The sequence below is a fragment of the Cryptosporangium aurantiacum genome (assembly GCF_900143005.1).
GTDB classification, from domain to species: Bacteria; Actinomycetota; Actinomycetes; order Mycobacteriales; family Cryptosporangiaceae; genus Cryptosporangium; species Cryptosporangium aurantiacum.
On the sequence record NZ_FRCS01000025.1, the window covers coordinates 1 to 88,533 of the forward strand.

76 protein-coding genes are annotated in these 88,533 nt (G+C 70.8%); 41 read left to right on the forward strand and 35 right to left on the reverse strand.

What is annotated here, in order from left to right; translation table 11 throughout:
• Positions 1-680 precede the first annotated feature (680 nt).
• From BUB75_RS40410 to BUB75_RS40430, 5 genes are all read left to right on the forward strand, one after another.
• Entirely contained in the window at positions 681-2,003 is a 1,323-nt protein-coding gene (locus BUB75_RS40410) for a GAF domain-containing sensor histidine kinase (RefSeq protein ID WP_073265503.1), read from the forward strand.
• A 413-nt stretch (positions 2,004-2,416) separates the two neighbouring features.
• Complete coding sequence (locus tag BUB75_RS40415) at positions 2,417-3,319, forward strand: universal stress protein (RefSeq protein WP_073265505.1); 903 nt, start codon at positions 2,417-2,419, stop codon at positions 3,317-3,319.
• Between the two features lie 94 nt (positions 3,320-3,413).
• Positions 3,414-3,599 (forward strand): hypothetical protein, encoded by a 186-nt coding sequence (locus tag BUB75_RS40420; protein WP_143175728.1) that lies wholly within the window; start codon positions 3,414-3,416, stop codon positions 3,597-3,599.
• A gap of 161 nt (positions 3,600-3,760) precedes the next feature.
• Positions 3,761-5,923 (forward strand): HelD family protein, encoded by a 2,163-nt coding sequence (locus tag BUB75_RS40425; protein WP_073265509.1) that lies wholly within the window; start codon positions 3,761-3,763, stop codon positions 5,921-5,923.
• Positions 5,924-5,941: 18 nt separating this feature from the next.
• Positions 5,942-6,946, forward strand: coding sequence for a DUF389 domain-containing protein (locus tag BUB75_RS40430; RefSeq protein WP_073265511.1), 1,005 nt, complete (start codon positions 5,942-5,944; stop codon positions 6,944-6,946).
• 93 nt (positions 6,947-7,039) lie between these two features.
• Here BUB75_RS40430 and BUB75_RS46815 read toward each other — a convergent pair whose 3' ends face one another.
• On the reverse strand, positions 7,040-7,789 hold the full coding sequence (locus BUB75_RS46815) for a hypothetical protein (protein ID WP_178380104.1): 750 nt from the start codon (positions 7,787-7,789) through the stop codon (positions 7,040-7,042).
• A gap of 923 nt (positions 7,790-8,712) precedes the next feature.
• Here BUB75_RS46815 and BUB75_RS40450 point away from each other — a divergent pair.
• Complete coding sequence (locus BUB75_RS40450; protein ID WP_073265519.1) at positions 8,713-9,051, forward strand: histone-like nucleoid-structuring protein Lsr2; 339 nt, start codon at positions 8,713-8,715, stop codon at positions 9,049-9,051.
• A gap of 128 nt (positions 9,052-9,179) precedes the next feature.
• Here BUB75_RS40450 and BUB75_RS46820 read toward each other — a convergent pair whose 3' ends face one another.
• Positions 9,180-9,554 carry a response regulator gene (locus tag BUB75_RS46820; RefSeq protein WP_073265521.1) on the reverse strand — a complete coding sequence of 125 codons (375 nt, stop codon included), beginning with the start codon at positions 9,552-9,554 and terminating at the stop codon, positions 9,180-9,182.
• Positions 9,555-9,895: 341 nt separating this feature from the next.
• Between BUB75_RS46820 and BUB75_RS40460 the strand changes: the two genes are divergently transcribed.
• Both BUB75_RS40460 and BUB75_RS40465 read left to right on the forward strand, forming a co-directional pair.
• Complete coding sequence (locus tag BUB75_RS40460; RefSeq protein WP_073265523.1) at positions 9,896-10,201, forward strand: hypothetical protein; 306 nt, start codon at positions 9,896-9,898, stop codon at positions 10,199-10,201.
• A 138-nt stretch (positions 10,202-10,339) separates the two neighbouring features.
• Entirely contained in the window at positions 10,340-10,624 is a 285-nt protein-coding gene (locus BUB75_RS40465; protein ID WP_073265525.1) for a YggT family protein, read from the forward strand.
• Between the two features lie 55 nt (positions 10,625-10,679).
• On the opposite strand, the gene BUB75_RS40470 is transcribed toward BUB75_RS40465, so the two are convergent.
• Positions 10,680-11,756: an FG-GAP repeat domain-containing protein gene (locus BUB75_RS40470; protein ID WP_143175730.1), complete on the reverse strand. Its 1,077-nt coding sequence runs from the start codon at positions 11,754-11,756 to the stop codon at positions 10,680-10,682.
• A 193-nt stretch (positions 11,757-11,949) separates the two neighbouring features.
• Between BUB75_RS40470 and BUB75_RS40475 the strand changes: the two genes are divergently transcribed.
• Entirely contained in the window at positions 11,950-12,792 is an 843-nt protein-coding gene (locus BUB75_RS40475; RefSeq protein WP_073265529.1) for a hypothetical protein, read from the forward strand.
• An 11-nt stretch (positions 12,793-12,803) separates the two neighbouring features.
• On the opposite strand, the gene BUB75_RS40480 is transcribed toward BUB75_RS40475, so the two are convergent.
• The 4 genes from BUB75_RS40480 to BUB75_RS40495 all read right to left on the reverse strand — a co-directional run bounded on the left by BUB75_RS40480 (position 12,804) and on the right by BUB75_RS40495 (position 16,849).
• The gene (locus BUB75_RS40480; RefSeq protein WP_073265531.1) at positions 12,804-13,610 is read right to left on the reverse strand and encodes an ABC transporter permease; all 807 of its coding nucleotides are present in this window, start codon (positions 13,608-13,610) and stop codon (positions 12,804-12,806) included.
• Positions 13,610-14,488: an ABC transporter permease gene (locus BUB75_RS40485; protein ID WP_073265534.1), complete on the reverse strand. Its 879-nt coding sequence runs from the start codon at positions 14,486-14,488 to the stop codon at positions 13,610-13,612. The genes BUB75_RS40480 and BUB75_RS40485 overlap by 1 nt, the downstream gene beginning before the upstream one ends.
• A gap of 68 nt (positions 14,489-14,556) precedes the next feature.
• The gene (locus BUB75_RS40490; protein WP_073265536.1) at positions 14,557-15,771 is read right to left on the reverse strand and encodes an ABC transporter substrate-binding protein; all 1,215 of its coding nucleotides are present in this window, start codon (positions 15,769-15,771) and stop codon (positions 14,557-14,559) included.
• A gap of 16 nt (positions 15,772-15,787) precedes the next feature.
• Complete coding sequence (locus BUB75_RS40495; RefSeq protein ID WP_073265538.1) at positions 15,788-16,849, reverse strand: ABC transporter ATP-binding protein; 1,062 nt, start codon at positions 16,847-16,849, stop codon at positions 15,788-15,790.
• A gap of 198 nt (positions 16,850-17,047) precedes the next feature.
• Between BUB75_RS40495 and BUB75_RS40500 the strand changes: the two genes are divergently transcribed.
• Both BUB75_RS40500 and BUB75_RS40505 read left to right on the forward strand, forming a co-directional pair.
• Entirely contained in the window at positions 17,048-17,809 is a 762-nt protein-coding gene (locus BUB75_RS40500; RefSeq protein WP_073265540.1) for a FadR/GntR family transcriptional regulator, read from the forward strand.
• 55 nt (positions 17,810-17,864) lie between these two features.
• Complete coding sequence (locus BUB75_RS40505) at positions 17,865-18,635, forward strand: PDC sensor domain-containing protein (protein ID WP_218618074.1); 771 nt, start codon at positions 17,865-17,867, stop codon at positions 18,633-18,635.
• Between the two features lie 11 nt (positions 18,636-18,646).
• Here the strand turns inward: BUB75_RS40505 and BUB75_RS40510 are convergent, their stop codons facing one another.
• From BUB75_RS40510 to BUB75_RS40520, 3 genes are read right to left on the reverse strand one after another with little or no spacing between them, the layout of a single operon-like run.
• Positions 18,647-19,228, reverse strand: a complete 582-nt coding sequence (locus tag BUB75_RS40510) for a hypothetical protein (protein ID WP_143175731.1) — start codon at positions 19,226-19,228, stop codon at positions 18,647-18,649.
• Positions 19,229-19,232: 4 nt separating this feature from the next.
• Positions 19,233-20,459, reverse strand: a complete 1,227-nt coding sequence (locus BUB75_RS40515; RefSeq protein ID WP_073265546.1) for a hypothetical protein — start codon at positions 20,457-20,459, stop codon at positions 19,233-19,235.
• Between the two features lie 38 nt (positions 20,460-20,497).
• Entirely contained in the window at positions 20,498-22,027 is a 1,530-nt protein-coding gene (locus tag BUB75_RS40520) for an APC family permease (RefSeq protein ID WP_143175732.1), read from the reverse strand.
• Between the two features lie 205 nt (positions 22,028-22,232).
• On the opposite strand from BUB75_RS40520, the gene BUB75_RS40525 reads away from it, so the two are divergent.
• From BUB75_RS40525 to BUB75_RS40545, 5 genes are all read left to right on the forward strand, one after another.
• Positions 22,233-22,805 carry an NYN domain-containing protein gene (locus BUB75_RS40525; protein WP_073265550.1) on the forward strand — a complete coding sequence of 191 codons (573 nt, stop codon included), beginning with the start codon at positions 22,233-22,235 and terminating at the stop codon, positions 22,803-22,805.
• Between the two features lie 104 nt (positions 22,806-22,909).
• On the forward strand, positions 22,910-23,527 hold the full coding sequence (locus BUB75_RS40530) for an OB-fold-containig protein (protein WP_073265552.1): 618 nt from the start codon (positions 22,910-22,912) through the stop codon (positions 23,525-23,527).
• A gap of 8 nt (positions 23,528-23,535) precedes the next feature.
• Entirely contained in the window at positions 23,536-25,659 is a 2,124-nt protein-coding gene (locus BUB75_RS40535; protein ID WP_073265554.1) for a flotillin family protein, read from the forward strand.
• Positions 25,656-30,500, forward strand: a complete 4,845-nt coding sequence (locus BUB75_RS40540) for a DNA repair ATPase (protein ID WP_073265557.1) — start codon at positions 25,656-25,658, stop codon at positions 30,498-30,500. The genes BUB75_RS40535 and BUB75_RS40540 overlap by 4 nt, the downstream gene beginning before the upstream one ends.
• Before the next feature lie 12 nt (positions 30,501-30,512).
• On the forward strand, positions 30,513-31,658 hold the full coding sequence (locus tag BUB75_RS40545) for a glycosyl hydrolase family 18 protein (RefSeq protein ID WP_143175733.1): 1,146 nt from the start codon (positions 30,513-30,515) through the stop codon (positions 31,656-31,658).
• On the opposite strand, the gene BUB75_RS40550 is transcribed toward BUB75_RS40545, so the two are convergent.
• A complete protein-coding gene (locus tag BUB75_RS40550; protein ID WP_073265561.1) occupies positions 31,648-32,289 on the reverse strand; it encodes a DedA family protein in 642 nt (213 codons plus the stop codon). The two genes, BUB75_RS40545 and BUB75_RS40550, sit on opposite strands and share 11 nt — an antisense overlap.
• 124 nt (positions 32,290-32,413) lie before the next feature.
• Here BUB75_RS40550 and BUB75_RS40555 point away from each other — a divergent pair, with 124 nt between their 5' ends.
• Positions 32,414-33,442 (forward strand): alpha/beta hydrolase, encoded by a 1,029-nt coding sequence (locus tag BUB75_RS40555; RefSeq protein WP_073265563.1) that lies wholly within the window; start codon positions 32,414-32,416, stop codon positions 33,440-33,442.
• 6 nt (positions 33,443-33,448) lie between these two features.
• Here the strand turns inward: BUB75_RS40555 and BUB75_RS46825 are convergent, their stop codons facing one another.
• From BUB75_RS46825 to BUB75_RS40585, 6 genes are all read right to left on the reverse strand, one after another.
• Positions 33,449-35,596: a hypothetical protein gene (locus tag BUB75_RS46825; protein WP_073265566.1), complete on the reverse strand. Its 2,148-nt coding sequence runs from the start codon at positions 35,594-35,596 to the stop codon at positions 33,449-33,451.
• Positions 35,597-35,611: 15 nt separating this feature from the next.
• Positions 35,612-36,811, reverse strand: a complete 1,200-nt coding sequence (locus BUB75_RS40565; RefSeq protein ID WP_073265568.1) for a lipopolysaccharide biosynthesis protein — start codon at positions 36,809-36,811, stop codon at positions 35,612-35,614.
• Positions 36,812-36,891: 80 nt separating this feature from the next.
• A complete protein-coding gene (locus tag BUB75_RS40570) occupies positions 36,892-38,295 on the reverse strand; it encodes a glycosyltransferase family 2 protein (RefSeq protein WP_073265570.1) in 1,404 nt (467 codons plus the stop codon).
• 9 nt (positions 38,296-38,304) lie between these two features.
• Positions 38,305-39,057, reverse strand: a complete 753-nt coding sequence (locus tag BUB75_RS40575; RefSeq protein WP_178380105.1) for a polysaccharide deacetylase family protein — start codon at positions 39,055-39,057, stop codon at positions 38,305-38,307.
• Positions 39,058-39,113: 56 nt separating this feature from the next.
• On the reverse strand, positions 39,114-40,046 hold the full coding sequence (locus BUB75_RS40580) for a glycosyltransferase family 2 protein (protein ID WP_073265575.1): 933 nt from the start codon (positions 40,044-40,046) through the stop codon (positions 39,114-39,116).
• A gap of 1 nt (position 40,047) precedes the next feature.
• Positions 40,048-40,884, reverse strand: coding sequence for a glycosyltransferase family 2 protein (locus BUB75_RS40585; protein WP_073265577.1), 837 nt, complete (start codon positions 40,882-40,884; stop codon positions 40,048-40,050).
• 117 nt (positions 40,885-41,001) lie between these two features.
• Here BUB75_RS40585 and BUB75_RS40590 point away from each other — a divergent pair, with 117 nt between their 5' ends.
• The 6 genes from BUB75_RS40590 to BUB75_RS40615 all read left to right on the forward strand — a co-directional run bounded on the left by BUB75_RS40590 (position 41,002) and on the right by BUB75_RS40615 (position 45,250).
• Positions 41,002-41,430 (forward strand): YccF domain-containing protein, encoded by a 429-nt coding sequence (locus BUB75_RS40590; RefSeq protein WP_073265579.1) that lies wholly within the window; start codon positions 41,002-41,004, stop codon positions 41,428-41,430.
• A 16-nt stretch (positions 41,431-41,446) separates the two neighbouring features.
• Positions 41,447-42,373, forward strand: coding sequence for a LysR family transcriptional regulator (locus BUB75_RS40595; protein ID WP_073265581.1), 927 nt, complete (start codon positions 41,447-41,449; stop codon positions 42,371-42,373).
• Between the two features lie 92 nt (positions 42,374-42,465).
• Positions 42,466-42,945: a hypothetical protein gene (locus BUB75_RS40600; RefSeq protein ID WP_073265583.1), complete on the forward strand. Its 480-nt coding sequence runs from the start codon at positions 42,466-42,468 to the stop codon at positions 42,943-42,945.
• Between the two features lie 127 nt (positions 42,946-43,072).
• Positions 43,073-43,771, forward strand: coding sequence for a hypothetical protein (locus BUB75_RS40605; protein ID WP_073265585.1), 699 nt, complete (start codon positions 43,073-43,075; stop codon positions 43,769-43,771).
• Between the two features lie 101 nt (positions 43,772-43,872).
• Positions 43,873-44,832, forward strand: a complete 960-nt coding sequence (locus tag BUB75_RS40610; RefSeq protein ID WP_073265587.1) for an ATP-binding protein — start codon at positions 43,873-43,875, stop codon at positions 44,830-44,832.
• A gap of 25 nt (positions 44,833-44,857) precedes the next feature.
• Positions 44,858-45,250, forward strand: coding sequence for an SCO5389 family protein (locus tag BUB75_RS40615; RefSeq protein WP_073265589.1), 393 nt, complete (start codon positions 44,858-44,860; stop codon positions 45,248-45,250).
• Positions 45,251-45,314: 64 nt separating this feature from the next.
• On the opposite strand, the gene BUB75_RS40620 is transcribed toward BUB75_RS40615, so the two are convergent.
• Positions 45,315-46,496 (reverse strand): glycosyltransferase, encoded by a 1,182-nt coding sequence (locus BUB75_RS40620; protein WP_073265653.1) that lies wholly within the window; start codon positions 46,494-46,496, stop codon positions 45,315-45,317.
• Positions 46,497-46,677: 181 nt separating this feature from the next.
• On the opposite strand from BUB75_RS40620, the gene BUB75_RS40625 reads away from it, so the two are divergent.
• A complete protein-coding gene (locus tag BUB75_RS40625) occupies positions 46,678-47,658 on the forward strand; it encodes a Gfo/Idh/MocA family protein (RefSeq protein WP_073265591.1) in 981 nt (326 codons plus the stop codon).
• Complete coding sequence (locus tag BUB75_RS40630; protein WP_073265656.1) at positions 47,651-48,736, forward strand: zinc-dependent alcohol dehydrogenase; 1,086 nt, start codon at positions 47,651-47,653, stop codon at positions 48,734-48,736. The genes BUB75_RS40625 and BUB75_RS40630 overlap by 8 nt, the downstream gene beginning before the upstream one ends.
• Before the next feature lie 13 nt (positions 48,737-48,749).
• Here the strand turns inward: BUB75_RS40630 and BUB75_RS40635 are convergent, their stop codons facing one another.
• The 3 genes from BUB75_RS40635 to BUB75_RS40645 form a co-directional block, all read right to left on the reverse strand.
• Complete coding sequence (locus BUB75_RS40635; RefSeq protein ID WP_073265595.1) at positions 48,750-49,757, reverse strand: SemiSWEET family transporter; 1,008 nt, start codon at positions 49,755-49,757, stop codon at positions 48,750-48,752.
• Positions 49,758-49,897: 140 nt separating this feature from the next.
• The gene (locus BUB75_RS40640; RefSeq protein WP_143175734.1) at positions 49,898-51,016 is read right to left on the reverse strand and encodes a chitinase; all 1,119 of its coding nucleotides are present in this window, start codon (positions 51,014-51,016) and stop codon (positions 49,898-49,900) included.
• 272 nt (positions 51,017-51,288) lie between these two features.
• Entirely contained in the window at positions 51,289-52,128 is an 840-nt protein-coding gene (locus BUB75_RS40645; RefSeq protein WP_143175735.1) for a hypothetical protein, read from the reverse strand.
• Between the two features lie 185 nt (positions 52,129-52,313).
• Between BUB75_RS40645 and BUB75_RS40650 the strand changes: the two genes are divergently transcribed.
• The 5 genes from BUB75_RS40650 (at position 52,314) to BUB75_RS40670 (ending at position 57,591) form a co-directional block, all read left to right on the forward strand.
• Positions 52,314-54,056 (forward strand): AfsR/SARP family transcriptional regulator, encoded by a 1,743-nt coding sequence (locus tag BUB75_RS40650; protein ID WP_073265601.1) that lies wholly within the window; start codon positions 52,314-52,316, stop codon positions 54,054-54,056.
• 30 nt (positions 54,057-54,086) lie between these two features.
• Entirely contained in the window at positions 54,087-54,485 is a 399-nt protein-coding gene (locus BUB75_RS40655; RefSeq protein ID WP_073265603.1) for a DUF5709 domain-containing protein, read from the forward strand.
• Between the two features lie 266 nt (positions 54,486-54,751).
• On the forward strand, positions 54,752-56,164 hold the full coding sequence (locus tag BUB75_RS40660; protein WP_218618075.1) for a pectate lyase: 1,413 nt from the start codon (positions 54,752-54,754) through the stop codon (positions 56,162-56,164).
• Positions 56,165-56,191: 27 nt separating this feature from the next.
• Positions 56,192-56,755 carry a SigE family RNA polymerase sigma factor gene (locus BUB75_RS40665; RefSeq protein ID WP_084742370.1) on the forward strand — a complete coding sequence of 188 codons (564 nt, stop codon included), beginning with the start codon at positions 56,192-56,194 and terminating at the stop codon, positions 56,753-56,755.
• Positions 56,752-57,591, forward strand: a complete 840-nt coding sequence (locus tag BUB75_RS40670; RefSeq protein ID WP_073265607.1) for a hypothetical protein — start codon at positions 56,752-56,754, stop codon at positions 57,589-57,591. The genes BUB75_RS40665 and BUB75_RS40670 overlap by 4 nt, the downstream gene beginning before the upstream one ends.
• 18 nt (positions 57,592-57,609) lie before the next feature.
• Here BUB75_RS40670 and BUB75_RS40675 read toward each other — a convergent pair whose 3' ends face one another.
• The gene (locus BUB75_RS40675; protein ID WP_073265609.1) at positions 57,610-59,667 is read right to left on the reverse strand and encodes an APC family permease; all 2,058 of its coding nucleotides are present in this window, start codon (positions 59,665-59,667) and stop codon (positions 57,610-57,612) included.
• 154 nt (positions 59,668-59,821) lie between these two features.
• On the opposite strand from BUB75_RS40675, the gene BUB75_RS40680 reads away from it, so the two are divergent.
• A complete protein-coding gene (locus BUB75_RS40680) occupies positions 59,822-60,580 on the forward strand; it encodes a TetR/AcrR family transcriptional regulator (protein ID WP_073265611.1) in 759 nt (252 codons plus the stop codon).
• A gap of 5 nt (positions 60,581-60,585) precedes the next feature.
• Here BUB75_RS40680 and BUB75_RS40685 read toward each other — a convergent pair whose 3' ends face one another.
• Both BUB75_RS40685 and BUB75_RS40690 read right to left on the reverse strand, forming a co-directional pair.
• Positions 60,586-62,334 (reverse strand): PAS domain-containing protein, encoded by a 1,749-nt coding sequence (locus tag BUB75_RS40685; protein ID WP_073265613.1) that lies wholly within the window; start codon positions 62,332-62,334, stop codon positions 60,586-60,588.
• Positions 62,335-62,407: 73 nt separating this feature from the next.
• Positions 62,408-64,855, reverse strand: coding sequence for a hypothetical protein (locus tag BUB75_RS40690; protein ID WP_073265615.1), 2,448 nt, complete (start codon positions 64,853-64,855; stop codon positions 62,408-62,410).
• A 191-nt stretch (positions 64,856-65,046) separates the two neighbouring features.
• Here BUB75_RS40690 and BUB75_RS40695 point away from each other — a divergent pair, with 191 nt between their 5' ends.
• Genes BUB75_RS40695 through BUB75_RS40705 form a run of 3 tightly spaced genes read left to right on the forward strand, consistent with a single transcriptional unit; the run spans position 65,047 to position 66,672 of the window.
• On the forward strand, positions 65,047-65,475 hold the full coding sequence (locus tag BUB75_RS40695) for a hypothetical protein (RefSeq protein ID WP_073265617.1): 429 nt from the start codon (positions 65,047-65,049) through the stop codon (positions 65,473-65,475).
• A complete protein-coding gene (locus tag BUB75_RS40700) occupies positions 65,469-65,696 on the forward strand; it encodes a helix-turn-helix transcriptional regulator (protein ID WP_073265619.1) in 228 nt (75 codons plus the stop codon). Before BUB75_RS40695 ends, BUB75_RS40700 begins: the two co-directional genes overlap by 7 nt.
• Position 65,697: 1 nt before the next feature.
• Positions 65,698-66,672 (forward strand): NAD(P)-dependent alcohol dehydrogenase, encoded by a 975-nt coding sequence (locus BUB75_RS40705; protein WP_073265621.1) that lies wholly within the window; start codon positions 65,698-65,700, stop codon positions 66,670-66,672.
• On the opposite strand, the gene BUB75_RS40710 is transcribed toward BUB75_RS40705, so the two are convergent.
• Positions 66,662-68,677, reverse strand: coding sequence for a protein kinase domain-containing protein (locus tag BUB75_RS40710; protein WP_084742376.1), 2,016 nt, complete (start codon positions 68,675-68,677; stop codon positions 66,662-66,664). The two genes, BUB75_RS40705 and BUB75_RS40710, sit on opposite strands and share 11 nt — an antisense overlap.
• Positions 68,678-68,836: 159 nt before the next feature.
• Here BUB75_RS40710 and BUB75_RS40715 point away from each other — a divergent pair, with 159 nt between their 5' ends.
• Together BUB75_RS40715 and BUB75_RS40720 are read left to right on the forward strand one after the other, a co-directional pair.
• Positions 68,837-70,318 carry an FAD-binding oxidoreductase gene (locus BUB75_RS40715; protein ID WP_073265625.1) on the forward strand — a complete coding sequence of 494 codons (1,482 nt, stop codon included), beginning with the start codon at positions 68,837-68,839 and terminating at the stop codon, positions 70,316-70,318.
• Between the two features lie 246 nt (positions 70,319-70,564).
• Entirely contained in the window at positions 70,565-71,947 is a 1,383-nt protein-coding gene (locus tag BUB75_RS40720) for an APC family permease (protein WP_073265627.1), read from the forward strand.
• A gap of 32 nt (positions 71,948-71,979) precedes the next feature.
• On the opposite strand, the gene BUB75_RS40725 is transcribed toward BUB75_RS40720, so the two are convergent.
• Both BUB75_RS40725 and BUB75_RS40730 read right to left on the reverse strand, forming a co-directional pair.
• Positions 71,980-72,639: a response regulator gene (locus tag BUB75_RS40725; protein WP_218618076.1), complete on the reverse strand. Its 660-nt coding sequence runs from the start codon at positions 72,637-72,639 to the stop codon at positions 71,980-71,982.
• Complete coding sequence (locus BUB75_RS40730; RefSeq protein ID WP_178380106.1) at positions 72,636-73,808, reverse strand: sensor histidine kinase; 1,173 nt, start codon at positions 73,806-73,808, stop codon at positions 72,636-72,638. The genes BUB75_RS40725 and BUB75_RS40730 overlap by 4 nt, the downstream gene beginning before the upstream one ends.
• Before the next feature lie 131 nt (positions 73,809-73,939).
• Between BUB75_RS40730 and BUB75_RS40735 the strand changes: the two genes are divergently transcribed.
• Together BUB75_RS40735 and BUB75_RS40740 are read left to right on the forward strand one after the other, a co-directional pair.
• Positions 73,940-74,638, forward strand: a complete 699-nt coding sequence (locus BUB75_RS40735; protein ID WP_073265629.1) for an ABC transporter ATP-binding protein — start codon at positions 73,940-73,942, stop codon at positions 74,636-74,638.
• Positions 74,631-75,395 carry an ABC transporter permease gene (locus BUB75_RS40740; RefSeq protein WP_073265631.1) on the forward strand — a complete coding sequence of 255 codons (765 nt, stop codon included), beginning with the start codon at positions 74,631-74,633 and terminating at the stop codon, positions 75,393-75,395. Before BUB75_RS40735 ends, BUB75_RS40740 begins: the two co-directional genes overlap by 8 nt.
• Before the next feature lie 58 nt (positions 75,396-75,453).
• On the opposite strand, the gene BUB75_RS40745 is transcribed toward BUB75_RS40740, so the two are convergent.
• Genes BUB75_RS40745 through BUB75_RS40765 form a run of 5 tightly spaced genes read right to left on the reverse strand, consistent with a single transcriptional unit; the run spans position 75,454 to position 81,407 of the window.
• A complete protein-coding gene (locus BUB75_RS40745; RefSeq protein ID WP_073265633.1) occupies positions 75,454-76,014 on the reverse strand; it encodes a hypothetical protein in 561 nt (186 codons plus the stop codon).
• A gap of 6 nt (positions 76,015-76,020) precedes the next feature.
• Positions 76,021-77,211 (reverse strand): ABC transporter substrate-binding protein, encoded by a 1,191-nt coding sequence (locus BUB75_RS40750; protein ID WP_073265635.1) that lies wholly within the window; start codon positions 77,209-77,211, stop codon positions 76,021-76,023.
• A complete protein-coding gene (locus BUB75_RS40755; protein ID WP_073265637.1) occupies positions 77,208-77,801 on the reverse strand; it encodes a GTP-binding protein in 594 nt (197 codons plus the stop codon). The genes BUB75_RS40750 and BUB75_RS40755 overlap by 4 nt, the downstream gene beginning before the upstream one ends.
• A gap of 25 nt (positions 77,802-77,826) precedes the next feature.
• Positions 77,827-78,249 (reverse strand): roadblock/LC7 domain-containing protein, encoded by a 423-nt coding sequence (locus BUB75_RS40760; RefSeq protein WP_073265639.1) that lies wholly within the window; start codon positions 78,247-78,249, stop codon positions 77,827-77,829.
• Positions 78,246-81,407 carry a sensor histidine kinase gene (locus tag BUB75_RS40765; protein WP_073265641.1) on the reverse strand — a complete coding sequence of 1,054 codons (3,162 nt, stop codon included), beginning with the start codon at positions 81,405-81,407 and terminating at the stop codon, positions 78,246-78,248. Before BUB75_RS40765 ends, BUB75_RS40760 begins: the two co-directional genes overlap by 4 nt.
• 321 nt (positions 81,408-81,728) lie before the next feature.
• Here BUB75_RS40765 and BUB75_RS40770 point away from each other — a divergent pair, with 321 nt between their 5' ends.
• Positions 81,729-82,415, forward strand: coding sequence for a response regulator transcription factor (locus tag BUB75_RS40770; protein ID WP_073265643.1), 687 nt, complete (start codon positions 81,729-81,731; stop codon positions 82,413-82,415).
• Between the two features lie 66 nt (positions 82,416-82,481).
• Entirely contained in the window at positions 82,482-82,961 is a 480-nt protein-coding gene (locus tag BUB75_RS46830) for a hypothetical protein (protein ID WP_073265645.1), read from the forward strand.
• On the opposite strand, the gene BUB75_RS40780 is transcribed toward BUB75_RS46830, so the two are convergent.
• From BUB75_RS40780 to BUB75_RS40790, 3 genes are all read right to left on the reverse strand, one after another.
• Positions 82,958-84,169: an ABC transporter substrate-binding protein gene (locus tag BUB75_RS40780; protein ID WP_073265666.1), complete on the reverse strand. Its 1,212-nt coding sequence runs from the start codon at positions 84,167-84,169 to the stop codon at positions 82,958-82,960. The two genes, BUB75_RS46830 and BUB75_RS40780, sit on opposite strands and share 4 nt — an antisense overlap.
• A 156-nt stretch (positions 84,170-84,325) precedes the next feature.
• Positions 84,326-84,745 carry a nitroreductase family deazaflavin-dependent oxidoreductase gene (locus tag BUB75_RS40785; protein ID WP_073265647.1) on the reverse strand — a complete coding sequence of 140 codons (420 nt, stop codon included), beginning with the start codon at positions 84,743-84,745 and terminating at the stop codon, positions 84,326-84,328.
• A gap of 61 nt (positions 84,746-84,806) precedes the next feature.
• Positions 84,807-85,499 carry an alpha/beta fold hydrolase gene (locus tag BUB75_RS40790; protein ID WP_073265649.1) on the reverse strand — a complete coding sequence of 231 codons (693 nt, stop codon included), beginning with the start codon at positions 85,497-85,499 and terminating at the stop codon, positions 84,807-84,809.
• A 185-nt stretch (positions 85,500-85,684) separates the two neighbouring features.
• On the opposite strand from BUB75_RS40790, the gene BUB75_RS40795 reads away from it, so the two are divergent.
• The gene (locus BUB75_RS40795; protein WP_073265651.1) at positions 85,685-87,433 is read left to right on the forward strand and encodes a thiamine pyrophosphate-dependent enzyme; all 1,749 of its coding nucleotides are present in this window, start codon (positions 85,685-85,687) and stop codon (positions 87,431-87,433) included.
• Positions 87,434-88,533 lie beyond the last annotated feature (1,100 nt).

An 88,533-nucleotide genomic window follows, 5' to 3' on the forward strand; every position in this document is an offset into this window, starting at 1 on the left:
CGACACCGACGGCGACGGCTACACCGACACCGCCGTGGCCGACACCAACGGCGACGGCGTCGCCGACACCGCAGCCACCACCCGCGTCTGACCCAGGGGCGACCGAGGTCGCCACTGAGCACCCTCGGCCACCACCCGCGTCTGACCCAGGGGCGACCGAGGTCGCCACTGAGCACCCTCGGCCACCACCCGCGTCTGACCCAGGGGCGACCGAGGTCGCCACTGAGCACCCTCGGCCACCACCCGCGTCTGACCCAGGGGCGACCGAGGTCGCCACTGAGCACCCTCGGCCACCACCCGCGTCTGACCCAGGGGCGACCGAGGTCGCCACTGAGCACCCTCGGCCACCACCCGCGTCTGACCCAGGGGCGACCGAGGTCGCCACTGAGCACCCTCGGCCACCACCCGCGTCTGACCCCACAACCCACACACCCCCGCGAGCCGCCCTTCCCTCGGAGGGCGGCTCGCGGCGTTTAGGCAGATTGCATTGAGAAGGGCCAGAGGCCTTCCAAATGCAATCCGCTTCGGCGCCCGGCGCCCGCACCGGAAGCGCAACCACGTTTTCGCTGACGAGAGGCGGCCGGCCGCACGATGTGAGGGGCGTAACCGGGGGCACGGATGCCGACCGGGCAACGCCAGAGACGGCCGCTAGTGCCGCCTCTCACCACACGGGGACTGACATGGATGTCGAGCTTCCGGCCCGCTGGGCCGACGAGCCCACACGGCTCGCCGCAGTGCGGACGACGCGTGAGCTGAGCACCTCGGTCGAGCCGGTGTTGGCCAACATCGTCCGGATCGCCGCCGAGGCGGTGCGCGCGCCGATGGCGATGCTCACGCTCGTCGAAGCCGAGCGGGTACGCACGATCGTCCGGCACAACATCGGCGTCCTCCAGCTCCCCCGCGCGGCGTCGCCGTGTGCTCGGGTGGTCGGCGACCGGGCACCCCTGCAGATCCCCGACCTCCTCGCCGACCCCCGATACGCGGTCGGCCCACTCACCGCTGCGGACTCCGGCGCCCGGTCCTACACCGGCGTCCCCCTGCACGACACCGCGGGCAACGTCGTCGGGGCCCTCTCCGTCCTCGACCACAAGCCCGGCGTCCTCGGACCCGAGCGCGCCCAGTTGCTCGGCCTGCTGGCCGACCAGGCCACGGCGATCCTCGCGCTCGGCGCGAACGCCCGGCGTTCGGCCGCCGAGGCGGCCGCGTTCGGCCGGTTCGGCAGCGACTTCATCTCGCTGATCACACACGAGGTCCGGACGCCGGTCGCGGTGATCACCGGCAACCTCGAGCTGCTCGACGAGTCGGACGACGACGTTCCTCCGCAGCACCGCGAGCGGATGGTCACGGCGATCCGCCGCAACGCCGACCGGCTGGTCCGGCTGATCGACCACCTGCTGGTCACCGCGCGGGCCGGCGACACCCTCGCCGCGACCGTCCACCGGTCGCCGGTCGACCTGGCGAGCGTCGTCGGGGACGCCGTCCGGGCCTGCGACGCACGCGCCCGGCAGACCGGGGTCGCGCTCGACGTCCAGGTCGAACCACCGCACGGGGTGGCGGGCGACGGCACGATGCTGCGGACCGCGATCGACAACCTGCTCTCGAACGCGCTGCTGTTCACACCGCCGGGCGGGCGGATCACGGTCCGCGTCGGCCCTGGCACGACCGCTGACGGGCAGGCCGCGGTCGTGACGGTCACCGACACCGGCGTCGGGATCCCGGAAGACGAACTGCCGCGGGTGTTCGAGCGGTTCTTCCGCGGTGCGCACGCGCAACAGGTGGAGGCCCCCGGCGCCGGGCTGGGTCTGGCGGTCACCGAGGCGATCGCGGTCGCGCACGACGGGGTGGTCCAGCTGGACAGCACGCCCGGCCTGGGCACCACGGTCCGGCTGGTGCTGCCGCTGGAACCCGAGGAGCCGCGGCGAGCCGAGGAGATGCCCCGGCCCGTCCAGGTCGCCGAGTCGACCGGCCGGTTCCTCGCGTGGAGCCTTCCCGGGTCGTCGTGACGAGCTCCCCGGCTCCGGTCGTCCCGCACACCGGAGCCGGGTGAATAAACCCGGCGCGCGCGGCCCCCGCCCCCTCTGGGGAGGGACGGGAGGCCGCGCGCGCCCGGCCGTGTTCACGCAACGAGAACACTGCGTTTCCCAAGCAGTGGTACTCAAGCGCTCACCTACAACCCGTAACGTGACCCAACGCCCTGTCATCACCGCTGGTAAACACCACACAACGCCCGATGGCACACCGCTGGGATCCGTCCCGATTACAGAGATCCGGTGGTGAGTCGCCGTCGAATTAGGCACGCTGAGTGCGGGGTTCGCGAGCCCCATCGCTAACCACCAGCACGAACGACGGGGCGCCTGCCGTCGCAGGAGGGGGAGCCGTGACGGTTTTCGACACAAGTAGATCGTCAGCCTCCCCCATGACCAACCCGGTTCCGTTGCGCCCCAGGGAACAGGTTCAGCGTCGGGTCACCGGCACCCCCCGCTGGGCACCGGCAGCGGCAGGCATCGTGGTCGGCGTCTCCCGCGGCGACGATCCGACCGGCGTCCTCACCTGGGCCGCCCGGGAGGCTCGCGCACTCCACGCTCCGCTGGTCGTCTGCCACGCGGGCAACGACGAGCGCGCCGACGCCGTCCTGGCCGAGGCCGGCGCACTCGCCCGCCGCGCGGTTCCCGCCGGGCACGTCCGGACGGTCCGTGGTGACGGTCGCCCGCTGGCGGTACTGGCCGCCGCCGCCGACCAGGCGGGCATCGTCGTCGTCGGCACCGCGGCCGGTGCCGGTTCCGGCACCCAGCTCGTCGGCACGATCGCGGTCCGGCTCGCCACCGAGGGCCGCTCGGCCGCGGTCGTCGCCCGGCCGCCGGCCAGCCTCCAGCCCGCCCAGCCGCAGCAGGGGCCGTTCCCCGGCCACGTAGTGGTCGGCGTCGACGGTTCACCCGCCTCCCGGGCCGCGCTCGAGTACGCGTTCGCGCACGCCGCCGGTCACCGCCGCCCGCTGGTCGCGGTTTACGTGACGACCGGCTCGGCGGCCGACTACTGGCACGACGACAGCCTGCTCGACACCGTCGTCACCGATGACCCCGGAGCGTCGGCGCTGGTCGACGACGAGGTGGGCCCGTTCGCCGACCGCTACCGTGTGCGCGCGGCCTCGGCGGTCCACCGCGGCCGGCCGCTCGCGGTGCTCAGCCGTCTCTCCCGCGGCGCCGACCTGCTCGTCGTCGGGGTCAACGGACGCCCGGCAGGCGCTCGCGCCCGGCTCGGCTCCACCGCACGGGGCGTGCTGCTCGACCCCCCGACCACGGTCGCCGCCGTCCGGGCGTGACGACAAAGCGTTGCTGTGACGAGACTCGCAGTTGATCTGAAACGATCAACCTTCTGGCCACGCTGCCGAAACACAGGGCATGCACGCTCAGATCATGGACAAGCACTCGCTCATCGACCACGAGCTGCTCGAGCAGCACTACATCAGCCAGGTCAACCACGCGATCGCGACCGGCCGGGACGACCTCGTCGCGGACCTCACCTACCAGCGTGACGCGGAGGTCTCTCGATCGACGCCGCTGCGGGCCCTGCTCAAGCGGGCAGCCCGCCACCAGCGCTAATCATCCTATCGGCCGGTGTGGGCGACTACATCGGCTCACGGCACGACTCGACACCGCTCGACCCTGTCTAGGCTTCCAGGACGGCACGACCGACCCCGAGCTCAGCGACGAGCCCCGGGGAGAGGGTCCGCCGTTCCACTCCCGGAGCCCGGAGCACCACGTTGATCGACCGCCCATCCGTCCTCACCACCGAGATCGCCGCCGAGCAGCGTCACGTCGACGCGGTCTACGCGCGGCTGGAGGAACTCCGATCCGGCGCAGGCGAGGTCGAAGCAGAGGGACACCGGCGGGCGCAGTTGGGGAACGAGGGCGCGCTCTACGAGCGTGACGTCCTCGTCCACCAGGCCGCCCGGCGACTGAAGGCACTGGACAGCGGTTATGACGGCCTGGTCTTCGGCCGGCTCGACCTGCACAGCGGCGAGGCCCGCCACATCGGCAGGCTCGGCGTGCTCGACGCCACGTACGAGCCGTTGGTCGTCGACTGGCGAGCGCCGGCCGCCGCCCCGTTCTACCGCGCCACCGCCGAGGACCCGCTCGGCGTCATCCGCCGACGGGTGATCCACTCGTCCGGCACCCGGGTGGTCGGGCTCTCCGACGACCTGCTCGATCCGTCCGCCGCCCCCGAGGGCATGGCCGTCGTCGGTGAGGGCGCGCTGATGGCGACGCTGGCCCGCGCGCGCGGCCGCGCGATGCGCGACATCGTCTCGACGATCCAGCGCGAGCAGGACGTCGCGATCCGCGCGCCCGCGAGCGGCACCACGATCATCGAGGGCGGCCCTGGCACCGGGAAGACCGCGGTCGCGCTGCACCGGGTCGCCTACCTGCTCTACTCCGACCGCAACCGGTACGCCGGTGGCGGTGTCCTGGTGGTGGGGCCGTCTCCCACGTTCGTCCGCTACATCGACCAGGTGCTGCCCTCGCTCGGCGAGGAAGGCGTCGTGCTGCGGTCGCTGGCCACGATGCTCACCGGCATCGAAGCGACCCGCCGCGACAACGCCGCGCTCTCCGCGATCAAGGGCGCGCTGCGGATGCGTCGTGTCCTCTCCCGCCTGGTCTGGCTGCCGGTGCCGACGGCACCGACCCGGTTCCGCACGGTCTACGGCGGTGAGGTCCTCACGTTGGACGCCGCCGCGCTCGCCGCCGCGCGAAAGGCGGCCAGGCGGCGGGGCAGCACGCCGAACAGCTCGCGCGGCCAGGCCACCACCGCTGTGCTGGACGCGCTCTGGAACGTCTCCCGGTCCTGGGCCGAGCCGCCGGAGCACTGGGAGCGTGCGGAGTTCGACGCCGAGCTCCGCGATCGCTCCGAGTTCCGGGAGTTCCTCGCGGCGTGGTGGCCGATCGTCGACGCCGAGCGGGTCCTGCGCTGGGCCGCCGACCGGTCCCGCCTGGCCCGCAGCGCCGGCTCCGATCTCCGCCGCGACGAGGTCCCGCTGGTCGCCGCGTCGTTCGCCCGGGCCGGCTGGTCGGTGGCCGACGTCGCCCTGCTGGACGAGCTGCGGGCGCTGCTCGGCAAACCACCGAAGCCGCAGGGCCGGCGACGCCGGCCCGAGGAATGGGAGATGCAGGAGATCCGGCTCTCCTCCGACCGGGCTTCTGCGCGAACGCAAGTTCCGGACGACGAGGACGACGAGTTCTCGCTGATCGTCGTCGACGAGGCCCAGGATCTCTCGCCGATGCAGTGGCGGATGCTCGGCAGACGCGGCAAATATGCGTCGTGGACGCTGGTCGGCGATCCGGCGCAGAGCGCGTGGGAGGACCCGGACGAGGCTGCGACGGCGATGGATGCGGCCGTGGGCACCCGGGTTCGGCGACGGTTCATGCTCACCACCAACTACCGGAACTCGGCGGAGATCTTCGAGCTGGCGGCCTCGGTCCTGCGCCGGTGGGAGCCGGGTCTGGATCTGCCGACCGCAGTGCGTCGCACGGGCGCCGAACCCGAGCAGCGGGTGGTCTCCGACGACCGGCTCCAGGACGAGCTCCGCGCGGCCGTGGTGGAGCTGCTCGCGGACGTCGAGGGCACGGTCGGTGTGGTGACCACCGCCGACGAGCGTGACGACGTCGCCGGGCGGCTCAGCGGGCTGGGCGCAGGGCGACTGCAGGTCGTGGACAGCATCGAGGCCAAGGGGCTGGAGTACGACGGGGTCGTCGTGGTGCAGCCCGCCGGCATCATCGCGGAGTCCAGCGCGGGCCACCGCGTGCTGTACGTGTCGCTCAGCCGCGCGACGCACCGCCTGGTCGTCGTCACGACGTCAGCCGACTGGGCCGAGCCGCCTGCCGACCGTCCCGACCCCGACCGCCTCGCGGAGCCGCTGTCGCTGTTCTGAGCGCCCTATCGTGAGGCCGTGCTTCACCTGCGATTGATCGTGCCGGCGGACCGAATGCCTGCCGTGCTCGACCTTCTCGAGGGCGACGTGTCGGTCACCCACCTGGTCGTGCTCTCCGGCGCGGCCAGGGATCCGGTCGGCGACGTCGTGCTCTGCGACGTCGCCAGGGAAGGCGCGAGCGCGGTTCTCGGCGCGCTGCGCGGGCTGGGCATCGCCGACGACGGCTCGATCGCGGCCGAGAACATCGACATCCTGATGTCCGAGGCGGGCAAGAAGGCCGAACGCGCCGCCCCCGGGCTGGGCACCGACGCAGTGGTCTGGGAGGAGATCGAGCAGCGGGTCAGCGACGAGACCCACTTGTCGGCCACCTACCTGGTGTTCCTCACCGTCGCCACGATCATCGCGGCAATCGGCGTCCTGCTCGACCAACCGATCCTCATCGTCGGCGCGATGGTCGTCGGGCCGGACTTCGGGCCGCTGGCCGCGCTCTGCGTCGGGGTTGTCCAGCGGCAGTGGACGATGGCGAAACGGGCGACCGTCGCGTTGCTGGTCGGCTTCCCGGTGGCGATGCTGCTGACGCTGGGGGCGGTCTGGCTGCTCGCTGCGGCAGACCTCGCCGACCGGTCGATGTTGCTCGACGAGCGTCCGCTGACGGATTTCATCTGGCGTCCGGACGCGCTCTCCTGGATCGTCGGTTTCTTGGCCGGAATCGCCGGGATCGTCTCGCTGACGTCGGCCAAATCCGGTGCGCTGGTCGGCGTCCTCATTTCGGTCACGACGGTGCCGGCGGCCGCGAACGTCTCGGTCGCCGTCGCGTTCGGAGTGTTCGACGAGGCGTGGGGGTCCGCCGTCCAGCTGGTCGTGAACCTGGCGTCGATCGTCCTCGGCGGTGTGCTGACGCTCCTCGTCCAGCGCCTGTTCTGGCGGCGCCGGTCGCTGCAGCCGCAGCGGACTGCGTCTGCCCAGCGCGTCGCGGCGCGAGCCCGCAGGGCGGCCCGAGAGGGCCGCCGGACACGCGGCTGACCACAGTCGGACGCCCGCCCTCGGGGAGCGAGGGCGGGCGTCCGGTGCCTGAACGAGGAAACAGAAATCGTGCCCTAGGGCCGGATCAGTGGATCAGTCACGCCAGCCGCGGTCACGGCCGCCGCACCAGTGACGACGCTCGAACCGGTCACAGTCCCAGCGGTGGTGGTGCCGGTGTCCACGGCAGTCGTCCCAGCGGTCCCACCGGTCCCCGTGGTGGAAGCGCGGACCGCGGCCGATGAAGTCGACGTCGAAGTCGTCGTCATCCTCGATGACGACGACCGGCCGGACGATCGGGCGCACGATCGGGCGCACGATGACGTTGTTGGCGCCGACGGCGTTCGGGCCGCCGATCGGGCCCGCTACCGGGCGACCGGCCGGACCGGGGTTGGCGGCGGGCGCCGCCGGAGCCGGGTTGGCGGCCGGAGCAGCGGGAGCGGGGTTGGCCGCCGGAGCTGCCGGAGCCGGAGCCGCCGGAGCGGCGGGCGCCGGAGCGGCTTCGTCCGGCTGCTGAGCCTGACCGGCGGGCTGCTCCGCGGCGTTACCGTACGGAAGCGCGCCGGTGGGCGTCCCCGGGTTGGTGTCCGGCTCCTGCGCGTTGTTCGCGACGCCGCCGGACGGAGTCGCACCGGCCGGAATACCCGGGTCGGTGTCGTTCTCGTCCGCGTTCTTGGTGCCGCCCGAGACGACGCTACTCACGGCGCCGGTCTGGTTGACGATTCCCGCTTTCCCGGTCACCGGTCCGCTCTGGTGTTCCTGCGCCTGCGCGGCCGCCGCACCGGCCAGGACGATGCCCGCGGACACCGTTCCGACCTGCAGCGAACGACGAATCCAGATGTTCATCGAAATAGAGACCTCTCCTGAGGTGCGTGTGAACTGAGTAAGAGCCCCGCCCCCGGCGTCGGCCGAGATCAGGGACGAGCGAACGTGTCGCCGAAGGAGGAAGCGGCGGCTTCGACCGACACCGCCGATAACGACGCCGGGTTCGCACACGAGCGACGCGTCAGGGTGCACGGAGAACCGTCCGGAGAACGGCCCGAGAACCCGGCGCGAGAACGGCGCGACCCGGTAACCGACGAACCCAGTCGGTAAGCGACAAGCCCGTCGACAACCGACATCGGTCGGCTATCGACTCGTTCGAACTTCCATCCCCACAATGGACTGTGACCGGTCGGCCGCGGCAATCGTCGTCAGAGCGGGCGATCCGGTACTACCCCGCGGCGCGCGCAACGCGCCGGTCCGGCAGCACACGAAGCATCCACCACCCTCGAACGGGTCCACCCGCAGGCCTCAACGGCCACGACACCGCCGAGCAGTCGCGACAGCACCGCTCGACGGAGGGAACTTTGGTGCCAGAACGGACTATTTGCAACCCCTACGCCAGGCGCGCCGGTCCAGTCACGCAATTCACTGCCGTGCTCGGTGTTAGGCGAGAAGCGTTACCCGACCACTCTTGAATGATCGTCTGATCACGGCCAGTATTGGGGTGGTGGTGAGTATCACCCTGTTCGACTAGCAGCCCCACTATTAACCCCACCTGGTAGCGGCAGAGCGATATCCTGCAATCCGCAACCGACCACCCAGGCAGACCGGCCACAGTCCCCACATTTGCTCCGAGGCGGAACTCTCTAGACCATCGATTCGTTATGGATCGGTTATCGGTTCCGACCGTTGGGAATCGCCCGGAACACACCAGGGTGGATGCGGGATTCGTTCCGTGTGACTAGTAGGGTGTGGCCACCGATAGCACGACGAGGAGAACTTCTGTGGCGCGGAAAGTACAGGTCATGTTGGTGGACGACCTCGACGGCGGTACCGCCGAAGAGACCGTCTCCTTCGCGATCGACGGAACGTCTTACGAGATCGACCTGTCGGGCGACAATGCTGCCGCACTGCGGGAAACGATCGGCAAGTATGTGCAGGCGGCACGGAAGGCCGGTCGCGGCGGAACCCGTACGAATCGTCGCCCGGCGGCGACCACACAACGGTCCGGTCGCGAACAGAACCAGGCCATCCGGGAATGGGCCAAGAGTAAGGGCCTGCAGGTGAGTGACCGCGGCCGCATCCCGCAGGAAGTCATCGATCAGTACAACTCCGAGCACTGACAGTCACCACCGTTAACCCGACCGACGGGCGGCCGGACCGATACGGTCCGATTCCCTCGGTCGAGCCCGCCGCTCGTCGGCGTGTCGCCGCCCGGCCCCCAGACTCGGACCGGGTCCGGCGATGCCGATCAGCTCGCCAGTAGTGCGTACTCCAGCGCCGCCCGGTGGTGCGGCAGCGTGAGCACGGCGTCGACGTCGACACCCGCGAAGTCGCTGGGCTCGTAGATCGTCGAGATGATCAGCCGGCACGGCCGGCCCGCCAGTTCGGCCCGCAACCGATCGATCAGCGGCTGCCCGTCCGCCGCCGGGATGAGCGTGTCGATGATGATCGCGTCGGGCGGCTCGGTGGCCGCGATCTGGATCGCTTCGGCCTCCGTACCGACCTGATCGACGCGCCACCCCAACGCCTGCAGTTGCAGGGTGAACAGCGCTGCGAGATCCGGCTGGTCCTCCACGATGAGCACCCGCCGGGATCGACCTGTCGCGCCCCCGCCGTCGGTCATACCCTCAGGATTCTGCCGACGGGTGCGATCTCGGGTGCGCCGAAGTTGCGCCCGGGGAGCAGTCGTGTCGCCCGGGTTTCCGATACGTAAGCTACCGGTGAGTAGCGTTCCCTCCCCCGTTTCGGGCTGGCACGATGCCGCCCGGAAGGTAACTCCGCGCGCCATCTGGAGACGGGGAGGTGCGGATGCCGCTGGATCGGCCGACACCACCGCCGGGCTGCACTGATCCCGACCGGTGGACGGATGCCTATCTGATCGCCGAAGCCCACCGGGCTGAGCGCGGGGTCTGCGCGTGCGGTCGTCCGTTACCGTGCATCGCCGCCCAACGGGCCGGCGAAATAATGGCCGACACGATGCGGACCGCCCGCGCGGCCCAGGAGGCTACCCGCGCCGTGATGGCGGCTGCCGAGGCCCGGCGTGCGATCAGTCGCGCGATCACCCAGGAGCTGCCGGTGATCCGGCTCCCCGCTGACGAGGACGTCGCGCCGGTCGGCGCACGGTTCTACCGGCCGCGGCGACGCGACACCGAGGACGCCCGCCCGGCCGCCGCACCGACCGGCTTTGTCGTCCCGGAGCCGGTGGCCTCACCCGCGCCGACCGGAGCCCGCTTCTACCGGGAACGCAAGTCGTCGCGGCGCCGCGGCTGACCTACCCGAGTGCTCAGCGTCTCCCCATACTTCTCTCAGTTTCCCCTCAGCTCGCCGACGCACTGTTGAAACGGTAGAAGCCCCCCGAGGAGGAACAGTGCACAGTTCTGGTGTCCCGCGCACCCGCCGGGCCCTGCGATGAGCGCCGTCGGCGCCCTACTGGGGCTCATCCTCTGGCTGTTCTGGATCGTCCTGATTGCCCGCGTGATCCTGGACTGGTCGGTGGTCCTGGCCGGGCCGCCTGCCTGGGGCGGGTTCCGGGCAAAGGCCATCAACGTCGTCACCCGGATCACCGAGCCGGTCCTCGCGCCGGTCCGTAAGATCGTTCCGCCGCTGCGCGTCGGCGGTATCTCGATCGACCTCGCGTTCATCCTGGTGTTCTTCGCCGTCGTGATCCTGCGCGGCCTGGTCTCGGCCCTGTAGGCACCGTCGGAGAGGGGGCGCGTGGGCCACGGCCCGCGCGCCCCCTCTGCTGTGGTCACCAGAGAATGCCGGGCTGCGGTATCTCGGTCGCGGCCGCGAAGTACTCGTGCCAGCGTTCCGGGGTCTCCCGGAACGAACCGCCGGTGGACAGCGCGACGTGGACGTCCGCCCGGCCACCGCGGGTGAACGCCGCGACGTCGTCCCGGCCATCGCCGTTGAAGTCGCCGAGCCCCGGCACGGCCTCACGGGTCGCCCACGAGGCCAGCCACGGCGTCGGCCGGCGCTGGAAGGACCGGCCGGTGGAGAGGGCGACGGTGACCTCCGCACTCCGCCCCCTGGCGAACGCGACGGCGTCCGCCCTGCCGTCGCCGTTCACGTCACCGAGCCCCGGCAACGCCTGATCCTCCGCGAACCACCCGCTCCACCACGCCGCCCGGCCGAACGAGCGCCCGGTGGACAGCGCCACTGCCACGTCCGCCGCCCCGTACCGGGTGAACGCCACGACGTCGTCCCGGCCGTCGCCGTTCACGTCCCCCACCACGGGTATCGACGCCCCGGTGGCGAAGTGCCCGTGCCACGGCGTCGCCGCGCCGAACGAGCGCCCGGTGGAGAGTGCCACCGACACCACCGCGTCGTGGCCCCGGCGGAACGCGAGGACGTCGTCCCGGCCGTCGCCGTTCACGTCACCGACCGCGGGGATCTCGACGTTCGGCGCGAACGACGTCGCCCAGACCTGAGGCGGGCCGAAGGACCGCCCGGTGGAGAGCGCGACCGTCACCGTCGGCTTGTTCCCGCGGGCGAACGCTGCGACGTCGCTGCGGCCGTCACCGTCGAAGTCACCGGTGAGCGGCGCCTGGCTCCAGAACGCGAACGTGTCCGACCACAGATCGCCGATGCCGTCGAACCGGGTACCGGTGGAGCGCGCCACATAAACGTCGCCGCCCTCACCGCGGGTGAACGCCACCACGTCGTCCCGGCGGTTGCCGTCGAAGTCGCCTGCCCGCCCGGCGAAGCCGTCGGCCGCGCCCGACAGCGGCTGGTCCGCCGGTACGCCCGGCCGGGACGCGACGTCCGGCGCCGGCCCGACGACGTGCGTCATCACCATCGACGCCCCGAGGACCGCTACGGCCACGCTGCGTGCCTCCACTGAACTGCCCCCTCCGGTTCCCCGCACCCCTTTCGCCCTGAATAGCACCGGTCGGGTCCTCAGCCTCGGCACCTCGCCGACCGCCGTGCTACCTGGGCGGCCTGACCCGTTCGGCCGACGGCGCCGGGGCTACCCGGAGCCTTTCGGCATGGCCTCCAGGTGGGCAACATGTGGAGACATGGTGAGTACGCACGGTCTCGCCGATGCCGGGAGAGATGTCGTCCGACCGTGGGTGCTGGCTGCCTGGGACGGGTTCCTCCTGGTGGCGGACGGTGCCGACCTGCAACGCCCGAGCGGCGCTCCGGGCCAACGCGGTCACGACCTGTGCGTCCAACTCGGACTGTGGACGGAACATCGGGCGGTGCACGATCTCGTCACGTCCGCACGCAGTGGCGGCCAGGGCCCGCCGCCGGACGTCGGGGACGTACGCGACGCGGTGGTGGCGGCGCACCTTCACGCGTCGCGGGACGAGGTCCTCTCGGCGCTACGCCGCCGCCGGGACGCCGTCGCGATCTACTTCACGAACTACGACGAGTCGCTCGACCTGGCGCCGACCGTCTCCTCGTTCGGACGGATTCCGCTGCTCTCGGTGCTGGTCGGCGAGGCCTACCTGCTCGCGGTCACCGCGCTCGACCTGGTGCCGTGCGGTGCGCCCGCACCGTCAGCCGCGCTGCTCAGCGGTGGACTGGCGGCGCTGGCCGAGGTCACCGGCGCGCTCGCCGTCGACTCCGGCCTGACCGGCAGCGCCGCCTTCCGGACGCCGGAGGGCGGGTGGGCGTTCGCCGCCCACGAGGACGGCTGGACGGTGTCCGACCTCGGGTCCCGGCGCCCCGGCGGAACGGTCGTCGAAGGAGCCGCCGCCGACCTGCTGGGCGTGGCGGCAGGTCGCCTCGACGGACGTGCGCTGCTGGCCACTCGGCGGCTCCGGGGCCAGCAGCTGTCCGGCCTGCTGCGGTTCGCGCCGCTGGCCGACCAGCCCTCGACCCCGGGCACGCCGCTGCTACTCCTCGCGGGGTTCTGAAACGGCGCGGGTCAGAACCGGCCGCCGCCCGCGCTGTCGCCGGACAGGCGCTGCGCGAGGTAGATCGGCACCACCGACAGGATGATCAGCACCGCGGCGACGACATTGACCACCGGTGCCTGGTTCGGTCGGAACAGGTTGTTCAGGATCCAGATCGGCAGCGTCTGCGTACCGGCGCCCGCGGTGAACGTCGTCACGATGATCTCGTCGAACGACAGCGCAAAGGCGAGCAGACCGCCCGCAAGCAGCGCCGACCGCAGCATCGGGAACGTGACCAGGCGGAACGTGGTGAACATGTCGGCGCCGAGGTCCATCGACGCCTCCTCCAGGTTCCCGCCGAGCCGGCGCAGCCGGGCGATCACGTTGTTGAAGACGATCACCACGCAGAACGTCGCGTGGGCGACGACGAGCGTCAGGAACCCCAGGTTGACGCCGAGGATGGTGCGGAACGCGTTGTTCAGCGCGATGCCGGTGACGATGCCCGGCAGCGCGATCGGCAGCACGATCAGCAGCGAGATCGAGTCCCGGCCGAAGAACCGGTGCCGCTGGAGTCCGAACGAGGCCAGCGTGCCCAGCACCAGCGCGATCAGGGTGGCGAGGAGTCCGACCTGGACGCTCGTCCAGAGCGCGTCGAGCGCGCCGGTGTTCTGCGCGGTTCGCTCCCACCACTCGAGCGTGAAGCCGGAGGGCGGCCAGCCGAACGTCCGGTCGGCGTTGAACGAGTTCACCAGGACGACGAGCAGCGGGACGTAGACCGCGGTGAGCGCGAGGACCGTGAACGTGCGCAGCGCGACTCGGGCGGTCTTGGACAGCGTCATCAGAGGTTCTCCAGTGCGCCGGTGCGGCGGACGGCGGCCAGGTAGACGAGCATGATGACCACCGGGACGGTCGCGACCGCGGCGGCGAACGGCAGGTTGTTGGCCGCGCCGATGTTGTCGTAGACGACGTTGCCCAGCAGCTGTTTGGTGCCGCCGACGATCCGCACCGTGATGTAGTCGCCCAGCGAGAGCGAGAACGTGAAAATCGATCCGGCGACGACGGCCGGGAAGATCGTCGGGAGCACGACCGTACGGAAGCTGCGGAACGGCCGGGCCCCGAGGTCACCCGCCGCGTCGAGCAGCGAGTCGGGCAGCCGCTCGAGGCCGGCGTAGATCGGCAGGATCATGTACGGGAGCCAGAGGTAGGCCAGCGTGACCGTGGTCGCGGTGAGGCCGTAACCGGGGCTGCCGCCGAACCAGGACAGGATGCCGTCGCCGCTGAACATCAGCCGCCACGCGTAGACCTTGACCAGGTAGCTCGCCCAGAGCGGGGTGAGGATCGCGACGACGAGCCACCGCTGGGCGCGGGGGGATGCGATCTTGGCCATGTAGAACGCCACCGGCAGCGCGATCACCGCGTCGATCACCGTGACGCCGACCGCGACGCCGATCGTCCGCAGCGTGATCGTGCGGTAGACCTCGCCGGTGAACAGCGTCGTGAAGTTCTCGAACGTCCACGCCCGGACGATCTGGCCGGTGAAGTCGTTGACCGACCAGAGCGCCGCGACGAACAACGCCGCCAGCGCGCCCAGGTAGGCCAGCCCGAGCCACAGCAACGGCACCGAGAGCAGCAACCCGAGCCGAGCCTTGGGCCTCCGGTACAGCGCCGTCGACACCCGCCGCACCAACGGTGGGCGCCGCTCCAACGTCGCCGTCATGGTTCTCCTAATAGCGCGCGCAGCGCGCATTCGCCTTTGTACTTGCTACGGATCTGGACCCCGCCGACTCAGCCCTTGATTTCGGTCCAGGCTTGGGTCCAGGCGCTGTAGTCCTTGCACTTGACGTCGGTGCGGCCGTCGAGGCACTGGGTGATCGGCGTCGACCAGTACCAGACCTGCTTCGCGTACGCCTCGTCACCGGCGTGGAACGTGTCGCAGTGCGCCTTGTCCGCGGTGAGCGCGCACGCCTTCGGGTTGGACGGTGCCTCGCCGAAGTACTCCGCGACCTGAGCGTTGGCCTCCGGGCTGACGATGTGATCGAGCCACTTGTACGCACACGTCTTGTGCTTCGACTTCGCCCCGACCATCCAGGTGTCCGACCAGCCGGTCGCACCCTCGGACGGCAACACGGCCTCCACCGGCACCTTCTCCGACTTCGCGACGTTCACGATGACCTGCCAACTCGTGCCGATCACCGAGTCACCCGACTTGAACGCCGACACCTCCTTGAGGTAGTCCGACCAGTACTCCCCCACGTTCACCTTCTGCTTCTTCAACAGATCCACCGCAGCCTGGAACTGCTTGTCATCCAGCGCATACGGGTTCTTGATCCCCAGGTCGGGCTGGTGCTTCATCAAGTACAGCGCCGCGTCCGCGATGTAGATCGGCGAGTCGTACGCGGTCACCTTGCCCTTCGTCGCCGCGTTCTCCTCGAACACCGCAGACCACGACGTCGGCGCCGGCTTCACCACGTCCGTGCGATACATCAGCAGATTCGCGCCCCACCCGTGCGGAACCCCGTACGAGACACCCTCAACGCTGTTCCACTTCTGGTCCTTCAGGAACGGGTACAGGTCGGCGTAGTTCGGAATCAAGTCAGTATTGACCGGCTCGACGTCACCCGCCGCGATCAACCGCAGCGACGCGTCACCCGAGGCCGACACCACGTCGTACTCCCCGGTCTTCATCAGGCTCACGGCCTCGTCCGAGGTGTTGAACACCTTCACGTTCACCTGACACCCGGTCGCCTTCTCAAACGGGGAGACCCAATCCACCTTCGGATCGTTCGTCCCGTCCTCGGCATACCCGGCCCACGACAGGATGCTCAGCGCACCCTCCGGAGTGCCGAGCTTGTCCAGCGCCTCCAGCTTCGGCGGCGTGAACCCGGCACTCGACTCGGACGACGACTCGCTGTCGTCGCTGGTACCGCACGCTGCTGCTGCCGCAACCAGCACGACAGCCGCAGCACCGGCAAGAACACGGCTTAACGGACGGGTTCTCATGGCTTTCTCCGGTCGTTCAGGGGGTTGTGAGAGCGGGCTGTTCGCCGTTGACCGGCAGCGCGTGGGAGTGATGCCAGCTCACCCGGACCCGGTCACCGCGGTCGAACCGGTGTCCGTCGGCAGAGTCGCCGGTATCGCCTTCGTTCTGTCGCTGCACGACCAGCTGGCCGCCGGCGTCGAGATCCACGACGTACCGGGTGGACGCGCCGAGGTAGATCTCCTCGCGCACGGTGCCCTCGGCAGCGGAACCGTCCGCCGAGGACGCATCGGAGAGCGCAGCGATCCGGATCTTCTCGGGCCGGATGCTGACCGTGGCCTCGTCGCCGAGGATCGCGGCCGCGGTCGCTCCGGAGAGGAGGTTCGTGACGCCGACAAAACCCGCGACGAAGTCGGTGCGAGGGCGTTCGTAGAGGCCGGCCGGGGTGTCGATCTGCTCGATCCGTCCACCGCGGACGACCGCCACCCGGTCGCTCATCGTCAGCGCCTCGTCCTGGTCGTGGGTGACCAGGACGAACGTGATGCCGACGTCCCGCTGCAGCTGCTTCAGCTCGACCTGCATCTCCAGACGCAGTGCCCGGTCGAGCGCGCCCAGCGGCTCGTCGAGCAGCAGGACCTTCGGACGGTTGACGAGCGCGCGGGCCAGCGCGACCCGCTGCCGCTGGCCGCCGGAGAGCTGCCCGGGCCGACGGTCACCGAAGCCGGTGAGGCGGACCGAGGTCAGCGCCTGCTCCGCGCGCTCCCGCCGCTCCCGCTTGCCGACGCCCTTGACCCGCAGGCCGTACTCCACGTTGCCGAGCACGCTCAGGTGCGGGAACAACGCGTAGTCCTGGAACACGGTGTTGACGTCCCGGTCGTACGGCGGCCGGCGCGTGACGTCGACGCCCTGCAGGAGGACCTGGCCGTCGGTCGGTAACTCGAACCCGGCGATCATCCGGAGCAGCGTCGTCTTGCCTGATCCGGACGGCCCGAGCAGCGAGAAGAACTCACCGTCGGGGATCTCCAGGTCGATGCCGGCGACGGCCTCGACGTCACCGAACGTCTTGCGCAAGCCGCGCAGTTCGATGGCCGGCGCACTCATCGGTACCTGCTGTTGGGACGCAACGGAACTCCGCGGGGGACGACGACGTTGGGCCGCAGGGCGACCCTGTGCTGACTACGCGCCGAAACCTATGACGTCATAGTTCACAGCACAATATGGGAGCCCGGGAATTTATCTTGGAGAAACGCGAGGCTCAGGAAGGCCGCAGCGTCGCGCAAGAGCAGGGGAAGGGTCGGCATGGGGACGCGACGGTTCTACCGTGGGCCGCGGTCCGCGGTCTTCGCGCCGCTCGAGAGCCTGAGCCGGACGGAGCTGGTCACTCACCGGCTCGCCGACGCGATCATGCTCGGCCTGCTCACCGACGCCGAGCAGTTGCCGAGCGAGACCGACCTCGCTACTGAGTTCGGGGTCTCCACCGTGACCGTGCGGGAAGCACTCACCGCGCTGCGCCAGCGCGGTCTGATCGAGACCCGCCGCGGCCGGGGCGGCGGCAGCTTCGTCCGGTCGCCCGCGGAAGACACCGGCGACGCGCTCCGCGACCGGCTGCGGGCGTTCAGTCCGGGCACGCTCCGTGACATCGGCGACCACTACGCGGCGATCAGCGGGGCCGCCGCCCACCTCGCCGCCGAGCGTGCCGACACCGACGACGTCGAGCGGCTGACCGCTGCGGTGGCCACATTGGAGGCGGCGGTGACCCCCGGCGACCGGAGACGGGCGGACGGACACTTCTCGATCGAGGTCGCCGCTGCGGCCCAATCCGCGCGTCTGACCAGGGCGGAGATCGCGCTGCAGACCGAAGTGGGGCCGCTGCTCTGGCTGGTGCTGGAGGACGACGCCGCGCACCGGCGCGCTGCGGAGCGGTGCCGCGCGCTGACCGCGGCGGTCGTGAAAGGCGACAGCGCGAACGCGCGCGCCGCTGCCGAGAACCGCATCCACGACGCGGTCGACGACCTTACTGAGCGTCATCTCGAACTCGTCCGCGAGACGACGAACCCATAGCGGGATCCCCCGGACACCCGACCCTCTCCGGCGCTGGTTGCGGGATGATCCGGGGATGGATCGCACGCGCCATCCGCACATGACCGCGACGCCGCTCGGCGCCGCGCTGTCCGGGGTGGTCACCGCGGTCCGCACCACGGTCGAGGGGGTCTTCGCGGGGGTCGCCGCGTTACGCCGGGACGCCGAGGCCGTGTTCGGGCGCGCCCGTGAGATCGGCACCCCGGTCGAGCGCGACGATCTCGCGGAGCTCTACCCCGCGCTCACTGCCCCGCTCCGGACGCCGGGCGGCTTGGCGAAGGGTGCCGGGTTCGTCGCGGCGCCGCGCACGCTCGCCGACGCACCATGGTGGCTGGAGTGGTGGATCCGGGAACCGGCGGGCGAACCGAGCCGGCTGATCGTCGACGTCGACCCGGACGGCGAGCACTTCTACGACTACACCACGCTGCCCTGGTACCGAGACCCGCAGCGCACCGGCCTGCGGAACGTCGCCGGGCCCTACGTCGACTACCTCTGCACCGACGAGTACACGCTGACGTTCACCGAGTCGGTCAGGGACGGCGCCGCGTTTGTCGGGGTCGTCGGCAGCGACGTCGACGTGGGCCGGTTCGAGGCGATCGTGCTGCCGTCGCTGCGTGCGGTGCCGTGCGTGGCGACGCTGATCAACGCGCACGGCCGGGTGATCGCGTCGAACTCACCGCGCCGCAGCGGCGGGTCGCTGGTGCGGGACGTCGACGTGGCCGCGCTGTGGGCTGCCGGGGGCCCGTCCGACGGTACGCGGCTGGTGCGGTGCGGAGACTTCCCGATCGGGATCCTGCTGGAGCCCTAGAAGCTGGAGCCCTAGAAGCAGGGTGCGTCCGCGGGCCACCGCTCGGCGAGGACCAGGTGTAAATGGCCCACGTCGCCGAACTCCTCCAGGCCGACGTAGTCGTGCGCGACCCGCACAAAACCCGCGGGCACCTCGATCTCCAACGCCTCCCGGAGCTGGCGGCGTGCCTCCTCGGTGGTGCGGACCTCGTCCGTGCCGTCCAGCGCCGCGAACAGGTCGGCCTGCAGACCGGACGGAGACGGGTCGACGCGCACCCGGTTGCCCGCGCACTCGACGCGCATACCGGCCGGGACTCGCGCTCGGTAGTACTCGAAACAGGCGGTGAGCCGTTCGTTCTGCGCGGGTGTGGGAGCGTCGGCGCCGTACAGCGGAGGTAACAGCTCGAATCGGAGGCCCGCCCAACCGACACCGTGCCCCTCCAGCGGGACCTGCACGGTCTCGATGCCCAGCGCCGGTTCAGCGCCCAGCCGGTCGCGGACCGCAGCCCTGGCCGCGACCAGGTCGGCCGACGGCCCCAGCCGCTCGCCGGTGGACAGCACGGGTTCCCAGCCGTCATCGGTGCGGCGGTAGGTCACCGCGATCCGCTCGTCCACCACCTCATCCTGCCCGACTGTCCTTGTGCAGCGGAGCGGTGAGCGCGGACACGATCAGGATGCTCAGCCGGCGCGCCCGGTCGGCGGTGAGACCTGCCTCCTCGGCCGCCTCGTCGACGATGTGACCGACGGTGGCTGCGCCGAGGCTGCTCAGGTGGGGCAGCGTCGTGGCCGGCCCGTGGATCGGGCGTCGGCTCGCCGCCTTCCGGTTCCGACGCCAACGGACGACGCCGTTGTGGTGACGCGTTCCGACGTGCCCGAGGACGCCGGTCGCAGCGCACGTGAGCATCGCCAGCGTGAGCGGAGTGACGAGTTCGGCGTTGTCGCCGCCGAGTTGCAGGGCGAGCGGATCGTCACGCTTGGCGCCGGACAGCGACCACCGGATGACCCGGCGCCGGAGCATCTCGTCGGTGAAAAAGCGCCGGGCGACGATCGGGAAGCGAGCCAGCTCGGCGGGCGCGAGTTCCTCGACGATACGGTTGGCGGCACCGGCCACCGTATGCGGCCCCAGGCCCGTCACCGGCTCCGGCTCCGGCTCCGGCTCATCCCGCTCGTCCCGCTCGTCCGGCCCGCCCAGATCCCCCGAGCCGGGCGAACTCGCCGCGGGCTCGCCCGCTTCCGCGCGGTCGTATCCCGGGCCGTGCTGTCCGGAGACAGGGTGTCCGGAGACAGGGTGTCCAGCGGCATGGTGTCCGGAGGCGCGGTGTCCGGAGACGCGGTCTCCCGAGGCGCGGACTCCCGCGCCGACGCCTTCCGAGGCGTCGTCCCCCGGAACGTCGCCTTCCGGAACGTCGCCTTCCGGGACGTCGTCTCCCGGAACGTCGTCTCCCGGGCCGTCGTCGAACCGGGGTTCGTCCGACACGTCGGACGCGGCCTCGCCGACGGGCCGCTCCGGCTCGGGCTCCGACACGGACCGAGACCCAGACGCGGGCTCAGCAGCGGCGGGCCAGACGACCTCACCCTCGATCACGGCGGGCGCCCGCTCGGCGAACCCACCGAACGGATCGTGTGCTTCGCGTCCGATCGACGGTTCCCGGTACGGGTTGAGCACGAACCGCGCCGTCGGAGCGTCGTCCTCGTCGTACTCGAGGAGCCCCCGGTACGGGTTCAGCACGAACCGCGCCGTCGGCGTCTCGTCCTCGGTGTCGGGATCGAGCAGGAACGGGGCGGTCGGCGCGTCGTCATCGAACGCGGTGCTCCGGTGGCGTCCCTCCCCGAACGGGCCGCTCATCGGGCGCCACCTCCCTCGTTACGCGCGCGATGACGCCTTTATCGGCCGTTTCTGGGCCCGGATGAGGCCGATACCCCATCAAATTCGAAGGGCTGGCCGGCGTCCCAGTTGTCGGGGTTCGATTCGGCGGCCTTGCGCGTCCCGGCGAGCCGCTCCAGCAGGTCCGGCCGGGACGACCGCACCAGCTGCGCCCGCACGATGCCCGCCACGAACGTCAGCGCGACGAGGATCGGCAGTAGCCACGTCAGCAGCGATCCGGGCTCGACGTCGAGCCGGGCGTCGGACTCTGCCACGGTCAGCACCAGCAGCGAGGCGAGCGCGACACCGGCGGTCAGGGCCGCGATCAGCACGCCCTCCCAGCCGAAGAACCCGTCGGACTCCGAGTCGCTGCGCAGGAAGTACACGGCGATCGCGAAGAACACCACGACGAACATCAGCACCGCGCTCAGCGCGCCGAGGTGCGACATGATCAGGAAGACGCCCAGGTACGGCTTCGCACCGGCGACCGCGAACACGAGCAGGACGACGATCGTCAACCCGCTCATCGCCCACGAACCGTGCAGCGGCACCCGCCGCGGACCGTGCTCCTTGGCGAACCACGCGGGCAGCAGACCGTCCGCCGCGGCCACCTGGAAGTGCCGCGCCGCGAGGCTGTGGAACGCGAGCAGCGCACCGACCGTGCTGACGGTCGTGATCAGGAAGAACGCGTTCGCGGCGCCGGCGCCGAAGTTCGCCTCGATCGAGTCGGGCACCAGGAAGATCGGGTTCTCCCGAGCCTCGACGACAAAGTCGTCGCCGCCGGTCACCACGGTCACCAGCCAGGTGGACGTCGCGTAGAGCACGACCAGCCCGAGGATGCCGAGGTAGGTGGCCTTCGACGCGGTCTTCCGGCCGGCGCCCGACTCGTTCTGGAACACCCGCCCGGCCTCGACGCCGACGTAGGTCAACGCGAGGAACCCGACCGCCGCTCCGATCGAACCGCTGAACACCGACGTCGGGTCGAGCGCCTCCGGCGTGATGCCGTCCGGGCCGGGCTTCGTCAGCGCGGAGAGGTCGAATAGGAAGATGCCAGGGAGCTGGATCACGACGATCGCGGCGAGCACGATCGCGCGGACCTTGAAGCTCGTCGTCCCGAGGAAGCCGATCAGCGCGACGACCGGCACCGCGATCATCCACCACTCGACGCTGATGCCCGCGTCCCCGAGCGGAGTGACGATCTCCTCGCCGATCAGCCCGACGTTCGCGATCGTCATCGACGCGTACGTGAGCGCACCCAGCGCCGCGACGCCGTAACCGATCGCTGCGCCGAGACCACGCCCGGCAAACGTGTAGAGCCCCTTGGCGTCCGGGATCTGTCGCGCCGCCGCACTCCAGGCCGCCGCGGAGACCAGCATGATCGCGCCCAGCGCGCTGTAGAGCAGGGGTAAGCCGAGCACTCCGGTGGCTGCACCGATGCTGCCGACGCCGCCGGACAGCAGCGTGATCGGAGCGGGCACGGCCACCACGATGGCGGTCAGGACCAGCATCTTCGCCAGGGAACGCGGTGGGTTGGGGGCGGTACCGGACACGGCCACGGGCTCCTCAGGTGATGCTCATCCGTCTCAGCACGAAGGTGACAAAAATCGAACACCGATGCTGAAGCAGAGGCACACGTTATCAGTCGGGTTAGTGAGGAAAAGCAGTGCGGCAGCTCACACGAGGGCACGGAACGGATGCCCCCGGCCGGCAGCCCCGACGAGTCGTCCCTGGCCAGGGCGACTACCGTGTCCTCACATGGACCGGGCCTCTGTGCAGACCACCTATCTACTGGTCGACGGCGAGAACATCGACGCCACGCTCGGCAGCAACATCTTCGGCGGCCGTCGGCCCAGCCCGCAGGAGCGTCCCCGCTGGGAGCGCGTCCGGGACTTCGCGAGCGAGACGTGGGACCGCCAGGTCAAGGCACTGTTCTTCCTCAACGCCAGCTCCGGGCAGCTGCCGCTGCCGTTCATCCAGGCGCTGCTCGCGTTGGACTACCAGCCGATCCCGCTGTCCGGCGGCGCCGGGGAGAAGGTCGTCGACATCGGTATCCAGCGGACGCTCGACGCGCTGGTGGACCGGCCCGGCGACGTGCTCCTGGCCAGCCACGACGGGGACTTCTTCGACCAGATCGAGCGGCTGCTCGACGGGAACAGACGGGTCGGGCTGCTCGGCTTCCGCGAGTTCGTCAACTCCCGCTTCACCGAGCTGACCGCTCAGGGTCTGGAGATCTACGACCTCGAGGACGACGTCCGCTGCTTCAACGCGCGCTTGCCGCGCGTCCGAATCATCAACATCGACCGCTTCGACCCGCTCCCGTACCTGTGAGCCGGTCCGGCTGAGAGTCGTACATGAGACGTCTCGCTGTTGCGCGTTGAAACAACCTGTCACTCTGCTGACCACAAGAACAACAGCGGAGAGGACACGGCCCGGTGGGCGATCTGGTCAATGCGGCCTTCGGTTTCCCGGCGGTTCTCTTCACGTTCGCCCTGGCGGTAGTGGTCGGGTACTGGGTGCTGGTGATCGCGGGTGGTCTCGGCATCGACGCACTCGACTCCGACGGAGGTGCGGAGGCGTCCGATGGCGGTCTGTCCGGCGCGCTCGGCGCCCTCGGTCTCGGCGGGGTCCCGGCGAGCGTCACGCTCACGGTCCTGATCGCGGTGGCCTGGTTCGGCAGCTTCACCGGAAGCGCGCTGGTCGGTAACGACGGCGTGCTCGTCGACGTCGGCATTCTCACCGCGGCGATCGTGGTCGCCTGGCTCGCGACCAAGCTGGCGGTCCGTCCACTCCGCCGATTCTTCCCGGAGGAGATCGTGGCCTCGCGCTCCGATTTCCTCGGCCAGGTCTGCGTGATTCGTACCGGTCGGGTCGACGCGAAATTCGGCCAAGCGGAAGTGACCGCCGAAGACGGATCATCCGCCCTTGTGCAGGTACGTCAAACTGGCGAGTACGAACTCAGCGCCGGGAATACCGCGCTGATCTATGACTACGACGCGGACGGCGAATTCTTCTTCGTCATGCCGTTCAACGCTGCCCACCCACGGAGCTGAAGACACCTATGGACGCTGTGGCCCTCGGGGTCGGCGTGATGATCGCCGTCGCCCTGATCGTCGTAATCGGGCTCGCCTTGATGGTGAGCCGGCTGTTCAAGAAGGTCGAGCAAGGCAAGGCACTCATCGTGTCGAAGGTCCGGAAAGTGGACGTGACCTTCACCGGCGCGACCGTTGTGCCGGTTTTACACCGCGCCGAGGTCATGGACATCTCGGTTAAAACTATCGAGATCGCCCGTACCGGCCGCGAAGGCCTGATCTGCCGCGACAACATTCGCGCGGACATCCGGATCACGTTCTTCGTCCGCGTGAACAAGACCGTGGAAGACGTCATCAAGGTCGCGCAGGCGATCGGGACCGCACGGGCCAGTAACCAGGAAACGCTGCAGGAACTGTTCAACGCGAAGTTCTCCGAAGCGCTGAAGACGGTCGGTAAACAGCTCGACTTCGTCGATCTCTACACCAAGCGCAACGAATTCCGCGACCAGATCATCGCGGTCATCGGAACCGACCTGAATGGTTACAGCCTCGAGGACGCCGCGATCGACTACCTCGAGCAGACGCCGCTCAATCAGCTCGATCCGGCGAACATTCTGGACGCCCAGGGCATTCGGAAGATCACCGAGCTGACCGCCATCGAGCACGTGCGCACGAACGAGTTCCAGCGCACGGAGGAGAAGGAGATCACCCGGCAGAACGTCGACGCCAGGGAAGCCATCCTGGAGCTCGAACGCCGGCAGTCCGACGCCGAGATCAAGCAGCGGCGTGACGTCGAGACCAACCGCGCCCGCGAAGAGGCCGAGATCGCCCGCGTCCAGGCGGAGGAGCGGCTCAAGGCCCAGAAGGCGCACATGATCACCGACGAGGCGCTCGGCGTCCAGAACGAGAACAAGGCGCGGGAGATCGCGGTCGCCGAGAAGAACCGCGAGCGGGTCCTCGCGATCGAGACCGAGCGGATCGAGAAGGACCGTCTGCTCGAAGTGATCGCCCGCGAGCGCGAGACGCAGCTGACGACGATCTCGAAGGACAAGGAAGTCGAGGCCGAGAAGCGTGCGATCGCGGACATCATCCGGGAGCGCATCGCGGTCGAGAAGACCGTCGCCCAGCAGGAAGAGGACATCAAGAAGCTGCGCGCGATCGAGGAGGCCGAGCGGCTCCGCCAGACGCTGATCATCCAGGCCGAGGCCGAGGCGCAGGAGAAGCTGGTCAAGGACATCAAGGCTGCGGAGGCTGCCGAGCAGGCCGCGGCACACATCGCCCGCGAGCAGCTGGTGCTGGCCGAGTCCCGGCAGCAGGCCGCCGAGCTCGACGCGAACGCGAAGATCCGCCTGGCCGAGGCCACCAAGGCCGAGGCCGCGGCGGCTGGACTGGCCGCCGTACAGGTGCGCGAGGCCGAGGCGGACGCGATCGAGAAGGGCGGTCTCGCCGAGGCCGTCGCCGAGCGGGAGAAGGGCCTGGCCGCGGCGCTGGTCGCCAAGGAGAAGGGCCTGGCCGAAGCCGCCATCGCGAAGGAGAAGGGTCACGCGGAGGCGTCGGCCGCCAAGGAGAAGGGTCTGGCCGAGGCCGAGAGCCTGCGCGAGAAGCTGAAGGGCGAGGCCGAGGGTCTCACCGAGAAGGCCGCCGCGATGGCCGCGCTCGACGAGTCCACCCGCGAGCACGAGGAGTACCGCCTCCGGCTGGAGATGCAGAAGGAGATCCAGCTGGCGAACATCGACGTCCAGCGTCAGGTCGCCGAGGCACAGGCCACGGTGCTCGCCACCGGGCTGGAGCAGGCCAACATCGACATCGTCGGCGGCGACACGGTGTTCTTCGACCGGCTGATGGGCTCGATCGCGCTCGGTAAGGGCGTCGACGGGTTCGTCCAGCACTCGGACGTGGCCAGCAAGCTGACCCAGCCGTGGCTGGACGGCACCGCGAGCTTCACCGACGACCTGGGCCGGATCCTCGGAGCGGTCGACACCGCCGACATCCGGAACCTGACGATCTCGGCGCTGCTGATGAAGCTGATCAAGGCGAACGGCCCGGACAGCGCGAAGCTCGGTGAGCTGCTCGGCTCCGCGCGCCAGCTCGGCATCGCCGACACCCCGCTGGCCCAGCTGACCGCGCTGAACGGCGCGACGGCGAAGGCGTGACCGAGGTTCTGCCCGAGCCCGCCGGCGGCACGTCCGCCGGCGGGCCGGCTCCCGAAGCACCCGCACCCGGGCTGGACGTCGGGACGTACGAGGTCTTGCGTAACCGGCTGGCCGCGCAGGCGACGGAGCTGGCCGGGCACGCCGAGGCGCTCAACGACCGCCGGCTGGAGGTGTTCGGCGGCACCGAGCTCCGGCTGACCGGTACCGCCCAGATCCGCACCCAGCACAACTGCGTGCCGCGGGACATCGCGTCGGTCGGCGACCGGCTGCTCTTCGGTTACAACGCCTACCTGGGCATGAAGCCGGAGACGACGGTCGAGGACGTGTTCTCGGTGCACCGGCTGGTGCGGGACGAGGACCGGATCGCGTTCGAGGAGCTCGAACACGATCCCCTGCTCACGGACGGCCAGTTCGGCAAGGATCTCGGCGAGCAGTACCGGTACTACCGGGAGAGCACGCTGCTGCAGCTGCGGCGGCTCGACCCGCTGCTGCTCGCGGTGTTCCGGACCAGCCCGCGTGCCGACGACAACCGGGTGCTGCGGTGGCGCCTGGAGCTGGATGGCACCGCGCAGTACGTCGACAACAAGGGCGAGCGGGACCACGTCCTCCCGGCACCGCACGACTTCACCTGGACCGAAACCACCCGCAAGGACCACGTCCTCGGCAGGCACCCGCACATCTCGATCGAGGGTGAGGTGTTCGTCGAGACGATCGGCGGCGACCTCACGATCAAGGTCGAGAACAACACCGAGTCCGGCGAGGGCATCTATACCGAGCCGGTCGTCGAGCCGCTGCAGAGCCTCGCCGACGCCGACGTCGGCTACGCCCGGCTCGGGCCGCTGATCCTGCTGCGGATCCGTCCGTACAAAGAGGACGCCTGGCGCTACCTGATCTTCAACACGCTCACCCGGGACGTGCTGCGTCTCGACGGCATCGGGCAGGCCTGCCAGCGCCTGCCCGAGGACCAGGGCCTCATCGTGCCCGGCGGGTATTACCTCGCGACCGGCGTCCACCGGGTGTTCGACGCGGACACCACCGGGCTCGAGTTCGAGCGGGTCGTCCGGTCGACCAACGGCGAGGACGTCCTCTACGTCTTCCACGACCGGAACGACGGCCGCTACCTGCTGCTGCCGTACAACGTCATCCGCAAGGAGATCGCGAACCCGATCGCCTGCCACGGGTACGCGTTCTACGACGACGGCACGATGGTCGTGCTGCGGGCCACGTCGTCCGAGCCGAGCCGCATCCACCACCTGCAGGTCTGGCAGACGCCGTACGTGTCCGACGCGTACGCGGCGGCGCAGCCGGTGGGCACCGGGCCGCTGGAGCGGATCGGCAACGCCGACCTGGTCCGGGGCATCTCGGACCTGCTGTCGGTCGCCAGGATGGCCGAGGAGACGACGCCGACCTCGGCCGCGTTCGACGCGCTGATCGGGGCGTGCCGCCGGGCCGTCGACCGCTACCACTGGCTGGGCGAGAACGGGCTGGAGGCGCCGCTCGCCCAGTTGCGGCGCACGGCCGAGCAGGTGCGCGAAGAGTTCGAGAAGGTCCAGAGCCTCCGGGCGCTGGCGAACGAAGCGCTCGAGGCCGCCGAGAGCGAGCTCGGCACGCTGATCCGCGGCGCCCGCACCGAGACGCCGGCCACCGCCGACGCGTGGGCCGCACAGCTCGCGTCCCTGCGTCGGGCGCAGGGACGCGTGGTCGGGCTGCGCGAGGTCCGGTACATCGATCAGGCCGCGCTCGACGCGCTCGCCGGGGAACTGACCGACGAACTGGCGACCGCCGGTCGGCGGGCGGTCGAGTTCCTGCGTGGTGACGGCGCGTTCGACAGCTACGAACAACAAGCCCAACAGCTCACTGCGGACGCCGAAGCGATCGCGTCCGTGGCCGAGGCGACGCCGCTCGCCGAGCGGCTCGACCAGCAGTCCGACGGACTCGCGGTGGTCACCGAGGTCCTCACCTCGCTGGACATCGAGGACGCGAACGTCCGCACCGAGCTGCTCGCCCGGATCGGAAACGTGCTCGGCAGCATCAACCGGGCCCGCGCCACGCTCGACGCCCGGCGCCGCGAGCTGCTGGCGGTGGAAGGGCGGGCCCAGTTCGCGGCCGAGTTCGCGCTGCTCGGGCAGGCCGTGACCGGCGCGCTGGCGGTGGCGGACTCACCCGAGGCCTGCGACGAGCAGCTCGCGAAGCTGATGGCCCAGGTCGAAGGGCTCGAATCCCGGTTCGGGCACTTCGACGAGTTCCTCGGGTCGCTCGCCGAGAAGCGCGAGGACGTCTACGAGGCGTTCTCCGCCCGCAAGCAGGCGCTGCTCGACGACCGGCAGCGGCGGGCGAACCGGCTGGCGCAGTCGGCGGACCGCATCCTCGGCAGCGTGCAGCGCCGCGCCACGACGCTGGCCACGCTCGAGGACGTCAACACGTACTTCGCGACCGACCCGATGGTCGGCACGCTCCGGGGCCTGATCGGCGAGCTGCGGACGCTCGGCGACCCGATCCGCGCCGAGGAGTTCGAGCGGCGCCTGGCGACCGCGCGCCAGGAGGCCGGCCGGTCGCTCCGGGACCGCACCGACCTCTACGACGGCGACACGATCCGGCTGGGTCGGCACCGGTTCGCGGTGAACACCCAACCGGCCGAGCTGACGCTGGTGCCGCACGAGGGCCGGCCGATGTTCGCGATCACCGGCACCGACTACCGGGCGCCGGTCACCGACCCGACGTTCGCCGCGACCGCGGAGTTCTGGGACCAGCCGCTGGTCTCCGAGGACGCGACGCTCAGCCGGGTCGAGTACCTCGCGGGCTCGTTGCTGCTCGACGGGGTTCGCGACCCGGCGAAGGTGCAGGCCGCGGCGGCCGAGCGGTACGAGGAGGGGTACGAGCGCGGCGTCCACGACCAGGACGCCGCGGCCGTGCTCCGGACGCTGGTCGAGCTGTACGACGGCGCCGGGCTGCTCCGGTACCCGCCGGCGGCGCGGGCGGCTGCGCAGCTGTTCTGGGCCTACCGTGCGCAGGACCGCGGGCAGTGGGAGGTCCGCGCTCGTTCGCTGACCCGCGCTCGGGAGATCTTCGGCACGGCCGAGGGCCTCGACGCGCTGACCGCCGACCTGGCTGCCGAGATGACCGACGCCGACCAGCCGCTGCTCGCCGCCGAGTATCTGATCGCTGAGCTGGCGAACGAACCGTTCGGGTTCGTCACCGGGCCGACGGCTGCGGCGCTGGTGGCCGGATTCGAGCGGAAGCTGGGCCCGGAGGCGTCCGCGTTCGACGAGGACCTGAAGGCTCTCGGCGACGACCTGCCCGGCCGGTACCAACTCGCCCACGCGTGGCTGTCGGCGTACGCCGGGGAGGCCACCGGCGAGGACCTCGACGAGGCGGTCGCGTTGCTGCTCATCGGCGACGACGTCCCCCGGCGGGCGTCGGACGCCGTGGTCGAGGCGACCGTCGACGGGCTGCTGTCCGCGCATCCCCGCATCGAGGGGCGGACGCTGCGGGTGCGGCTGGACGACCTGCTCGCGCGGGTGCGCCGCTTCGCCGACGTCCGGGTGCCCGCGTTCCGGGCGTACCAGAAGCAGCGCAACGCGGTCGTGGCCGCGGAGCGTGACCGGCTGCGGCTGGACGAGCTGAAGGCGGGCGTGCTCAGCTCGTTCGTCCGCAACCAGCTGGTCGACCAGGTCTTCCTGCCGCTGATCGGCGACAACCTGGCCAAGCAGCTCGGCACGGTCGGCCCGGACTCGCGGACCGACCAGATGGGTCTGCTGCTCCTGCTCTCCCCACCCGGCTACGGCAAGACGACGCTGATGGAGTACGTGGCTTCGCGGCTCGGTCTGGTGTTCGTGAAGATCAACGGCCCGGCGCTGGGCCACGACGTGACGTCGCTGGACCCGGAGCAGGCGCCGAACGCGGCCGCCCGGCGGGAGGTCGAGAAGATCTCGTTCGCGCTGGAGCTCGGGAACAACACGCTGCTCTACCTGGACGACATCCAGCACACGTCGCCCGAACTGCTGCAGAAGTTCATCTCGCTCTGCGACGCCACCCGCCGGATGGACGGCGTCTGGAACGGCGAGACGAGAACGTACGACCTGCGCGGCAAGCGGTTCGCGGTCTGCATGGCCGGTAACCCGTACACCGAGTCGGGGCAGCGGTTCCAGGTACCGGACATGCTGGCGAACCGCGCCGACGTCTGGAACCTCGGTGACGTGCTCTCCGGGCGCGAGGAGCAGTTCGCGCTGAGCTTCCTGGAGAACTCGCTGACGTCGAACCCGGTGCTGGCACCGCTCTCGACCGGCGCGCCCTCCGACGTGGAGCTGCTGGTGCGGCTCGCGCGCGGTGACGCGACCGTGCGCCCGGATCAGCTGGAGAAGGCGTACTCGTCGGTGGAGTTGGACCAGATCCTCGGGGTGCTGCGGCACCTGCTGCGGGTCCAGCGGGTCGTATTGGCGAACAACGAGGCATACATCGCGTCGGCGGCCCAGGCCGACGCGTCCCGCACCGAACCGCCGTACCGGCTCCAGGGCTCGTACCGGAACATGAACAAAATGGCGCAGCGGGTGCTGCCGGTGATGAACGAGGCCGAGCTCGAAGCCGTGATCGACGACCACTACGTCGGCGAGGCGCAGACGCTGGCCGCGGACGCCGAGGCGAACCTGCTGAAGCTGGCCGAATTGCGGGGCAAGCTCACCCCGGAGGCCGCCGCGCGCTGGGAGGCTGTCAAGGAGGGGTACCTACGCGAGCGCGCGCTCGGCGGGACGGACGATCCGCTCGGGCGCGCGGTCGGTGCGGTCGGCCTGCTCGCCGACCGCGTCCGCGACGTCGAACAAGCGATCACCCGCTTGCACCGCTGACCAGGAGGAATCTTGGCGCCTGACCGGGCTCCGCGGCGACGCTGGAGCCCGGTTGCGCGCCGACGGGTTCGGCTGCTCGCTGTTGTGCTCGGGGTGGCGATCCTGCTGGGGCCGGAGCTTCGGCCCAAGGTCGGGCCGGAGATCGTTCAGGGCGACGAACGAGTGCGGCGGACGATGGGCGCTTGGCTTCCGTACTGGAACACGCAGGCCGCCTACCGGACCGTGCTGCGCAACGCGGACCTGTTCGAGTACGCGAGCCCGTTCTGGTACCAGACCCGCGGTGTCACCACGATCCGGCCGCGCCGGGGTGCGGGCAATGGTGATGTCGTCAGCGGGCTGCGCCGGGAGGGTCTGGCCGTCCTGCCGACCGTGACGCTCGGCCTCAACACGACGCAGTGGGTGACCGCGATGCGTCCGGCCGCGAACCGGCGCGCGCACGTCTCGACGCTGATGCGGCTGGCGAGCCGCTACGACGGGCTCGACCTGGACTACGAGTCGTTCACCAAGACGTCCGACGCCCGGGTCGCGAACCAGGTCCGGTTCACGTTCACCGACATCGCGCGGGACCTCTGCACGCGGCTCCACGCGGTGAAGAAGCGCTGCACGATCACGGTGATGGCGCGCACCAGGCCGGCGCCCGCGAAGTTTCGCGGCCCGTACGCGGCCTGGGTCTACGACTATCCGACGCTGCTGGAGTTCACCGACCGGCTCCGCGTGATGGCGTACCACGAGCACGGCGCCGGAAGCCGTCCCGGACCGATCGCCGGCACCACTTGGGTGCGTCGGGTCGTCCGGTACGCCACCGAGGCGGCCGACCGGGTGGGGGCTCCGCGGTCACGAGTGGAGATCGCGCTGCCCGCCTATGGGTTCGACTGGCCACTCCCCCGCGGACGTGGCAAGAGCCGGACGACCGCTCAGATGGAGGCGCTCCGGACCCGGCTCGGTGCGGAACGGACGTGGGATCCGGTGGCCGAGGAGTACTCGTTCCGGTACGTCCAGAACGGCGTCGAGCGGGTCGCCTGGTACCCGGAGGCGCGGTCCACCCAGCACAAACTCGACGTCATTCAGCAGGCCGGTGCGCGGTACGGGCTCTGGTACCCGGGCGGTGAGGATCCGGCCGTCTGGGACGACGCTTTCCGGCCCGCTTCTACTTGGTGAGCTCAGCAGCGGGTTCTTCAGCCGGGCGTCCGCGCCGGCGTAGCGTCCGAATGGCCCAGAGCAGCAGGACAACGGCGAGAAGCCCGACGATCACGTAACCACCGGTGCTGAGCACGCCCTCGATCCTGCGGGCCGCCGAACCCAGCGCGGCACCCAGGCTGATGTGCAGCAGCGACCAACAGGTGGCGCCGAGCACCGCGGCGGGGAAGAAGCGGTACGGCGCGAGGCCCGCGCTGCCGGCCGCGGCCGGGGTGAGGGCGCGGACCGCAGGCAGGAACCGGACGAAGAACACCGCCCAGGCGCCGCGGCGCTGGAGTGTGTCGGCGGCGCGGTCCCAGAGCGTCGCGCCGTAACGGCGGACCATCCGGGTCTCGCGGAGGCGCGGGCCGTAGCGGCGGCCGATGAGGTAGCCGATCGAATCGCCGAGTACCGCACAGGCAGTGACCACCGCCCAGAGGGCCAGGAAACGCGGTGCGGTGGTGGCCGTGGTCGAGGCCACGAGCAGGCTCGACTCGCCGGGGACGACGAGGCCGAGGCCGATCGTGCACTCGCCGAGCACCAGAAGGCCGGCCACGGCGATGACCGCCGGGGGCGGTAACGCCTGCAACCAGTCCAGTACGTCACCCAGCATGTGCGTTCCTCTCGACCCGGACGCGTTCGTGTCGTAACGGACGCTAGGTCGAGCCTGACAGCCGAAAAACGACCTTTCGTCAGGGACGAACCCCTACTTTGGCTGGGAGTGATTGGCTGGTGGCATGCTGCCCTGGGATGCCGAATTGGCCGGTGAACTCAATCGGGACACGATCGACTCGACGCTGCTACGGGACAACCCCCTAGGGGATCCCCACGAACGCCCGATCTGGGTCTACACGCCGCCGGGCTACGAGGACGACCCGGAGAGCCGGTGGCCGAGCGTCTACGTGATCCAGGGGTACACCGGTCACCTGAGCATGTGGGCGAACCGGGCGCCCTTCCGCCAGCCGTTCCCGGAGACCGCCGATGCGGTGTTCGCGTCCGGGGAGGCGCCCGGGTGCATCGTCGTGTACGTCGACGCGTGGACGCTGTACGGCGGCTCGCAGTTCGTCGACTCGCCGGGCACCGGGAGGTACCACTCGTACCTGTGCGACGAGGTCGTGCCGTGGGTCGATGCCCGGTACCGGACGCTGGATCGGCCGGAGTCGCGGGCGATCGCGGGCAAGTCGTCCGGTGGGTTCGGCGCGATGATCACGCCGATGCTGCGGCCGGATCTGTTCGGTGCGCTGGCGACGCACGCCGGGGATTCGCTGTACGAGTACTGCTACCTGCCGGAGTTCGCGAAGGCGGCGCGGTACCTCCGGGAGTACGGTGGTGACATTCTGCGCTGGTGGGACGAGTTTCGGCTGCGGCCCTCGTTCACCAAAGAAGCGGACAACACGCTGCTGATCCTGCTGGGCTGTAGCGCGTGCTTCTCCGCCGACGACGACACCACCGTCCGGCTGCCGTTCGACCCGGTGACCGGTGAACTCGTCCCCGAACGCTGGCAGCGGTGGCTCGACTGGGACCCGGTGCGGATGGTCGACAAGCACGCCGACGCGCTGCGGTCGCAGCAAGCGATCTGGATCGACGCGGGCACGCGGGACGAGTGGTTCCTGGATTTGGGCGCTTCGGCGTTTCACGCCGGGTTGAAGCGGATCGGTATCCCGGACGAGCGCATCCACTTCGAACTGTTCGACGCCGGGCACGGCGGCATCGACTACCGCTACCCCCAGTCCCTGACCTGGCTAGCCCACCGCCTCGCCCGCTAGCGCTGCTCAGGGGGCCGGTTCTAGGCGGTAGATCGTGATGTCGGCTCGGCGGTAGTACGTCGACCAGCGGGGGGACGCGTCCAGGGCCTTGCGGAGGGCGTCCACTGAGCCGTCGGGCAGGTAGCCGAAGTACTCGGTGTTCTTGCGCATCTGGTCGGTCACCACCAGGAACGTCTCGGTGCCGCCGTACGATGCCGCCCACGTCTCGATCGCGGGTAGCTGGTCGGCGTCGAGCGTCAGGCGCCGGAAGCTCGGCTCGTCGACGATCGACGGGTCGACGCTCCGGCCCGGGTTGATCGAGCCGTAACCGGCGGTCAGCCGGGCCGGGAACGCGGCCGCGACCAGCGTCATCGTGGAACCGGCAGGCGCCTGCTCCTCCAGGTACTGCGCCGCGCGGACGTCGGCCGGCGGCACCGCGTGCAGCATGAACTGGCCCTGCAACCCCTGGAGACCGGCCAGCGCGAGCACCGTGAGGATCACGCCCGACGTGAGCCCGCGCCACACCCCGGCGCGGAGCAGCACCCACCACGACGCGGCGAGCAGCGCGCACCACGGCAGCGAGAACAAGAAAACCCGGTAGATCGCCTCGCCGCCGTAGTTTTGCAGGAGCAACAGCAGGAACGGTGTGAAGCCGAGGACGAGCGGTATGACCACCAGCCCGAGGCTCCGGCGGCGCCGCCAGCCGACGACCAGCGCGGTGAGCCAGACGAGGAACGCGAGTGCCCGGGCGACGACCGCGGAGAACTTCTGCGGCGTGCTCCCCCAGCCGCTGGAGTTGCCGGACGCGTTGCTGAACAGGTTGAACCCGTCGAACAAGTGGTACTGGCTGCTCACGCCGCCCATCCGCGGCAGAAAGTATCCACCGGCGACGACCGCGAGCACGCCGATCAGCCAGTACGGGCGGATCAACCCCAGCACGGTGAGTACGCCGACGCCGAACAACAGCAGGTACGGCGTCAGCTGGTGTGCGACGGTGATCGCCGCGAACAGCAGCACGACCGCCAGCAGCAGCGGCCAGCGCGGGCGGTCGCGCACCGTGGGCGCGTCCCGGACCAGCAGGAGCCGCAGCCGGTTGAGGCGTCCGGCGGCCCTGGAGGCGGGCAGCCCGCGACAGCCGTGCATCAGCAGCGCGAAGAACCCGAGGCTCAGCGCGTACGCGAACGCCTGCGGTGAGAAGTAGTTCTGGTCGACCCAAAGGCAGGCCGTGAACCCCAGGACGGTGCCGAACAGCACCCGGGTCGAGCGGCTCAGCGTCGAGACGACGGCCGCGATCAGGACGACGTCCAGCAGCCCGAAGTACAGCGACGACCAGGCCGCGAACCGGATCGAGGGCACACCCGCCACGGTGGAGAGCTGCGCGACCGCCGCGAAGAACGCCGGCCACTGCTGGTAGATGTCGTCGGCGTCGAGCACGGCGCCGTGCTGCTGGATGAACTCGACGACGCCGACGTGCTTGTACGTCCAGGAGTACTCGGGCACCGGGAGCATCAGCGGCGCGCTGCCCCACATCTGGCACGCGAGAACGCCGACGCCGGCGATCAGCACCGGCAGGCGCTCCCGGCCGAACAGCTCGACGCCGCAGCCCAGGCAGGTCATCGCGACCGCGGCGACGAACGGTACGCCCAGGCCCCAGGTCAGTCCGTACGGGCCGATCTGGTCCGGGTCCGCGCGCAGGACGGTGACCAGCCACAGCGCGGCTCCGACGGTCAGCAACGTCGGCGCGAGCGCCCCGGAGCCGATCGGCGGCGGCGCGGTGGTGTCCGCGGCTGACGGGCCGCCCACCGGCCGGAGCCGCCCGAGCGCGAGCCCCGCGGTGACCACCAGCGTCGCGGCCGTCGCCGCCGATGGATGCCACTGCTCGGCCCACACCATCAATGCGGCCACCAGCGCGGTCAGCCCGAGGCTGAACGTGATCGCGAGCCCGACCGCCAGAATCCGGTCGGCGATCCGCAGGTACGACACGATCGCGGCGCCGGGCGCGGCCGTCATGAACGCCAGCAGCAGGACCAGCCGCACCGGTCCGTGCGGGATCAGCAGTGCGACCGCGCCGACGATCGCGAGCAGCAACGCCAGCGCCGCGAGCCTGCTGTCGAACGCCCGCGGCCCGGTGTCCGCAGTGCCTCTCGACACCGGCGACAGGAGAGGGGTACCCACCCCGCCATTCTGTACCTATTGTGGTGAATTACTGGCAACCGTCCTGAACCGCGCCACCAGCGCCGGAAGCAGCACGACCGCACCCAGCGCCTGCGCACCGACGTACGCCACCCCGACGCCGGGCAGGCCGAGCCCCGGCAGCAGGGCCACCGTTCCGGCGAGGAACACCCCGGCGGTGACCGCCTGGACGAGCACCGCCGGCCAGAGCCGGTTCGCCAGCATGGCGAGGCCCGAGTACACGATGACGACCGCGGTGAACGGGAAACTCAGCGCGGCGATCCGCAGCAGGCTCCCACCGCCGTCCGCGAACGCACCACCCTGGACGAGCAGCAGCGTCGGGCCGAGGGCCACCAGCCCGACCGTGCCCGCAGCGGCGACCACGGCGACCAGCCCGACCGTGCGGCGCAGGTGGTGCGCTAGACCGTCCGGATCGCGGCCGACCTGCGCGATGAACGACATCATGATGTTCCAGACGAGCGTCTGGAGCGTGATCACGATCAGCCACGGCACCGCGAAGTAGGCGTTCGCGATCGACCCCGACAGGTGCAGCACGAGCACCGGCGGTATCAGCGTGACGACGTTCCCGACCAGGTTGTTGACGTACTCGGCGGCGACGAAGTTGCCCAGTTGGCCCGCGCCGGGCAGCCGGGACTCACCGTCCGAGCGGGACGGCGCCAGCCGCGCGAAGATCACGAACGTCACCACGACCACCGCGATCGCGGCCGGGATGCACCAGGCTGCCGCGATGCCCAACCGCGAACCGGTCGCGACCAGCGCCACCAGCAACACGAGCTTCGCGCCGGACGTCGCGACGTGCTTCGTCACCACCGAACCGGCCCGCTGGAACGTCGTGAGCACACCGTCCTGCACGTAGAACAGCGCGTAGACCGCGACCGCGAGCACGAAGCCCAGCGGGTCCCACGCGCCGAGCCCGAACCCGGAGCCGAGCCCCAGCAGCAGGTACAGCGAGCCGAACAGCACCGACGCGATGAGGATGCCCGCGTAACCCGACGCCAGGAACGCGGTCGTGCGGCGTCCGGCCTGCGGCAGGAACCGCACGAACACCGACTGCAGGTTGAGCTGCGCGATCCCGGACACGAGCGCGATCGCGGAGACCGTGGCGTTGCCGTGCCCGACCGCCTCGGTCGGGTACAGGCGCGCGGCGGCGACCCAGAACAACATGTTGAGCGCCGACGCCAGCACGGTCGAGGACATCAGCGCGGACGCCTGTCGGACGACGGCTGATGTCCTCCATCCGGACGCTGTGCGCGCGGCGGGCCGGGCGGGCGCCAGCGTCACCGGAGGCCGACCGCGGTCTTCGGCGCGGCGGTGACCGCACGTCCGCGGAGTGCACGCCGCCCCCGGAGGTATCGCCAGACACCGACGAGCAATCCACGGCGGTTCGCCGCGAAGAGGCCGGGCGGAAAGTCCTCCCGGACGGTGCTGACCCGGACGCTGTCCTTGCTGGTGAGGTCCCGGAGCGCGCGCGGAACCAGCCGCACCAGCTCGAGGACGACGCGCGGATCGTGCCGGATCAGCGCGGCGTAGTACGCGGTGAGCCCGGAGCCGTAGCCCGCCATCTGCCTGCGCAGTCCGTCGAGGTCCGGTCGGTGCACATGGCGAACCAGCGCCGACGGGCGGTACAGCGTCACCGCGCCACCGTGCAGCAGGCGGCTGAACACCAGCGTGTCCTCGCCGCCCTGCGCCGGAGTGCCCGCACCGAGCGCCTCGTCGAACCCGCCCAGGCGGCGCAGCGCCGCCAGCCGGAACGCCATGTTCGCGCCGACGCCGTAGGCGGGCAGCGGATACAGCGGGCTCTGCTCGGTCCATGAATTCTTTTCGACCGACTCCTGCCGAGGTCGCTTGACCCACGGCATACGCGGAGGTTGAAAAGAGTTCACAGGGCCGAACGCGTCCGGCGTGAACCCGCGCCCCTTGCTGTGGCCGCCGAACTGCTCGAACCAGACCTGAGCCTGGGTCCGCAGCTCGGCCGGGACGACCGCGCCGGACATCGCCGCCGCGGCCGGGTTCTCGACGAACGTGCGGGCGACCTCCCCGACCCAGTGCCGGTCGACCCGGACGTCGTCGTCGGTCCAGGCGACGACACGGTCGGCGGGCTCGTGGCTCAGCGCGGCGATCGCGTGGTTGCGCGCCCGGGAGAGGCCGGGGCGTGGCTCGACCGTGTACCGGATCGCCAGCCGGCCGACGAACTCGTCGACGACGTGGCGAGTGCGGTCGCTGGTCGGCGCGTTGTCGACGACCAGCACGTCGAAGCGGTCGTACTCCTGGTCGACGAGGCTGGCCAGGCAGGCACGGAGTTCGTCGGGGTGCTCGCGGGTGCAGATCACGACCGTGACCGGCTGCTCGGCCGCGAGCGCGTGGTTCCGGTCGGCGATGAACGGCGGCACGTGCGCCGGGACGACACCGTGCACCGTGAGCGCGTCGGGTGCCAGCCCGACCTCGGTGAGCCGCCGCCCGATGGCGTCCGCACCGGCAGCGGTGGCGGTGGCGGCCAGCAGGTCCGCGGGGGTGAGGCCGTCGTCGGGGAGGTCGATCGTGACCATCGCCAGCGGCTCGGTGAACAGCCGGACGATTACCCACGCCGCGTCGGCCCGGTTCCCGAGGGCGTCCACGGCGGCCACCGACGGCAGCGGCGCGGAGAGCTCGACGTCCAGAACGACGCCGGGGATGCGACCCATGGGTGGCTCCTAGGTGAGTGGGTGGCCGAGGTGGACGGCGGCTCGGCGGGCGACGCGCCAGGCCGGCTGGAGGGCGCGCTTGACCACTGGCACGAGACCCGGTTCGCCGGACGTGACCAGCGCCCGCAGCGCGTTCGGTTCCAGGCCGGGCGTCGGCTGCAGGCGGGGCAGCGCGTACCGGTCGTCGCCGGGGCGGGCCAGCCGCCGCCCGATCACACACGCGCTCCGGTACCCGGCTTCGGCGACCGCACGGCGCACGGGCCGGCTGGTGTAGCCGTGCGGATAGCAGAACGACTGCACCGGTGTCTCGAGCCGCCCGGACAGCTCGGCCCGGCTGCGGACCAGCTCGTCCACCAGGACGTCGGTCGGCAGCGTGTCCATCGGGCGGTGTTGCCGGGAGTGGCTGCCGATCTCGACGCCGGACGCGGCGAGCGCGGTGAGCTGATCCCAGTCCAGGTATCCGTCGGTGCCGACCGTGCCGGTCGGCACGTAGAGCGTCGCCCTGGCGCCGAACTCGGCCATTACCACGGCGGCGTTCAGGAAGTCGGTGTACCCGTCGTCGAACGTCAACGCGACGATCGGCCGGGTCGGGTCGGTGGCCTTCGCACCCAGCGCCTCGGTCAGCCCGAGCAGCTCCCACCCGTCGGCGGCGAGCGTCGCGATCTGGGTGCGGAAGTCGTCCACCGGTACCCGTAGCGGGTCGGGCACGGGGTCCGGGGACGACGGGATGCCGTGGTACATGAGGATCGGCAGCGCGGTCATGGGGAGCCCGGGCCTGGGGAGCGCGGGCCTGGGGAGCGCGGGCCTGGGGAGCGCGGTCATCGGGAACGCACCAGCCCGAGCGTGAAGCCCAGCCCGGTGATGGCGACCCCGACCAGCACCATGCCCGCTTTGGCGAGCCCAGCGGCGTCCCCCTGGCGTAGGTAGGCGCGCATGCCCGCAGGCAGCACCCGGCGCAGGTAGCTGCTCTCCTCGGAGAGCGCCTCAGCGCGATCCGACCGGTTCCGGGTCAGCGTGGCGAGACCGGCCTTGCCGCGGCCCTCCAGCCAGCAGCGGCGGAGGAAGAATCCGACGCTGGAGCGCTCCGCGGGGACGTGGTGCCGGATCACCGCGGCGGGGACGTGCAGCCAGTGCGCACCGGGCGCGGTCCGCGCCATCCGGAGACAGAGTTCGGTGTCCTCGGGCTCGGAGACCTCGCCGACCTTGCCGAAGTCGGCGCGGAAACCGCCGACCGCGGTGAAGATCTCCCGCCGGACGATCATGCTGGCGGCCCAGACGTTGCGGATCGGGTACGGATCGGGCCCGGCTGCCGGCAGCGTCGCGCCGATCACCCAGCCGAACTCCCGGGGGAACCAGCGCGGCTCGCTGCGATGCCAGACCGGCAGGATGCGCCCACCGGCGCCGACGACACGCTCGGCACCGGGTGCATCGAGGGCATCGACGAGCGCCGCGAGCCAGCCCGCTTCGGCGTAGGTGTCGTCGTCGAGGAACGCCACCAGCCGCGTGGTCGCCGCCAGTCCGATCGTGTTCCGCGAGCCGGACGCGCCGCGCTGGTACTGGTTCTCCAGCACGGTGATCTCGTCGCCGTAGTGCTTTATCAGGCGCTCGAAGAGGGCGGGGTTGTGGTCGACGGCGACCACGATCCGGTGCGGATACTCCTGGGCCTGCACCGACGCGATCGTCTCGATCAGCAGGTTCCAGCGCGCCTCGGAGTAGCAGGCGATGCCGACGGTGACCGGGGTGGCGTCCATGTCAGGCGGCACCGTTCACGCGGGCGGGGAGGGTGGTCACGACCGGGGCATCGACCGCGTGCAGCGGCGGCTGAGCCTTCACCGGAGTGCGGACCGGGAGCTTCCGGCTGAACCGTTCGCGCATGATCGTGACCAGGACCCGCCAGCCGTCGCGGAACGTGCGGAGGTTGCTCTCGCCGTGCAGCCGGTCGTACTCGAAGCTCGGGACCTCGGCGATGGCCAGGTCCGCGCGGGCGACCCGGATGTTGATCAGCGTCTCGACCTCGAAGCCGTCGCCCCAGCTGCTCTCGGGCGTGTGCGCGGCGGGGAGGCCGAAGCTCGGGATCGCGTCCTTGCGGAACGCGTTGTAGCCGTAGCAGAGGTCGGTGTAGCGGGTCAGGAACAGGACGTTCGTGAGCGTGTTCAGGCCCCAGTTGCCGGCGCGGCGCAGCGGGCTGATGTCGTCGCTGCCGCCGCCGGGGACGAACCGGCTGCCCTTGACGTAGTCCGCGCCGTTGTCGAGTTCGAGGACGAACGCGTCGATCTCGGCCGGGTCCATCGAGCCGTCGGCGTCGATCATGACGACGTAGTCACCGGTGGCGGCCTCGAACCCGGCGGCGAGCGCGTTGCCCTTACCGCGGCGGGTCTGGCGGATCACCCGGATGTCGGGACGGACCGTGAGGGCTGCCTCGACCGTGCCGTCGACCGAGTTCGCGTCGACGAGGACGATCTCGTCGATGTAGTCGGGCAGCGCGCCCAGAACCGTCGGGATGTTGCGCGCCTCGTTCATCGTGGGGATGACCACGCTGACCGTGTGCCGGGTCGGACGCCCGGTTAACTTCGCCGCTTCGTGAACCATCGCCGTGCTCCCCTGCTCGTGGGTTCGTCACAAGGGAAGAGCACGGAGAGTCACGCCCTGATTCGGCAGAAACCTGTGAATGCTCTCAGAGTGGCGGCTCGGAGAGACACTGGGGTCATGCCCCTCATTCGGCTGATACTGAACGTTCTCTGGCTGGTCCTCGCCGGCTTCTGGCTGGCAGTGGGCTATGTCGTCGCCGGACTGATCTGCTTCGTGCTGATCGTGACGATCCCGTTCGGGGTCGCGTCGTTCCGGATTGCCGGCTACGTCCTCTGGCCGTTCGGCCGGGAGATGGTCCGCAAGCCCGGAGCAGGCGCGGGCGCCGCATTACTCAACGTGATCTGGTTTCTGATCGCCGGATGGTGGCTGGCGCTCGGCCACCTCGTCACCGCGGCGGCGCTGGCGGTGACGATCCTCGGGCTGCCGCTGGCGTGGGCGAACCTGAAGCTGATCCCGATCTCGCTGGTGCCGTTCGGCCGCGAGGTGGTCGACAGCGACCGGATCGTGGTGGCACCGGTGTACCGGACACCTGCCCGGCGGGACTGACTCATAGGCTCTGGTTATGCCTCTTGCGCCGCTCTTCGCCGACCTCGGCAGCTTCGACCTGCTGCTCTCGGTCGCCCGCCTGGGCAGCGTCGGGCAGGCGGCACGCGCGCACGGCGTCTCGCAGCCCGCCGCGAGCGCGCGCCTGCGCCAGCTGGAGCGGCGCCTCGGGATCGCCCTGCTCAACCGGACACCCCGAGGTTCGACGCTCACCACCGAGGGTGCGCTGGTCGCGGACTGGGCGCGCACCGCGATCGAAGCCGCCGAAGCGCTCGCGGCAGGCGTCAGCGCGCTCCGTACCGTCCACGACAGCACGCTGCGGGTCGCCGCGAGCCAGACCGTCGCCGAGTACCTGCTGCCCGGTTGGCTCGTCGCGGTGCGCGCCTCGCACCCGGCGCTCAGCGTCACGCTGGACGCGGTGAACTCCGCAGACGTCGCCCGCCGGGTGCTGGCCGGCGAAGTGGACCTGGGGTTCGTCGAGGGCCCTGACCTGCCCGCCGGGCTGCATGCCGAGCCGGTGCGCGACGACCGGCTGACGGTCGTCGTCGCGCCGGGGCACCCCTGGACGCGGCGGCGGCGACGCGGGATCACCGCCGCCGAACTGGCCGCCACCTCGCTGGTGTCCCGGGAGTCGAGCTCCGGAACTCGCCGGGCGCTGGAGAGCGCGTTGCACGCCGCAGGGGTTGCGACGATCGCACCACCGTTGCTCGAGCTGTCTTCGACCACCGCGATCAAGCACGCGGTGGCGGCAGGCAGCGGACCGGCGGTGCTCAGCTCGCTGGCGATCGTCGGGGAGCTCAGCTCCGGCGCGCTGATCGAGATCCCGGTGAAGACCGCTCCGGGCGCACCACCGCTGGAGATGGAACGCAGCCTGCGTGCGGTGTGGCCGACCGGCCAGCCGCTCTCGGGGCCCGCCCGCGACCTGTACGCGATCGCGCGGAAGTGATTTTGAGAGTTCTCTGATTGCCGCGTCAGGCGGTTGCCGGGCCGGGGTCGGAACGACAAGAATGTAAGCCGCGTGTCTTTGGCAGGTGCACGGTGGGGTGGTGGCAGCACGTGCTCGACTTGGGCTTCTCGTTAGCGATCGCCGCGGTTGCGGTTGTCCTCACGGTTGCCCTGGTCAGCGCCCTCTTACCGGTCAGCGCCGGCCTCGGCGGCGTCGCCGTCACGTTCCTCGGGCTCTCCGGAGCACTGTCCGGGTACTCGGCCTGGCGCTGGGTTCGCTGGGTTCGGTCCCGAGTGGAGCGGATGCACTGGTCAGTGACGGCAGCGCTGGGCGCGGCCGCAACCGCATCCGAGCTGTACGCGATGACGAAGTTGGCGACCGACTCGCTTGTCCACATGCCACAGCAGCTCGCCGGGCTGGCCGGGTTCAGCCTGCTGGCGGCGATCACGGTGGCCATCACCGGCGTCGTCAGCCTCGGCCAGTACCAGCGCGCGATGACCGACCAGATGCTCACCCGGTGGGCCGAGCGGCGTCTGAGCCGCCTCACCGCAGGCGCGCTCACGCCCGCCTGACGCGCTATTCACAACCAGAAGTTGATCCCGCTCCCGGCTGTGGACAGCGGTCGATCGGCACGTTCGGATTCCTAGGGTCGGAGCCGTTGATCAGACGCCCGTCCCAGGGATTGGAGCGCGTCGAACAATGGCCAAGAAGCCGAGTCACCGCAAACGGCAGCAAGCTAAACGGCGAGCCAGGGCACACCGCGCTCGGCGACGTCAGCCGAGCCGTCCCGAGGTCACACCAGCGGCGGCAGCGAGCGACCGCACCGACGCCGCCAGGCGGGAACAAGCGCTCGCCGAACTCCAGGAAGCGCTCCTCACCGCTATTCGGAACGGCGAATTCGTCGTCGACGACGAAGACGAGGACGACGAATTCGACGACTGGGAATTCGAGGACGAGGACGACCTGGGCCATCCGCCGATCGACTTCGAACCGGTAGCGCAGCAGATCCTCGTGGAAGCCGTCGCCGAGATTCTCTCCAACCGCACGGCGGCCCCCGCCATCGAGATCGCGCAACGCCTGCGCGAACAAGAACGGTATGCCGAGTACGACCTCTGTCCCGGCGACAGCGTGATGGTCGGCGAAATGGTCGCGCTGGGCATCCTGCTGGACGTCCGCTACGGGCCGGCCCGGCCCGACACCCGAGCCGCCGTGCGCTGGGTCGGCGACCACCTCGGGGCCGAGCACGCCCGCCGCGCCCTCGGTGTCGCGGATCTGCTCGGGCACCCGGACTCACCACCCTGGTCGACGGTCCGGCCCGGTCCGAGCGACGACGCGAACCTGCTGCCCGCGCTGGTTCTGCTCCTCGCCGGGGCAGCCGCCACGACTCCCGGCGCCTGAGCCGCGCGGACGACACGCGCCGGAGTCGTCACCCAGCGCACACAGTCTCATGATATTCATTTTCATGTCCCGACCACGTTCGACCGATGAGGAGTCCAGCCGTGAAGATCGCGTTCGTCGGAAAGGGTGGTAGCGGCAAGACGACGCTCAGCGCGCTGTTCATCCGTCATCTGGCAGCTGAAGGCCTGCCGGTTCTCGCCTTCGACGCCGACATCAACCAGCACCTCGGCGCGGCGCTGGGGTTGCCGGAGGAGATCAGCGCCTGCCTGGTCCCGCTCGGGCAGCACCTCGACGCGCTCAAGGACTACCTGCGCGGCGACAATCCGCGGATCACGTCCGCCGCGGAGATGATCAAGACCACGCCGCCCGGGCGTGGTTCGCGCTTGCTGCGGGTCGGCGACCACGAGCCGCTGTGGGAGCGGTACGGGTACCCGATCGGCGGCGCCCAGCTGCTCGTCACCGGCCCGTTCGCCGAGTCCGATCTCGGCGTGGCCTGCTACCACAGCAAGGTCGGCGCGGTGGAGTTGCTGCTCAACCACCTCGTCGACGGGCCGGACGAGTACGTCGTCGTCGACATGACCGCGGGCGCCGACGCGTTCGCCTCCGGCCTGTTCACCCGGTTCGACCAGACGGTGCTGGTCGTGGAACCGACGAGGAAGAGCGTCGGGGTCTACCACCAGTACCGCGGATACGCCGCCGAGCACGACGTCGCGATCGCGGTCGTCGGCAACAAGGTGGTCGACGACAGCGATGTCGCGTTCCTGCGCGAGCAGGTCGGATCCGACCTGCTCGGGTACGTGGGGCTCTCGCCGGCGGTCCGGGCCGCCGAGCGCGGCGCGCCCCTGCATCTGGACGATCTGGCGCCGGGCGACCGGGCGACGCTGGCCGCCGTTCGATCCGCGCTCGACGCCACACCGCGCGACTGGCACCGCTACACCCGCCAGGCCGTCGACTTCCATCTCCGGAACGCCGCCGCGTGGGGCGACCAGCGCACCGGCGGCGCGCTGGCCGACCAGGTCGACCCGGACTTCGTCCTCGGCCCGCAGGCACTAACCCACTGAAGATTCGCTCACGAGGAGGCATCACATGTCCCTGAACGTCCCCACCGCGTTGCTCGAGCGTGCCGAGCAGGGCGAGGTCAGCGACGCCGAGTTCGTCGACTGCGTCCGAGAGTCGCTCCCCTATGCCTGGTCGACGATCACCCGCGTGATCGCGGATCTGGAGTCGGGCTCCGACGCGTTCGCCGACGACGCGACCCCGCCCCCCACCGAGGCCGAGCGCGGCCAGCTGCTGCGCGCGCTGGCGAGCGACGCGATCCGCGGCGGGTTGGAGCGGCACTTCGGTGTCGCGCTGGCGTTCCAGAACTGCCACCGGGTCGCGGCGTTCCGGCCGTCCGCGGTCGGTGGCCCGGAACACCGCGCGTTCACCTCGGTGCGCGGCCAGATCCTCAACCAGTCGCCGGAACTCCGCGACTGCTGAGCCCAGGGCGCCGGTGCCGACCGCTCCACTCGGAGCGGTCGGCGCCGGACTGCGGCCGTCCGGCTCAGCTCACCGGGGCTTCCAGCAGCAGGTCGTCGGTGGGCGGCTGCACCGATCGGATCTGCTCGTACAGCGCCAGGTACGCGTCGGCGGCCTTGGCCGGCGTGAACCGGCGGGCGGCGGTCCAGGTGCACGCCCGCGGGTCGATCCGGCCCGCCAACTGCCACGCCTCGGCCAGCCCGTCCTCGTCGTCGGCGAGCAGACCCGTGACGCCCTGGTCGACCAGTTCCGGCAGGCACCCGCGGCTCAGCCCGATCACCGGGGTTCCCAGCGCCAGCGATTCGACTACCGCGGTTCCGCCCGGCTCCTCCCACAGCAGCGGGAACAGCGTCGCCCGCGCGGTGGCCACCAGCCGATCGCGCTCCGCACCGGCAACGGTGCCGATCCACTGCACGCGGTCGCCGTCCACGTGCGGCGCCACCTCTTCCAGCCAGTACCGCACGTCCGGATAGGACAGCGCGACGCCGTCCGGCTCGTTCAACGCGGCATGCAGGTCCGCCGGGCGGTAGTACGGGCCGACCGGCCCGGCGAGCACCAGCCGCTCCCCCAGCACGTGGGCCATCCGCGCGGCGATGTGCTGACCCTTGGAATGGGTGATCCGGCCGAGGATGACGCCGTGGTCACCCTTCGCAGGCAGCGGACGCTGGTCGGCGTCGGTCGCGAGTGGCGTGGGCAGGTAGACGTGGCCGACGCTGTGCGCACGCAGCGCGTCGGGCGCGCGGTTCATCTGCGACGCCGAGACCCCGTTGACGAACACCCGGCCACCGGCGTCGAAGCTCCCGTACAGCTCGGGGTGCTTCGCCAGGTCCCAGTGCAGGGTGTGGAGCACCGGCACCGGGGAGCCCGCAGCCAGCACGACCGGCCCCCAGGCTTCCACGTGGTCGTGCACCACGTCGATCTCCGGACGCCGTGCCAGCTCCTGCGCGACCTGGTGCATGTGCGCGGCGACGATCCCCGCGGCACGGTTGTAGGGCTGCTGCAGTTGGGCGAACTGCCCGTCGGCGAACGTCACCACCATGTCGTCGACCGGCAGCGTGCTGGTCCCCACGGTCGAGAGCACGATCCGTACCCCGCGCCGACGGAGTTCCGGAATCAGCGCGGCGATCACGTTCTCGATCCCGCCGTAACCATTGGGCGGTACGGGTAACCAGGGACCCGCATTCATCAGGACGGTAAGCGTCGGCATCGGCACCTCCCAGGCCCAGCAGGCCATCACCCCGTTTTCACCTGATGAAACGTAGGTCGGCCGCCGTTTTTCGCGAGCAAGGGGGCGCCTAGGGCACGTTCCGCCCAGTAAAGGAACGAAACGGGCCACGTTTTGGTCGTCCGGCAGCGGGAACCGATCGCTCGAACAGGGGAGGCAATGGATGCGCACATCCCGGTACCGCGTCGGCTTCGTCGGAGCCGGCGGGGTCGCGACCAGACACGCCGCCGTACTGTCCGAGTTCCCGGACGTCTCGATCGTCGGCGTCGTCGATCCGAATCCGGACGCCGCCAGAACGCTCGCCGAACAGGCTGGCGCCACCGTCGAGCAGTCCGTCGACGACCTCCTGGCCCGGGAGGTCGACGCGGTTTACGTCTGCGTGCCACCGTTCGCCCACGGCCCGGCGGAGGCCGCGGTCCTGGCGGCCGGGGTTCCGCTCTTCGTGGAGAAGCCGCTGGGCCTGGACGTGGAGTTACCGGCCGAGTTGGCCGCGCAGGTGGTCGCGGCCGACGTGGTCACCGGCGTCGGATTCCACTGGCGGTACTCGGCCGCGCTGGAGCGCGCCAGGGAAGCGCTTGCCGGCCGGCCGGTCAGCCTGGTTGCCGGTACCTGGCTGGACAAGGTGCCCCCGGTCGGCTGGTGGCCACGCCGGGACGGCTCGGGCGGACAGTTGATCGAACAGGCCGTGCACGTAGTCGACCTGGCCCGGGTGCTGGTCGGCGAAGTCGTGGAGGTCTACGCGGCCGCCGACGCCTCCCCGCCGAATGCCCCGGGCGCCGACGTCGACAGCTCCGCTGCGGCGACGCTGCGCTTCGCGTCGGGTGCGGTCGGGACGCTCTCGACCACCTGCCGGCTCGGGTGGAAGCACCGGGCCGCGCTCGAGCTGTACGCGGACGGCGTCGCGGTGGCGGTGTCGGAGGACGGCTGCGAGGTCCGGACCGCGGACGGTACCGAGTGGTTCCCGGTGGATCCGATGGACGCCAAGCGCGCGGTCGACCGTGCGTTCCTGGACGCGGTCGGCGGCGACCGGTCGGGCGTACTGGTCGACTACGTGGACGCGTTACGCAGCCACCAGCTCGCCTGTGCACTCGCCACGTCGGTGGCCGAACGGCGCCCGGTCGAGCTGGTGCATGCCGATGTCTGAGCGCGTACTCGTCGTGGAGGAACCGGGTCGTCCGGTGATCCGGGAGGAGAAGCTCGGCGATCCGCTCCCCGAGGGCAGGATCGCGGTCGAGACGATCTACAGCGGGCTGTCCGCGGGCACCGAACTGGCCGCCGTGAAGGGCACCACGCCGTTCGCCACCTCGACCTGGGACGCCGAACTCGGGCTGTTCCGGCCCGGCGAATCCGCGGGGTACCCGATCGAACGGCTCGGTTACATGGAGGTCGGCCGGGTCGTCGAGAGCCGGTCCGCGGGGTTCGAGGTCGGGACGCCGGTCGCGATGGCGTACGGGCACCGCACCGGCTACCGGGCGGACCCGCTCGTCGACCGGATCGTCCCGCTGCCCGCCGACCTCGACCCGATGCTCGGGGTGTACGTCGCACACGCCGGGCCGATCTGCGCGAACGGCCTGCTGCACGCGGCCGCCGACCTGTACGGCGAGGTGCGGTCCCTCGGGGACGGCGTCCGCGGTCGGCGAGTCGTCACCATCGGCGCCGGGATGGTCGGCCTGCTCACCTCGCTGTTCGCCCGGCATCACGGTGCCGCGTCGGTCGTCGTGGTGGACCCCACCCCGTCGCGCCGCCAGGTCGCCGAATCGCTCGGGTTGGAGACGCTCGACCCGGACGCCGAGGACGCCGCGCTCGTGCTGAAGACCCGCTGGCGGCACGCGGCCGCTGACCACGGAGCCGACGTGGTGTTCCAGTGCCGCGGACGGGCCGAGGCACTGGCGCTCGCGCTGCGGCTGCTGCGGCCCCAGGGCACGGTCATCGACCTGGCGTTCTACCAGGGCGGTGCGGACGTCGTGCGGCTCGGCGAGGAGTTCCACCACAACGGGCTGAGCGTGCGGTGCGCGCAGATCGGCCGGGTGCCGCGGGGCGCCGCGCACGCGTGGGATCGGGATCGGCTGTCCGGGGAGACGATCGACCTTCTCCGGGCGGACGGTGGCGCGGTCCGGGAACACTTGATCACCGACGTGGTGCCGTTCGACGAGGCGCCGGAGTACCTCTGCGAGCTGGCCGATCGCCGTCGCCAGAGCGTCCAGACCGTTTTTACGTTCTGACGCGAGGGCTGGCTCAGGCGGGCGTCAGCTCACGGGCGCGGGAGCGAACCGCCGCCCGGCCGCGGGCCGGGTGGCGGTGCGCCATCGCCCGGCGCGGGTGCGTCGAACCCGGGGTGCGCAGCAGGCGCGCGCCGGTGACGCACAGCGGCCGCGGACTCCCCGCCGCGAGAGCGGCGTGGGCGGCCGGCACGGCGGGCACAGCCAGCACAGCGGGCACAGCCAGCACAGCCAGCACAGGGGGCGCGGCCGGCACGGCGGGCGCGGCCGGCACGGCGGGCGCGGCGGCGAGGTCCGCGAGCACGGGCAGCACCACGGTCGCGTCCACGGCGACCGGCGCCGCGGCCGGAGCCGCGACCGGCACGGCGCCCGACGCGGCGGCCGGAGCCGGGGCGGCGGCCGGAGCCGGGGCGGCGGCCTTGGCGCGGGTGCGGCGGTAGGCGCGAGCCAGCAGCACGAGCACCAGCGTCCCCATGAACAGCTGCCATACGTTCGGCGCCCAGATCGCGGCGTCCGCCAGCAGGATGCCGTGGCCCAGCCACGCGATCGTGCAGGCCAGCCCCAGTACACAGGACACCGGCGAGATCCCGGAGACGTCCGGGTTACGGATCAGCGAAACCAGCTGCGGAATGCCCGGCAGCACGGTCGCGAGCGCCGCCACGGTCCCGACCGCAGCCGGACCGCCGACCATGTTCAGCGCCACCGCGACGAGCAGTACGGCGACCAAGCCGAGCGCCCAGCGCGGCGCGGTCCGGCGGGCCTGCGGCATCATCCGGTAGACCATCACCAGGATCGCGAGACCGATCGTGCTGTTCACCGCGTTGCAGACGATCTGCACGGCGCCGGCGCCGGACAGGCCGTAGAACAGCCAGAGCACTGAGTTCTGCAGGCTCAGCCAGAGACGCGCGGGCGGGATACCGGACACCATGCCCCGGACGCAGCTGCGGTGCGCCTGCGGAAGGTTGAAGCCGATCGCCAGGATCGTGGCAACCCAGCCCAGTACCCACGCTGCTTCCAACCGCATCCCCGGAACGCCCCCGCTTCGTTGAAACGCGGACCCCCCGGCCCGCTGACACGGGTCGATTCGGCGTGCGGTGGTGCGAGGTGAACGAAGACCGGCTCAGGCACCCGACGAGCACCCGGTCCGCTCCGGCGGGGAAACTCTCAGGCCAGGAACGCCTTGGCGACCGCGTATTTGCTGTCGCTCGCTCCCGAGCAGGCGTCCGAGCTGGCGTTCGCCTCGGTGCCGTCGGTGCACGGCTGGTCGCGGGCGAGCTGCCACATCGACACCCAGGCTGCACCCACCGAGCGCGCGAACGCGGTCAGCTGTTTGGCGTCCGTCGCGGTGAACACCTCGGTGGCCGGCTCGTTGACGCCGATCAGCGTCGTCACCGCGACCCGCGACCAGGCCGCCGAGTCCGACAGCCCGAACGCGCTCTTGACCTGCTTCTGCGTGGCCTTCATCGACTGGATCGCGTAGTAGCCCATCCGGCCGTCCGGGTCCGGTGCCGCGGAGTCGCCGAAGTCCATCGCCATCACGTTCACCGCGTGGATCGTCGCCCCGTTGCTCGCCGCGCTGTTGAGCAGGCTGACGCCGTCCGCGGTGAGACCGGTCGGGTTGACCGGTAGCGTCACCGATACGTCCAGCGACTTGCCCGCAGCCGCCGCGGTCCGCTGCAGGATCGTGATCGCCTGCGACCGCCGATCGTTGGCCGCGCTGTCGGTGAGCACACCGCCCTCGACGTCGAAGTCGACCCTCGTCGCCGAGTACGTGTCGATGACGCCCTGGTACGCAGCGGCCAGTTCCTCGGCCGACGAGCAGCTCGCCGCGAGCTCGGTGCCGGACTCACCGCCGAACGAGATCCGAACCTGTCCACCGGCGCCCCGGAACGCGGAGATCTTGCTCTTGACCGACGCGTCGCTGACCTCGGTCGCGCCGTCCCAGGTGGCCGAGCAACCGCTGCCCGAGATGATGAATGCGAGGTTGAGGTGCGTGATCCCGGCCTTCCGCACAGCCACCAGCTCCGCCGCCGAGTACTGCAGCACGTCGACGTAGGGCGCGAACTCGGTGCCGTCGGACCCCACGGGCTTCGGCGTCGGTGAGCTCTTGCCGACGCCCGGCGGTAAGTGCGACCGGCTCACCCGGGGACGAGAGTCCGCGGACGGGGCGGGATCGGTCGACGGGGTCTCCTCGTCGCAGACCTCCGCGCTGCAGCCCTCGGCGAGCGGCGGAGCCTCGTCGCGAATCGTCGGGCCGACCGCGGCGTAGGCGCCGGTGGTCATGCCGAAGGCGACGACGAGACCGATCGAGACCAGAAGCCGTCGGGACGTCCGCCGCCGGTACGAACCCCGGCTCGGACGAGAAGCGGCGGATCGCACGGGGTTGAACTCCAGGGTTTTGCGGTTGCTCAGTCATGGACCTTATCGGTCCAGAGTCATCGGGCGTTGCCGCCGACGACGGCTCTTAAGGCCCCTTTAGGCAGACGTCTATCCAGCTCACAGGCTGGCCGTGGCGCCAGGCGGCCGCCCCCGTCCCAGCGGCCGCCCGACGCATTTCACTCCCCGTCGAACATCTCGTAGATGAACTCGGGCGCGTCCGTGGCCTCGGCGGCCGTGGGCGTGGTGACCGGCTTGGGCGACCCGTAGCCGCTGTACTTGACCTGATACGTGAACGCCTTGGTGGAGCCGGCTGCGGGCACCTGCAACGCGAACTCGGTGAGCCGACCGCCGGTGACGGTGGCGGTGAACGGCAGGTTCTTGGCCTCCGCGCCGAGCTCGGTCATCTCCGCCTCGTCGACGAGGTCGACGATCCCCGACGCGACGAGGTCGAGCGTGCCGCTATAGGTGCCCGGGGCCGTTTCTACTGCGGACTTCACCGCCTTGACCAGGCGTTCGGTGCCGGCCGGGTCGTAGTCCTCGGATTCCCACTCGAGCGGCAGGTCCGAGGCCTTCGCCACCTTCGTCCGGTCGAGCAGCAGCCACTTGTCCGGGATGTCCGGCAGCCCCAGACTCTCGGCCTTGGAGATGGAGACCCGTACCCAGGCCTTCCGGTCGACCACGAGGAAGCCGACCGCCATCGTCCCCACCTCGGCGTCGGTCGACTTCACGTGCAGGTCGTACGCCTTACCCGGACCGTTGACCCGGCCGCTGAAGTTGGCATCCGTGGTCGGCGCACCCACGTGCGTGATCTGGTACTCGTGCGGCTCGGTGCTCGCCGTCGGCGCGGCTTCGATCAGCTTCTCCTCCGGCGTCTTCTCGACGACCTTGTCGACCGCCTTCGCGACGGGAGAAGACTCCTCGACCAGGCCGCAGCCGGCGACCAGCACCGCGCACAGGGCGAGTGCCGTTCCGGCGCCCAGCGCCCGGACTCGGCGGGGCTTCACTGCAGAACGCATGACTTCTCGACTTCCGATCCGATGGTGCCGTCGGGACGGCTGGGACGCGAGTGACCGCGCACCCGCAGCCTGGCGAGGCCTACTGCGGAAGTACTGCGGTGCGACTGCCGAATGACTGCCGAGGGAGATTCTGTGCGGTTGCTATGGTCCTGACGGCGCGGGGGCGCCGTCGGAGGAGGTACGGCGTGGAGGGCGGCGACGCCGAACAAACGCTGCGTTTCGCCGTCCTCGGTCCCGTTCGGGCATGGCGCGGCGACGCCGAACTCGACCTCGGACCCGGCAAGCAGCGCGCGGTGCTCGCCGTGCTGCTCCTCACCGCGAACCGCCCGGTACCGGCTAGCCGCATCGTCGACGCGGTCTGGGACGACGCGCCCCCGGCGAACGGCACGAACGTCGTCCAGAAGTACGTCGCGGGCTTACGCCGGGTTCTGGAGCCGGACCGCTCGCCTCGGGCACCCTCCCGGGTCCTGACGCTGGAGGACGGCGGGTATCGGCTGAACGTCGCCGACCTGGATGCGCAGACGTTCGAGTCGCTGGTGCGGAGTGCTGAGTCCCGCCGCCGGGACGACGACGCCGACGGCGCGGCCCTCCAACTGCGCCGCGCGGTGCAGCTCTGGCAGGGACAGCCGCTGGCCGGGCTCTCCGGGCGGTGGTTCGAGACGGCACGGCAGCGACTGGGCGAGGGACACGCAACCGCGTGGGAGTCGCTGGCCGAGATCGAGTTGGAACTCGGCCTGTACGCCGGGCTGGCCAGTGAGCTGAGCCTCCTGGTCGAGGAGTATCCCGGGCGGGAAGGCCTGCGGGCGGCGCTGATGCTCGCGCTCTACCGCTCGGGCCGGCAGGTCGAGGCGCTGGCCGCGTACCGGGACGCCCAGCGCTATCTGGGTGACGAGTTCGGGGTCGACCCGGGCGCGCGGCTCCAGGAACTGCACCAGCGGATCCTGGCGTCCGATCCGTCCCTCACTCCGGCTGCCCCGTCGACGGCCGCGGAGTCCACTCCCGACCCCGACGAGCGGCCAGCGGAGTACATCCCCGCCTCCCTGCCGCTGCCGGCGGCCCCCGCGGCGCACGGCCCGCCTCCGTTCAGCTCGCCGCCCTACAGCCCGCCGCCGCACAGCGGGCCCCCCTACAGCGGGCCCCCCTACAGCTCGCCGCCGTTTCACCCGCCTCCGAACGGCCCGCCGCTGTCCGGCGGGCCGCCGGTGCACGTCGCCGCGCTCGGCCCGCCACCGAGACCCACCGCGTCCCGCGTGTACGTCTGGATGAAGGCGATCCTCCTCGCCGCCATCCCGCTGTTCACCTGCGGCACGGGCACCTGGGTGGTCATCGGTTACCTCGCCGTGCGGCGGCGCAGCCTGCTGAACGCGGTGAGCGCGATCCTCTACGCGACGTTCACCGTCATGCTGGTCATCTGGGTGTTGCAGCTGGACTACGTCGAATCCGAGCCGCCGCTCGTGGCCTCGGACCTCCTGGCCTTCCCGGGCTTGTTCGTCTCACCGTTCGTCGGAGCCGTCCACACGTTCGTGCTCGCGCTCACGGACTTCCGCCGCCCGCCATGGGCGCTGGCCGAGGCCGCGGATCTCAGCGCGCAGATGGATCGCATGCGCGCGCTGCAAATCCTCACCTACCACCCGCACATGGCGCTGGAATTGCGCATCGGCCGCCCGGACCTGCCGCGCTGGTTCGGCGACGGCGGTCTGATCGACGTGAACGCGGCACCGGAGTACGTGCTGGCGCGAGTCCCCTGTCTGACGTTCGAACAGATCACTCGCCTCATGCTCGATCGGGAAATGCACGGCCCGTATCAGTCGGTGCACGATCTGGTCCGCAGGCATCCGGACTTACGCACGAACTACTCCGCGCTCCACCGCCTGGTGGTGATCCGAACGCCCACCGGTGCGACGTATGACCATGGCACGGATGGGTAGGCCAGGAGAAACCTGACCGACGGAGGATCCATGAGCACCGAGCACCACGCCGATCCGGTCACCGACCCGGAGGCCGAGGGGCTTCCGGCCTACGCCGACGACGACTCGTTCGCGGACCCGGGGCGGGACTCCGCACGCGTGGCAGACGGCCCGTCGCCGGCGGCTCTGCCCACCGACCGACCGCTCGGCGTGACCGAGTTCGGCACCACCGCGAACGAGCAGCGCGAGGGTGAGCCGCTGGAGGACCGGCTGCGCCGCGAGGAGCCGGACGTCGTCGAACGAGCCGTCGACGACGAGGCCGGGCGACTCGTCGAGCCGGACGAGGGTGCTCACACCGACGACGAGCCGGACGCGATCGCTTTCGAGCGTGGGACCGGCGGCGCGACCGCCGAGGAACAAGCCGTCCACGTGGTCCGCGACCTGGCCTGACGTCAGCTCTCCGACGAGCGGCGGGCCGCCCCGATCGGGGCGGCCCGCCGTTCCTTATGCGCAGCCCTCCGAAGTTATGCCGCTTTTAAATAATGCCCCGGCAACCTTTTTTCGAATTCCCACCATTGCAATTCCGAATGGTTGACGACACTCTTTCCCCGACTAATATCACCAATTGTTTCCGGGGTGAATAGCACAGGAGTGTTGACGGTTTGGCACAGCACGGCAGGAGATCAGCCCGACGGTGGGCCATCGGGACGGTCGCGGTGGGAGCGCTGCTGGCCGGCTCGGTCGCGATCGGGGTGTCCGCATCGGCGGGCGCGAGCTTCAGCGACGACTTCGAGGACGGCAAGTCCGACGGTTGGTCGAAGTCCGGCGGCACCTGGTCGGTGGTGAGCGACGACTCCCGAGTACTGCGTCAGGCCAATGCGGGCAGCGAGCACGCCCGATTCTTCGCCGGTGACTCGGACTGGACGGACTACACCCTGCAGGCCCGCGTCAAGCCGACCGGCTACGGCACCGGCACTGACAGCGCCGTCACCATCGCCGCCAGGGCCACGAGCGCGACGACGTTCGTCCGCCTCGCTCTGCTCCCCGGCAACCGCGCGCAGCTGCAGGCCGTCAGCAGCGGCGCGGTCCGCGTGCTCGCCACGGCGTCGGTCGGGACCGGCACCGGGACGTGGCACGCGGTCACGCTGCAGGTCAGCGGCGACCGGACCACCGCGACCGTAGACGGCACGACGGTCGGCACGGCCAGTGGCGGCCTCCCCGCCCGCGGCCGGATCGGCCTCTCGACGCTGCGCGCCACCGCCGCGTTCGACGACGTGTCGGTGGCCGCGGGTGGCACCGTGACCCAGCCCGCGCCGACGACGCCCGTGCCGACCGCCGCCACCGCGCCCGCCTCGCCGACCGCGACGATCGGCTCGGCAACCGCGACAACGGCGCCCAGCCCGACCAAGAGCACGAGCGCGAGCGCGACCCCGACCACGAGCGCCACCACGGCGGCCGCCTGGCCGACCGCGACCGGTTCGGTGAAGGTCGACGAGACGACCGAGGTCTCGGGGACGCTGGACGGCGGGCTCAAGCGCTACTTCGGCATCGGCGACGGCGGCCAGAGCGAGAGCCAGGACCCGATGTTCGAGCTGGCCAACGGCGCGACGCTGCGTAACGTCATCATCGGCGCACCGGCAGGCGACGGCGTGCACTGCACCGGCTCCTGCACGCTGATCAACGTCTGGTGGGAGGACGTGGGCGAGGACGCCGCCACGTTCAAGGGCAACGCGTCCGCCACGTACCTCGTCGACGGCGGAGGGGCCCGCTCGGCGAGCGACAAGGTGTTCCAGCACAACGGCGGTGGCACGCTCACGATCCGGAACTTCCAGGTCGAGGACGCGGGCAAGCTGTACCGGGCCTGCGGTAACTGCTCGACGTCGTACGAACGGCACGTCGTACTCGACCGGATCACGGTGACGAACACCAAGACCGTCGCCGGCATCAACTCCAACTTCGGCGACACCGCCACGCTGACGAACATCACCGTGGTCGGCGATGCGAAGAAGTCCACGAAGATCTGCACGCGGTTCCAGGGCACCACGCCCGGCAACGAACCGACGCAGCTAGGCTCCGGCCCGGACGGCACGAGCTGTCGTTATTCGGAGTCGGACATCACCTGGCGCTGACTACGCACCCGGCAGCGTCGAGGGGAGGTGGAAGGCGTGTCCGATCGGCCCCGAGAACACGCCTTCCACCTATTTTTTGAGACCCATCATGTGGAGTTGGCTCGGATGGCCTCGCTGATCACCGGTGACAGCGGCGTCGCGGACGATCTCGCCGCCGATGCGCTGGCCGAGATCTGGCGGTACTGGGACCGGGTGACCGCGGCACCGGATCCGCTCGCGTACGCGCGCGGCGTCCTCGTGAACATCGCCCGGAATTGGAACCGCCGTCACGGGCTGGAGGAACGCGGAGCGCGCCTGGCGTCCCTGTTCCGGCGGGAGCACACGACGACCGACGCGGACGTTTCCTCCGCGCTCGACGTCCGCGCCGCGCTGCGCCGGCTGCCGTACCGGCGGCGGGCCTGCGTCGTTCTGCGGTACGCGTTCGACCTGTCCGAGCGCGAGGTCGCCGACGTCCTCGGCATCTCGGTCGGCACGGTGAAGAGCCAGACTTCACGGGGCGCGGCCCAGCTCGCGGGCTTCCTCGCCGAGTCCTCGGCGCAGTCCGATCCCCGGGTCGCGCTCGCGCCCAACCGGGCGGGAGGGCTGCGATGAGCGACGAGGAGCTCCGGATCCGGCTACGGACCGCGGCCGACGAGCACCAGCCCGACCGAGCCGCGATGCTCGCGCGGATCAACCGCCGCCGCGCCGGGACCGGCGGCGCCCATCGATTCTCCGTGGCCTTCCGGCCTGCGGCCGGGCCGAGCGGTCGGTTCCGCCCGATGGCAGCCGCGGCCGCAATCATCATGGTGACGACGCTCGGCGTCGGCGGCACCTGGCTCGCCGTTGATCAATTCGGACGCCAGACGCCGGGCGACGCCGCGAGCGCGCCGGCTGTCCCGGTGGCGCCGAGTGCGGCGTCGCCCACGGCGGAGGCACCGTCGCCGGGTTCGCCCTCGCCGTCCGGCACGCCGTCGGCCTCGCCGTCGCAACCGAGCTCACCGTCACGGACGAGCGAAGCACCCGCGTCGCTACCGATCGAAGACATCCCGCGCGGGAACGCGCCCGAGGACCACTTCCTGTGGTCGGACGGGTCGATCGATCCGCACTCGATCTCGGTCTGGTCGCAGAGCAACGTGACGCTGAAGAACGACGAGACGGTCACCGCACTGGACGTCACGATCCGGGTCGCGCTGACCAGCGGGGTGCGGACGACCGGCAGCTGGAGCAGCATCCCGAACGACAAGCTGATCACCGCGGTGCGGGAGCAGTCCGGGTGGCTGTACTACCGCTTCCGGCTGCGCGCCGGGGCGACGCTGGCGCCGGGTAGCTACGTGTTCGCGGGCCAGTACAACCACGCCAGCGGCGGCCGGGACGCCGGGGACGACGCGTACTCCGCGACCGCCACCGCCGACGGTGACAGCGTCGAGGTCCACGGCACGTTCGCCTGACGCCGTGCGGCGCGGACCTCAGGCCCGGTGGCCCCACCACGAATGATTGTCCGGCCCCGCCCCAGGCGGCGCCGCCTCGGACGCATACGGCGCAGCCTCGGACGCATACGGCGCGGCCTCGGACGCATACGGCGCGGCCTCGGACGCATACGGCGCCGCCTCGGGCGCGAACGGCGCCGCCTCGGACGCGAACGGCGCGGGCGACGACGGCTCCGGCGCGTAGGGCTCACGCGCATAGGGCGCGGGAGACGTCGGCGCCGGCCCCAACGGCGCCGCCGCAGGCGGCACGGCCTGGGGCGCGTACGGCGCGGACGGCGGCAGCTCCGGCGCGTAAGGCGCGGGAGACGTCGGCGCGGCGCCATACGACGGCGCGGGGGTTGTGGGCGCAGCCCCGTACGACGGCGCAGGGGACGTCGGCGCGGCGCCATACGGCGCTGCCGCGGACGGCGCGGGTGCCGATGGGCTGGGTGCGTACTGCTCTGCCGCCGGCGGCCGGCTCTGTGCCGGTACTGCGTCGAGCGGTACGCCCGGAACTCCCGGCACCCCTGTCGAGAACCGGGGCTCCCACGTCGCGCCGGAAACCGCCGGCTCCTTGGCGTCCGAATCGTCGTTGTTCGAACGGAAGCGGCCAATCGACGCGTACACGGCAGGGCGGCTGGCCTTGAGCATCGCCGCAGCGACCAGCCCGGCGGTGAACGCCGCCCCGATCAACGCGGCGAGCAACCACGAGGGCCGACCGTCCGCGGGCGGGAACACCGACGACAGGCGCAACAGGCCGAAGATGAACACGAAGCCGGTCACCACCGCGGCCACGGCACCGGCGACCGCGCGGAACTCCCAGCCGCGCAGCTCGCTCTCGTCCTCGTCGCTGCGGAGGAACCACACCAGCGCACCCACCGACGTCAGCGCCAGCGCACCGGTGATGCCGAGACCACTCACCAGGCCGAGCCAGAGCGCGTACACCCGGTCGTCGGTCGCGATGACCGCGACGGCACCGATCGCGGCCAGCGCCGGAACCACCGCCCGCACGTGCCAAACGCCTGGAGCACCGAGCCGGAACGCCGCCGGCAGCACGCCGTCCATCGCCAGCCCGGACAGCTGCCGGTTCACTGCCTTGTGCAGCACGACCGCGGTACCGACCGTGGCCAGCAGCAGCGTGAACATGATCAGCCGAGCGACGCCCGGTGCCTCTTCCGGCCCGACGATCCGCGCGATCAGCGTGAACAGTGACTGCCCGGTCGTCCCGGCCGTGGTCGCGACGTCGTCCGGCGCCACCGCGGCCCGCGCCTGTCCGCTGGTGGCCGCACCGACCGCCCACGCGCTCAGCGCCGACGCCGTGGTCATGACGATGCCCGCGACGTAGGCCGCGCGCGGCACCGATCTGCGGGGCTCCCGGACGTCCCGGACAAAGTTCAGGCTCGTGTCCAGGCCGATGAACGCGGTGACCGCGAAGCACAGCGCGACACCGAACGAGCCGCTGAACAGCCAGCCTGGGTGGAGCGGCGCGGTGAAATCCTCGGACGCCATCGGCAGTTGCAGCGCCCGCACGTCGAACCAGACCAGCACCACGATCTGCGCAACCAGCAGCCCGCCGAGCAGCCAGATCACCCGCCGCAGCCGAACCATGCTGAGCAGCGAAACCGCGATGACGCCGAGCACGGCCGCGATCTCGCTCGGCAGGTTGACGTCGAGGATGTCGACGGACAAACCGGAGAGCACCAACCCGAACACGGCGTACAGCGAGACCAGCGAACCGAGGTACGAGATCAGGACGACGCCCGCGACACCGAGCCCGATCGCCGGACCGAGGCCGTGCGTGACCAACGCGTACAGGCCTCCGGGGTGCCGCACCCGGCGCGCCATGCTGGTGAACGCCAGCGCGGCGCAGAGCAGCGCGAAGCCGCCGAGGACATAGACCAGCGGCATCGCGACGACGTGCCCGAACTGGAAAGCACCGGGGATTGCCACCCACGCGACGATCAGCGGCGCGTGGCTCATCGTCGCCACGATCGCCAGCTGCCAGCCGGCCAGGGTTCCCTCGTGGGTAGCGGCGGTTTCGGGTACGTGACGGGCCATGGGTTTGTGTTCTCCATATTTCGCGGGTGGGCGCACGGCACGAGGAATTTCGTACCCGTGGCGTCGCGGAGCCCCACCCCGAAGTCACCGCGCCCCTATGCGAACAACGTTCGCGTAATGATAAGTCGCTCGGAGTGTGCGTCAAGATGAGCCGATGAACTCCTCGACCGCCCCCGCGGAGCCCGAGACCGAGATCACCAGGCAGTCCCCCTCGCCGGGCAGCGCCGCGTGGTGGCGGGAGCGTCGGGCCGCACGCGACCGTCGTCGCCACCGCCCGGGAGGCCTGACGACCGAGCAGATCACCGAGACCGCGCTCGCGATCGTCGACGGCGAAGGCCTGGCCGCGCTGACCATGCGGAGGCTCGCCGACCAGCTCGGCACCGGGGCGGCGTCGCTGTACCGGCACGTCGCCAACCGCGAAGAACTGCTGGTCGAGGTCGTCGACCACGTTCTGGGGTCGGTCGAGTTCGGGACGCCGAAGCCCACCTGGCGGGAGGACTTCCGCAACCAGGCGCACCTGCTACGGGCGGCGCTGATCGACCATCCGCACCTGCTGCCGGTCGCGCTCCGGACGCCGCTGCTCGGGCCGAACGCCGTCCGCGGACGGGAGGCCTGCCTGCGCCGGATGCTCGACTACGGGTTCTCGCCCGCCGACGTGCAGCCGATGTACACGGTCATCGTCACCACCGTACTCGGGCAGGCCGTTTTCGCAGCTCAGCGTGCCACCGGCGAGCGGGATCGGCCCGAGCCGCTGCGTCCTGAGGTCTACCGCGACCTGCCGGCCGATCGGTATCCAACCGTGACCGCGCTGGCCGACCGGACCGAGCCGCAGACGTCGTCGGCGTTGTTCACGCTGACGATCGACATCATGTTGGACGGCATCGAGGCTCGATACCCACGCGCACTCGAGTGACGACGTCAGCCCCGTCGGTCGAGGTGATGGCCGAGGTCGGCGGCGACCCGGCTGAGGTGGGACGCGATCTCGTCCGGGTCCGCCTCGTCGGGTAGCTCCGCGTCGAGGACGCCGAGCACGGCCTTGATCCCCGGCACCGGAACCACGACGCCCGGATTTTCCGCATCAGCGGGGGCCGGTCCACCCGCCGAACGCCGGAAAATCGGCGCCCCGTCCGCCCACGCCGCTCCGACGGTGCCGTCGCCACGGCACAGCCGCATCCGCCCGGTGCGTCCGGCCGAGTCCGCGACCAGCTCAAGCACCGTTTCGTCGGAGGAGGCGTCCGCGGTCGGTGCGGGGTCGACGAGCCACAGGCGTACGCGCGCCCCCGGCACCGCGGCCGCGACGGTCTCGACCAGACGCCCCGCGGTCTCCGGTGTGTAACCGGTGCGCAGCAGCAGCCGGGCGACGTCGAGTTCGCAGTCCCAGAGGTGCTGCTCCCGGCTGACCTCGGTGACGTCACGCAGCGCTACCACTGCGCCACTCGCCTCTGCTCCGACCAGGATCGGCTCGGCGTTCGCGAGGAAGCGCCGTGGCGGTCGCCCCGGAGCGTGGAAGCCGAGCACGACGTCCCGGACGGTTTCCCCGGCCAGCGCCCGGTTGCTCGGGTAATCGGCGGGATCCAGCCGTTTCCCGTCGACGTCCCGGACGTGCATGCGGAGCCGTAGCGCGGCGTCGATGAGCGAGCTCGGTTGCGTCTCCATCAGGTTGAGCAACGCCGGGTTGCCGAAGATCGGCCTGCCCGTCGTGTCGCAGGCGAACACCGCGGTGTCGAGGCTGTTGAGCACCGCCTGGAGGAACCCTTCGCGCCGAATGACCTCCGCTTCGGCATCGAACCGGAGCGAGGCGTCGAGCATCGAGACACAGATCCGTGTCCCTCCGGCGCCCGGCACGGCCCGGATCGCCGCGTCCACCGGCATCCGCAGCCCGTCGCGGGTCGTCGCCCACATCGTCTGGCGGCGGACCGCACCGCGCGCGGACGACGGCAGCGCGGCGAGCGTCGCCAGGATCGCGCGAATCGTCACCGCGTCGCGGTCCGGGAACAGCAACTGGTGCAGCGGGTGGCCGAGCGCCTGGTCCCGCGTCCACCCGAACGTCGTGGTCGCGGCGGCGTTCCAGGCCAGGATCGCGCCGTCGCCGTCGACGACCACGAACGACTCGGCCAACGCGTCGAGCAGCGGCACCAGGTCGAGCAGGTTCACGGTCAGCTCGGCCGCGACCCCCGCGATGCCGGGCAGCAGGCCGGTGGTCGCCGCGACGCCGTCCAGCGCGGCCCGCTGGTCGGCGTTCCACTCCCGCGGGACGGCGTCGAGCGCACAGATGCTTCCGACGACCGCACCGTCCGACCCGCGCAGCGGCACCGCGGCGAACGCGCCGATGCCGACGTAGGAGACGACCGCCGCGCCGGCCGACCGCGGATCGGAGGCCGTGTCGGCGATCCACACTGGTTCACCGGACGCCACGACCGTGCGGCACAGCGAGTCCGCCACCGCGATTCGCCTGGTGAGCTTGAACACGCCGTCGACCCCGTACAGGCCGACGAGGCGGTCCCACTCGCCGTCCACCAGTGAGACGACGCCCATCGGAGCGCTTGCCACGCTCGCCGCCGCACCGGCGATCGCATCCATCGAGAGCGGAACACCAGCGAGGATCGCGGTGGCGCGGTCCACTGCGGCGATCCGGCGTTCGTCGTAGAGTTCGCCGTCGTCGTTCATTGATTGTGCCGTTCGAACAGCCGCCGGTTCACGACGGAGGGGAAGGGTTCGACGCGCGACGACGGTAGCAGGATTAACGCGAATTATGGGCGTTTGCACCGTTTGCTGCGGGCTCCGAGGGGATCGTCAGCACCAGCGGCGGGGGCGCAGGAGGCAGCGCCGCCGGCGCCCGGACGCCGGGTACCTCCCAGGGCCCGAGCCGCTCGAAGAGCCCGGCCAGCACCCCCATCGCGGTGAGCAGCAGAATCGGGAACACCGGGCTGAACTGCCGGACGCCAGACGGTACGCCGGTCATGATCTCGAGCAGCGCGGCCACGACCACGCCGCCGAGCGCCATCGCGGCGAGCGGGTCCTTGCGCGCCCGGAACGGCGCCACGGCGGCCGCCAGCACCAACACCGCGCAGACCACGGCGTCGACCGCGAGGTACTGGGCGTCGAGCTTCGCGGTGTGCGCGATCCGCTCGGCCAGCGCTGCGAGGACGTTGCCGCCGTCGGTCAACTCGCTCGCCCGCCCGAGATAACGAGCGTCGGCGATCGGGGTCAGCTGGCCCAGCCCGATCATCAGCACCGCGAGGCCGGTCGAGACCGCCGCGTACGGCAGCCACGGGTTGCGCACCGAACGATCGCGCCACGCGGCGACAGCCCACGCGACCGCGACGGCGCCCACCAGCGCCATCCCGGGTGCGCGCGCCCCGAGCAGCAGCCCGACCAGCACCGCGAACGTCACCAGTTCCCGGCGTCCCCGGCGTCCGTCCAGCGGCAGCGTGAACAGACAGGCACAGCAGAGCGCGATCGCGAGCATGTCGGCCGAACCGGTCAGCGACGCCACCGCGATCCGGTCGCTGATCACGAACACCACACCGGTGACCGCTCCGGCCAGCGCGCCCCACCGCGAGGCCGCGAAGTACGTCAGCATCCCGATCACGGCCACGAACGAGACGAGCGGGACGACGAGCAGTCCCGGAGCGCCCAGCACCGCCACGAACGGTGCGGAGAGCAGCGGGTAGATCAGGTTCGGGTCGGCGGATCCGGCGTGCTCGAACAGCCACGTGTTGCCGTCCTGCCAACAGGACCAACCGGTGCAGTCGTCGCGGAAGAACGCCTTGTCGGACAGTTCCTGGTAGGTCAGAGCGGTCGCGTCGGCCGGCGAGTGGCCGAGGAGCCGGTACGTCCACGCCAGGTGGTACATGCTGGTCGGGCTGAACTGCCAGGTTCGGTTCACCGACACCGCGATGCCGGCGAGCGCCAGGCCGACAATCGTCGCCCAGGCGTGTACCGGCAGCTTGCCGACCCAGCGCATCGGCTCCCACCGCCGGGCCCGCTGCGATAGCGGCACCGGTTCCCGCAGCCCGGCCTCGGTGGACCGGGAGGGCCGTCTGCGGATCGGACCCCAAAGATCGACGAGCAGCGCGACGACGGCCAGCACGAGCAACGGGACGATCGGCGCGTGGTAGCGGAAAGCGGCCGGCCAGAACTCCACGATGTTGATCGCGCTGACCACCGCGAACGCACCGGCGGCCAGCGCGGACAGCTCGCTGCGGAAGCGCCAGACCACGGCCACCGTGGCCGCGATCAGCAGCGCCACGAGCGCCAGGTCGTACCGCACCCGCATCAGGTCCGAGTGGATGATGTTCCAGGTCACGTCCGGGAGTGCGGCGACACCGCGGACGCCGAAGTACTTCACGGCAAGATCGTCGAAGCGCTGGCTCAGCGCCAGTTCCTCACCACCGAAGATCCGCGGCGTGATCACCATCTGCGCGGCGAGAACGCCGAACCCGACGACGTTGCCCCAGACCGCGAACGGCAGCCAGGCGTTGCGGAACGCCCGGTCACGGACCGCGACCAGCAGCCAGGCCGCAGCGACCGCCACCGGCAACGCGATCGCGAACTGCCGGTTGAGCATCCCGACCGCAACGAGGACCACGTACCAGACGACGTGCGTGCGGGTGACCCGCTTGGCCAGCGGGAGAAGCAGGAGCGGAAGCACGAGCAGCGCGAACGCCGGACCCTCGGTGTGCGCGACGACGCTCCAGCGCGAGACCGAGACCGGGAGCAGCAGCATCGCACCGGCGACCAGCGCCCACCGCGGCCCCCACAGCCGGGACGCCAGCAGGACGGTCGCGACGATCGCGAGCGCGTAGCCGATGATCGGGACCACCATCAGGCCGGCCGGCCCGAACAGCGCGACGAACGGCGCACTGAGCAGCGGCAGCAGGATCCGCGGGCCGACCACCGCCGCGTACGGACCAGTGAAGAAGCTCGAGTGGTAGTCGTCCGGCCAGCACGACCAGCAGTCGGCCAGGCCAGGGTCGTCCGCGAGGTAGTTGTAGGCGAGTTGCGCCGCGTCGGCCTGCGGATGACCGAGGTACCAGTACGTCCACGCCAGGTAGATCCGGGAGTCCGGGCCGTAGTGGGCGTTCGTGATCGACGCCAGCAGGACGGACAGGACACACAACGCGGCCAGGAGTAGCCAGCCCTGGATCGGCAGGGCGTTTCGGAGTGATCGTGCGATCCTCTTCATCGTTTCCGAACGCTAGGCGGATTAGGCCCAAATCTCCGCCCCGACCACCCGTGTTCGCGGGTTGTACGGAAACTGTTCCGCGTTGCGGCCCACGCCGGTCGCCTGCCGGCCCGCATGTAAAGAACTCTTGACACGGGGTCTACCTTTGCTGACATGAAGGTGTCAAGAATGCTTTACTTCGGAGGCCGCAGGTGACGCTGACCGAGAAGCGGGCGTGGATCACGCTGGTCGTCACCGTGGTGGCGTACACGGTGTACGTCATCGTGATCACGGCTCGCGTGGACGGTCGGTCGCTTCCGGACGTCCCGTACGCCGGACCGCTGCTCACCACGATCGTCGGCGCGATGGTCGCCGCGATCGTGATCGAGATCGTGCTCAGCGCCGTCACGCCGAACGCGTCCCGGGTCCAGGACGTGCGTGACAAGGAGATCCACCGGCTCGGCGAATACGTCGGTCAGTCGTTCGTCACGATCGGCGCGGTCTCGGCGATGCTGATGGCCGTCGTCGAGTGGGACCCGTTCTGGATCGCCAACGTCATCTACCTCTGCTTCGTCCTGGCCGCCGTGCTCGGCGCGGTCGCCAAGGTGATCGTTTACCGCCGGACGATGCCCGAATGGTGAAGCCGACCCGGGTCACGAACTCCATCCGTGCACTGCGCTTCGCGCACGGCGAGATGACTCAGGCCGAGCTGGCCGAGCGCATCGGGGTGACCCGGCAGACCGTCATCGCCATCGAGCAGGGCCGGTACTCGCCCTCGCTGGAGATGGCGTTCCGCATCGCGCATGTGTTCCGCGTACCGCTCGACGACGTTTTCCACTACCCAGAGCTACCGGAGGAATGACATGAAAGCGTGCTCGCGTACCGCCTACGGCGAGGCCGACGTACTCACGGTCGGCGACGTCAAACGCCCCACCCCCGCTGCCGACCAGGTGCTCGTCCAGGTGCGCGCGGCCAGCAACGACCGCGGCGTCTGGCACACGATGACCGGTCGCCCCTACGCCATGCGCCCGTTCATCGGCCTTCGCGCTCCGAAAGTCGCCGTGATCGGCCGTGCGTTCGCCGGCGTGGTCACCGAGGTCGGTTCGGCGGTGACCAAGTTCCGGCCCGGCGACGAAGTGTTCGGCACCACCAACGCCGGCACCTGGGCCGAGTACACCGTGGCCAAGGAGAAGTTAGTTGCCCCGCTTCCGGAGAACGTCTCGGCGGAGCAGGCCGCGACGCTCGGCTGTTCTGGTGTGTCCGCCTTGATCGCCGTCCGGGACGTCGGGAAGGTGCGACCCGAGCAGCGTGTGCTGGTGATCGGCGCGGGTGGCGGCGTCGGTTCGTTCGCGGTCCAGATCGCGAAGTCGCTCGGTGCGACGGTCACCGGTGTGTGCAGCACCTCGAAGGTCGACCTGGTGCGGTCGCTCGGCGCCGACGAGGTCATCGACTACACCCGCGAGGAAGTGGACCGGCACCGTGGGTGGTACGACGTCATCGTCGACATCGCGGGTAACCGGCCGCTGTCGATGCTCAAGCGCGCACTGCAACCGACCGGGACGATCGTGCTGGTGGGCGGCGAGGAGTCGCAGGGCCTGCTGCTCCACGGCTTTCAACGGATGATCTTCGCTCCGGCGTACGGGGTGGTCGCCCGTCGGCGGATGCGCAACGTCATCGTTCAGGAGAACGCCACCGACCTGGCCGAGATGGGCCGGATGGTCGCGGCGGGCGAGGTGACGCCGGCGATCGTCCACTCGTACGCGCTCGCAGACGCACCGGACGCGATGCGCTACCTCGCCGAGGGCCACCCCGCGGGCAAGATCGTCATCACGATTTGACGACGTCCCCGGTCGCCGGGCTCGGCGCGGACGGGCCGCCGGAATCCGCGTTGTTCTGCAGGGCGCCCAGGCCGGCACCGATCGCGATGCTGATCGCCGCCACCACGACGACGATGACCACGAGCAGGATGACGATCCGCCGCGGGATGCCTTCCTCGGCGTCCAGGTCGTCCGGGTGCGGCCGAAACTGCTGTTGCCGACGCCGAGCGGCGCGCCGTCCGATGCCCGGGGCGTTCGCCCGCCACGGCGCCGCATCGGGACCGCCCGCCGAATCCCCGATCGCGGCGTGGGCTCCGGTCGAGCTCCGGACCGCAGGAGGGCCGCCACCGAGGGCAGGCGAGCCTCCGACCGGCGGCCCGCTCACCGGCGGGGATCCCATGGGCGCAGCACCCAGTGGCGGGGCTCCCAGCGCTGGGGGCACCGACGCGGAGGCACCGGCCGGCGGGGGGCTGCCGATCGGGGCGCCCGGAGAGAACGGTGGCACGAACCCGGCCGGTGAGGTGGGTGGCGAGAACCCGACCTGCGCGCCGGACACCGGGTGGGGCCCGGACACTGGTTGGGCGCCCGACACCGGGCGGGCGCCCGAGACCGGCGCGGCGTCCGGATCGGCGGCGTGCCGCCCCGAACGTGTCGACGGGTGCGCGCCGAGCCCGGCGTCCGCACCGGCGCCGAACGACGTCCGCACGTCGGGACCGGAACCGTGCCCGAACGACGGACCGACACCCGGCGGGGCACCATGCCCGAACGACGGGCCAACACCCGGCGGGGCACCATGACCGAACGACGGGCCAACACCCGGCGGGGCACCATGCCCGAACGACGGACCGACACCCGGCGGGGCACCATGACCGAACGACGGGCCAACGCCCGGCGGGGCGCCGTGGCCGTACGAGGAGCCGACCCCGCTCGGCCGGTCGTAGCTCGGCCCGGGAAGGTCGTACCCCGGCGCAGGGGTGTCCTGGCCCGGCTCGGGAATCGCCAGGTGACCGGGCGGCGGCGTCCGCAGCTGCAGCGGCACCGAGGCGTCGCCCGCGGCCGCCCGGGGCGCCTGCCGCGAGCGCCCGCTGAGCCGCGCCTGCGCCGATCCGGTGGTCAGCGCCATCACCGCGCGTACGTCGTCGTCCACGCGCAGCGGCGTGTCAGCGTTCGCGGACCAGCTCGACCCGAAGTCGGCGACCGCGGCGGTCGCGAGCGCGAGCGCGAACGCCTTGGCGGAGGCCGGGCGAGCAGCCGGTTCCTTCTCCAGCGCCTGCCCGATCACCGCCGCGATCCGGGGCGGCATGCCCGCGGGCAACTCCGGGCGCTTCGTCAGGTGGTGGTGGAGCATCGCGGAGAACGGCAGCTCCAGCGAGAACGGCGTCCGCCCGGTGAGCATGTGGTAGACCAGCCCACCGACCGCATACACGTCGGTGGTGGGTCCGATCCGCTGACCGAGGATCTGCTCCGGCGCCGCGTAGGCCGGCGTCCCGACCAGCGTGCCGGTCGTGATCGTCGAGCCTTCGAAGAGCTTCGCGATGCCGAAGTCGGTGACCTTGACCGCACCGTCGCCCGCGAACAGAACGTTGTCCGGCTTGATGTCACGATGCACGATGCCGCGCTGGTGCGCCGCATGCAGCGCGTCGGCGATCGCCAGCCCGATCGCGCAGGCGGTCTCCGGGCGTATTCCTTCCGCGATGCGGGACGTGAGCGTGCCGCCCGGAAGGTGCTCCATCACGATCAGACAGAGGCCATCGCTTTCCGCATAGTCATGTACGCGGACGACGTGCGGGTGGTCGAATACGGCCATTACTTGCGCTTCGGCAAGAAATCGGCGTTCGACATCCGGACCGGAAATCGTCAGGATTTTGATTGCGACGGGTCGGCCGAGGCGCCGGTGGCGACCCTCGATGACCAGCCCGAAGCCGCCGCGGCCCAGCTCGGCTCCCACCTCGTACTGGGGTAGTGCGGCCGTGAGCTGGGCCCGGTCGAAAAGCATCCGATGGATCCCATCACGTCGAATGGCCATGTACCTGGATGAGTCGATGAAACACCATCGAGCGAGCGGTTACCGCCAGAATCGAGTTCCGGGCAGTGTGCTTCGACACTTCAACGCGTTATTCATCGGCTACGCATCAGTACTATTACTGACAGTGAGTCACCGCGTGTATCCGGTTGACTTGACGGCGTGCCCGTCACTCGCCGCAGGTTCCTGACGCTCGGTGCGATCGCCGCCACGGCGGCGTGCACCGACAGCTCGCCGGTCCGGCCCAGCCCGTCCCCGACGCGCAGACCGGAGGGCCTCGACCTGCCCGGCCTCCGCCGAGTGCTCGACGGGCCGCTGCTCCTGCCCGGCGATGCCGGCTACCCCACCGCCGCGCAGCCGTTCAACGTCGCGCTCGGTACCCGCAGGCCGGCCGCGATCGCCCGGGTGGCGAGCACCGCCGACGTCCGGACCTGTGTCCTCCGCGCCGGAGGCCGCGGGGTACCGCTCGCCGCCCGCTCCGGCGGCCACAGCTACCCCGGCTACTCGACACCGGACGGCGGTGTCGTCGTGGACCTCGGCACGTTGAACACGGTGACGGTGAAGGACGACGGCACGGCGATCGTCGGCGCCGGTGCCCGGCTGATCGACGTCTACGCCGCGCTCGCCGCCCGCGGCCGGGCACTCCCGGCCGGCTCCTGCCCGACGGTCGGCATCGGCGGCAGCACGCTCGGCGGCGGCCTCGGAGTGCTCGCGCGGAGCTACGGCCTCACCTGCGACCACCTCCGCGCGGCGACGATCGTCACCGCCGACGGCGACATGCGCAGGGTCGACGCGTCGCACGACGCGGAACTGTTCTGGTCGCTGCGCGGCGGCGGTGGCGGCCACAGCGGCATCGTCACCGAGTTCACGTTCGACACCGTCCCGGCGCCGACCGTCACGAACTTCACGCTGCGGTTCCCGGCGACGGCCAGCGCCCGGGTCCTGTCCGCCTGGTCGGACTGGATGCAGACCGCACCGGACCGCACGACGTCGATCTGTGGCATCACCGCAGCAGCCACCCCGACGAACCGCGTCACCGGCACCTGGACCGGACCGGTCGCCGGGCTCTCCGCGCACCTCTCCGCGCTGATCAGCGCGGTCGGCACCGCACCTACCAGCCGGACCATGGCTACCCACGGCTACCTGGACGCGATGCGCGCGTTCGCCGGCTGCCTCGACAAGTCCATCGAGGCCTGCCACCCGGACACGATGCCCGGCGGCACCCTCCGCCGTGACGCGTTCCGCGCCTCGTCCCGGGTCGCCGACCGCCCGGTGGACGCCACGACCGCGGACGCCGTCGTCGATCTGCTCCGCCGCCAGACCGGCATGGTGCTGCTGTTCGACTCGCTCGGCGGCGCGGTCGGGACGCTGGCGCCGGGTGACACCGCATTCGTGCACCGCAGGGCGCACGCAACCGTGCAGGTTTACAGCGGTCGCGCGAACAGCGTCACCGCGGTGACCGAAGTACAGCAGGCCCTGCGCCCGCTGGTGGGCACCGGCGCGTACGTGAACTATCTCGACGCGGGCCAGAGCGACTGGGCCACCGCCTACTACGGCGCCAATCTGCCCCGGCTCCGGCGGACCGTCCGGCGCTACGACCCGGACGGCGTCTTCACATTTCCCCAGTCGGTGCTGCGGACCTAATTCGGAATTCGCAATCTTAGGTTGATCCGAGCGCGGTGGACACGGCGGTACCGGCGTTCACAGAATGTCGTCCACCATATCCGGTAATTCCTCGACGGGGAGAAATCCGTCATGCGCAACGATGCGCCCGAAGGGTATGAAAGACACAACGTAGGCACCCTTCATTACCCACCGCCACCAGTCATCAGCGCTCCGCTACAAAAGTCCCGTCTGATCGGCAGCCGTGAGCTGATCATCCTGCTGTTCATGGCGCACCCGCCGCTGAATTTGATCTGGGGTGCCATCCCGACCGCCTATCAATTCAGCGGGGTCGTGGCGCTCCCGTTCGTCGTGGGAATCGCCGGTTTGACCCTGATGGCTTTCGCCGTCGGCTACGGCAGCATGGCGCGCCGTATTCGCCATCGGGGCGGTATTTACTCGTTCATCACCCATGGACTCGGACCGGCAGTCGGGGTCGGATCGTCCTTTGTGGCAATTCTGTCGTACACCGCGCTGCTCGCCTCGCTGATCATGCTGGCGTGCGGTAGCACGATCGGTCTGGCCGCCAACCTGTTCGGCGTCCGGCTGCCGATGTCGCTGTGCATCGTCGTGGCGACCGCGGCGGTCGTGGCGCTGGAGCGCCTGCGGCTCCGTGCGCTGGTCCGGGTCCTGCTCGCGATCGGCCTCACGCAGGCGGCGGTGATCATCTGGGTGGACGTCGCCTCGGTGGCCAAGCCGGTCGGCGGCGACGTCTCGTTCCACGCCCTCGACCCGGCGTGGCTGCTCACCGGCTCGATCGGCCTGGCTCTCGGGCTGACGATGACCGCGTTCATCGGCTCCGAGAGCGGCGCGAGTTACGTCGACGAGGTGCGGCGTCCGGAACGCACGATCCCGCGGGCCACGCTGATCTCCTATGCCGCGACCACGGTCGTCCTGGTGATCAGCGTCTGGGCGATCAGCGTCACGGTGGGGCCGGAGGACATGGTCGCCGCCGCGCAGGGCCAGCTCCAGTCCCAGACCGGCGGTAGCGGGCACTCGTTCGTGCTCACGGTGATCGAGCTGCTGGTCGGCTCCGAGCACGCGCTGACCGTGACCGAGCTGGCCACCGCAGCGCTCGCCCTCGGTTGTCTGGCCAGCGGCACGATGCGCGCCAGCGGCTCGTCGCGGCAGCTGTCCGCGCTCGCCGGCGACGGCGTCCTCCCGGCGGCGTTGAAGCCGCTCCCGGACGGCCGGTCGCCGCTGAGCGCCGGGTGCATCGCGCCGGTGACCGCCGGACTACTGGCACTCGTCATCGCGAACACCGGGACGTCGATCGGCGTGCTGTACCTGATCACGATGGCCGGGCTCGGCATCGCGGGCGTGCTGACGCTGAGCTCGCTGGCCACGATCACCTGGTTCCTCCGCTCCGACGACACCGAGAGCGGGTTCTTCGGCTGGGAGGGTCAGGTCGTCGCGGCCGGTTTCGCGGCGGTGACGACCGGGTTCGTGTTCTGCTACGGGATCTACCGCCTGCCGCAGGTGGTGCCGAGCGGCCACACCTGGGGCTGGACGCTCTGGGCGGCACCGATGTTGGTGTTCGTGTGCGGCGTCGCGACCGTCCTGGTTCTCCGCGCCGGCAGGTCGCCGGTCGTGGCCCGGATCGGCCGCTGAGCCGGTCGTGGCCCGGATCGGCCGCTGAACGCTCAATCCGCCCGGCGGGCCGTGACCAGACCGCTCTCGTACGCCGCGATGACGAGCTGGGCGCGATCCCTGGCGGCGAGCTTGTCCAGCAGCCGCCCGATGTGCGTCTTCACGGTCGCTGCGCTCAGGTGCAGCTGCTCGGCGATCTCCGGGTTCGAGTGTCCACGGGCGACCAGCAGCAGCACGTCCCGCTCCCGCGGCGTGATGCCGGCGATCGAGGGAGCGGGACGAGGCTGCTCGGCCTCGGCGAACCGCGCGATCAGGCGCCGGGTGATGCCGGGGGCGAGCAGCGCGTCGCCGGACGCGACCACGTGGATCGCCGCGAGCAGGTCCGCCGGTGGCGCGTCCTTGAGCAAGAACCCGCTGGCACCGGCGCGAAGCGCGCCGTAGACGTACTCGTCCAGGTCGAACGTCGTCAGGATCAGGACGTGCGCACCCGGGACCTCGGCGCAGATCCGACGGGTAGCAGCGACGCCGTCCAGCTCCGGCATCCGGACGTCCATCAGCACGACGTCCGGGTGCAGCCGGGTCGCGAGCGCGATCGCCTCGCGGCCGTCGCCGGCCTCGCCGACCACGGTGAGGCCCGGTGCGGTGTCGACGAGCAGCCGGAAGCTGCCGCGGACCAGCGCCTGGTCGTCCACGACCAGAACCCGGATGCTCACTCGGACCCCACCGGCAGCGTCGCGACGAGACGGAACCCGCCGCTCGGCCGCGGAGCCGCCACCAGCTCACCGCCGAACAACCCGACCCGCTCCCGCAACCCCACCAGCCCGTGCCCGCCGGGCGGCGCCGGCCGGGGCGCGGGTGCGGACGCCCGCTCGTTCTCGACGCAGACCTCCAGCACGCCGTTCCGCTCCGACAGCTCCACCCGGCAATCGGTCGGGCCGGCATGTTTGACCACGTTCGTCAGGCCTTCCTGCACGATTCGGTAGGCGACCAGCTGGACGGCGTCCGAATAGGAACGAGAGTCGACCGCGACCCGCAGGTCGACGCCGACCCCGCCGGCGACTGCCCGGTCGACCAACGCGGGCAGCGCGTCCAGCCCGGGGGTCGGCGCGAACTCGGCGTCGGGTGTCCGCAGGACGCCGAGCAGGCGGCGGATGTCGGTGAGCGCGTTCCGGCTGGTCGCCTCGATGACCCGCAGCGCGTCCTGCGCGGCCTCCGGCCGCTGCGCCACGACGTGATTGGCGACGCCCGCCTGCACGGCGATCAGGCTCATGCTGTGGGCGACGACGTCGTGCAGCTCACGGGCGATCTGCAGCCGTTCTTCGGAGAGCGCCTGTTCGGCGTCCCGTCGGCGGCGCTCCGCCGCGCCCGCCCGGCGTTCCCGCACGATCACACCACCCACCCACGCGCTACCGCTGATCATCCAGACGTACACGATCAGCCCGGAGATCTCCGCGGCACTCCCGGTCGCGGTGAGGGCCAAGGTCACGGCCGCGGCGAGCAGCGTTACCGCGAGCACGGTCACCGCCCGACGCCACGACGAGCGCAGCGCGACCGTGTAGAGCGTGATCGCCGCTGGTAGCCAGGGTTCGAGCGTCACGTGGAGTGCGGTGGCGACGACGAGCGCCGTACTGCTCACCGCCCAGGCCGCCTCCGGCCACCGTCGCCTTACCGCGATCGGGGCGCCGACACCGACGGCGATCAGCCAGCCCAGCCAGGTAGGTCCGCTGTAGTACGGCTGGCTCGGAGCCAGTTCACCCGAGCCGAGGCCGGCGAAGAAGACGTAGAAGCCGATGAAAACCGCCGCGGCAACAGCGTCCACCGCGCGGAGCACCGCGTCGTCCGTCCGAGGGGAGCGCACCATCCTGCGCAGTGCCGAGGTCACCGGCTGACCGTAACCGCGACCGACCGCCGTCGACATCAGCCCCCAGCAGGTCATCCCCTGGGTGGACACGCGGCCCCGAGACGCGCCCACGGTCCGATCCGCGGCCCGGCCGCGTCGTCCACCGTGGAGCCATGATCGAAATCCACCAGCTGACCAAGCGGTACGGCCGGACACTGGCCGTCGACGGGCTCAGCTTCACGGTTCCGGCCGGCCAGGTGACCGGCTTCCTCGGCGCCAACGGCGCGGGCAAATCGACGACGCTCCGCGCGATCCTGGGGCTCGACCGGCCCACCGCGGGTCATGCGCTCGTAGACGGCCGCCCGTACACGCACCACCGCAGGCCGATGCAGGTGGTGGGCGCCGTACTCGACGCTTCCGCCGTCCACGGCGGCCGCCGCGGCCGCACGCACCTGCGTGCGCTGGCCCGCAGCAACGGCCTCTCCCCCACCCGCGTGGACGCCGTCCTCGACGAGGTCGGGCTGACCGCGGTGGCCGACCGCCGCATCGGTGGTTACTCGCTGGGCATGCGGCAGCGGCTCGCGATCGCCGGCGCGCTGCTCGGCGACCCCGGGACGCTGATCTTCGACGAGCCGCTCAACGGGCTCGATCCGGAGGGGATCCGGTGGTTCCGCTCGCTCGCCGGACGGTTGGCGCGAGACGGACGGGCGGTGCTGGTCTCCAGCCACCTGATGACCGAGATGGCGCAGACCGCCGACCGGGTCGTGGTGATCGGGAACGGGCGGCTGCTGGCCGAAGACTCGCTCGACGCGTTCGGCCCGTCGCTGGAAGAGGCCTACGTCCGCCTGACCGAAGGAGCATCCCATGTCTGACGTCGTTGCGAGTGAGTGGCTCAAGCTGCGGTCGGTGCGGTCGACGTACTGGTTGCTCGCCTCGCTGGTGCTGCTGCTGGCCGGTGCTGCCGGCATCAGCGCCGCGATGACCTCCGCCTGGGACGCGGCGTCACCGGTGGAGCGCGCGAACTTCGAGAGCACCAACATGTGGATCGTCGTCGGCCCGCTGACCCAGCTCGTGCTCGCGGTCGTGGCCGCGCTGGCGGTCACCGCCGAGTACCGCACCGGCGCGATCGTGACGACGCTGACCACGGTGCCGAACCGCGGTCGGTTGCTGGCCGCCAAGTCCCTGGTGGTCGTCGCGCTTACCGCGGTGGTCGGTACGCTCGTCGTCACGGCGTCGAGCGCGCTGAGCGTGCTGATCGCCGGGGACCGGCCAGCCCCGATCGAGCCGTGGACCACGACCGGCGACGCGGTGTCGTCCGGCCTCGCCGGGGTGGCGACGATCGTCGCGGCCGGCCTGGTCGGTGTCGGGCTGGGCGCGGCGTTCCGGTCGTCGGCGGGTGGCGTCGCGGCGATCGCCGGGCTGCTGTTCGTCGCGCCGGTGGTGGCCGTGTACCTGCCGAGCCCGTGGGACGGGCGGGTGTACAGCGTGCTGCCGTCGTCGCTCAGCTCGCAGCTCACCGGGGAGTCCGACCTCCTGCTGAGCCCGATCGGCGCCGGCATCGCGCTGATCGCCTACCCCGCGGTGGCGCTGGCAATCGGCGCGCTGACCCTCTCCCGCCGCGACGCGTGACCTCCTCCCAAGCGCTGCACACTTCGTACCCCTCTGGGGGCACAAAGTGTGCAGCGCTTCAGCCGCCCCCGCCGGGGAACAGACGCGACCAGAAGTCGGACGGGGTCGGGGACGGGGACGGGGGCGCGGATTGCGGCGGCGTCTCTCGGTCCGTCCGCCGCGGAGCCGGACGCTGGGCTCCGGTGGCTCGGTCGGTCGACGACCGCTCGGCCGGAGCCGTCGCGGCTGTCTCAGCCGGAGCCGCCGCCGCTGTCTCGGCCGGAGCCGTCGCGGCCCTCGCGGCCGGGGTGGTCGCGGGGGGCGTCCGCGTCGCCGGAGACGACGGACGCTCGACCGTGGTGGTCTCCCCCGGCCGCGGCAGCGACGACCCGTGCCCGTCCGCGTGGTACGCGCCGAGCATGCTGCCGATCAGCGCCGCCGCGTACGCCAGCGCCACCGCCCCGGTCGCGGCCAGCACCCAGGTCAGCACCCGCTTCCGCCGCCCGCTGCGATCCACGAAGATCGCCTGCCCGGCCGCGGGCACCGACGCTGGACGCCCTCGACGGTGCCGCCCGGCCACGGGTGACCGCGCCGGATCCTCGTTCACGGGCGGCAGCAGGACGGTGTCCGTTTCACGCACCGGTGGTCATCCCTTGATCGTCGTCCAGGCCTGGGCCCAGTCCTCGTAGTCCTTGCACCGGACGTTCGTGCGCCCGTCGAGACACGCGCTGATCGGCGTGCTCCAGTACCAAATGCGCTCGGCGTACTCCGCGTCACCGGCGTGGTACGTCCGGCAGTGCGACGGGTCGACCGTGAACCCGCACGCCTTCGGGTTCGACGGCGCCTCACCGAAGTACTCGGCGACCTGCGCGTTCACCGACGGGCTGACGATGTGATCGAACCACTTGTAGGCGCACGTCTTGTGCTTCGACGCGCTGGCCACCATCCAGGTGTCCGACCACCCGGTCGCACCCTCCGCCGGCAGCACGGCCTCCACCGGTGCGCCCTCGGACTTCGCGACGTTCGCGATCACCTGCCACGTCGTACCGACCACCGCGTCACCTGCCTTGAACGCGGCGACCTCCTCGCTGTAGTCGCTCCAGTACTCGCTGATGCTGGCCTTCTGCTGTTCGAGCACCGCGATCGCGGCCGCGAACTGCGTGTCGTCCAGCGCGTACGGGTTGGTGATCCCGAGGTCCGGCTGGTGCTTCATCAGGTACAGCGCGGCGTCGGCGAGGTAGATCGGCGAGTCGTACGCGGTCACCTTGCCGACCACCGAAAGGTTCGGCGCGAACACCGCACTCCACGACGTCGGCGCCGGCTTCACCACGTCCGACCGGTACATCAGCAGGTTGGCGCCCCACCCGTGCGGGATGCCGTACGCCACCCCGTCGACGCTGTTCCACGACTGGTTCTTCAGGTGGCGGTAGAGGTCCGCGTAGTTCGGGACCAGGTCCGTGTTCACCGGCTCGACCGCCCCGTCGGCGATCAGCCGCAGCGACGCGTCGCCGGATGCCGACACCACGTCGTACTTGCCGGTCTCCATCAGCGTCACGGCCTCGTCGGACGTGTTGAACACCTTGACGCTCACTCGGCAGCCGGTCGCTTCCTCGAACGGCGTCACCCAGTCGATCTCCGGATCGTTCGAGCCGTCCTCCGCGTACCCCGCCCAGGACAGGACGCTCAGCTCGCCCTCCGCCGTCCCGAGCTCGGTCAGCGCGGCCAGCTTCGGCGGCGCGAAGCCACCGTCCGACTCCGACTCGTCCGTCGTCTCCCGGCTGTTGCACCCCGCCACGACGAGCAGCACCACCGCGGCGGCGAGTACCCGACCCCTCATGTCTGGGGTACCGGGGTGCGGCTCACCGCGGGGCCCCTCCGGAGCACGTACTCGACCAGCGCGATCAGCACCGACTTGGTCGATTCGCGCCGACGCGCGTCGCAGGTCACGATCGGCACGTCCGGTCTGATCGTCAGCGCGTCGCGGATCTCCCGGACCGTGTTGGGCTGCGACCCGTCAAAACAATTCATTCCGACGACGTACGGCAGGCCACATCCCTCGAAAAAATCGACGGCGGAGAAGCAGTCAGCCAGCCGGCGCGGGTCGACGAGCACCACCGCACCGATCGCGCCCCGCACGAGCTCGTCCCACATGAACCAGAACCGGGTCTGCCCCGGCGTCCCGAACAGGTAGAGGATCAGCTCCTCGTCGATCGTGATCCGGCCGAAGTCCATCGCCACGGTCGTGGTCGTCTTGCCCGCGACCGGAGAGATGTCGTCGACGTCCACCGACGCAACGGTCATGATCGCTTCGGTGGTGAGTGGACGGATCTCCGAGACCGAGCCGACCAGCGTGGTCTTGCCGACCCCGAAGCCACCGGCGACGACGATCTTAGCCGACGTGGCGCGGCTCGCGCTTCCGAGTTCCACGGGAAACCTTTCGAAGTAGCGGGTTCTACGGCGCCAGCACGGTGCGCAGCTCGGAGCGCAGGGCCGGCGTCAGTACCTGTCCGACGCGCTCCACGAGCAGCGCCATCTCGTACCCGACCTGCCCGATGTCGCAGGCCCGGGACGCGAGCACGGCCAGCGAGGAGCCGTCGCTGATCGACATCACGAGCAGGAAGCCGGTGTCCATCTCCACGACGGTCTGGCTGACGTCGCCGCCCTCGAAGCAGAGCGCTGCGCCCCGGGTGAGGCTCACCAGGCCGGACGCGATCGCCGCAAGCTGATCGGCCCGGTCGCGCGGCAGGCCGTCGGAGACCGCGAGTAGCAACCCGTCTGCCGACACGGCCACCGCGTGGGCGATGCCCGGCACCCGATCGGCGAAGTTTCCCACCAGCCAGTTGAGGTTCTGGGCATCAGGGCTCAGCGGATTCACGTCTCCTCCTGCGTTGCGCTGGTTCGGGCCTGGCGGCCCTGTTCGAGGCCGCTGCGGTAACTGGACAGCACGCCCCGCACCGCGTCGGGTGACCGCCGCGTCGCGGACGACGCGGTTGCGCGCTCCACGCGGCCGGGCACGTAGTGCGCCATCGGGACGCGCTTCGGCAGGCCCGCTGAGGTGGTGCTGCGGGGTGCGGCTGCGGCGGCCGCCTGCGCGGCCCGCCATCCGGCGTCGGCCGGCGTCTCCCAACCGCTCCCGTCTACGACATCTGCGGACGACGTTCGAGCGGCCACCGCGGCGGGGGCAGAAACCGCGGTGGCCGCCGCCGGTACCGGCACCCCACTCGGCGCCGGAGCAATAGTCGCCGCGCCCGCCGCTGCGGGCGCGGTCGCCGTCGCGTGGGGCGTGAGCAGCGCCGGGTCGAAGGGGCCTGCGGCCGGTGAGACCGCGGCCGCAGCGAACGCTGCCGGCGCGGACGCGGACGTCGGGACCGCGTCCGTCGCGAGCGGGGCCGGGCGGGCCGCGCCGGGTGCGTCGGGGACGCGCGGCAGGTGCGGGGCCGTCCGACCGTCCGGCGGTCCGTCGACGGTCCGGGTCCGGAACCAGTCGGACTCGGTCGCCTCGAAGATCGGCAGCGGCATCTCGACCGTCCGATCAGGCTGCATCGGCCCGACCCGCAACGGCTGCGTAGGCTGCGCCCACGCCGCCACCGGCCCCGGCTCCCCGAGCCGCGCTCCCGCCGCCCGGACCGCTGCGGCCGGCGGCTCCCCCGCCCGCGCCACGGCGAGCTGCGGCTCCCCGAGCTGGGCCTCCGCGAGCTGCGGCTCCCCGAGCTGGGCCTCCGCGAGCCGGAATTCGGCTAGCTGCGCCTCCGCAGCCCGGACGGCCGCCGCCTCCGGGCCGGGGAGCCGGACACCGGCCGGGCGGGCATCCGCGAGCTGCGCCTCTGCGGCGCGGACGTCGGCCGCCTCTGGCTCGGCGAGACGGGCACCGGCGCGTTGGGCCGCGGATCGTTCGGCGGTCGGCGTGAAGCCGTTCCAGGACCCGTTGGTCGTGGGGGGCGCCGGCTGCTCGGCCGCCGCGCTGCGGAACGTCGTCACCGTGAGTCCGGTGGGCACGAACGGCCCGGTCGGCTCCGGACGGTCGACCCGCTCCGAGACGACCCGCTCCACCGGACGCGCGAGCGCATCCTCCCCGCGCGGCCGCGGCACAGCGTCCACAGCAGGAGGGCGACCGTGCAGCACGCCGGACGGCAGAGTGATCATCACCAGCACGCCGCCACCGGACGCGTCCCGCAGCATGACCTGCACCCCGTGCCGGGAGGCCAGCCGCCCGACCACGAACAACCCCATCATCCGCGAGAGCGCGATATCGAACACCGGCGGCTTGGCCAGCCGCTCGTTGAGCTCCACCAGCTGGGTGCGCGACATCCCGATGCCCTGGTCGCTCACCTCGACGACGACCTGCTCACCCTCGCGCCGTGCGTCCACGGTCACGTCGGTGCGCGGCGACGAGAACGACGTCGCGTTCTCCAGGATCTCCGCGATCAGGTGCACGAGGTCGTTCACCGCAGCCGCAGACACCTCGACGGTGTCGTCGACCGTGCCGAGCTTGACGCGCGTGTACTGCTCCACCTCGGCCGCCGCCGCCCGCAGCACATCCGCCAGCGGGGCCGGCTTCGCCCAGCTCCGTCCCGAGTCCGCACCGCCGAGCACCAGCAGGTTCTCGTCGTTCCGCCGCATCCGGGTCGCCAGGTGATCGAGCTTGAACAGCTCCGCGAGCCGGTCGGGGTCGCGCTCGCCCCGCTCCAGACCGTCGATCAGCCGGATCAGCCGGTCGACCAGCAACTGGGAGCGGCGGGAGAGGTTCACGAACATCGTCGAGACGCTCTGCCGCAACCGCGCCTGCTCGGACGCGACCCGGACGGCCTCCAGGTGGACCGCGTTGAACGCCTGCGCGACCTGACCGATCTCGTCGCCGGACCGCACCTCGAGCGTCTGGGCCACGGTGTCGTCCGACGCCTGCGCCGCGGTGTCCTGGTCGGCCTCCTGCAGCTTGCGGACGACCTCCGGAAGGCTCTGGTACGCGACCTCCAACGCCGAGGACCGCAGCCGCACCAGCGGCCGGATCATCGAGCGCGCGACCGCCAGCGACACCAGCAGCGCGACGACCAGCGCGACCAGCGCCGACGAGATGACGACGATCGCCTTCCGCATGGCGTCCGTGCGGAACGAGCCCGCCGCCCGCACGGTGAGCGTGTTGAGCTGCGTCTCGACCGACCGCAGCAGCGCGTTCTCGCGGTCGCTGGTCTCCAGCCAGGTCGCGAGGCTGAACGACAGCGGGTTGCCCAGCCCGGCGTTCTGGGCCCGGGTTCGGAGCTGCTGGTAGGTCAGCTCCTGGGTCAGCGTGCTGTCGCGGATCTGCTGCTGGCGCGGGGTCGCGCTCAGCAGGAACTGGCTCCGGTACGCGCTCTCGTCGGAGACCGCGGCCCGGAACGCACCGAACGTGTCGTTGGTGAAGCGCCGTTGTCCGTCTTCCAACGCGGTCCGGACGACGATCTGCTCCTGCCAGATCGCCTCCTTGTACTTGGCGAACGCCGCCACCGCAGTGAGCTGATTGGAGAGGCCCTCGTCGCCGGCTGCTGCTCCGGCGAGCCGTTCCTTCATCTGCAGCAGGCTGGTGATCAGCTGCTCGTAGATCGTCACCGCGGCGCCGACCCGGACACCGCTGGTCCGTGCCTGGTCGAGCACCGCGTCCCGGTTCCGGGTGAGGACCGCGTAGCCGCGCTTCACCTGTTCGACCTCGGAGCTGACCGGCGCCGCGATGTCCTCGTCGAGCCGTTCGTAGTCGGACAGGAAGCCGCGCAGCCCCTGGTCGGTGGCGCGGCCCCGCTCGACGAACAGCTTCAGCGTCGGGTGCCCAGCCGTCGTTCCGGGGTCGGAGACGTAGGCCGCCGCCGCCGAACGCTCGACCTGCAGCACGTCGACGAGGGTCGACGACTGGTTCCCCAGCTCCGCGAAGTCCTGGATGCGGCTCGCGGTGCGCGCCTCGTCGAGGACCGACCGCGCGAGAATCCCGGAGAACAGGAACATCGCTACCAGCGGCACCACCGTGATCCAGATGACCTTGAGCCGGATCGACGTGTTCCCGAACATCCTGCTGCCGGGAAGACTCGGCCGCGGCGCTGTTCCGATCTCGACGGATGCAGCCGTTTCCGACGGCGATTCCGCGGAGCCCGGAGAACGCTCCAGAAGGGACGTGGGCACGACTCCTCCGTCCAGTGAATGGTCGGCCGCGGGACGCATTTCACCACAGCGGAATGGGCTAGGGAAAGCTCGTCCGTCAATTAATCAGAATTGCCTGCACGCATCGACTCAGCCTCATCAATTCCTAATGATCCCCCTCATGAATTCCTCATGAAAGGGCCGGGCTCGATGCTCCGCAAAGCATTCGCATCCGGCTGGCAGGATGGGGCGATGCGCGTGCTCGTGGTGGAGGACGAAGCCGAGCTGGGTTACGCGGTCGCTGCGGCGTTACGCGGTACCGGCATCGCGGTGGACCTGGTGGACGACATCCCGGCCGCCGATGACGCGGTCGCCGCGCATCCGTACGGCTGCGTCGTCTTCGATCGGATGCTGCCTGCCGGTGACAGCATCCGGTACGTCGAGAAGCGACGGCGAGACGGCTGGACGACGCCGGTCCTGTTCCTCACCGCCCGTGACAGCGTCGCCGACCGCGTCGCGGGTTTTGACCACGGCGGCGACGACTACCTGGTGAAGCCGTTCGCAGCCGCCGAACTGGTGGCGCGGGTACGGAGCCTGTGCCGCCGGAGCTCGTCGAGCGTTCCACAGCCGCCGCCGATCACGCGGGTCGGCGACCTGACGATCGACGTCAGGCGGCGGCAGGTGCGGCGCACCGGCGTCCTGCTCACGCTCACCGCCAAGGAGTTCGCGGTGCTGGAGGTACTGGCGTCGGCGGAAGCCACAGTGGTCACCCGTAGTCAGCTGATCGAGAGCTGCTGGGACTCGCGAACCGAGCCGATGTCGAACGTCGTCGACGTTGTCGTGGCCGGGCTACGGCGGAAGCTCGGCCGCCCGGCGCTCATCCACACGGTGCGCGGCACCGGCTACGTCCTCGAGGAAAGACGGGCCGAACAGGACTGATGCGATACAACTGCGGAACCATCTGCCCAACTAGGCACAACTGGTCACAACGACTAACATGCGCCCATGGCTCCCGACGGCCCCGCGTTTGCTTCGACGCCGCGCAGCCGCGCGTTCCGGATCGTGCTGGGAATCGTCAGTCTGGTCGGCCTCGCCTACGCGACCGTCGTGGTGCTGGGGTTGCTCGACGGCGGTGACCGTGAGGCGCTCGGCCTACCCGGCAGACACTCGGAGAGCGGCCAGGTGACCAACCTGGGGCCGGTCTCGGTGGAGGCGGAACGGAAGGCACTGCGGTCGACGTCGAGCGGGTCGCCGAGCCCGTCACCGTCGAATACCCCGGCGACGCCGAGCGCGGCCCCACCGGCGGGCGCCTCTGACCCGAGCGCTGCGCCGCCGGACGAGGCAGCAGCGGCCGAACCACCCGCCGCTGCCCCGTCCTCCTCGGCCCCCACCCCGGAGACCTCCGCATCCCCCACCGACGACGGCGCCCTCCTCGACGCCGACGTCAACGTGCTCGACCTCCTGGACATCGGGATATCGATCTAGCCCTTGATTTCGGTCCAGGCTTGGGTCCAGGCGCTGTAGTCCTTGCACTTGACGTCGGTGCGGCCGTCGAGGCACTGGGTGATCGGCGTCGACCAGTACCAGACCTGCTTCGCGTACGCCTCGTCACCGGCGTGGAACGTGTCGCAGTGCGCCTTGTCCGCGGTGAGCGCGCACGCCTTCGGGTTGGACGGTGCCTCGCCGAAGTACTCCGCGACCTGAGCGTTGGCCTCCGGGCTGACGATGTGATCGAGCCACTTGTACGCACACGTCTTGTGCTTCGACTTCGCCCCGACCATCCAGGTGTCCGACCAGCCGGTCGCACCCTCGGACGGCAACACGGCCTCCACCGGCACCTTCTCCGACTTCGCGACGTTCACGATGACCTGCCAACTCGTGCCGATCACCGAGTCACCCGACTTGAACGCCGACACCTCCTTGAGGTAGTCCGACCAGTACTCCCCCACGTTCACCTTCTGCTTCTTCAACAGATCCACCGCAGCCTGGAACTGCTTGTCATCCAGCGCATACGGGTTCTTGATCCCCAGGTCGGGCTGGTGCTTCATCAAGTACAGCGCCGCGTCCGCGATGTAGATCGGCGAGTCGTACGCGGTCACCTTGCCCTTCGTCGCCGCGTTCTCCTCGAACACCGCAGACCACGACGTCGGCGCCGGCTTCACCACGTCCGTGCGATACATCAGCAGATTCGCGCCCCACCCGTGCGGAACCCCATACGAGACACCCTCAACGCTGTTCCACTTCTGGTCCTTCAGGAACGGGTACAGGCCGGCGTAGTTCGGAATCAAGTCAGTATTGACCGGCTCGACGTCACCCGCCGCGATCAACCGCAGCGACGCGTCACCCGAGGCCGACACCACGTCGTACTCCCCGGTCTTCATCAGGCTCACGGCCTCGTCCGAGGTGTTGAACACCTTCACGTTCACCTGACACCCGGTCGCCTTCTCAAACGGGGAGACCCAATCCACCTTCGGATCGTTCGTCCCGTCCTCCGCATACCCGGCCCATGCCAGCACGTTCAGGGCGCCTTCCGGGGTGCCCAGCTTTTCCAGAGCCGTCAACTTCGGCGGCGTGAACCCGGCACTCGACTCCGACGACCCGGAATCGTCGCTCGTCCCGCAGGCAGCGGCCGAAACGACCAGCGCTGCGACCACCGCGCCGGTGAAGACGCGACGTAACGGACGGATCTTCATCATGCCTGCTTTCTGCAGAGTCTCGCTTTCGGCGGCGCAATTTCACCACAGCAGCGATATCCGAGGAAGCGCACTCAGCAAAAAGGACGGTACACAATTTCCCTCATGAATTCTTCATGAGGGAAATTGTGAATCGGCGAAGTCGCTCGATCGTTGTCAGGCGCGTTCGAGCACGACCACCGGGATCTCCCGGTCGGTCTTCTTCTGGTACTCGTCGTAGTCCGGCCAGGCTTCGACCATCGAGGCCCACATCGCCGGCTTCTCCTCCGGGGTGGCGACCCTGGCCCGCGCCGGGAACCGCTCGCCCTTGATCTGGACCTCGACGTTCGGATTCGCCTCGAGGTTGAGGAACCAGGTGGGCGGCTCGTCGTTGCCACCCTTGGAGGCGACGACGAGGTAGGCGTCACCGTGCGGCTTGTAGATCAGCGCGTGCGTGCGCTGCTGCCCTGACTTACGACCTGTCGTGGAGAGCAGCAGGATCGTCGTGCCGTTCCGCCAGTGGTAGCCGTCCTCGCCGTCGGTCTCCAAGTACCGCTCGACGTGGGGCGTTCCGTGCAGATCTAGCGCAGAAGTCATGTTGTCAGTCTGCCTCGGCCTCCCCGTCGTAAAACGGTCAGGCTGACCGAGCCGTCAGAGGTTACAGGGCCTTCAGGGCCTCGCGGATGACGTCCGCGGCCTCCTTCGGGTGAGACAGCATCACCAGGTGCGAGGAGTCGATCTCGACGGCCTTGACGCCCGCCCGCTGGTAGCCGAACCGCTCGACGTCGGGGTTGATCGTGTGGTCGGAGCTGGACACGATTCCCCAGGCGGGCTTCGTCTTCCACGCGGCAGCCGGCGCGGCCTCGGCGAACGCTGCCCCGGCGAGCGGGCGCTGCGAGACCGCGAGGATGCGCGCGAGGCCCGGGTCGACGTCGTGGGCGAAAATCGCCGGGAACTTCTCGATGTCGACGGTGACGTCGGTACCGCCCGGGAACGGCGTGTAGACGAGCGCGGCGGCGAGGTCCGAGTCCGGGAAGCGGCCCTGCAACTCCCCGAGGCTCTCACCCTCCTCCAGCGCGTAGCCGGACAGGTAGACGAGACCCTTCACGTTCTCCTCGGTGCCCGCGACCGTGATCACCGCACCGCCGTAGGAGTGCCCGACGAGCAGCACCGGGCCGTCGATCGAGCGGACAACCGACGCGATGTACGCGGCGTCACCGGTGAGCGTGCGGTTGGGAACGGCCGGAGCCAGGACCTTGATGCCGTCGCTGAGCAGCTCGGGGATGAGCGCGGCGAAGCTGGACGCGTCGGCGAACGCGCCGTGGACGAGGACGACAGTGGGCTGAGCCATGAGTTCTCCCGTTTCTGGGTTGGTGCCGCCACTGTCCGTTCGTCCGTTCCGGGGCCGCATCTGTCGCGCGACGCAACCACGCCGAGTTATTGATCGATCGCGGCGCGTCGCTGAGTCGGTTGACCGATGCCGCTCCCAGTCCGCTCGGATTCTCTCGATCCAGACGCATCCCTGGGGAGGCCACCGTGAGCCGTACCGTCGCCGATCAACTCGTCGCTTTCCTCGTCGGAGCCGGCGTCCGCCGTGTTTACGGCCTCGTCGGCGACAGCCTCAACGCGTTCAGCGACGCCGTGCGCCGCAGCGGTGGCGCGGCCAACGGCGGCCTGGACTGGATCCACGTCCACAACGAGGAGGCCGCGGCGTTCGCGGCCTCGGCGAACGCCCAGCTCACCGGGGACCTCGCGGTCTGCGCGGGCAGTTGCGGCCCGGGCAACACCCACCTCATCCAGGGCGTGATGGACGCCCACCGCTCCGGTGCGCCGGTACTCGTCCTGGCGTCGCACATCGCGTCCAGGCAGATCGGCTCCGGGTTCTTCCAGGAGACCAAGCCCGAGGCGTTGTTCGCGCAGGCCAGCCACTACTGCGAGACGGTGGCGCACCCGGACCAGATGGCCCGCCTGGCCAGGCTGGCGGTGCAGAACGCGGTGGGGAAGCGGGGCGCTGCGGTGCTCGTCCTCCCCGGTGACGTGCTCGCCGAGAAGGCAACCGAGCCGGCTCGCACCGAAGCTCTCGTCACCACCGCACCCCGGAGCGTCCCGTCTGACGTGGACGTTCGGGAACTGGCCGAGCGAATCGGCAAGGCCGAGAAGATCGCGATCTTCGGCGGCATCGGCTGTGCGGACGCCCGCTCCGAGGTGCTGGAACTGGCCGCTCGTCTGCAGGCGCCGATCGGGCACACGCTGCGCGGCAAGGAGATCCTGCACTGGGACAACCCGTACGACGTCGGAATGACCGGGCTGCTCGGCTACGGCGCCTGCTACCACGCGCTGCACGAGGCCGACCTGGTTCTCCTGCTGGGCACCGACTTCCCGTACGACGAGTTCCTCCCCGGTGCCCGCACGGTCCAGATCGACCGGGATCCGGCCCGGCTCGGCCGGCGGACGCCACTCGTCCAGGGCATCGCCGCCGACCTGGGGCTGACGCTCGCGGCGCTCCTGCCGCTGCTCCCCCAGCGGACCGACCGCCGGTTCCTGGACGACGCGCTGCGGCGCACCGATCACGCGCTCCGGCATGCGATCGAGGCCTACACCGGCGCGCACCACCAGCGCACACCGATCCACCCCGAGTACCTGGCCCGCCTGATCGACCGAGCCGCGGACGATGACGCGATCTTCACCGTCGACACCGGCATGTGCTGCACTTGGGCGGCGCGCTACCTCACGCCGAACGGGCGCCGCCGGATCCTCGGATCGTTCGTCCACGGCTCGATGGCGAACGCGCTGCCGATGGCGATCGGTGCGCAGTACGCCGCGCCCGACCGACAGGTGATTTCGTTCTCCGGCGACGGCGGACTGGCCATGCTGCTCGGCGAGCTGCTGACCGTGCGCCGGCACCACCTCCCAGTGAAGACCGTGGTGTTCAACAACTCCAGCCTCGGCATGGTGCGGTTGGAGATGATGGTCGCCGGCGACCCGCCGTTCGAGACCGACCACGAGCCGGTCGACTACGCGGCGATCGCTGCCGGTGCCGGCCTGTTCGCCGCCCGGGTCACCGACCCCGCCGACCTCCCGAACGCCGTCGAGAGGTTCCTCGCGTACGACGGACCGGCGCTGCTCGACGTCGTCACGACGGCAGACGCGCTGGAGGTGCCGTCGCACGTCACGGCCGCCGAAGCGCGCGGGTTCGCGCTGTCGCTCGGTAAGACCGTGCTCGGCGGCGGAATCGGTGCGGCGGTGGAGCTGGCTCGGCAGAACATCCGGAACATTCCGCACTGATCCCGCGGCGGGGTCAGCCGACGCGGGGCAGTGCGCCGCGTTCGGACCGGCAGGTGGGTGGATCGGAGCCGCTGGCGCGGGCCGCTGGTGCGGGCCGCTCGTCTGGGGCCGCCCGCTCAGGGCCGCTCGTCAGGGGCCACAGCTCCGAGTCCGCTGGTCAGCGCCGCTGGTGCTGGGCCGCTGGTGCGGGGCCGCTGGTGCGGGGCCGCTGGTGCCGGGCCGCTAGTCAGTGCCGCTGGTGCGGGGCCGCTAGTCAGTGCCGCTGGTGCGGGGCCGCTGGTCAGCGCCGCCGGTGCGGGGCGCAGCTCCGGGCCCCTGGTCAGCGCCGCTGGTGCGGGGCGCTGGTGCCGGGCCGCTCGTCCGCGCCGCTGGTGCGGGGCCGCTGGTGCCGGGCCGCTCGTCCGCGCCGCCGGTGCCGGACCGCTCGTCCGCGCCGCCGGTGCGGGGCGCAGCCCCGGGCCCCTGGTCAGCGCCGCTGGTGCGGGGCGCTTGTGCCGGGCCGCTCGTCCGCGCCGCTGATCCGGGCCGCAGCTCCGGGGGCCTTGGTCCGCGCCGCTCGTCCGGGTCCACCAGAGGTGCGGGGCTGCTCGTCCGGGGCCACAGTTCCGGATCCGCTGGTCAGCGCCGTTGGGTGGGACCGCTCGTCAGCGCCGCTGATCCGGGCCGCTGATCCGGGCCGCTGATCCGGGACCGCTGATCCGGGACCGCTGATCCGGGACCGCTGATCCGGGACCGCTGATCCCGGGGGCTGGCGCGAGGGCGCTGGTGCGGGGCGCTGACGGGAGCCGCTCGTCCGGACCGCCGGTCCGGGGCCGCCGATCCGAGGCGGTTGGCCGAGGTCGCCTGGCCGAGGTCGCCTGGCCGAGGTCGCCGGTCCGAGGCGGTTGGCCGGGGCCGCCTGGCCGGGGTGGGCGGTCCGAGGCGCTGTGGTGGGCATGCCGATGGCCCGGAGCGCGGTGGCGTTCCGGGTGGTCGGCGGGTTCAGGCGTGGTGTCAGGGTGGGTCGAGGGTGGTGCCGTCGGGTCGGTGGATGGTGAGGGTGTGTCCGTCGAAGTTCAGGTGCCAGCCTTGGTCGTGGACGCGGTGGTGGTGCCAGGGGC

What these genes read in the sequence shown, in the direction of transcription:
- BUB75_RS40590 (WP_073265579.1), top strand. Translation starts at nt 41,002, where the DNA reads ATGCCCCTCATTCGGCTGATACTGAACGTTCTCTGGCTGGTCCTCGCC.
- BUB75_RS40680 (WP_073265611.1), top strand. Translation starts at nt 59,822, where the DNA reads ATGAACTCCTCGACCGCCCCCGCGGAGCCCGAGACCGAGATCACCAGG.
- BUB75_RS40515 (WP_073265546.1), bottom strand. Translation starts at nt 20,459, where the DNA reads ATGAGCGGCCCGTTCGGGGAGGGACGCCACCGGAGCACCGCGTTCGAT.
- BUB75_RS46820 (WP_073265521.1), bottom strand. Translation starts at nt 9,554, where the DNA reads ATGACCGACGGCGGGGGCGCGACAGGTCGATCCCGGCGGGTGCTCATC.
- BUB75_RS40485 (WP_073265534.1), bottom strand. Translation starts at nt 14,488, where the DNA reads ATGACGGCGACGTTGGAGCGGCGCCCACCGTTGGTGCGGCGGGTGTCG.
- BUB75_RS46815 (WP_178380104.1), bottom strand. Translation starts at nt 7,789, where the DNA reads ATGAACATCTGGATTCGTCGTTCGCTGCAGGTCGGAACGGTGTCCGCG.
- BUB75_RS40635 (WP_073265595.1), bottom strand. Translation starts at nt 49,757, where the DNA reads ATGCGGTTGGAAGCAGCGTGGGTACTGGGCTGGGTTGCCACGATCCTG.
- BUB75_RS40690 (WP_073265615.1), bottom strand. Translation starts at nt 64,855, where the DNA reads ATGAAGAGGATCGCACGATCACTCCGAAACGCCCTGCCGATCCAGGGC.
- BUB75_RS40655 (WP_073265603.1), top strand. Translation starts at nt 54,087, where the DNA reads ATGAGCACCGAGCACCACGCCGATCCGGTCACCGACCCGGAGGCCGAG.
- BUB75_RS46830 (WP_073265645.1), top strand. Translation starts at nt 82,482, where the DNA reads ATGGCTCCCGACGGCCCCGCGTTTGCTTCGACGCCGCGCAGCCGCGCG.
- BUB75_RS40705 (WP_073265621.1), top strand. Translation starts at nt 65,698, where the DNA reads ATGAAAGCGTGCTCGCGTACCGCCTACGGCGAGGCCGACGTACTCACG.
- BUB75_RS40490 (WP_073265536.1), bottom strand. Translation starts at nt 15,771, where the DNA reads ATGAGAACCCGTCCGTTAAGCCGTGTTCTTGCCGGTGCTGCGGCTGTC.
- BUB75_RS40525 (WP_073265550.1), top strand. Translation starts at nt 22,233, where the DNA reads ATGGACCGGGCCTCTGTGCAGACCACCTATCTACTGGTCGACGGCGAG.
- BUB75_RS40580 (WP_073265575.1), bottom strand. Translation starts at nt 40,046, where the DNA reads ATGGACGCCACCCCGGTCACCGTCGGCATCGCCTGCTACTCCGAGGCG.
- BUB75_RS40415 (WP_073265505.1), top strand. Translation starts at nt 2,417, where the DNA reads ATGACCAACCCGGTTCCGTTGCGCCCCAGGGAACAGGTTCAGCGTCGG.
- BUB75_RS40645 (WP_143175735.1), bottom strand. Translation starts at nt 52,128, where the DNA reads ATGCGTTCTGCAGTGAAGCCCCGCCGAGTCCGGGCGCTGGGCGCCGGA.
- BUB75_RS40675 (WP_073265609.1), bottom strand. Translation starts at nt 59,667, where the DNA reads ATGGCCCGTCACGTACCCGAAACCGCCGCTACCCACGAGGGAACCCTG.
- BUB75_RS40625 (WP_073265591.1), top strand. Translation starts at nt 46,678, where the DNA reads ATGCGCACATCCCGGTACCGCGTCGGCTTCGTCGGAGCCGGCGGGGTC.
- BUB75_RS40780 (WP_073265666.1), bottom strand. Translation starts at nt 84,169, where the DNA reads ATGAAGATCCGTCCGTTACGTCGCGTCTTCACCGGCGCGGTGGTCGCA.
- BUB75_RS40535 (WP_073265554.1), top strand. Translation starts at nt 23,536, where the DNA reads ATGGACGCTGTGGCCCTCGGGGTCGGCGTGATGATCGCCGTCGCCCTG.
- BUB75_RS40710 (WP_084742376.1), bottom strand. Translation starts at nt 68,677, where the DNA reads ATGGCCATTCGACGTGATGGGATCCATCGGATGCTTTTCGACCGGGCC.
- BUB75_RS40465 (WP_073265525.1), top strand. Translation starts at nt 10,340, where the DNA reads ATGAGCGCCGTCGGCGCCCTACTGGGGCTCATCCTCTGGCTGTTCTGG.
- BUB75_RS40630 (WP_073265656.1), top strand. Translation starts at nt 47,651, where the DNA reads ATGTCTGAGCGCGTACTCGTCGTGGAGGAACCGGGTCGTCCGGTGATC.
- BUB75_RS40420 (WP_143175728.1), top strand. Translation starts at nt 3,414, where the DNA reads ATGGACAAGCACTCGCTCATCGACCACGAGCTGCTCGAGCAGCACTAC.
- BUB75_RS40480 (WP_073265531.1), bottom strand. Translation starts at nt 13,610, where the DNA reads ATGACGCTGTCCAAGACCGCCCGAGTCGCGCTGCGCACGTTCACGGTC.
- BUB75_RS40765 (WP_073265641.1), bottom strand. Translation starts at nt 81,407, where the DNA reads ATGTTCGGGAACACGTCGATCCGGCTCAAGGTCATCTGGATCACGGTG.
- BUB75_RS40750 (WP_073265635.1), bottom strand. Translation starts at nt 77,211, where the DNA reads ATGAGGGGTCGGGTACTCGCCGCCGCGGTGGTGCTGCTCGTCGTGGCG.
- BUB75_RS40670 (WP_073265607.1), top strand. Translation starts at nt 56,752, where the DNA reads ATGAGCGACGAGGAGCTCCGGATCCGGCTACGGACCGCGGCCGACGAG.
- BUB75_RS40410 (WP_073265503.1), top strand. Translation starts at nt 681, where the DNA reads ATGGATGTCGAGCTTCCGGCCCGCTGGGCCGACGAGCCCACACGGCTC.
- BUB75_RS40585 (WP_073265577.1), bottom strand. Translation starts at nt 40,884, where the DNA reads ATGGTTCACGAAGCGGCGAAGTTAACCGGGCGTCCGACCCGGCACACG.
- BUB75_RS40615 (WP_073265589.1), top strand. Translation starts at nt 44,858, where the DNA reads ATGTCCCTGAACGTCCCCACCGCGTTGCTCGAGCGTGCCGAGCAGGGC.
- BUB75_RS40505 (WP_218618074.1), top strand. Translation starts at nt 17,865, where the DNA reads ATGGATCGCACGCGCCATCCGCACATGACCGCGACGCCGCTCGGCGCC.
- BUB75_RS40460 (WP_073265523.1), top strand. Translation starts at nt 9,896, where the DNA reads ATGGCCGACACGATGCGGACCGCCCGCGCGGCCCAGGAGGCTACCCGC.
- BUB75_RS40735 (WP_073265629.1), top strand. Translation starts at nt 73,940, where the DNA reads ATGATCGAAATCCACCAGCTGACCAAGCGGTACGGCCGGACACTGGCC.
- BUB75_RS40595 (WP_073265581.1), top strand. Translation starts at nt 41,447, where the DNA reads ATGCCTCTTGCGCCGCTCTTCGCCGACCTCGGCAGCTTCGACCTGCTG.
- BUB75_RS40495 (WP_073265538.1), bottom strand. Translation starts at nt 16,849, where the DNA reads ATGAGTGCGCCGGCCATCGAACTGCGCGGCTTGCGCAAGACGTTCGGT.
- BUB75_RS40605 (WP_073265585.1), top strand. Translation starts at nt 43,073, where the DNA reads ATGGCCAAGAAGCCGAGTCACCGCAAACGGCAGCAAGCTAAACGGCGA.
- BUB75_RS40720 (WP_073265627.1), top strand. Translation starts at nt 70,565, where the DNA reads ATGGCGCACCCGCCGCTGAATTTGATCTGGGGTGCCATCCCGACCGCC.
- BUB75_RS40570 (WP_073265570.1), bottom strand. Translation starts at nt 38,295, where the DNA reads ATGGGTCGCATCCCCGGCGTCGTTCTGGACGTCGAGCTCTCCGCGCCG.
- BUB75_RS40620 (WP_073265653.1), bottom strand. Translation starts at nt 46,496, where the DNA reads ATGCCGACGCTTACCGTCCTGATGAATGCGGGTCCCTGGTTACCCGTA.
- BUB75_RS40785 (WP_073265647.1), bottom strand. Translation starts at nt 84,745, where the DNA reads ATGACTTCTGCGCTAGATCTGCACGGAACGCCCCACGTCGAGCGGTAC.
- BUB75_RS40475 (WP_073265529.1), top strand. Translation starts at nt 11,950, where the DNA reads ATGGTGAGTACGCACGGTCTCGCCGATGCCGGGAGAGATGTCGTCCGA.
- BUB75_RS40640 (WP_143175734.1), bottom strand. Translation starts at nt 51,016, where the DNA reads ATGACCACCGGCGCCTACGCCGCGGTCGGCCCGACGATTCGCGACGAG.
- BUB75_RS40700 (WP_073265619.1), top strand. Translation starts at nt 65,469, where the DNA reads ATGGTGAAGCCGACCCGGGTCACGAACTCCATCCGTGCACTGCGCTTC.
- BUB75_RS40685 (WP_073265613.1), bottom strand. Translation starts at nt 62,334, where the DNA reads ATGAACGACGACGGCGAACTCTACGACGAACGCCGGATCGCCGCAGTG.
- BUB75_RS40555 (WP_073265563.1), top strand. Translation starts at nt 32,414, where the DNA reads ATGCTGCCCTGGGATGCCGAATTGGCCGGTGAACTCAATCGGGACACG.
- BUB75_RS40790 (WP_073265649.1), bottom strand. Translation starts at nt 85,499, where the DNA reads ATGGCTCAGCCCACTGTCGTCCTCGTCCACGGCGCGTTCGCCGACGCG.
- BUB75_RS40565 (WP_073265568.1), bottom strand. Translation starts at nt 36,811, where the DNA reads ATGTCCTCGACCGTGCTGGCGTCGGCGCTCAACATGTTGTTCTGGGTC.
- BUB75_RS40575 (WP_178380105.1), bottom strand. Translation starts at nt 39,057, where the DNA reads ATGACCGCGCTGCCGATCCTCATGTACCACGGCATCCCGTCGTCCCCG.
- BUB75_RS40770 (WP_073265643.1), top strand. Translation starts at nt 81,729, where the DNA reads ATGCGCGTGCTCGTGGTGGAGGACGAAGCCGAGCTGGGTTACGCGGTC.
- BUB75_RS40550 (WP_073265561.1), bottom strand. Translation starts at nt 32,289, where the DNA reads ATGCTGGGTGACGTACTGGACTGGTTGCAGGCGTTACCGCCCCCGGCG.
- BUB75_RS40740 (WP_073265631.1), top strand. Translation starts at nt 74,631, where the DNA reads ATGTCTGACGTCGTTGCGAGTGAGTGGCTCAAGCTGCGGTCGGTGCGG.
- BUB75_RS40500 (WP_073265540.1), top strand. Translation starts at nt 17,048, where the DNA reads ATGGGGACGCGACGGTTCTACCGTGGGCCGCGGTCCGCGGTCTTCGCG.